We start from the raw sequence: 115,343 nt of genomic DNA, 5'->3' as shown, positions 1-115,343 counted from the left end.
AGGAAAATATAACGTTGATTTATCTTGGGCAGGAGCGAGCACGTCAACTGTTGATATTTATAAAAACGGTAGCTTACTCATTTCAACATCTAATGATGGTGCATACACAGATAAAATGAGAACCAGTGGCACATTTACTTATAAGGTTTGTGACAATGGCACAAATAATTGTTCGCCAGAAGTTAGTGTTTCTTTATAAATAAGTAAAAAACTAAGGTATCCAGTTATTTAACGCTGGATACCTTTTTCTGTATGTAAAAAACTGTAACAAAATCGTAAATTTTTAATTGACATTTTTAGGCATAAAATCCAAGGTGTAAGGAATTCAAACACTTGTTCGACAAGGTGTTCGATTGCGCAGAGCCTACTAAATACTATTAAAAATCTAAGTTGCTCAATCGTTTAAAAGAACAGGGGGAGGCCATGTCTCTAGTAAAAATTATAAAATCAAATAAAGCAACTGTATTAACTGCTTGTGCGGTTTTAAGCACGTCGATTTTCATTCTTAATGACACAACCATAAAAGTGGCTGAACAAAAGTCATATATTGTGTCGACACCAGAAATAGCTCAACTTAATAAGGCTTTAAAAGAATTAGCCGTCGAGCCAACACATCAATTACCTATTATTAGTTCATTAGCGGTCAATCTCACCGACAATGAACTATCTAAACTAAAACAAGCACTCCCGATAAAAGTAACACCAAACTTTGAAGTTGAAATTGCTAGAAATCCAGGATGGCGCAAAGGACAAAGGCGTTGGCAACCGCTTGCAGATGTTAATAAAGTGATAGACGCTCATTATGTGCATGCCAGCTATAATTTTGGCGATGATGTCACCATTGGTTTTTTAGATACTGGTTTAGACCAATTATCAGGTTTATCGGTAGATCTTTATGGTAACGATAAAGCGTGGGGCACTTATGATGCGGTGAACAATAGCGTTCATAATTATGACGATGAGTCCAATGGTCATGGTACACACGTAGCGAGTGTTGCAAATAATAGTGATTACGACATTCAAGGTAATGTCTATGGTGTAGCTCCAAATGCTGCCATTGTTGGCATTAAAGCGTTTGACGAAGAAGGCAAAGCAACTTACGCAGATGTGATCCGCGGTATTGATTGGGCTGTTGAGTACAAAGATGCAATCAATCTTCGCGTACTTAATATGTCTTTTTCTGGCCCTGTGCGATCATTTTATTGGGATGATCCATTAAATATTGCGGTAATGAAAGCTTGGCAAGCCGGCATTGTCGTTGTCGCTTCTGCGGGTAATAGTGGCCCAGAGCCAATGACCATTGGTGTTCCTGGTAACGTTCCTTACATCATAACCGTTGGCGCCATGACAGACGCTTATACAACCAGCTCTAATGATGATGTTGTCGCTACTTTTAGTTCTGCTGGGCCAACTGTTGAAGGTTTTGTTAAACCAGAAATTTTAGCGCCGGGTGGGCATATTGCAGGCTTAATGTCGTTTGACAGCCAAATTGTAACTGAACACCCAGAATTCCACGATGGTGGACGATACTTTGAAATGTCAGGTACTTCTCAAGCAGCCGCTGTGGTTTCTGGCGTAGTCGCTTTGTTGCTAAAAAATGAACCAAATCTATCACCTGATCAAGTTAAATGTCGCCTTATGGACTCGGCCAAAATGGCTTTTAATGCGGATGGTTCGCTAGCTTATAGTGTATTTCAGCAGGGAGCAGGCGTGGTCAATGCCTATCAGGCATTAACATCCAGCAAAACAGATTGTGCTAACCAAGAGTTAAACATTGCACATGACTTAGCTGGTGAGCAACACTTCTATGGCCCTGCTAATATTGATGAACAAGGCAATTACTACATTGAAGGGTTAGGTGATGCATTTGTTTGGCACGTTGACCAGTCTCAGGTAAATGGTACAGGATTCATTTGGAAGAATAGTGTTGATGTTGATGGCTTTATCTGGAAAAACTCGGTAGTAACAGATGGTTTTATCTGGAAAAACGCGGTGTTTACCGATGGCTTCATCTGGAAAAATTCACTTGCTTCCGATGGTTTTATTTGGAAAAACAATGTCGATGTAGATGGCTTCATTTGGAAAAACAGCGTCGATTTTTCACAAAGTGAAGGCATAGCCGTCAATCATTGGGTTGAACAACAATAATTTTAAAAACGAAGACATCGTCTCGTTGTATTGATAAAAGGCGAAATGAAATAAATGACAAAGTGTAGGTTTTTGTTGGTTTTGTGGTTTGTTTCATTTTCGCTGCTGTCTAAAGATCTTAATCTATTACCTAATTTTAGTAACGATAACCCACTGTCTTATCAATTTGTCCGCAGTATTGCCCAAGACCAACATGGATTTATGTGGTTTGGCACCCAAGAAGGATTACATCGCTATGATGGCTATCAGTTTGTAAGTTACCACCACAGAACTGAAGATCCGACCTCAATTGGTGCTGACGTTGTAAGCCGAGTTTTGGTTGATAAAATAGGGCGGCTATGGGTAGCGACGCGCGGAGGTGGGCTTAATCTATTTAACGCAAGTCAAAGTAACTTTTACCGATTTAACCAAAGTAGCCAAACAAGCATTGCACATAATAACGTTAATGCCTTGTTTGAAGACAGCGAAGGTAAAATTTGGGCGGGTACTGAAGATGGAATATCTATTTTGTCTGGTACAAGCCAAAGCTGGCAAATTCAACATATCAAATTTCGATTGGGCCAATCTAACGGCCTACGCCATAAAGTGGTTCATTCGATAGTTCAAGTCAATTCAAATGAAATTTGGGTTGGAACACTGGGTGGTGGTGTCAGTGCTTTCACTCTGGATGGTCAATTTGTAAAACACATACCGCTGCATTTTGGCGATACCGAGTTAAAACTAATTAACGTGTTATACAAAGATAGCGAGAACAGTGTGTGGATAGGCACTGTTGATCTAGGACTTCATAAAATTAACTTGGCGACAAATGACATTGTGCATTATGCGTTTAATGCAGAAGATGCAAAAAGTGTATCGAGTAATACGATCGAAGCGATTATCCAAGATAAACGTGGTCAAATCTGGATAGCTTCTGATAAAGGGTTAATGATATACGATCATCAAAACGACAACTTTTGGCAATACCATCATTCCCCATCTAATCCTTACAGTTTAAAAAACGATTTTATACTGACCTTGTTTGAAGACAGTGAAGAATTAATGTGGATAGGTACGTTAGCAGGGGTTAATCGATGGGATCCTAAACAAACGACGTTTTCTCAGTTTAATGCACAGAAATATCCTGAACTCACCAATAGTACGGTCACAGATTTTACGTCGAGAAATGAGGATGCAGTATTGTTTAGCACATATAGTGGTGGCATTTATCAATTAGGTAAACATAGCAATACGATTTCTACAATTGATTTACCTGAGCAATTATCTGATTTACGGGTGATGACTATCTTGTATGAAAAACAACACTTATGGATAGGGACTCGCTCGTCGGGATTGTATTATCTAGATTTACAAACGTCAGAAATTAAACACTTTCAGCATGATGCTAAAAACAACCGTTCAATTTCCGCCAATAGTATTACCGATATTATTAAAACAAGTTCAGGTGACATTTGGGTGTCTACATTCCACAATGGCATTAATCGGTTAGAAGCTGATGGTGGCTTTAAACGATATAATAAAAATGACCAAAATGTGTTATCTGGGCCAAGTTCAAATCATGTCATGCGAATTGTTGAAGATAATCAAGGTTTCTTGTGGCTCGGAACTTATGGCGGTGGGTTAAATCGATTTTCACCAAAAGATAACAGTTTTATCCATCTACAACATAACGAAAATATTGCGACGAGTATCAGTAGTGATTTAGCTTGGTTAGTGTTTAAAGACAGTAAACAAAACTTGTGGGTGGGTACACAAGCCGCAGGGTTAAATATGTTATCGGCACAAGCGATAAAAGATGAACATTATGAATTTATTCGTTTTAACGCTGTTGATGGTATGAAAAGCCGGACGGTTTATGGTATTGCTGAAGATAAAGAGTCAGGCATTTGGATCAGTACCAATAAAGGGATCTCACGTTATGACACCATGGAAAGAAGCTTTAAGCACTTTGGCATAAGCCACGGCTTAACCGAGCTTGAGTATAACCATGGTGCCTATTTTACCGATGCTGACAACACATTGTATTTTGGTAGCGCCAATGGTGTTACACGTGTTGATCCAGATAAAATTAATAAAAATCATGCTGCGCCAACGATTAAACTTATTAGTATTTCTCGGTTAAACCAGACGTTATCTTTTGACCAACCCATTGAACAAATTAAGCAGGTTAATTTTGATTATTCTGATCAATTAATTTCGTTTGAATTTGTTGGTCTCAATTACAATGATCCTGCATCAACCCAGTATCGGTATCGACTTAATGGTTTTGACAAGGCTTGGATTGATGCTGGCTCTTTACGAAAAGCAAACTACACAAATTTACCTTCGGGCAGTTACCAATTATTTGTTAAGGCCAAAAACAGCGATAATGTTTGGAGTGAACCAACCCAATTAATTGAAGTTTATATTGCTCCTGCACCTTGGAATACCTGGTGGGCTTATACACTTTATGCTGTTTTTATTGTCATCGCGATACTCTCATACATAAGAACAGTTAATAGAAAAATCGCCATAGAACAACAAAGGCAGCAGGAACTCGCTCGTCAAGTTGAAGAAAAAACACAAGAGTTTGTCGAAAAAAACGAGCAGTTAGAATTGGCCAATGCTCAGCTTGAAGAGCTGGCAATTAAAGACAACCTAACTAATGCAAAAAGCCGACGTTATCTTGATATTTATATGGAACAAGCGTCGCAATTGCTGACACAAATACATAACAACCTGTTGCCAATTCACCGTACTGTTTTACCAAGACTATATGTCGTGATGGTACAGTTATCTTCAGAAAAAGAAATTAAAGCGCATCATCTGTTAGATTGTGTAGAGCTTTTAAAATATACACGCAATAAAGATGATGTCGTGGTTAGGCTGTCTGACCATTCTTTTGCGTTAATTGGTAGTGAAAATGAGCAAAAGGCCATCGAACTTTGTGAACGTATTGCTAATAGAAGTAGTGAAATAGCACAGGACTTAACCATTAATTTGGCTTTTGGCTTTTTCCCGTTTGATATAGAAAACCCAACCGTTTTAGCTTGGGACGAGGTTAATGTCATTTTAGAACATGCGTTAAAACTATTATCGAAACGTTCAAAAAACTATTGGCTTGGCGTAACAGGTTACAAAAGCGATAAATTTTCACTGGTCAAAATATTACAATGTCAAACCTTAGAAGCATTAGAGCAAGAGCTTAAAATAGTTAAACCGTCCAGTTTTACAATTGTTTAAGATGTTCTTGCTGGAATTGTTTAGGCGTACATTGGAAAGCTTCTTTAAAGCAGCGACCAAAGTATGTTTGTGATGAAAATCCAACATCAAGAGCAATTCTACCAACTTGATTACCACTAACTAACAATTCTTTTGCTTTAACCAGTCTAAATTCTTTAATGTAGCTACTAGGTGAAACGCCTAACAACATTTTCATTTTTCGCTGCAATTGTCGTTCACTCGTTGCCATTAAGCGTGATAAAGAAGTGATGTCTAAAGCAGGGTCTACGTAATGTTGAGCAATAATGATTTCTAATCTTTCTAAAAACTTTTCATCAGGTGTTTTATCGATTACTGGCGACTCTGCCAACTGTTGGGTGTTACTTTGACTTTCTGTTTTACGGTTTGCTTTTATCTTTTCTTTAAATTCACTATAAAAAGCTTGTTTTAACACTTCTCTATTAACGAGCAAGTTATTCATACGAGTAAGCAACTCTCGGTAGTTAAATGGTTTACTCATATAGTCGTCAGCATGCAATGACAAGCCAGTTAATCGAGTATCAAGATCAGAACGAGCAGTTAACATGACGATTGGGATGTGAGAAGTCATTTCATGTTGTTTTAGATATTGTAGTACTTCAAACCCGTCGATACCGGTCAACATCAAGTCACAAACTATGATATCGGGTAAATAATTAACGGCTAAATCGATACCGGTTTCTCCGTCATCGGCAACAATACAATGGAACTCTTGTTCGACGATCTGCTTAATATGTGTCTGCATGTCTTTGTTATCTTCAATAACTAACGCGACTAAATTGTTTTCTTTCTTTTTATCGCTAATGTTGTCAGCACTATTTGACAATAAACTAGACACATCTTGGGCTAATAAACTTGCTGGTGCATTGTCTTCCTCACTTGAGGGAGACGCTAATGGCATGACCACGCTAAATTTACTGCCGTGTCCTTCAGCACTCGTTAGATTGATATCCCATTGGTGCGCTTTTACCAATTCGCTTACTAATGACAAACCAATACCAACACCAAAGGTTGCTATCTCTTTGTTACTGTCGTCACGTTGAAAACGCTCAAATATGGTCGCCTGAGCTTGGTCGCTGATACCAATGCCAGTATCTATAACCTCTAGCATAATGTTGTCGTTAATTTGGTTTGCGATGATGGACACCGTTCCACCTTTTGGTGTGTATTTAAAGGCGTTTGATAACAAGTTAAAAACAATTTTTTCAAAAGCCTGTGCGTCACAAGTAAGCCAAAGGTTGGGGGCAATATCGTGTACAAATGTCTGCTCGTTTTGTGAAGCTAGTTTATTAAAAGAGTCGATAGGCAATTTGAGTAGGGTGGTTAACTTAAAATTGCCTTTATGTAGTCTCGGATTATCGGTAACGCGAGAAAGATCTAATAATTGCTCAACCATTCTGACCAACCTTAAGCCATTTTTCTTGGCTGTGGTGAGATCTTGTCGTTCTTCCTCTGAAGAAGACTTAAGTAAGTATTGGTCAAGTAAGCCATTAATAATGGTCAGTGGAGTTCTAAATTCGTGAGAAATGTTAGCTAAGAACTGATCTTTTTGGTCAAGTGCTTTTCTTTCTGCAAGTTTTCTGTCTGTTAGGTTAATAATGGTAATAACAATAACAGGTGCTAATTTTCGTTGTGCCCATTGTAATTCTACCTGTACTGGCAATTTGCTTCCGTCGGTTCGAACTGCAATTGATTCTTTAGTTATACCGATATCTTCTCGTTCGAGCTTATTTAGGTTGTTTTGATAATCAAAGAAAAAATGTAATTCATCTTCCTGATCAAACAATCTAGATACCTTTGTATCTAACAAGTCTTGTTCAAGCGATTGAAACATTTGAATTGCCGCAGGGTTTGCCGACAGTATGTTACCCGTAACAGAGCAAGTTAATATGGCATTATTGGACGCACTGACAATTGCTTTTTCTTCACTATTGATAAACTGCTCAGATAAGTCTTGCAACTCATTTCGTTGGCGAAAATAAGTTTGCTGATATCGCTCAAGCGACATGCTCTGCGTTTTAATACGACGATTATTGATGAATAGGCTATAAATCAAATAGCAAATAGCGAGAACTACCCACAACACAACGATAACGTGATTGGAAAGTTCTGACGATAAAACGCTACTTGAAAGTGCAAATGAAGCAATATGGCAAATAACAAAGATTGCTGTACAAATTGCAGTATATACACCTTCTAAACTGGATAAGAATTTTGTTTCGGGTAATGTGTTCTTGTCACTTAATCGACTTAAAGCGCACAATAAAGCGGCTACCGCTAACAGTGTACCGGTTGCTGTTAAATGTGTGTTAGTAGCACTTTGTAAACTAAAAAGCTTAGCGCTAGAGGCTCCTTCAATAAATAGTCCAATACAAGCAATAACAAGAATCACATACAGTTTTTTCCATTCGCTACTATTGGTACTTAATGCGATTAGCAGTACACGTATAAATAACAGTATTGCAGCAGTTAACTGAAAATAGGCAATATTATTATTTAAATTTAATGTGCCGTTAGCAAATGATGGAACAATAACTAAGTATGAAAACAAAAGTACCACACTGGTAAGTGTGGGTAAGGATGATAGTGACATATCATTAGGTAGTTCGTCACTTATGTGAGGAAAACTTTCAACCGCGATAAATAGAAAAATGAATGTTAATAAAGCTATAAATCCATTGATCAAGTGAGGTATTGCTTGAAAAGCCAACAATTCATTTATTCCCAAAATAAGTGACATTACGATTGCTATAGAAACATATCGTAGAAACAAGGCCATTCTGTTGGAATGGTTTGCTTTAAAAACATAATGGCAACTCATTAAACTAATAACCAATGCAACAAGTGATATGGCACCAGTTAACTTAGGAGTGGGAAACAATGCTGCACTTATAGCTGCAAGAAAAAAAAGAAAAACAAAAACTTGAGCAAAGCGTTTAATAATGAGTTGAGAGAGCGGAAAAGTATTTTTTATCATGTATTCTTTATTGTTATTTTAACCTCCTTGTTATAGCAAAGTTTACAAGCAGTTTACAGGGATAGTCGCTATCTAGCTAGGGTATGTTGTTTTTCTCATACGTTTTTGTAATCAAGTACAATGTTTATATGGCTGGCAGCGCTAACGCTGGTGGGGATTTCTACTTTATTCTTTTAGAAGGTAACTTGTACCAACAAAAATGAGATTATTTTGCTAGTATTATTAAAGTCTACTAAATTTTAGTCGATACAAGGTTGGATAGGAAAACGTTGTACTTATTTAAAGAGAGGTTTTATGTCTATCACATTGTCTAGTGCTGCTGATGCAGTGCAATCAAATACAAGCTCTGCTCATGGTGTTCTAACGGCTAAAAAAGCGAAGGATCAGCAAGAAATTGAAGGGCAAATGGCGTTAAATTTAATTCAGTCTGCTAGTATCAACACGCAAGCGCCTGTTGGTAATAGTGGCCATAACATTAACATTACAGCCTAATGTAAGACAAAAGTAATCTAAATACAGCGTGCAGGCTTTGGTAAGCCTGCGTATTTAGTTGCCTGTTTTGCAGGCCCCTCTGGAAATAATCGATACAAATATCTACTACTTGCTTTCTCTTCACCAAACTCAGCTTTCATCGCTTTGGTTAACGCTCTAATTGCTGGTGAAGTGTTGTAAGTTAAATAAAACTCTCTAACAAAACGAATCACTTCCCAGTGTGATTCTGTTAATGTTAAATCGTCAGTTTGCGCTAAAATTGGCGCTAATTCTTCAGACCACTGTGTGTGATCTAATAAATAACCTTGTCCGTCTGTTTCAATTATTTGTTGGTTAAATTCTATGGCCATGTTTAATTCCAGGTAATAGAGTTGTTATGTTGGCAAATTAAATCTACAAGTGTGTCGCTTGTTATGGACTTCGCATTATCACCCAGTGGGATGGCTCGTGCGCTAGCATGGCGCTCGATTACGTATAAATTTTTAAAATTGAGCTTAGTTAGCCAGTGACTGTTAGCGTTGTAACAGCCGTCATCTAGTAATACGATACTGTCATTGGTACTGACTAAACTAATATAAGTTGAAAAATCTTTTTGAGACGATGATTCTCTGATCAAATGTAAAGTTGTCATATTAGAAACTAAGTATAATAGAATGTTGTTTTAATGAATTTGCGAAAGATAATTCATCTAATACGGTGACATTGTCTATATGGAAATTAGCAGCTAAACCTCTTTGTTCTAAACTGGGTTTATCCACGTAGATTTCTTCAATGTCATAAAACTCCAGCGCAGCAAAAGTTTTTAAGAAATCTTTAACGGCTAATTCACTTGGCTTTTGGTTGTTTATGAGTTGCCAAACACCATCGCCTGAAAAATAAAGTGATGTTGGGATTTCGTACGTTCCGGTAATTAATGCAACATCTAATGCTTCTTTTGCGTTAGTGTGAGAAAAGGGCGCACGTGTGTTTAAAATTGCAATTGTGTTTGTCATTAAAGTTGTACCAATTTATCTGCTTTATTGATAAGGGCTGCCAGCTCTCCAAGCCCAGATAGAGAAAAACCTTCGGCAAGCTCGGTTTCTGGGTTTACAAGCTCTGCTGGAAATAAACCAAATTTCTCAGCGGCAGTGCTACACAAATGTAATGATAATTGATGATCTTTGTTTAACTCTTGCCACAAGTGTTGCACGTTGACTTCATCTGATGGAAAGCTGATATATTTACCACCGTTTATTACGCCTTGTTGGTAAAAGAAAACCCCAATTAAGTGGTGTTCGCTTGCCAATACATCTAGGGCAAATTGATACGCTGTTTTTGTTAAATGGCTGTTTGGTGGCGTTGTCACTAATAATGCAATGTTTTTCACATAGACCTCAACAATAAAAAAAGCCCCGTTAAAAACGAGGCTTTTTATTATATTCGATTTTTTACAGAATATTAATCGTCACTGTTAAGTGCGCCTAATAAATGCAACAAACTAGTGAAGATGTTGTAAATATTTAAGTATAGGCCCACAGTTGCTCTAATGTAGTTACGCTCACCACCGTGAATGATGCGGCTGGTATCGAAAAGAATCAAACCAGACATGATCATGATGATTGCTGCACTTAACGCTAATGAAAGAGCTGGTACTTGGAAGAAGATATTGGCAATACCTGCTACTAATACAACAATCAAACCAACCATCAAGAAACCGCCCATAAACGAGAAGTCTTTTTTAGTTGTTAGTGCATAGCCAGATAAAGCAAAGAAAATTAATGCAGTACCGCCTAAAGCTTGCATGATTAACGAACCACCATTAGCCATTGCTAAGTAATGGTTAAGAATAGGACCCAATGAAGCGCCCATTAAACCAGTGAAGGCGAAGATCCAGAAGATACCGCTTGCTTTGTCGGCTTGTTTGTTAACCACAAATAATAAACCAAAAGCAATTAGTGTCATTACTAATCCGGCCATATGTGACAAATTCATTGCCATAGCCACACCTGCTGTTACCGCACTAAACGCTAATGTCATAGACAATAACATATAGGTGTTTTTTAATACCTTATTAATTTCAATCGCTGAGCTATGGCTCGCCGTTTGAAAACTCGTGTTAGGTTGCATAAAACATTCCTCTAAGAACTTTAGTTATATTTGTATAGATGAGGCACAAATCAAAAAGTTCAAGTGCCTCGGCGACATATTATGACACAGCTAATGCAAATATCTACGTCTTTATTGATTAAACTGGTTAATAATTTGTAATTTTCTATAACAGTTATTAGCGTGATCGTTTATCACACCACATGCTTGTAAGTGAGCGTAACAGATTGTAGAACCAACAAATTTAAACCCACGCTTTTTCAAATCTTTACTAAAATTATCTGAAATGTTGTTGGTTGCTAAATAGTCATCAGGAGAGTTGATGTCTCGCACTAACGTTTTATGATCAACAAACGACCACATATATTTACTGAAGCTGCCAAACTCTTGCTGTATTTCAATAAACTTTACGGCATTGTTAATTGCCGCTTCTATCTTCTTTCTGTTACGAATAATGCCTGAGTTTTGGATCAACTTCTCTACATCCTGTTCGTTGAAAGTTGCAACTTTGTTTACGTCAAAATTAGCAAACGCTTTTCGATATTCGTCTCTTCTTTTTAATATGGTGTACCAACTTAAACCCGCTTGAGCAGATTCAAGTGTTAAAAACTCAAATAATTTATCGTCATCGTGAACAGGGACACCCCATTCATTATCGTGATATGCGACATAGTCAGGCTTAGAAAGGTCAACCCAATGGCATCGACATGGTTGTTCTTTGTCCATTTAAAACTCTTTTTGTTGTTTGAATGCGCAAAGTGTTTATTTTATTAGCAAACGAACCAATTCTTTAAAATAAATGCTTTACAAGCGATAACTGACACTTTAATATTCGCACCGTCTTCAAGCAAGACATGTTTTCAGGTGAGATGGCTGAGTGGTCGAAAGCACCGGTCTTGAAAACCGGCAAGGGTTTGTAGCCCTTCTAGGGTTCAAATCCCTATCTCACCGCCATATAAGAAAAGCCCGCTTTATAGCGGGCTTTTTGCTTTCAAACACTTCGTAATCCACAATTCTTAATACTTTAATTTACAGATTGAGTGAAACACCTCAGTTTTGTCTTATGTCTTTGTTTTGATATTAAATAGTGCAATGAACTTCCCACACTTTGCTAGACATCAAATGGGTTACCTTGTAACTTTAACTTGATGTGCCTAAGAGCAAAAACAAATCTTTAAAAAGCTCCATTTGACCAAAATAAATAGGATATTTACGAGATGCCATTTACGCCATTTCATATGGGCCCAGGAATACTAATAAAGTCACTGTTAAAAGGTAGTTTCAGTTTAATGGTATTTGGCTGGACACAAATTGTAATGGACATTCAACCGTTAATAGTGCTGATTACGGGTGAGGGACATTTGCATGGCTTTACCCATACCTATGTTGGTGCAACATTGATTGCGATTTTTGCAGCACTGTCTGGAAAGTATTTATCAGAACTTGGCCTAAAAATACTAAGAATCACGGAAAACGGTGCACCAATATCAATTAGTTGGTGGGTTGTGTATTTAAGTGCAGTTATCGGTAGCTATAGTCATGTATTGTTAGACAGTATTATGCATGCAGACGTTGAACCTTTTTTTCCCTTTATGTTTGACAATCAGTTTTTAGAAATCGTCTCTGTGTCGATGTTACACAAAGTTTGTCTATACAGTGGTTTAATTGGTGCAGCCATTTATTTTGGCATCGCTTGGCATTTAAAAGGAAAAATTAAATGAAAAAAGTAGTCGTTCTTGGTGGATATGGAAATTTTGGTAAGCGTATCGTTGAAAACCTTGCCAGCACCGATGGCATAACCATTTATGTTGCGGGCAGAAATCAAAACAAGGCAGTTGACTGTATTAATCAATTAAAAGTCAATTCAGTAGCAACATTGGAGCTTCTGGTAGTCGATATTTTTGCTGCTGATTTCGAAGAGCGATTAAAAGCGCTATCACCTTTCCTAGTGATCCACACCAGTGGACCATTTCAGGGGCAAGATTACCGAGTACCCAAAGCATGTATTGCAGCAGGTGCTCATTACATTGACTTGGCAGATGATCGCCGTTTTGTTTGCGATATTGCTGAGCTTAACACATCAGCTAAAGAAAAAGGTGTCTTGGCCGTTAGCGGTGCGAGCTCTGTTCCTGGGCTCTCTTCAACCGTTATCGATCACTATCAAGAGCAATTCACAGAATTAACATCCATTGATTTAGCCATAGCTCCTGGAAACAAAGCGGAACGCGGTTTAGCGACAGTAGAAGCAATACTCTCGTACACTGGTCACCCAATAAATGTATTTAAAGACGGTCGGTGGCAGGATGTTTTTGGTTGGATGGACTCAAAAGTTAATGATTTTGGTGGCTTTGTTGGCAACCGACGGTTAGCTAACGTTGATGTGCCGGATTTAGAACTATTCCCAGAGCGCTATGGTGTTCTTGAGCGAGTTAGCTTTCAAGCGGGTCTAGAGCTATCCGTTTTGCATCAAACCATGGTTGGCATGGCAGCCTTAGCCAAAAGAGGTTTAGTAAAAAACTGGGCACCTCTGGCTAAATCAATTGTCGCCACAAGTAACTTGTTTTTGCCCTTTGGCACAGACAAAGGCGCAATGGAAGTTTTACTGAAAGGGATTGATCAAAATGGAAAAGAAAAGACCATCAAATGGACCTTGTATGCACCCAAAGGAAATGGGCCATATATTCCAACATTATCGACAATCATTCTTGCTCAAAAACTACTAGAGGGTAGTAATACTGAAACTGGCGCTAAGCCTTGTGTCGGCTTATTTGAGCTAAATGATTTTGCACCATTTTTCGAAGCACTAGATATCCATTTTGAAGAGCAATTATAGGTGACACATTGGAGTATTATCTAACGTTAAAACTCATCCATATATTGGCTGCCGTAGTAGTGACAGGCACTGGCGCGGGTATTGCCTTTTTTATGTTTATGGTTAATAGATCCAACAACCCTCAGGCGATTTATATAACCGCACAACATGTTATTCTTGGAGATTGGCTTTTCACCACTCCGGCGGTGATCACTCAAGTAACAACAGGAGTTTTATTGATGAACCTGCAAGGCTATTCATTTAACTCTCCGTGGTTCTACTGGGTGATTGGCTTATTCGCTTTTATAGGTGTTTGTTGGCTACCTGTACTTTGTATTCAGTATCGACTGCGAGCATTAGCTAAAGTTTCTGTCGACTCGAATAAAGTGGTACCTGAATTCAAATCTTTGATGAGAACTTGGACATTACTTGGTATACCTGCGTTTATTGCTATCTTGGCGATCTTCTGGTTAATGGTCTTCAAACCATTTCCTGTCGCTTGAGGGGATATCAATGAAACCAATTAGCCAAGAAACATTAAATAAGGCAGCAATATATTCATTGGCTTTTTTGTGGATTTTTACTGGACTAACATCAATATTCTTCTTGCCAGAAATTGGTTATCAGATTTTAGGTAGTGCCAACATCACCGGCACTTTAGCTGATATAGTGTTAATTGGCGGTGGTACTTTAGATATCATGCTTGGGGTATGGCTTTTAACTTCATTTCGAATCAAACTATGTTGCGCATTACAAGTTGCAGTTATAGTTGTTTATACCTTACTGTTAACGATAATAGATCCAAGTTATTGGCTACATCCATTTGGGCCAGTTACTAAGAATTTGCCAATTATCGTCCTAATCATTTATCTGTATAACAGCAAAGCAGATGAGATATAGAAAACCTTATGAAATTAAACCTATCAACGATTCAAATTGCCAGATTCATTATTTCATTTAGCTGGCTTTATCATGGCATTTTTCCCAAACTCGTGCACATAGCACCGTTAGAAAAACTGATGACGGCAAGTATTGGCTTGTCAGATGATTTATCTTATTTTGTCACTAAAGCTGCTGGAGTTGGTGAGGTTATCTTTGGCCTGATGTTTTTTGTTTTTTATAAAACAAAAGTATTTAATGTGTTAAATATTGTTGGGCTTGCTGGTTTATTAGTTTTTGTCGCCGTATTACAGCCTCACATTCTCATTGAAGCATTTAACCCAGTTACTACCAACATTACGCTAATTGGCTTTAGTTTGATTTTGTTAAACGAGTTTAAAGACAAAAATGAAGTAGTTACTGCGTAAAAAAGGAAAATTATGCAATCGGGCAAGTACAATCAAAACGAATATCCACCACACATGCGGGAAAATGATTGCGTTATATTGTTTGATGGCGTTTGCAAGCTTTGTAACGCATGGAGCCACTTTATCATTAAGTATGATACGCAACACCGTTTTAAGCTTTGTAGTGTTCAATCATCAGAAGGTCAGGCCATTTTAAAACACTTTAATATGCCAACAGAACAATTTGACACCATGTTGTATGTTCAAGGATGTAAGCCATTTGATAAAAGTGATGCCTTTTTAGAAGTTGTGCATAAACTCGGTTTGCCATGGCGGCTGTTATATGTTTTTAAGCTTATACCAAAAAGTTTAAGAAATTGGCTATACGACCGTATCGCCCTCAATAGATATTCGTTGTTTGGCAAATACGAGACATGTATGTTACCTAATAAGCAGAATGAAAATAGGTTTTTGAAAGATAAGACTTTATAAGACGACACTAGTCAAAATTCTTTATGATTGCGATTTTATGTTTATGTTTGCTCCAGATAGGCTATTAGAGATAAAACTTTTTGACTACTTTGCTGTTTTCAAAGCTTTGTCAATTTAATTAAGTCCATACCAGTTATTTTACACATCTATTTTTTTAAATAATAACAAATAGTTAATCAACATATCGATAGGTTAGAAGATCTAACTATTATCTGCTTTTAATTCATTTTTCTGTTCATTATTTGACAACTTAGAAAAAGCGTGCAAATATCCGCAACATATTGCGGATATTTCTGAGGTACTTAAATGAACGATAGTTTGACTAATAATTTGTTGCTACAAAACATGCTTTTTACTGGTAAAGTGTCCACCGATTTTGGCAATCTGATCAGTGTACAAATGACGCCAGTATATGAGTCTTTGGGCATTATAATTCCCGTAAAATCAAGCTCAATAATGGCGATGATTAAAAAACACAAAATAATATCATTAGCCGATTTATCAAAAGCATTACATCAGTCTCACCAACTGGTTAATCAAAAGCTTCCTAAGCTTCACCAACTTAATCTCATTACCAAAGAAAGTGATCCAAATGACAAAAGATGCAAAGTTTTTTCATTAACAGAGCAGGGGGAAAAACAAGTTCAATTGTTAACAGAACAAAGTGAAAAAATACGAGAACTATTTTGTGGATTATCTACAGAGTTAGGAGTTGATATTCATGCTTTATTAGAGTCAGCCATTGACGCTCTCAATAATGAAAGTTTGTTAACACGCTTTGAAAAGCTTTAATAAGGACACTTGTACTATGAAAAATCTATTTATTTTAGTTTTATCGATCCTAACTTTTAACTGTTATGCAAATCAGGTTTCTGTAGATGAAAATATAAAAGCCATTAAAAGCTATATAGAAACATTGCATCAACAAGATAAATTCAGTGGCGTGGTATTAATCACCAAAGACGATAACATTGTTTTAAAAGAGTCCTACGGATATGCACACATAGGTTTAAGTGTCGCCAATAAACCATCGACCAAGTTTTCATTTGCATCAATAGGTAAAACCTTTACTGCCATCGCGATATTGCAACTTTTGGAACAAAAAAAGTTATCCTTGAGTGATACGGTTGGAAAATTTCTGCCAAATTATCCAAATGAGGTGGTGAGAAACTCAGTTACGATTCAACAATTGTTAAATCACACTAGCGGTATCCCTAACTATATGACCGCCAAGTATTATGAATCTTCTAAAGATCTCTATCGAAATATCGACGATTTAGCTTCGCTTTATCAAAATGAGCCATTAAATTTTACCCCAGGCGCTAAGTTTTCCTACACAAATTCTGGTTATGTTATCTTAGGTTTAATCATCGAAAAACTATCGGGTGAACAGTATGATGATTATATTAAATCCCATATATTTGACGTGGCAGGAATAGTTAATACAGGAAATTTTGACCGCGACCATCCTGTGGCCGACGCGGCGCAAGGCTATACATTATCAGATATCAAGCCAAATAATTGGAGAATTAACACCTTACTCGGTTCAGTTAAAGGTGGTCCGGCAGGTGGTGGTTTTACAACAGTAGATGATTTAAATGCATTTGTTAAAGCACTGTTAAGCCACAAATTGTTAAGCAAAGACACCTTACCGATATTACTAAATCGAACAAGTCCCGAAGCGTCATATGGCAATGGTATGCAATTTTTTGAATCTAATGGCCATCAAATCTTTGGTCACAGTGGAGGGCATTTTGGCGTTGGAACAGAGTGGAGTGTATATAAAGATTTAGGTTATAAAGTGTTTCTCTTAACCAATCGAGATGCCGAGCAAGGTTTTTACGATGTGCGCTATTTTATTCGTAAACAACTCACAGGTAGTACACCATTTATAGAAAGCTATTTGTTTACAAATGAAGTTATCGATGTTGCGTTGAATAAAGGCTTTTCAAGTGCAAAAGAGTTGGTCAATAAAGGTGATATCAAACTATTTGAAAGCACTATTAACTATAAAGGTTATCAATTGCTAAGCCAGAAAAAGTTTCAACTTGCGATTGAGATGTTTAACTTTCAGGTCATGTATTTTAGCGATTCGTTTGATGCCTATGACTCGTTAGCTGAAGCCTATATGGAAGCAGGTCAAATAGATTTAGCGATAAAAAACTATCAACATAGTTTAAAACTTAATCCTCAAAATAAAAATGCGATAGATCAATTGGAAAAACTTAAAAAGCGTTAAAACACAGTATTTAACTAAGAAACGTAAACTTTCATTGTAAATCGTGCTCAATCAACAACTGAATGAGCACTTCTCCCTTCAAAACAACTAAACGTACTTGCTATAAATTTTGATGCTTGTTGTCGGTACAACGTTTAGTTTGCAATTTGTTTTTACATTTGTCTTAATGAGAAACATAAATATAAATAGTTAAATACGTTACTAAATTCAGTACATTACTCATTACATTTTGGACGTTGCCCTTGAGTCAGGAAAACACTCTTTCTTATTATAAAGACTGCTACAAACAAGACTGCGCAGATCTTAATTTATGGAATATTAATAAGCTTAAAAAAGAAGATCGCCTAGTGTTGCAAGGTAAAGATGAACTTGGCTCCGGTTTTCTCCCGCGTTTACCCATCCCTTTAGAGTTTGCCGAGCAAATAGCAAAACGTGTTGAAATGTATCAACGAGAACGTGTCTTAATTTACGCTAGGTTTATTATCGTTGGAAAATTAGAAATTAAAGGTGAAGTCAAGCAAGTGGTTTCACCCATTCTTTTTAATGAGGCAGTGCTCGAACAAGACGATGATAATTATTATTTTTCTGTAGCTGAGCAAGCTCCAGAGATAAACGAGTCTTTACTTCAAGTGTTAATGCCTGAAGAAAACAACTTACCAGATCAATTAACTCATACGGAAATAAATTCACCTTCCTTTTGGACATCTTGGCTTAAAAATAGTCCGTTAGAGCTTAACTTGTTAGATTTGCTCAATTATCCCGAATTAGTGCAAAGCGAAGAAATATCTAAAGCTTTACGTAAAAAAGTACCATCGTTACTTCCTGCATCAATGCTGGCTTTTATTGAGCGTTCCACGAGTAGCAGGGGGGTACTGCATGAGTTAGATGAAATTATTAAATCTAATCATTTATCGCCACCTTTAAGTGGTTTATTTGGAACAGAGCAGATTACGAGTGCAAATAGTGAATTAAAATATGATTATTTGCCTGGCTTATTGTCTACGCCACAAAAAAAACTTATTTCAATTGCTGCTAATGCAAGTTTAGGATGTGCTTCTGGTCCTCCAGGAACGGGAAAAAGCTATACTATAGCTGCAATGGCTGCTGAGCATATGTCTAGAGGACAATCAGTACTTATTGTCGCGCATACTGATGCTGCGTTAGATGTTATTGCAAGTAAGTTAGAAGACAATTTTAACTTGGGTGAAATATCTATTCGTGCCGGCCAAAAGGAATTTCTTCGCAAGCTAAAAACATACATTGCTGATTTGCTCGCGGGGTATTTAACTGAAGGGCAGTCACCTGATCCTAAATTGTGTGAATCTGAGTTGCAAAAGCTCAACCACATTCTTACTCAATTAGAAAAACGATTCACCAAATTTTGCCAAAAAGCCATTGTAAGGGGACAAAAACTTAAGTCACTCGAGGACAGGCAATCAAAATGGGTGCGACGAATATACCTTGCGCTAGTAGGCAGAGGTATACAGCAACTTAGTCATCAATGGACTGCATTAAATGAGGTCAATACTCGACATTTGGAAAGAGAAAAGCTTGCCAGTAATTACCTCAGTGCACTGAAAAATAAAAATCTAACAACCTTAGTTAAAAATCAACGAAGTTCGCTGCAAGCATTTAATCAAGCCATTCGTAGTCGAACATCAAAAAGACAATTTGAGTTATTTGATAACATAGAATATTCAGCACTTTTATCTGCTTTTCCTGTTTGGCTTGTAAGTTTAAATACTCTACATCGAGTGTTACCACTGAATGCGGAAATGTTTGATTTGCTCATTATTGATGAAGCAACTCAATGCAATATTACCAGTTGTATTCCAGCTTTTTATCGAGCCAAACGCGCAATGGTTGTTGGTGATACTAAGCAACTAAAACATTACTCATTTTTAGCTAAAAGCAAAGAAGCGAAGATCATGAGTCAATATGATCTTTCTGCAGATGCGAAGGGAGTTGTTAGTTATCGCGATAATTCTATTTTAGATCTAACGTTAAATGCTTTAACTAGTAATGAGCAACTAGCACTACTTGATGAACATTTTCGCAGTAAGCCAGAACTTATTCATTTTAGTAACAACCGTTTTTATCAAAACAAACTTAAAATAATGCAGCATAGGCCCTGTACAAGTAGCGGGCATTTATTTGTAGAACGTGTAAATGGTGAGCGAGACAAGGTGGGCATAAACCACGAAGAAGCAACACAAGTTATAGAGGCGATAAAAACACAAATTAAAGACGACCAAATGTCAGGAATATGTCATAGCATTGGAGTGATCTCACCATTTCGTCACCAAGCTGAACATATAGCAAAAGAAGTAGAGTTAAATTTTACTGAATCAGAAATTGCACACCATAACATTCGCGTTTCAACGCCATTTGGCTTTCAAGGTGAAGAAAGAGACATAATGTTAATTTCATTTTCAATTGATGACCAGGCAAAACGCGCTGCCGTTTATCTTAACAAAGAAGATGTATTTAACGTTACGATTACGCGAGCTAGGCAAAAACAAATTTTGTTTGTCTCAATTAATGAAGCTGAACTACCAGAGCACAATTTGCTGCGCAGATATTTAGCGTCAATTAGCGAGTTTGAAGCATCACATGCCATAACATCAGAAATTACCGAATTTCAGCAAAATGTTATGTCATCATTAAATGAAATTGGGATACAGACCTGGCCTGGTTATACCATAGCGGGTACAGAGATAGATATTCTTTGCCGAGTTGAACATAGGTATTTAGCCATTGATTTAATCGGCTATCCTGGTCCTTGGCAAGATTTTTTTGAATTGAATACCTACAAATTATTTAAACGGGCTGGTATCGATGTGTTACCAATAAGTTATGGATTATGGAAGATTGATAAAGCCATTTGTATTGAAAAAATTCAAAGTAAACTGGGTGTTACAATAAGTAGTACTTCCGTTTAAGCGAAATAATCTTTAATAAAGTTTTTAAACAGAACGTTTTTCTGCAAATTAAAGTTACTTTTATAATGCACCAAATAAAGTGGTTTAGTCGGTAACTTTTCTTGCTGGCATACTTGTACAAAGGTTTGCTGTTCAAGTTCATCTTGTATCGAAATATCTAGAAGTAATCCAATCCCCAAGTGTTGAGTTACACCTTGATATACCGCTTCAATATCATCAAATTTATGAGCAGGTAGCTTTTCGGGATTAATAGTTCGTTCGCTAAAAAACGTTTTTAATGCAATTGAACTTTTAAAAGTATTCATTAAAAGCAGTTTAGAATGTTCAAGTTTGTCAAAGTAAGCAGGGGGGTTATATTTATCAAAATATGGTTTGCTTGTAACAGCAAGCAGTCTCGTATTTGTTAAATGATGAGCAATAATATGGGGTGAGTTTTTCAATTCACCTAGACAAAAAGCAAAATCTACCTGATTGTCGACTAAGTCAATGACTTCATCAGTAGTTTGAATATTAAAAGAAATATTTGGATGAATATTAGAAAAATCAGATAGAGCGTTAAAAATTGACGATCGGAGCAGTGCTTTAGACAAACTAATCGTAATAACCCCGCATACCTTATTTTTAGTCGATTTTAAATCAGCTTCTACATTTGCAATGTCCGCTAAAATTCTTTTACATTCAGGGTAAAAAGATTCGCCTGTCTCTGTTAAAACAAGCTGTTTACTAGTGCGGTTAAATAATGCGACTTGCAATTCCTGTTCAAGTTTAAACAATCTTTTGCTTATTGCTGGAGCCGAAATATTGAGTTGTAGAGACGCTGTTTTTACACTGCCAGTTTCAACAACTAACACAAATGCTTTGTAATTAATTAAATCTGTCATGTTTAAATTTTAATTCAAATGAGTCACTAATTTTACATTAGTTAATTAATTATTAGTTAATCAAAGATAAACTATAAGTAACTGTACGTTAAGTTAAGCATTATTCAAAATATTAATTTTTAAATCAGCGAGAAACTTATTTTGATCACACTTGCAAAAATAGAACACAGATTTCAAACAAACATAGAGTATTTTTTTAACTACGTTACAGATATGGAGAACTACGCCAATTGGTTTCCTGATGTTTATCGAGTTGAAGCAACAGATAAAGCTATTAAAAATTCTGTAGGAAAGTCCTATGTTGAAAAATTAAAACTAAATGGAATTTCGACTGATTTGTTAATTAAAGTCGTTCGCTATGAAAAGAATAAATTGTTCATTACTCACGGAGACTTAGCGCCCATTTTGCCTATGATGAAAATGGAGTTTACAGAGCAGGGCGACGACGTATTGTTTGAATTAAGCTATTTTTCAAGAAACGTTGACTTATCCTCTGAAACAAATCTGATAAACACGCTCAGTACAGATATTCAACAGCGAGCAATTAAAAGCATTGAACAATTAAAACAAATTATATCGAATAACTAAAAAGGTAATGCTCTTGCCGCTTTCTTTTTAGCAATATCAGCACGGCGATCGTAGTTTTTAGTTGTTTCTACCGATGAATGACCCATAAGATCTTGTACAACAAAAACATCTTCGCCGTTTTCTAACAGCTTTGTCGCAAATGTTCGCCTTAAATCGTGCGGCGTTAAACGTTTTAGCCCGGCTTCTTGGTAACGTCTAATGATAATGTCATATACAGTTTGCCCAGAAATTGGTTCATTGATCAATCTATTTCCTTTGCGAGCCCTTTGAAATAAAGGACCTGGCTCGACACCACGCTCTAATAACCATACGTCGAGGATCTCAAGGATCCTGTTGTGAAGGGCGTTTACACGTTCTTTGTTACCTTTACCTAAAACACGCAACGTTGCATCTTCTAAATCGAGATCTGATAACAATAAATTTGCAGCTTCATGTCGGCGTAAACCTGCACCATATACCAGTGCAATAACGGCTGCGTCACGCATTGCAATAACACCGTCTTGCATCATGCAATAGTCAATCAATTGATTGAGTTCACTTAACTCTAAAGCTCGGCCTTTAACACTGCGCGAACCTTTAATGCGTTTAATTTCTTTAATGTGCTGATATGCTTCTACGTCAATGTTCTTTTTGCGCCAAGCTTCTTTAGCAACACCTTTAAGTGCACTGAGATAAACATTGATTGTCGCTGGAGATTTTTTTTCTTTCTGTAAGTCCGATACCAACATGAGAATTTGTTCGTAATGCAACTTAGACCAATCAACGTCGCGATGTGATTTCTTTTTTTGAAGTTTATAAGCAACAACGTTAAGCAACGACTCCATAGTGACACGGCTTTGTTCAGATTGCAGTGATAACAAATAAATGTCTGAAGCACATTTGTTGGAAAACATAATTTTTAAATTTACCTTTGTGTTTTTAACGCTACGTAAAATCTACTTAAGTGGCACAATCAAATGTAAGAAATAATAACGAAACCCGATCACCAATTTATAAATACAAAACGTAATAGCGAAGAATGGCTAAATTAATATTACTTTAAAAAACTAAAATCCTTGGCCTTAAAACAACAGCTAAAAGTGGTAACGCTACGTGAAAAATAGAAGCACTTTGGCTACCATGACAGGTAGAATTCGCGTAGCGTCACGTAAAATAATAGCTTTAAATCATTGAAAGCCATATATAATAGTGCTTTCAGGGTGTTTTACTGTATTTTAAATGATACTAGTTAAATCGACTTAAATACTAGCAAGTGCGCTAAAACACCAAAATTAAACGTAATAAGGCCAAATGTAGCATGATATCTAATTACTTGTACACATAATCTTTTAAAATCGTGATTTTAATAAGTAATAAATATAGCTAAACTAGTAAGGCTGTTGGTTTAAGTTGCCTTAATGTTTGTAAAACGTTGTTTTTCTATGCTTGAAACGAATTGTATTTGCCCACTTGTAAAAGCTGCTAATCATTAGCAGCCCTCGAACAAGCACTTTGCATTTGGGATCTGTTGTAGTCGTTATAGTTCTTTTGATACTGTGAGCGCCAATACTGGCAAGTTTCATCGTTAGTTCTTCTAATTGAATTAATTCTGTTTCGCTCTTCTTTATTTAGTTCTCTAATTTGTTTTATTTGCTCTAGACTTTGTTTTTGTATCTGCAAGGCTGTTTTACTGAAATCATTTGGTTGCTGATAGATGACCGGAGTTACTTTTTCTTGTTTAGTTACCAGTAAATACTTTTCAAAAAAATGATAGCTAAGTAGCGACAAAAATATAGAAATGAATATAGTTAAACCCACTTTTAAATAGTTTAACTCAATCACTTTAAAATCCTTCTTAAAATAGACTTTAAGCACAGTACAATTTTGCGTTGTCGTCTGCAAGCTTTGCTGGTTTCGGTAAGATTGGCCACAATCCACGAAAAAATATATTTTATTGCCTATTTATGTGAACAACTGAGAATTACTAATAACAAACCCCGTATCGCGCTATATATTATTAACTGGTATCAGTTATCTTTTTTAATTGTTTTAACAGTAAATACAAGTGCCCTATTTTTTACTAATTAAAGCAATAAGTTCAATTAATAAAACTAAACATACATCGTGTGTCGAATTTTACAAAAAGCAGATTTTTAAACATTGGGCTTTATTGGTTGGTCTTTGTATTTAAAAGGCTACACATTACTTTTATTACTATTAAACGTCCTTGTTTCTACACGTAAACGCCGATTTTGTATCATTATCAACCGAAAAAATACTAACGATTTTGTTTGCTCAAACCTTATTATCATTACTGGCTAGAACATAATTTGACCTTGCATCACAGTTAATTAACAGGCATAAACTGTTTGTAAGTTATTATAAAAGCTGTGAAAAATTTTAAAGTTAATCAAATTACAACAATTAGAAAGAATCAACATTATGCTTAAAACAATAAAACTAGCAGCACTGTCATTGGCTATTATGACCAATACCTCAAACGCTGCGGATAACCAGCTAAGTGAACAAGAGCAACAAGCCGGTTGGGAATTGCTGTTTAACGGCAAAGACATGTCTCAATGGCGAAATTATAAAAGTGAGCAATTAAATAAGAAATGGCAAATAGATAATAATACCATGTCACTAACCGCGCGTGGCGGTGGTGATATTCTTACTAAAAAAGCCTATAAAAATTTTGAATTACAACTTGAATGGAAAATTTCCTCTGCGGGTAATAGTGGTATTTTTGTGCTTGTAGATGAGCTAGGGCAAGCCATTTATTCCCACGCACCAGAAGTACAAATTTTGGATAACGAACGTCATTCTGATAATAAAGTAGACTCTCATTTATCGGGCTCTTTGTATGATTTAGTCTCCTCTCCTAAAGCCTCTCATAAACCTGCAGAGCAGTGGAATCAAGTGACAATTAAACTTGTTGATGGTCATTTACAAGTTTGGCAAAACGGCGTATCCACTGCGAGTATTGTTATTGGCAGCACTACTTGGAACAATTTAGTTAAGAGTAGTAAGTTTGCGACTTGGCAAGGCTTTGCGCAAGGAAAATCGGGCCATATTGGCTTGCAAGACCATGGCGATAAAGTCTGGTTTAAAAATATAAAAATAAGAGAGCTATGATCATGAGTAACTTTAAACATCAGGTATTAATAGTTGGCTCTGGCGCGGGTGGCGGTATGGCAGCGTATACACTTGCCAAAGCAGGTCATAAAGTACTTATGTTAGAAGCTGGCCGTGACTATGATCCTAAAACTGAATCTTCAATGTTCAAAAGTAATAGTGAAGCACCTTTGATGGGCACGAGTACCAGTGATAAAAACTTTGGTTTTTATGATGCTACCGTTGATGGTGGCTGGCAAGTACCCAATGAGCCGTATACGACTGGTAAAGATTCAACTTTCTATTGGTGGCGAGCTCGTATGCTTGGTGGCCGTACAAATCACTGGGGACGCTATTCTTTACGTTTTAGTGAACATGACTTTAAAGGTAAAACACGCGATGGATTGGGTGCTGATTGGCCTTTTGAATATAAAGATCTAGCGCCCTGGTATGATAAAACAGAAGAAATAGTCGGAATCTGTGGCACCAATACCGGTCTAGACGACATGCCTCCTTCATCTGAAGGCATTTTACAGCCGCCCCCTACTCCACGTGTACCTGAGCTTTTAGTTGCAGCAGCCGCGAAAAAACACAATATTCCAGTTGTGCCAATGCACCGAGCCGTTTTAACTCGTCCGAAAGATGATCGTGCTGCTTGTTTTTATGCGACACCATGTGGTCATGGCTGTTCTATAGGTGCTGCATTCCAAACAACTACTTCGCTTATTCCAATGGCTAAAGCTACAGGTAACCTTAAAGTCATTACGAATGCGATGGTTAAATCGGTAGCCACTGATGATAATGGCAAGGTTACGGGCGTAACGTATGTTGATAAAAAATCAAAACAAGAACATAACTTAACCGCAAGAGTAGTAATTTTAGCAGCAAGTGCATGTGAGTCAGCTCGCTTATTACTTAACTCCAAAGGTAAACATCACCCTAACGGCCTTGCCAACTCAAGTGGTCAAGTTGGTCGAAACCTAATGGACACAACTGGTGCATGGCTAAGCGGTTTGGTGCCTGCCCTAAAAGGTCGTCCTCGCTATAATGAAGACGGTCATACTGGCAATCATTTATTTATTCCTTGGTGGGGACATAAAGCCCACGCGAACGGTGAACTTGATTTCCCCAGAGGCTATCATTTTGAAATTAGTAGTGGCTTTGGCCAGCCTGGTGCAGGTGTTTCAGGCAATGTGCAAGGCTACGGCACAAAAGCAAAACAAATTGTTAAGGAGCATTATGGTGCATATGTGGGTTTTGCATTGCGTGGTGAAATGCTACCTAACAAACATTCTTACATGGAAATAGACGATAAAGTGACAGACCAATGGGGTATTCCTGTTGCCAAGTTTCACTTTAAATGGTCTGAACATGAATTAAAGCAAATTGAACACGGGTTAAAAACAGCCAAGCAAATACTTGAAACCATGGGCGCTGAAGTTGGCGAGTTGCCACCTGCTGAAAAAGCAATTTCCAGAGGCGGTGAAATTATCCATGAAGTTGGCACCACGCGTATGGGTAGTTCACCAAAAGACTCCGTGACAAACCAATGGGGTCAAACATGGGATTGCAACAACCTATTTGTGATGGATGCAGGTGTTTTTGCATCTAACCCTCACAAAAACTGTACCTTAACCATCATGACCTTGGCAATGCGTAATTCTACTTGGCTAGCAGAGCAATTGGATAAGGGAGAAATTTAACATGTCGACAATTAATGACAAATACATGTACCGTTCCGGCATGAGCCGACGCGACTCATTAAAGTGGTTAAGTGCCTTAGCCGTCAGTTCAGCTGCTGTAGCTTCAGTGGGTTTTTCAAGCGACGCATATGCTGACAAATCCACTGTTGGCCACTGGCCAGACTTAAAACTAAAGCCTATTACGGGTAAAGGTTACGGTACCGATCCCAACTTGATCATTCCTCCTGAGTCTCCATGGCCGCTAACTTTGACTACAGAGCAATTAACACTAGTTGCTATATTGTCTGATATCATTGTGCCTCGTGAAGGTGATGTGCCCTCAGCAACGGAAGTTGATGTTCCAGCGGTTATTAATGAATGGGTCAGCGCGCCCTATTCTGGTCAACAACGAGATCGTAGTACTATTTTACATGCTCTTGCTTGGATTGACGACGAAGCAACACAAAGATTTAACAAAATTTTTGCGAAATTAAACACAAATGAACAAATAGCCATTATTGATGATATTGCGTATCGAACGCCTACCACTCCAGAAGAGTTTCAACAAATAGCTAAAGCATTTGCTCGTTTTAGAAATCTAGTTATGGCGGCATTTTTCTGTTCACCTGCGGGCATGAAAGATATAGGTTATATGGGGAATGTGCCAATTGCAGGTGATTACCCAGGGCCAGATAAACCAGCACAACAGCATTTAGATAACATTCTAGCCGAATTGGGGCTAACGGAATTTGCATATAAAGCTTAATAACGTTTAATCGCGTAATTTATTGTAATAAAAACAGCATTTGTCTATTTCTATAGCTAATGCTGTTTTTTTTATATGTTTTTTGTGGTGCTAAAGAGCTGTTGAAAGGCCTGGAATTTGATGCCAATAACCATTGGAATGATGAGTTTCGCTATATAGCGAATTTCCCTGTTTTAGCTGAGAAATAATGTGAAATGCTTCTTCACTTTCAGGTAATACCCTCATAATATCGACTAAACCTTGCATGTTTTGTTGTTCGCCACTTAAGTTGTAACAATAACCCGACATTGTTTGTATGCCATTTAACACAAATAAAGACTCTCCTTCTTGACTCTGTGTCAGCCGACCATTTGGGTAATTAATACAGCATAATTGGCAGTCGTCCTTGGGGCGATTTTCTGAGCGTGCTGTAAAACAACGAGCTGAAAAAGCTAAAGGTAAATGGCCAAAACTTGTTACTTCTATTTCAAATTTATGCCTAATGTTAGTCTTTTCACACTGATAAACGATATTCTTGAGACGATCACGCGATAGTTCCACGGGAATACACCACCTTACCATTCCTTGCTCCGTCAACAGTTTAAGTGCGTGATGGTTGTATAAATTCAACGCACTGCCAGCAACAAAAGGTAGCTTTCGCTCAGTTAACAATTGAATTGCTGAGATATCATTGGCTTCAACTAAAAAGTCGCCGTTATCACAATACTTTTTTAATTCGTTTAATTCAGAAGGAGCCTCCAACAACACCATGGTAGAAAGTACTACTTGTTTGTTGGCTTTAGTTAACTCGTTTGCAATGTATAAATAGTCTTTTAACCGCATTTCTCTCCTTTTACTGCATACGGACTCGCCGAGATAAACAATATCTACGTCAGAATCTATCGCAGATTGATAAAAGGATTCAACAGTTTGTTTTGGCCAAAAATATTGGATGTTACCCAGTGAATATTTCATCTTAACCTCTATTGCCATTGTTTATGGTAAGCACCCAAAGTTGTTTGATTACCCTCTGAAAGTGAAGCTAAGGTATGTTGCCATTGGGGATTAACGGTAAATTCTTGCTTCTTTTTTAAACATGCATCTATCGCTTGGCGCCAGGTTTGAGTTACTTCCCTAACATAAGCAGAGCTTCGTTGTCGTCCTTCAATCTTTATCGACGAAACCCCCATATTAATAAGCTGAGGTAAAAGCTCCATTGAGTTTAAGCTCGTTGGCTCTTCAAGTGTGTGATACAAGGTATCGTCAACATTAAAGCGGCCTTTACACAATGTCGGGTAACCTGCAGATTCATTTGCGCTATATCGGTCAATTAAAATGTTGTTTAATCGAGATTCAAGCCCTTGCTCTGTATCTTGCCAACTAACAAACTTTGCCGGAGAACACACGCCATTCATATTTGGAGATTCGCCTGTTAAATAAGATGATAAATGGCAACGCCCTTCTGCCATGATGCACAAACTACCGTAAGCAAACACCTCTAACTCAACTTCAGTACTGCGAGCCAATTGCTTTACTTGATGAATAGACAAGACTCTTGGTAATACCACGCGCTGAATGTTGAAATTTTTAGCATAATAATTGATTGCTTCAGCGTTAGTAGCTGACGCTTGTACTGATAAATGAAGCTCAAGATCTGGATAATGTGTACGAGCGTAATTTAATACAGAAATATCTGCTGCGATTAAAACATTTACGCCAATATCTGCTGCCAAATCAACGGATTCTTTCCAAACCTGCCAATTTTCACTGTTTGCAAATGTGTTAATCGCCAAGTGTAGTTTTTTGTTGTGTTGTTTAACGTAGCTTACTGCTTGCTCAAGTTTTGATTTTGAAAAATTTAAACCAGCAAAATGGCGAGCATTTGTGTCATTTTTAAGGCCGATGTATACAGCATCAGCACCGCTGTCTATGGCGGTTTTTAAAGATGACAAATTACCTGCCGGACATAATAATTCCATTGATAACTCTCCTTGGTTTTTCTTTATTTTGGCTGGAATTATTTTCTTAACAATCCCTCTAACGGAGTACCCCTATTGTACGGAGCATCAAAAACAGTTTGTTGATCTAACGCAAAGCTTCCCTGTAAGCAAACGCCGACAATATACTTATTTATTAAAAGCTTAAATTGAAAGTCAAAGCTGAGTTTAACGCTGAGAGTTGACCACTGATGCTATGCGCTAAGCAACCATTTACATTAAATCTAAAAAGTACACTCTTTTAGATTTTAAGGACTATAAATGAATCGAGTAACAACGTTTTACAATCAACACCTAGGAAAAAAGGTACATGAAAAGTTGCTCATGTTGACACCTCACCTATTCAAACCATTTGACCTTTTACCAGCCTCTTTGACTGAACATCTGATAAGCGTAATGCTTAACAAAATATTTTTACCAGCGATAAATGAAGATGAGCTAAGCTTTGTAGCGGGTAACTGGCTTGAGTTAACCATCACAGATGCCGATTTTTGTTGTTACATTACACTTGTTGAAGGTATCGACGATTCATATTTACAAGTAGAAATCGAATTGCCTAAGGCGATTAATAAAGCTGACGTAGTATTTCATGCCGACAGCCAAAGCTTACTGTTATTAGCAAGTAAAAAGGTTGATCCTGATACGTTATTTTTCAAGCGTAAGCTACTAGTTACCGGGAATACTGAGCTTGGACTAGCAATCAAAAATTTTATTGATGACTATCAGGTTTTTGATGCATTTTCAGAACCTGTGCAAAGGATTATAAAGAGGTTTCAAAAACAATGGTCCCAAATAAATGCTTAATAATTTAAACAAGAGTACTAAACCAAATAAAGCAATTTCGGCCTATTAAACTCGATATTACTTTATTTGCATTAAGACTTAAAAACTTGTTTTTTTATTAAGGGTTCAGGTGGTAGTAGCGACGACCGTGCTCTGCTCTTCTTCCTTGACTATAAGCCGATACTCTCTTTAAGTACCCTATTACACGTGTGCCATAATCTATATTGTTAGAATGGCATGCTGAGCACCTATGTAAAGTACGTTTATCTATATGCTGACAATCGTTACATAACGTGATCTTTACATTGATACAAAAGTAGTTGCAGCCCGTTTTTGCTGCTATGTTTAACAAGTTAAGTGCATTAGCTTCAGTTAGAGACTCTTCCAAATTTAGGTGCAAAGCTGAACCGCCATCTAAATAACGGTTAAAACCTTTACCGTGTAACACAAACTTATCGACATGATTAATATCTTCATCTTCGACTATATAAAAATACGAGTTATAACAATCCCTAGCAACAAGATATCCGTCCTTTTTATCCCAGGCAGCATTTTTTATCCCTAGATTTTCAGCAGGTACAAATTCAGTGTTAAACTGAAAACCAAATAACGCCTTTGCATGCTTATTTGCGTCAAAAATAACTTTTAAATGTTGATCAACAAATGCTCTATAGTCTTCGTTATTGCCAACCTTTATCCCCAAATACTCAGCAGCTTCAACCATGCCATTTATACCTAAAGTTAAAAATTGTTTATCTAGGTGGATAAAGCCAGCATCATATACTGGTAACATACCGCTGGCTTGATAATCTTCCATGATGAGTCGATACGCTACTTGATATTTTTGAATTTTTTCTACTTCAGATAATAAGTCTCTACCGTCTTGTACTAAACGATTCATATTAAGGGTGATCACATTGATAGAGCCAGTTGAAACACCACCTGCGCCAAGCGTATAGGAAAAGGTGTTATCGCTTATTTCATTTCTTAGCCGACAACACGAAGCGAGTGAATCAGCCCGCTCAGATTGATAAACAAAAAAAGAATTACCTTCGCTCATTTGTTTTGCACACATTTGTGCAAATTGCGTATCTTTAACTAAATCTTCTTTTGTTAACATGGCTGCTGTTACAACAGGAAAAGTTAAAATTGATTTTTCCCTTTCTTTATTAAACCACGATAAAAAATACTGTTGTAAACGACTAACACTTTGCCAGTTAGGTCTAGTAGTATCTGGAAAAACAAAGTGTTCAAACAAAGATTCAAAGTAAAATTGGTCGTAAATGGAAATATTCCAAAAAACACTTTGATAACCCCTTGCCGCCGCAGGTTGATTAAGGGCGTAAACAACATGCTGTAAATGGTTGTCAACTTCGGCCGAGTGACAGGTTAGATAATCGTCTCCCAATTCGTTGCGTGCAAAATAGTCGAAATAGGTAAGAAACTCGACAGTGGCTATTGCTCCAGCAAACTGAGCACTGATAGCAAAAACCAAATTTACAAAACTACCACAAAAAGAAGCTAAATGTTTAGGCGCTTTTGACTCCCCGCCAAGCGAAGTTAAGCCTTCAAGCAAAAATGGATACAAAGAAATAGATGCACAATAGGGCTTTAGACTAGTTTCGTCATGAACATATATCTCGTGAGTTTCAATTTGTCTTATATATTCGTCTGCTAATTCAGCTGAAAATAACTCGCTGATCTTTTCACATACTTGTGCCCTATTTACCTGTATAAAGTAATCCTTCATTAATTCAGCTTCTAAAGTTGCAATGTTTTTATGAGTAACATTGGCGTTTGCATCCATCCTTGAGCCATCTGCAGCATTACTTGCTTTCATATAATGCCTTATAAAGAGCTTTTTTGATGTAAGTTGTTCAGTTGTTAATCGTTGCATAATATTGCCTCTTATTGTTGGTTTGGACTTTGAAACTTAAAATTTAAACATTTGCCACTGTTAAGATCGTAAAAACGTTGATTGGTATTTTTATCTGTTAAGCCGCCCCTTTTGCGTTGCCAAGGGCCGACTTTTACAAAATCTAATAAGGTTAAGATTTGTACTGGAACTTGTTCTAACCCAGAATATAGACAAGTTTTGAGTTTAAAATCTTTGGCAATTAACAGCTTTTCAATAAGTGCTGGGCTGGCCCATTCACCGCCAAAAAACACAACACAATTGATGAAGGAATGGTATCTATTTAGATAGCTTATATATGAGCTTTTTGTTAGTGGTTTACCTTTTAGTTTGTTCCAAGAATCAGTGCTGTGACATCCTTTGCAACGAAGTGGGCAGCCTGTAATTAAAAAAGCCAGTGATACATGATCTGGTACTTCTTGAAAAACGATTTTTGGAGGTAAGGTATTAAACATAAAATCTATATATTGTGTTTTAGGTATGGTTAAGACACAATATATAGTGGTTTTGATGTTTTTTATATACCACTTAAAGAGTACGCAATATATGCAATAGTCCTATTTGTTAAACGGTTAATTTTTGGTACTTGAAGTAGCTTTAAGATATTCAGTTTTTTATAACCGAGCTAATGAGCCCTCGGTTTTGACTACCGATTGTTTATGAAATGGAATAATAAAGAGGTTGTAATTCGGTGTTTAAGTAAGTTACATACAGCCACCGCAGCTACTGCAACGCCAATCTTGAGCATTTACCGCTAAATAGAAATACTCAAAATATAAAGGTTCAGTGGGAATTTGGTGCTGCTCAAATACCTCGACCAGCCATTCAATATTAATGTCTAACCATGATTCAAATGGCTCTCCTTCAATAAAATCATCATCATCTTCAAATAAATAACTAAAGTTGCCCCTTGTTCCCATATCCTTTTCTACATAAGGTCTTGGTATAACAAGCGGTAAATCTAAATACGTTATTTCCCAATGACCTAAGCATAACGTGTGCCCTTGTGCTGACCACTTTGCTGTGAAAGGATTACGGTCCATATTGTCAAACAGTTGACCCTACTAAAGACGTATCAATAACGGGCCTTGTATGGCGATTGGTCGGTGTAAGCCTAAATGGCACTTCAACTGCATCGATAGCGCTAACGGTAACTTCAAGGTTTTTAATTAATCCATCACATATGGAATATATCCATCCATGTATAGATAGTGATTGACTACGTTGCCACGCATGCTGAATGGTTTTGATTTTTGTTAAATTTTTAACCTGTTCAATGACGTTTAGCTCACAAAGTCGATTAACTTTTTGTTGGCGAAAGCGCAGTTGGTCAATTTCGTCTTGGTGTTTTAAATACACTTCTTTTATATGGCCCAACCAATGATCCACAAAACCATGTTCCTCATTACCTAGTGCTGCTTGAACCCCTCCACAACCATAATGACCACAAACAATAATGTGTTTAACTTTTAAAACCTCTACTGCAAATTGTAAAACTGACAAACAATTAAAGTCGGTCATTTGAATAACGTTGGCAATGTTACGATGTACAAATAACTCGCCAGGTGCTAAACCTACAATATCATTAGCAGGTACTCTTGAGTCAGAGCAGCCAATCCATAAGTAATCTGGGTGTTGCTGTGCAGCTAAACGGTGAAAAAATTCGGGATCATTTGTAATGTTACGGTTCGACCAAAATTCATTATTGGTCAATAACTGATTGATATCACACATACTACTATTAACTCCTGTTCCGCTGAATTATTGCATCAACGGCGAACGGTCAAAATCAAAATTAAAACCCACTATTTCAGCGTCATTTATTAAATTTTGGATGTACTGCGCGATTGTTTTACGCTCAACCTTTTCATTTAAATAGTCACAAATCCTTTGTTTTACATAGTCAAACGGTAAATCTGAGCCTGCTATTTTTCTGTCGACGTAAACGATGTGAAAGCCATAACGTGACTCTATCGGATAGTTGATTAACCCAGTATTAGCTTTAAATAGTTGGCGCTCAAACTCAGGCGCTGTTTGTCCTTGACTTACTTGTCCCAAACTACCCTTCGTACTTTTTGATGGGCAAGCTGAATGACGTTGAACTGCATCATCAAAAGAAATTTCACCTTTTTTAAGTTGAATAACCAGTTGTTGAGCGATTTCTTTTATTTGTATTCGTTCTGAAACATTCTCCGGCGGTGATGCAAGCAGTATATGCCTGACTTCAAGCAATGGAGAGGTGCGAAATTTAATTTTGTTTTGTTGATAAAATCTTAAACATTCATTCTCAGATGCTGCCGGTGTTTGATGTTCAAAACTGACTAGACGCTGCACCATTTCGTGTTCATTAACATTTTCTATTTCAGTTTTTTTGTAAACACCTTTAGCTAATGCTTGCTGTTTAACAAGTTCATTAACAATCAAGTATTGGGCAGCCTTTACCATACTTTCACGTTTGCTTTGTGCGCTATGGTACTGCATTTCGGCTAGTACTTGCTGTTCACTTATTTCTACGCCGTTAACCTTAATTTCTGGAACTTCTGGGGGGAAGTTAAGTTTGCGTTGAGCTTCTTTAAGTTCGTCTTCTACTTCAGTAAAATCACCATGATTAACAGCTGGGTTATTTACTACTAAATCTTCTTCTCCACATTGGTGAGCTATACTGGCGTCAAATTGTGGGGCTGCATTGATTATTTCCATGATTTTTCCTCGAAAATAAAGCGATGAATTAAGCGATATAAAAGTCGCTATTAATTCTTTCGACAGTTAATAGCGACTATAACAAAGCTCTACTTAGGCATTATTTAGCTCGTACTACTTGGTAATTTCGGCGCATATACTTAACTGGCACGCTCCAAATATGCACTAATCGGCTAAACGGAAATAGTACAAATAATGTCATACCTAAAAAGATATGTAGTTTGTAGATAAATCCTACTGTACTTAGCGATTGAGCAGCGTGTGTCATGTCAAAGGTGACGATATTTTGCGCCCAACTCATCATTTTAAGCATTTCGCTACCATCTAAGTGACTGAATGAAAATAGAATGCTAATAAGTCCTAGCACCAACTGTATGAAAATTAATACTAAAATAAGAATATCCATGGTAGAGCTAGTTGCACGTACACGAGGATTGTTTAATCGGCGATTTAGCAAGATAACTATGCCATATAAACAAATTAACCCAAAAAAGCCGCCTGCTCCCATAGCAATCAGTTGCTTGGTTGCTGGTGTTACGCCAAGTACATCCCAAACTTGATGAGGTGTTAGTAAGCCAACAAAATGACCAGCTAATACCGCAATAATGCCGATATGAAATGCCATGGAGCCTTTTTGGATGCCTTTGCTTTCCAACATTTGGCTTGAACCTGTTTTCCAAGTGTATTGCTCTCGGTCATAGCGCAACATGCTACCGAAAATAAATATAGTTAATGCAATATATGGATATAAACCAAATAACAGGGTATTTAAGTAGTCCATGATTATTTACCTCCAGGAATAGTTGTCGCTTGGCTAGCCTCTTTAGCTATGGTTTCTGCGATAACTGCATCCATCATTTGAATAGGAACTTCTTGTGTTCGACTTTGTGACGCTGATGGGCGATTAACAGTACTTGGGCAGGTATCGTTGTTTTGATCTGGCCCAAATTTAACCATTTCTTCTTCCCAGACTTTATCAATTGCTTCCTTGGTGTCATCGCGTTTTTCACCTTGGACTTGTTGTGCAAGATCCGCGTAATCTATGTCAGCTTGCGCTAAGTTAACTAGCGCACTAAAGAGCACTGCATAGTCGCTATCACGCTGTTCTAGCCTGACTTTTAATAAAGCAAAAATATGGGCTACATCTTGTAACCAACTGATCGCATTGTCAGTCCCTTGGGTAGAAACGAACTCTAAGAATAGCGGAATGTAGTCTGGTAACTCACGCACACCAATATCTAAACCGGCCGCTTTGTATTGATTTAATAGGTCGATCATTGCCTGCCCACGATCACGGCTTTCGCCGTGAATGTGTTCAAATAATAATAAAGACAGTGAACGTCCTCGTTCAAAAAGCGCATCGTATTCAGATTGCCAATCTAAGATATCCATGGCACATCTATCATCAAAAAACTTGATCAAGTTATGCTTATCATCGCTACACAGCGAATTATCGTTAGCTATCGCTTGAACTACATCTTCTGCAACAGCAACAAGTGCTTGATTGGGGTAATCAATTAATCGAGATAGTGTCATTAAAATTTGCATATTAAAAACCTCCTACTCCATCGGATCTATCATGCTAACAGGGATCACTTGACGTTGTGTTTGTGATTTACCACCAAACAAGTTTGTCCCTGTCGACCCCGTTGCACAACCATTGCCAAAGCTAAAACCACAACCTGATTTATCATTAAAAGCGTTATCTGTTTGTACTTTATGGCTAGTTGGAATAACAAAACGATCTTCGTAGTTAGCAATGGCCATGGTGTGATACATGTCTTCAATTTGCATTTTAGATAAACCAACTTGCTCCAGCACTTTGCTATCTTCTACCTGATCAACCTGTTGTGAACGTTTATATGCGCGCATTGCTAACATACGTTCAAGAGCATGGATAACGGGCTTTTCATCACCTGCTGTTAACAAGTTAGCTAAATACTTCATTGGTATACGAAGTGATTTTAAGTCAGGGATAACACCATTTTGACCTACATGGCCTGATTCAATCGCTGTTTGAACAGGACTTAGAGGAGGCACATACCACACCATGGGTAAGGTGCGGTATTCTGGATGAAGTGGTAATGCCACTTTCCATTCCATTGCCATTTTATAAACAGGCGACTGCACAGCGGCGTCTAACCAGGCCTGCGGAATGCCTTCTTTAAGCGCAGCCGCCTGAACAGCTTCATCATTAGGGTCTAAGAAAATATCGCATTGGGCTTGATATAAATCTTCTTCGTTAGGCACTGACGCCGCTTCTTCAATGCGATCTGCATCATAAAGCATTACACCTAGATAACGAATTCTACCTACACAAGTTTCTGAACAAACTGTTGGTTGTCCCGCTTCAATGCGTGGATAACAAAAAATACATTTTTCTGATTTACCCGTTTTCCAGTTGTAGTAGATCTTTTTGTATGGGCATCCAGAAACACACATACGCCATCCACGACATTTGTCTTGATCAATTAATACAATACCGTCTTCTTCACGTTTATAGATTGCACCACTTGGACAACTTGCGACACACGCTGGGTTTAAACAGTGTTCACATAAACGTGGCAGATACATCATAAAGGTCTTTTCAAACTGACCATAAATGTCGGCTTGAACATGATCAAAGTTTTTATCTGCTTTCCGATGTTTAAACTCAGTACCTAAAATTTCTTCCCAGTTAGGTCCCCAGTTAATTTTTTCCATACGCTGACCAGAGATCAAGGATCTTGGACGGGCAACAGGTTGATGTTTTGATTCGCCCGCTTTATGCAGGTGCTGATAATCAAAATCAAATGGTTCGTAATAATCATCTATTTCAGGTAAATCTGGGTTTGCGAAGATATTAGCTAAAATTCGACGTTTACCCCCTTGTTTGGGTTCAAGTTTACCTGCTGAATTACGTACCCAGCCGCCATTCCATTTTTCTTGGTTTTCCCACTCTTTTGGATAACCTACACCTGGTTTACTTTCAACATTGTTAAACCAAGCGTACTCAACACCTTCACGAGATGTCCAAACATTTTTACAAGTAACTGAACAAGTATGACAACCTATACATTTGTCTAAGTTCAGCACCATACCTATTTGCGCTCTAACTTTCATAGTGACTAACCTCTGTACTCATTCAGCTGTGCTTCAGTTTGGTCATTTGATTCTTCATCTAACCAATCCACTTTTGACATTTTTCGAACAATAACGAACTCGTCCCTGTTACAACCTACGGTGCCGTAATAGTTAAACCCGTATGATTGTTGAGCGTAACCGCCAATCATGTGTGTAGGTTTCATCACAGCACGGGTAACTGAGTTATGGATACCTCCGCGTGTTTGTGTGGTTTCTGCGCCAGGAACGTTAACAATGCGTTCTTGAGCGTGGTACATCATGCTCATACCCTCTGGCACACGTTGTGAAACAACTGCTCTTGCTGCAATTGCACCGTTAACGTTAAACACTTCAATCCAATCGTTATCAACTATGCCGGCAGCTTTAGCATCCACTTCTGAGATCCAAACAATTGGGCCACCTCGCGACAATGTCAGCATTAACAAGTTATCCGAGTATGTTGAATGAATACCCCATTTTTGATGTGGTGTGATCCAGTTCAAAGCAATTTCTTTATTGCCATTAGGTTTTTTATTCATTAATGGCTGTACAGTTTTTAGGTTGATTGGGGGCTTATAAACACACATTGTTTCACCAAAATCTCTCATCCATTCATGATCTTGGTAAAACTGCTGTCTACCTGTAATGGTGCGCCAAGGGATTAATTCATGAACGTTGGTATATCCAGCATTGTATGAAACATGTTCATCTTCTAACCCTGACCAGGTTGGAGAAGATATAATTTTTCTTGGTTGCGCTTGGATATCACGAAAACGAATTTTTTCTTCTTCTTTGGGTTTAGCTAAATGAGTGTGATCACGGCCAGTAATTTTACCTAAGGCATCCCAAGCCTTTACGGCCACATGGCCGTTTGTTTCAGGAGCTAGTGATAAAATAACCTCACAGGCGTCAATGGCTGAATCAATTTTTGGACGGCCTTCGTTTGCGCCTTCGTGATGTACTTTGTTAAGTTTTCCAAGAAAATCAACTTCCTCTTGAGTATTCCAACTTATACCTTTACCACCATTTCCTAACTTGTCCATTAGAGGCCCAAGTGAGGTAAAGCGCGCGTAAATATTGGGGTAATCTCGCTCAACCTCAACTAAATTAGGCGCTGTTTGACCAGGAATTAAATCACACTCCCCCTTCCACCAGGCTTTTACACCAAATGGTTGCGCAATTTCAGCTGGTGTATCATGTAATATTGGCACAGTAACTAAGTCTTTTTCTTTACCTAAGTGCCCAGGTGTAAGCTCTGAGAATTTTTTTGCGATACCTTTGAAAATATCCCAATCAGATCGCGCTTCCCACACTGGATCAACGGCTTTGGAAAGCGGATGAATAAACGGATGCATATCCGAGGTATTCATGTCGTCCTTTTCATACCAAGTAGCTGTTGGTAACACGATATCGGAGTACAAACATGTTGTTGACATACGAAAATCTAATGTAACAAACAAATCAACCTTGCCTTCTGCGCCCTTTTCTTCAAATTGGACATCTTCAGGCTTTTTGTCACCAGATTCGCCTAGATCCTTACCCATTAGGCCATGTTTTGTACCTAATAAATGTTTAAGCATGTACTCGTGACCTTTACCAGAGGAGCCAAGTAAGTTGGAGCGCCATACAAACATATTACGAGGAAAGTTTTGTGGGTTATCAGGCTCTTCACAGGCAAATTTAAGTTGTCCTGATTTAAGTTGCCCTACGGTATAGTCTTTGACTGACATGCCCGCTTTCTCTGCTTCTTTGCAAAGTGTTAAAGGATTAGTACCTAATTGCGGTGCTGATGGTAACCAACCCATGCGTTCAGCACGTGAGTTAAAGTCTACAATAGACCCAGACCACTTTGATTTATCAGCTAACGGTGAAATCACTTCATCCATTGACAGTTTTTCGTAACGCCATTGGCTAGAGTGGTTGTAGAAAAACGATGTACCATTCATATGACGAGGTGGTCGTTGCCAATCTAAACCAAATGCCAGTGGTTGCCATCCTGTTTGAGGACGCAGTTTTTCTTGACCTACATAGTGTGCCCAGCCACCGCCAGATTGCCCAATACAGCCACACATCATCAACATATTGATCAGACCACGGTAATTCATATCCATGTGATACCAATGGTTTAGCGCGGCACCTACAATCACCATTGAGCGACCTCTGGTCTTTGCGGCGTTATCGGCAAATTCTTTTGCTACTTTGATTACGTCTTGAGCTCGACAACCAGTGATTTTTTCTTGCCATTTAGGCGTATAAGGTAAGTCTTGCTCGTATGAAGTAGCTGAGTTTTCACACTGATAGCCGTTATCAACACCATAATTTGCCAACGTTAAATCAAAAACAGTAGCAACTACGATATGACTGCCATCGGCCAAAGTGATTTTTTTAACCGGCACTTTTCGATTGATAATGTCGCTATGCTCAGTGTGATCAAAATAGTTATGTTCGTGCGCATTTGCTTTAGTTGCAAAATAAGGAAACGCAACGTTTACAATATCGTCGTGACCCTCTTTTAAACTTAACTTTAACGTTACTTCATCTCCACTATGGCCGTCGCGCTGTTCAATATTCCATTTACCACGTTTGCGTCCATCTTCACCCCAACGATAACCAACAGAGCCATTAGGTGAAATGAGTTCATTTGTGTTTTGGTCTAATGCAATAGTTTTCCATTCAGGGTTGTTGTTTTGTCCCAGGTTGTTTGCCAAATCAGAAGCACGTAAAAAGCGTCCTTGTACCAAATGACCATCTTTTTCATCTAACATAACCAGCATTGGGAAGTCAGTCGTACTGCGCACATAATTGGTAAAATATTCACTTTTACCCGTTGTATGGTATTCCTTCAATATAACGTGGCCAAAAGCCATGGCTAATGCTGCGTCTGTACCTTGTTTTGGTGCAAGCCACTGATCGGTTAATTTAGAAAGCTCAGAATAATCTGAGGTTATAGAAACAACTTTTGTTCCTTTATAGCGAACCTCAGTTAAAAAGTGTGCATCTGGTGTACGAGTTTGCGGTACGTTTGAACCCCAAGCAATGATGTAATTTGAATTATACCAATCTGCAGATTCAGGTACGTCGGTTTGTTCGCCCCAAATTTGAGGTGATGCTGGTGGTAAATCACAATACCAGTCATAAAAACTTAAACAGTTGCCACCGATTAACGACAAATAGCGTGCACCTGCAGCATAAGAGACCATAGACATTGCAGGGATTGGCGAAAAACCAGTAACTCGATCAGGTCCATAAGTTTTTGTTGTGTAAATATTGGCTGAAGCAATTATTTCGTTTACTTCTTTCCAATCTGCTCGAACAAAGCCACCGAGCCCACGCTGTTGTTTATAAGCATTGGCTTTATCTTTGTCTTCAACAATAGATTGCCAAGCGTCAACAGGATCAGCATATTGAGCACGTGCTTCCCGCCATAGCTTGATCAGTTTTTTTCGTACTTTTGGATATTTTAGTCGGTTTGCACTGTAGATATACCATGAGTACGATGCTCCACGTGGGCAGCCTCTAGGCTCATGGTTGGGTAAATCGGGTCTAGTTCTTGGATAATCGGTTTGCTGAGTTTCCCAAGTAACTAATCCGTCTTTTACGTAGATCTTCCAACTACACGAACCAGTACAATTTACACCATGAGTTGAACGTACAATTTTGTCATGCTGCCAACGACGGCGGTAGCCATCTTCCCAGCTACGATCTTCTTCTGTAGTGACGCCATGTTCACCTGAGAAGCTTTCAGACTTTGGCTTGAAAAAGCGTAATCTATCTAAAAAACGACTCATATTAATCTCCAGCTTTACGTTGAGTATGCTCTCATCTTAGTGAAGGCAAGCTAGAAATATTTGATCCAGATCAAGGTGTAAAAATCAGTAAAATTGCATCTACCTCTTAATGGGTATACGGTTTAAACAGTGAACTTCGCTAAAATAAAGGCAGGCAACCGATAAGATTCGTTTTTATCGAGCTTGCTATGGCTTAGCTTGTTTTTGTAGGTATTACTTAAGAAGGTTCAAATGAGAAGCAAAATGCTCGATCGTCTGTTTAATTCAATCGTTTTTCGCATTGGTTCCATGATGTTTATTATCAGTGCCATTGCAATTTTAAGTATGTTTAGCTCGATGTTTATCAGCGATATGGCAGATCATGACGCATTAATCATTAATGAAGCAGGATCGTTAAGGAAACAAAGTTACAAAATATTAACCAATATTATGTTACTGCCACAATTAGCACCGTCGATGCACGACATACAAAAAGACAAAATTATCGATGCTATTGAAACATTTGATAAAACCATAAATGCTCCGTTAATGAAAACCCCTAAGGGAAAACTAAACGAAGTATCATTAAGTAAAACGTTAAATGATATTAATACCGCTTGGCGTGACGAGCTTAAACCTATGCTAGCAAATGCGATACACACCCCGCATTTATTGAGCGATACTGAATTACTCAACATGAATAGTGCAATCGAAGATTTTGTGCAAAAGCTCAATGTACTGGTCAGCCTTTATCAACAGCGGGCAGAAAACCGAGTATCTTTGATCAGAATGATATTAGGTATATCTTTACTGGTGACTATCCTTATGGTGACTTTCACTATGTTGCAAATAAGCCGCAGGATCGAGAAGCCACTTACTGAATTGACAGCGTCCGCAAGACAAATCATGGCAGGAGACTACACAGCTAAAACGACTATACAGCAAAATGACGAATTAGGGTTGCTCGCAGAGACGATGAATAAAATGTCTCGTGCAGTATCACAGTCTTATGGTCAACTTGAACGCCGCGTCAAACAAAAAACAGTAGAACTTAGGCAAAGTAATGACACGCTGGAGCTTCTATATAGAACTTCACAACTCATTAACGAGCCTAGTGAAACACTTGACCTTAGTCCGATCACTAAGGAGTTATCGAAAATTACGGGAAAACCTGATTTAGACTTATGCTTAACCACAATTAATAGTGGACAACCCTACGAACACATCATCACCAAAGAAAAAGATTTGCCGGAAAAATGTATCCAAAAAGACTGTGGTAGCTGTTTATCTAGCAATGTCAATCAAAGTGTTTATCAAAATCAAACCACCGAAATGCGCTACCCTATCAACAAGGGGGATATTAACTACGGCGTGTTAGTATGTACGATTGAAGATGATTTTCCCCTCGAATCTTGGCAGCATCAGTTATTTTCATCAATAACTACGTTAATTGCCAATGGCTTACATATTCGCCAACAAAATGAACAAACTAGACGTATTACTATCTTAAAAGAACGTAATGTTATTGCTAGGGAGTTACATGATTCGTTGGCACAAGCATTGTCTTATCTAAAGTTTCAAGTTACACGTTTACAAAAACTTCGTGATAAAAACGCAACTGAAGAACAAATTGATGACGTTGTTGATGAGCTTAAAACAGGCCTGAGTTCAGCATACCTGCAACTAAGGGAGTTACTAACCACATTTAGACTAAAAATTGATGTTGCGGGCTTACAGCAAACCTTCATCGAAATGGTTGACTCGCTTAATGACAGAGCCAATGGGAAAATGGTGTTTACTTTAGACTATCAAATCGAGGGGATACCTTTAACGCCTAATGAAGAAATACACCTTATGCAGATTGCTCGTGAGGCAACACAAAATGCATTACATCATTCTAAAGCTGATAATACCTTAGTTGCAGTGTTTGCAGACCAAGACAAAAATATACATTTGCACATCATAGATAATGGCGTTGGTATTCCAGGTGACCCATCAAAGCTTAACCATTATGGATTGGCGATAATAAAAGAAAGAAGTCAACATTTAAAAGGCATGGTAAATATTGAAAACAACGCTGACGGAGGCGCAATGGTTAAGTTGATATTTAGGCCTACCTACCTAATTGAAAAGGCTTCTTAGGGCATAAGTAGAGCATAAAAACCAGAGTCTAAAGCTCTGGTTTTTACTATTTATAAATCCCCTACTTTATTATGGATTATAAAACTCACCATTTTTACGTAAGTAGAACCAATAATTAATAAATAAACAAATGGCGTAAAAAATAGCAAAGCCAATTAGAGCAACCTCCGGTGTGGTTGCCTTAATTTGTTCACCAAGTACTTTAGGGATATAAAAAGCACCATAAGCTGCAACTGCAGATGTCCAGCCCAATACTGGGCCAGCTTGCTCTTTTGGAAACACCATGGCAATGGTACGAAACGTTGAGCCATTACCTATACCTGTAGCGGCAAAAAGAATTAAAAATAGCACGAAGAACGGGATAAAATACTGCTCTGGCGTAGCTGATTGATAGGCTGCTTGCATAAAATAAGCAACACCTAAAGCACTTGCAACCATAATCACTGCGCATATTTGCGTAACTAATGCACCACCGACCTTATCAGATATCCAACCACCAACAGGGCGAATAAGCGCACCAATAAAAGGCCCCATCCACGCAAACATTAATGCACTAGGACCATTTGGATTGACTGTATTATGGGTCATTACCCCGTCAACTAGAACATGTTGATAGCCAAATATCACTTTAATTGATAGTGGAAAAGATGCGGCAAACCCGATAAATGATCCAAAAGTCATGGTATAGATGATACTCATCACCCAAGTATGTTTGTTATCAAAGATTTTGTATTGACGATCTAAACTTTGTTTAATTTGTCCTGGCAATTGTTTAAGCAAAAACACGGTCGCAACAATAACCAGCACAAGCACAATTTCTTTTGGTACACCAAAACCTGAACCATTGGCGGCTTCTGGTAATAACAACCATAAACCGACACCAGCCGTTAAAAAGCCAATCAATAGCATAACAGTGATTAACAGCCATGAAGTGATAGGGTTACCTATGTCAGGAGATACTTCTTCAGTTTTAATGTTATTCATGCCGAACCAGCCTGCAAAGGCTAGTGGGATTAAGAATATCAGCCATAAATAACCGGCATTATGTATCCAAGTATCAGCCCCAGCTGGTATTTTACCTATCAAGGTACCACTGGTATTTACTAAGGTCATTGGCTCACCACCAAAAATGCCAAACGTCATAAACAGAGGCACTAAAATTTGCATGGTAGTCACACCAAAGTTACCTAAACCCGCATTCATACCTAATGCATAACCTTGTTGTTTTTTAGGAAAAAAGAAACTGATATTAGACATTGAAGACGCAAAGTTGCCACCACCAAAGCCAGATAAAAAGGCTAATACTTGAAACACCCATAAAGGTGTATTTTGGTCTTGAAGAGCAACACCAGTGCCAAACGCAGGTAACATAAGTAAGGCAGTAGTGAAAAATATAGTATTTCTGCCGCCGCATAATCTAATAAAAAAGCTGCTCGGTATGCGCAAAGTGGCTCCGGTTAAACCAGATATCGCCATTAAGGTAAATAACTCTGATTTAGCAAATGGAAAGCCTAAATTGAGCATCTGAACCGTTATAATGCCCCAATAAAGCCATACTGCGAAGCCGCAAAGTAAGCTAGGAATTGAAATCCAGAGATTTCGGTTGGCAATTTTTTTACCTTGTGACTCCCAAAAACCTTCGTCTTCTGGATCCCACTTTTGTAGATCTGCCATGGTTTTCTCCAATTAAATGATTAATAACAGCATCACTATGTAAAATCAGATGGCGAACAACAATTGATAAAAAGAGGTATGTTTTTTAACGAAATCAATGCATTTTGAACAAATAGTAAAGTCTAATGTGTAAGTAGTTTTCTGTATTTTATTGATATTTAATGCTAATTCAGCTTTAAAACGTTTCTTTTAATTACCCATAAAGTGTTAGTTTTGTCTACCTCTTAATAAAAGGATGTGTAAAAGCACTCAACTCGTTAAAATTGACACATATCAAAATTAAAAAAGTTGTGGCGACAAATAGAAATAAAGAGTCACTAATAAACACATGTCAGCCAACTGGAGAGCAAAATGACCGATACCCCTAATGTTTCAATCATGATGGTAGATGATCACCCCTTGTTGCGAAAAGGACTGAGGCAACTGATAGAGCTAGAGGATGAACTTACTGTTGTCGGCGAAGCGAGTTCTGGTGCAGAGGCATTGGCCATTGTTGAAAGTTGTGATCCTGACCTAATTACTTTGGATTTAAACATGCAAGGAATGGATGGCTTAGAGACGCTAAGAGCGTTAAGAATGCAAGGCGTAACCGCCCGAATTTTAATGCTTACAGTTTCAGACAATGATGAAGATGTGATTGAGGCTATTCGAAGTGGCGCTGATGGTTACTTACTTAAAGATATGGATCCAGATGAGTTATTGGAAAAAATTAAAGAGGCAACCTTAGGCAAAATGGTGATGAGTGATAAACTCACTGAAATATTAGCTACGGCTCTGCGAAGACCAGAAAAAAAGGGAGCGAATGTTATCTCTTCCCTAACTAGTCGAGAATATGAAATTTTAAAATTGATTGCAAAAGGTTTGAGTAACAAACTAATTGCACGTGAACTAGACATATCTGATGGTACCGTTAAGGTACACGTCAAACATCTTTTAAAAAAGCTCAACTTAAAATCTCGTGTTGAGGCTGCCGTCTGGATGGTGAATTACCAGACTAAATAATCTACTTAAAGGTGACCAAAATGATTGATTGTTGTAGTGCGCCAGGTTTAATGCCTTATGCACAAGCTAAATCTAACCTATTGAATAAAATAACTGCTGTAGAGAAACAAGAAATTATTGGTATTGAAGATTGTGCGAAGCGTGTCAACGCCGCAATTATAGTTTCTCCGATTAATGTACCTGCTCATAATAATTCAGCGATGGACGGCTATGCATTTAACGTTGATTTTGCAGAAACACCTGCTCAACCTCCTCACTCTTACCAATTGGTTGGTACAGCGATGGCTGGGCGCCCTTATATTGGTGAATTAGCTCCAGGGCAATGTATCAGGATCATGACGGGTGCCGTAGTCCCAGACAGCGCTAATAGCGTTGAAATGCAGGAAAATGTTAGTGTCAACGATGGGCTTGTTACACTTAATCAGCCACTTAAGTTGAACAACCACATAAGATTAGCAGGTGAAGATATCCAAAAAGACCAACAGATATTTTTACCAGGCCATCAATTTAGCGCGCCCGATATAGGTCTATTAGCCTCTTTAGGTATTGACGAAATAGCCGTTAACCGTAAATTACGCGTTGCTGTTTTTTCAACTGGTGATGAGCTTAAATCAGCTGGGCAAGTGCTGCAAACAGGTGAAATTTATGAAAGTAACCGGCACGTATTAATGGCTATGTTGAACAATATGAATATTGATGTACTTGATCTGGGCATTATTCCAGATGATTACGCGCAAATAAAACAAGCTTTTGAACAGGCAGATCAGCAAGCTGATGCGGTGATAAGTTCTGGTGGAGTATCCGTGGGTGATGCTGACTACACTAAAGACGTACTTGAAGAGTTAGGTCAAATAGAGTTTTGGAAAATAGCAATTAAACCTGGAAAACCGTTCGCTTTTGGCACATTACCTAACAGCGTATTTTTTGGACTGCCCGGAAACCCAGTTTCATCAACAGTAACCTTTCATTTGTTAGCTGTACCTGCGTTAATTAAAATGATGGGGACGAACTATACTGAACCGCTACTGTTACCGGCTACAACAACAATAGATATTCAAAAACGTGCTGGTCGAATGGATTTTCAACGCGGTATTGCGCAAATTAACGAATCAGGACAACTTGTGGTTGAACCTCTACCAGCACAAGGCTCTGGCATATTGTCTTCGATGAGCAAGGCAAATTGCTACATTGTACTTGCACAAGATCATCAGGGTTGCGTCGCGGGAAGTGATGTTTCTATTCAAATGTTCGATCATATTTTACGGTGTTAAATTAAACACCGTATTTTCTCTTTTTCCACCGACTGGCAGCCTCGCGGTCTTTTTCGTTAAATTCTACCCACTTTTCTCCATCTAGCGTGGTTTCCTTTTTCCAAAAAGGCGCGTTATTCTTTAAATAATCCATTATAAATTGACACGCTTCAAAAGCGGCTTCTCTGTGTTTACTGGTGACACCAACAAACACGATTTGGTCTAAAAGTAACAAGCGCCCCACTCTATGAATGACATGCACTTTGCCTAATGGCCAACGTAGTTTTGCTTGCTGTACAATGTTCGCCAACGATTTTTCTGTCATCCCTGGATAGTGTTCTAAAGTTAAGCCTGTTACTTGATTCCCTTGATTAATATCTCTGACTAACCCTGTAAACGTTACGATTGCACCATCGCTGGCACTACTGCTCTTTAGCGCGTTGTATTCACTTGCTATATCAAAGTCATGGGTTTGAACACTGATCATGTATTAGCCTCCCGTAACAGGAGGGAAAAATGCTAACTCATCGCCGTCCGAAATTTGATGTTCCATTGAAGCTAAATCTTGATTAACAGCGACTAAGATTCGGCCTGGTTTTAGATAACTAGTACTTTGTTGGTAACGTGTTAAAAGAAGTGCGTGAACATCAGAGACTTTCATTTGTTCTGTTACTTCTAAATCTAAACGGTCACATGCTAATACTTCTTTAAGTTGTCCAAAAAATAATACTTTAATCATTTCTATTAACCTCTAACGTCTCTAGTCCAAAATCCCGATTCCCCACCTATTTTATGAAGCACTTTAACTGCTGAAATTTCCATCATAGGATCCATCGCTTTACACATGTCAAATAAGGTTAATAATGCAATAGAAACCGCGGTTAGTGCTTCCATTTCAACGCCTGTTTGACCTGAAAGTTTGCATAAGCTTGATACAATAATTTGGTTGTTTGGTTCGTCAATATCAAACGATAAATCAACTTTTGTTAATGCCAATGGGTGACATAATGGAATTAAGTCGGCGCATTTTTTAGCACCTTGTATTCCAGCTATTCTAGCGGTAGCAATAACATCGCCCTTTTTATGTTGATTGTTGATAACTGCGCTTAGAGTATCTGGCAACATGGTAATACAACCTTGTGCAACTGCTTCTCGGATAGAGACACGTTTGTCTGTTACATCAACCATATTCGCTTGGCCTTGTTCATTTATGTGCGTCAACATGCTGTTACCCTCGTGTATTACAAGAGATTGTGGCATTTTTTAGGTGTGGCACAAAGTTACATGGTTTGTGGCTAGCATCTAACTGCGAGGCAATAATATTTTCCCACGCTGTTTTACATGCGCCAGGTGAGCCTGGTACGCAAAATATGACTGTTCCGTTAGCAACACCAGCAAGTGCTCTTGATTGAATTGTTGATGTACCGATCTCTTTTGCTGACGCATAACGGAATAATTCACCAAATCCTTCAACACTTTTGTCAAATAATGGTGCAACTGCTTCTGGCGTTGTATCACGCGCGGTAAAACCAGTGCCACCAGTTACTAGAATTGCTTGTACGGTGTCGCTAGCAATCCACTTGGAAACAACAGCACGTATTTGATAAACATCATCTTTTACTATCTGCTTTTCAGCTAGGTGATGTTCAAATTTAGTTAATGCTTCAACAAAGTAAGCGCCAGAACTATCTGTGTTCTCATCTCTTGTGTCTGAAACAGTTAAAACGGCAATGTTTAACGGGGTAAATGGAAGTTTATAGTGTGCCATAGTTACATTGTCCTTGTTTAATGAGTTGTTGTGCTTTTATCCATGTTTGATAGTCATTGGTATTAATAAAAGCTTGTAGGTTATCTGTTGTAATGCTTGTGCAATTGATGAAGTTTAAATAACGGTTAATTGACCTTTTACCCTCATCGTTTATAACCTTCTGCGAACTTTTAAAATTTTCTTCTGTTATGGGTAAAAGCAATGGCATAGGGGTGTTTTTATAGTGCAATGCACTACGCATTGATGCGCCGCATAACAATAAGTCTTTAAGGGTTTTTTCATCAAGAAGTGGCATATCTATTGGAATGATTAACAGCGCTTTGAATTGTGTTTTATCCTGCTGATAGTGGTAACGTTTAAAATGGGCTAAGGCACTATAAATTCCCGCCATTGGTCCTATGCCGGGTAACAAATCATCGATATCACTGTATTTACCACCTGAAACAAACACTTTTGATACACCTACACGTTTCAACAAGTTTTGGTTTCGTCTTAGTAGAGTTTTGCCGTTAATTTCTAGTTCCGCTTTGTCTTGTCCCATTCGCGAAGACCTACCTCCAGCGAGTACGATGCCAAAAATTTCACATGAGCAATTTTCAGTCATTTTATCCTCCTAACATTGCAAGATGTTTAGTGCCACCAACAAAGCCTTGTTGGAGTTGATGTGCTACTTTTTTATCAAAAAGCGTGTCTATGATGATTTGTTTGCAACCTTCTACATCAGAAGCCGTTAGCCAAGGACGGATGTTATTGCCAGCTTCTGCAAAAAGGCAGAGATGTAATTTGCCTATTGCTGACATACGCAATCTATTGCAAGTATCACAAAAGTCTTTTCCGTAAGGCATAATCAAACCAATACGACCTGTTGAATTTGGGTGGAAAAACTCTTGCGCAGGGCCATCAAGTTTATGTTTTAACTTTTGTTGCCACCCTTGTTGCAACAACAAGGACTTTATTTCTTGTCCACTGACATGGTTTTGTCTGAAAAATGATTGGTTATCGCCTGTTTTCATTAGTTCAATAAATCGAATAGTAAGATTTCGATCTTTAATCCAATCGAGGTAATCTTGTAGCTGAGAATAGTTAAACTGTTTTAGCAACACTGCATTTAGCTTTAATGATTCTATGCCCGCCTCTTGAGCGACATCAACACCATGAAGAATATCTGTTAAGTTTTGATTACCAGTAATTGCACTAAACATTCTTGGATCTAAACTATCAGCACTTACATTTATTGCGTTTAATCCCGCCGCCTTCCAAGCAGTTGCATTACGAGCCAAATTAAAGCCGTTTGTCGTAAGTGCTACTTTTTCAATACCAGGTGTTTGGCTGCATAAGGAAATGATATCGGTTAAATCTTTTCGTAAACCCGGCTCTCCACCTGTTATTCGAATTTTTTTAATGCCTAGTTGAGCAAACGCAGTTACAAGCGTTTCTATTTCATTGAGCGTTAGAAAGTTCCTTTCTTGATCACAGTCATAGCCATCAGGTAAGCAATAATTACAACGGAAATTACATACGTCTGTAATAGACAATCGAAGATAATTAAATTTCCTGCCAAAAGTATCAATAAGCATAACTGCGCCCAACGTTGATGGTTGTATAAGTGATTGGCTAGGTTTAATCTCGAGCGATGTCGATTATGTTTAAACACCTTTCCAAACACGGGAAGTAAAACGATTTCTCGTATTACCCGGTAACCAAACGAGTTGATTACGGCATAATCGCCATACTTTTGCTTAGGTGATTATGCTAGGAGTTTATAGTGGTAGCTTATTCAATAGCGAAACTGATAACTATTGAGCTAAAGGGTTACAGGCCTACCTCTTTGGTGGTAGACCTGTAATGCGCTAAAAAGCAAAGTTGATCATTGCCCAAACTTTATCCGTATCAGTGGCAAAGTCGTCAGCATTGTAAGAAGCATATTTAACCAAACCACTAGCATGTTTACTAAACTTATAAACGGCTTGTAGGTTGAGTTCCTTGCCGTAATCCACGCCGCCTCTGTTTGAACTAAAGTCATGGTACGTTGCAGCCAAGGTTAATTTGCCAAAGGTGCTATTAGCTGAAACATAAATATCTTCAATTCCTTGGCTAGGTGTCCCAAGAAACTTGTCAGCAAAGCCCTGAAACTTGTGTAATGTTGCCAACGGTGTACTAAAACCAACGCCATTATCACTACCCAGTACTTCTATACCTGCGCTAAGGTTGATATTGTTTACCTTAGTAGCTAATTCAGCTTTATAGTAGTTCGCGGTAAAGTTGTTTTTATTATCTGCTGCGTCAGATTGTGTTGCATAGCTTAAGGTTGTTTTTACCCCCGAAAACTTCCCCGTATACATTACGCCAAAAGTATTTGTAGACATGGCATTGGCAACATCGTTATCAAACAGATAAGCAAAGGCTGTTATAGAATGCTGCTTACTCACAGACCAATTGATGTTACTTAAATGAAAATTACCGTGCCAATCTGCTGGCTGAACACCATCTTGCGGGCCAAAAATTCGATTCACGTTAAATACATAACTATAATCGACACTTAAATTGTCTGTGGCTTGATACTTAAACCTTGCAGCGTCAAACGTTTGCTCATTTTGACGCCAAGCAACACCACCAATAAAGCGTTGGTCTCCTAGTACAATTCGTTGTCTGCCAAAAATCACGTCTAGCTTATCTTTAGTATATTTAATATTAACTTGATTAAGGTCTGTACCTTCAGGATCGGCAATTACAGGGTACTTAGTTTTACCATTTGTCGTAGAGTTATAGTCATCGGCAACTATTGACGTTACATGGTCTACTTCTAACTGCACACTTAAGTTGTTGATAACACCAGACTGCCAGGACAACCTACTTCTTAAAGTAGAAGCTAATGCGTCTTTTTCAATTCCTTGTTGATCAACACTTTCTATTCGATAACGAAAGTTAAGTTTTGTTTTACCTTGGTTAACTGCATTTGCGACATCAGATAAAAGTTCTGCGTTTACTGGTAACGAGGAGGCTATTGCAGTAGCCAGTAAGCACATTTTTAGTTTCAGGGTATTTGATGTTTTCATATCGCTTCTCCTAATAGAGTATTTTTTTATGTAAACTTTAGGACGTGTTATCAATTGATTGTGTGGCATAACCACACAGTGTTAACTACTTCACAAGCAATTTCGAAAGATCTACATGTCCTATTGATCTTGTCATAAACAATACCCCTTACAGCTCTGTTTTTATTGATTCAAATCAATTTTACAGAGTAGCTACTTACCATGCTTTTTATCAATACCTACAATGAGTTACATCAATACTTACTTTGTTAATTGTTAAATAGGTAAAGCGAAATTACCTATAATTTGCGGTGGGGTTGCTCAGTACTTTGTCGCCTTAGTGGACAAGCGGTGGTATCCGTTAACAATAGAGATTTTTCACAAGCCTTTGTATGTCTATTCGATTCAAGCAATCGAAAAATTAAAATACTTAAATATCGAAGGTTTTAGCATAAAGGAAGGCTGCTTTTAATTGATCTTTTGCTATACTACAGGGCTTAATAAACTTGATAGCCGCCCCATTTCCTATCTAGCCTGGGCGTCCATCAACTCTTGGTTGAGTTAAGATTGGCCAATAAGCCCACGTAAAAATACCAAAAGCACCACACCAAAGTGTTGCGGAAATCCACCACAGTAAAATACTATATTGTGGTACGATCATCACCAAAAACACTCTAGAACACGCGGCTAATGCCATTAGCATGAATGCCCATTTAATTGCAGCGTTAACTTGGAGTATACGCCCAGTATGCCCTAATGATACTCTCGATATCATCGCCAAAATAAGATTTGCCATCGCACCTACAGTAAAACCATGAAGCACATTGCTAAAAGAAAACCAACCCAAAAGTAAATGGGCAGATAACAAAATAAAACTGACAGGAATAAACCAATAAGCAAGATGTAAAGACCACAACAAAGGAGTTGGTAATGCGGCTCCAATATGCCACCTTGCACATCGGATAAGATTACTCACCCCTGCTATTAGTGATAAAAAACCAATTAAATAACTGCTATTTGATAGTTGGTTAATACCCAAAACGTAAACTAAAGCAATAAGCCAAGTGCTCCCCAAACAAACAAACTCTAGCGGGACTATCACTGGTTGTTTAACTATTTTAGTAGCATTGGCGGTAAAAAACGGAATGACTCTACCACCCATCACTACCATAATAAGTGTGATTAACATAATTGCGCCGTAGCTGCCATGTTGCATTGCATTTGCATAATCAATAAGAGGAATGACTTGCAAGTGATATAAGATATTCATCGCCGCTAACAACACAAGCACAGGTACAAAAAATAGGTTTCTCCATTGCTTTACCCTTAGTATCGAAGAAGCCAACATTATGGCTGACAAGGGTAAAAAGGCGACATCTAAGATCGTAATTAACAGTAAAGGGATAAAACTGGGCGTAGCCAATAACAATATTCTCGCTAACAACCACATTAAAAATAATATCGCGAGTTTAGTTCCTCTAACACCCGGAATACCAGTCCAAGTTTGCACGGCTGTTAGTAGAAAGCCGACAACAATAGGCACTACAAAGCCAAACAACATTTCATGAGCGTGCCACCAGAAAGTGCCACCAAAAGGGGTGAAATCTACATGAAACGTAAGGAATAAAATCCAAACGGTTATGGCTAATATCGAAAAAAGCACCGAAGAAAGGAAAAATGGTCGAAAACCTAGGCGAAAAAATGCAGGGATTTTTTGTTCTTGGGCAACGTCGGTAATATTTAACATGTGAAATTTATTATTCCCTTTCTAAAAAGTTCATTTTGATTGCGTGAGATAGTCGCTTTTGATACTGCTCTTGTTTGTGGGCGTAATACATTAAAAACATGCAAACTGCTAATACACCGTATAGCAACATAAAACAGGCGGTGTATACGCCAATAAAATCGACTGCTAGGCCAAAAAGAATAGGCAGTGTACAACCACCCAATGCACCAACCATGGATACTGCACCACCAACAGTACCCATTTGTTTAGGGTAATGTTGGTAAATAATCTTATAGATACTTGCGCGGCCAAAGCCCTGCGCAATGCCGATAATGAGGATTAACAAAGTAAACAGCCAGACATTGATTTCTATATTGAGATTCACTTCTTTACTGACGCCTTGTATTACCATAGTTGTAGGTGGGTAACTAAGAAAAAATAAGCACACTAAACATACCCAAAAGACACTCCAACTCACTTTACTCGCACCATATTTGTCAGCAAACCAACCGCCCGCAGCTCTTACTAAACTTGAACTCGCGACAAACAGTAAGGTAAGTGCCATTGCTTGAGACAAAGATAACCCAAATGCGGCGACATAATATTGTGGAAGCCATAACGTTAGAGCTAAGAAACTTCCAAAAACAAAAAAATAATACAAGCCAAATCGCCACACCTTTAGCTCTGATAAAGGTAACAATAAGCTTTGCCAAGACTTTTCTGTTGTTGAAGCAATGTATTCCGGCGTATCAGGGGCAATAAAGGCAAAGAGCAGGATGACAAACAATAATCCCCCGGCATAAAGAGGACCGATCATCGAAAGCCCTATATGATCAATAATTAACGGGGCGATAATTAAAGTAATAGCTGCACCAGCATTACCCGCGCCAAATATACCCATTGCTGTTCCTTGGTACTTTGATTCAAACCAATCAACAACATAACGAATTCCTATGGTAAATGAGACACCAGATATTCCTATCATCGCGCCAAATATCAAATAATCGCTATAAGTAGTTGCCGTTTTTAACAACACTAAGGGAGGTAAAGTACACGCCATTTGAATCAAAAAAACACGCTTAGGTGAATATTTTTCTAATATCAATCCTACCGGCAGTCGAAAAATGGCACCAGTAAACATAGGAGCAGCCAAGAGTAGCCCAAACTGTGTTGCATTTAGTGCCAAATCATCCTTAAGTTGAATACCAACAACTGCATATAGCACCCAAATAGAGAAATTAGCAGCAAATGTTAACGTTGCGACTGTTAAGGCTATTTGGGCTTTACTACGATGTGTTTGCATAACACTTTACTCGTGTGTGATAAAAACAATATTTGTTTACGCCACCATGTTCTATTGAGCAACAATCAAATGCAATACCCCTTTGTAGTTGTGCAGTGCTACTTAGCTAAACGATACACTCCTAAAGTGGTAATTACGCCTTTATTTGCTTGTTTTTAGTGCGCCACTGCACTCTACCTCCATTGGGGTACCCAGACAATCAACGAGTTTTTTCAAAATTAACAAAGTTGATTTAGGTCAATTTTTACATCCGTAAATCAGGAATGATGGCATTAAATAATGTGTATCTAACCTTGGGAGACGATATATGTCTGGAACCAGCGATAAATTACGGTTGCTAAATTTTGCCGATGCTAAAATAAAAACTTTGCACATCACGTGGTTTGCATTTTTTCTAACCTTTGTTGTGTGGTTTAGCCATGCCCCTATGCTAGCTTTTATTAAAGAAGCGTTTGATTTAACTACGCCTCAAATTAAAGCATTAATGATTTTAAACGTTGCCTTAACTATCCCCGCCCGAATAATTATTGGTATTTTGGTGGATAAATACGGGCCAAGGGTCACCTATTCTTGCTTATTGTTTATATCTGCATTCACTTGTTTGGGATTTGCATTTGCTGACACTTATGAAAGACTTGCGCTTTTTCGGTTTTTGCTAGGGTTTACTGGGGCAGGCTTTGTTATTGGAATTAGAATGGTAGGAGAATGGTTCCCTGCAAAACAAGTCGGTGTAGCCGAAGGTATTTACGGCGGCTGGGGAAATTTTGGCTCGGCCGCGGCTGCCATGACACTGCCGGCTTTGGCCATGGCATATGGTGGTGAAGATGGTTGGCGTTACGCTATCGGCACTACAGGCATTATTATAGGCCTATATAGCTTTGTGTATTATTCACAAGCTCGAAACACCCCTAAAGGTTCAACTTATTTCAAGCCGAAAAAAGCTGGAGGTTTAGAAGTAACCAGCTGGAAGGATTTTTACTTTTATTTAGCGATGAATATCCCTATGTACATCGCGCTTGGTGTTTTGGCTTGGAAATTGTCTCCTGCGGGCGTTAACCTGTTTACTGAGCAAACTATGTATATTGCATGGGGTGTTCTTGCCGTACTTATGGTATTTCAATTCAGCCAGATTTGGTCCGTGAATAAAGAAAACTTAACTAAAGGTGTACCAGAGTTAGAAAAATATAAATTTAAGAATGTAGCCATACTTGATATCTCCTACTTCGTAACATTCGGGTCAGAAATCGCTGTTGTATCAATGCTTCCATTATTTTTCTTGGAAACGTTTGATGGTCTAGATCCGGTAAAAGCTGGTTTGTTAGCCTCAGGCTTTGCTTTTATGAACTTAGTTGCACGACCAACCGGCGGACACTTATCTGATAAAATAGGCCGACGTAAAACGTTGATGCTCTTAATAGGTGGTTTGGCAATTGGATATTTTGTATTAAGCCAAATAACAGGAGCTTGGTATATACCTTTAGCTGTTATCGCAACAATGTGTTGTTCTTTCTTTGTACAAGCGGGTGAAGGTGCAGTATTTGCCATTGTACCCCTAGTAAAACGAAGAATGACTGGACAAATTGCTGGTATGGCAGGAGCGTATGGCAACGTTGGTGCTGTAACGTATCTAACCGTGTTATCTTTTGTCGATTACAGCACCTTTTTTATGGTTATCGCTGGCTCCGCGGTGATAATTTTCTTCTTTGCCCTTTTCTTAGATGAGCCAAGAGGCCAAATAGCTGAGGTAAATGAAGATGGCAGTGTCCATATGATTGATGTTTCTTAACGGATTAAATATTTTACCAAGTAAAGCGAGTGAAATTTGCTCGCTTTTTTCACTGTTTACCTAAGGAGAAAACATGGGAAATGCTTCTACTCAGCTAAAAGTAAACATTGGCAAGCAATCTGTTGCAGGTAAAAAAGCTATTAATGAAGATGCGACATTGTATCGTATTCCACAAAGTGACTGTGTTCTAGCCAATAAAGGCATTTGCTGTGCGCTTGCCGATGGCGTTAGTACCGCTGAAGCTGGCAAACAAGCAAGTGAAACAGCAGTAAAGCGATTTGTTGATGACTATTATCTGTCCCCTGACACTTGGTCTGTAGCGCATTGCGGTGAGAAAATACTTTCTGCAACAAACTTATCTTTGTTTAAAAAAAGCCATGCGTATACGTCAGAACAAAAAGGGTTTTTGTGTACTTTTGTTGGCTTGGTGCTCAAATCTCAATTAGGGCATTTTTTTCACATCGGTGATAGCCGGATATATCGATTGGTAAACAATGAGTTAACGCAATTAACCCGAGATCACAATGCATTTGTTGGCGAAGGTAAAAGCTACCTCACCAGAGCACTTGGTATGGATAATAACTTGCATGTTGATTACGGTAAAATCAATTTATCCCCTGGAGAGCTATATTTATTATCCAGCGATGGTGTACATGATTTTATCAGTAGTGAACTTATGTTATCTGTCTTAGAGCAACCAATAAGCTGTCAACAAAAAGCAGAAAATTTGGTTAAACTTGCCCTCGCACAAGGCAGTGATGATAATTTATCTTGTATTGTGATTGAAATAGAAAGTGTTGCAAATGAAAGTATTGACGATTTTAATGCAAAACTTACACGGCTCCCTTTCCCACCGCCATTAGAAAAAGGCATGAAGCTTGACGGTTTTAGAATTTTAAAAGAATTGTTTGCCAGTAGTCGCTCTCAACTTTATTTAGTGGAGGATTTAAGTTCGGGTGAACAATTAGTGATGAAAACACCGTCAGTAAATTTTATCGACGACAACCATTATATTGATAGATTTATTCAAGAAGAATGGATTGGTAAACGTCTAGCAAGCGACAGAATTGTTAAAGTGTACTCTCAAAATCGACCTCGTACTTGTCTTTATTACCTAATGGAACATGTAGAAGGTGTTGGCCTAGATGTATGGATGAAAAAAAATCCACTTCCTTCACCCAAAACAGCTATTGAAATTGTAAAACAAATCGCACAAGGGTTAGCAGATTTTCATGAAAAAGAAACAATTCATCAAGATCTAAAACCGGCAAATATCATTATTGACGATAGACATAATATTAAAATTGTCGATTTTGGCTCTACCTTTGTTGCGGGAACTGCAGAAATATTTAACCCCATAGAGCATGAAGGAGCACTAGGCACGGCAACTTATTCTGATCCTCAATGTTTATTGGGTAAAAATACTGGTGTTCAAGGTGATTTGTATGCACTAACAACTATTGCCTATGAAATATTTACTGGCCATTTGCCCTATGGTGACAGTGTTGAAGAATGTAAAAATGTGTTTGACTACGACAGGTTGCGATACATTCAGGCTTCGTATCATAACCCGGTGATCCCTATTTGGTTTGATAAAGCCCTAGAAAAAGGTGTGCAAATTAACCCTGAAAAACGCTACAAAACTCTGGCTGCATTGTTGACGGATTTGACCAAACCCAACCCTAGATTTTTACTTGATGTACCAGAAACAACCCAAGAAAAAAGCAGAGCAAGGTTTTGGTTAGTCTTGTCTGCAATTTGGGTGTTGATGTTTTTACTAGTTATTGTGCTTTTTAAGAGTTAATTTTTCTTCAGATGTTAGTTGGCCATCATTTCTATTGGTTGCCCGATTCGATCCACCACTAAATAACGGTTAATATTTTGCCCAGTAACTAGATCATTGGTCATTTTGTTTAAATAAGGCTCAGCATCTTCAGATGTTGGAGCTTTATTGTTTTCCCCTGAAAGTCCAGAAATAAAGATAAAATGCCAAGTACTATCTATACTATCAGCTTCTTTTACTAAGGCTTCAAAAGTAGTTAGCGCGTCAGGTAGTTTATCAACGCACATCATTGGGTTGATATGGCCTTTTTGAAACTTTTTACTTTTTTTGGGATTGTGCCCTTCAGGCTTTGCAAATAAAAACAACAAACGTTGAGGCTGATCTTGATTGGCAGCCATCACTAACAATTCATCAAAAATTTTACTCATAATTAATTCTCAAGTTTTATCTGTTTGTTAGTTTACACAGATGTCTACTAAGTAAAATGCTCATCAATAGGTATCACCAAAGGCGTACTTTTTACCCCAAAAGGGCAATAGACGTTGTTATTCAAGCTAGTTAATATGAACAAAATATTGTATTGGATTAGCTACATGTCATTAATTAATAATTACTTTTCAGTAGATCATCAAAAGCTTGATTGTTTGTTTGAAGCATTTATTTCTCATAGAACCAAAGGAGATGACAATGGGTATAACTACTTTCAACTGTTTCATAAAGGTCTTATTCAGCATATTGAATGGGAAGAAAAAATTCTATTTCCTTTTATTGAGAACTTAGTTCCGATGAGCCAAGGACCCACGTCTGTAATGTGTGAAGAACATGGTCAAATCAAGGTGTTGCTGGAAATAATTGACCATAAACTTGCCAGTCAATTTAACGGTGAAATACTAGAAATAACTCAATTAACGACTATTTTAGCTGCGCACAATTTAAAAGAAGAAAATGTGCTTTACCCTATGATAGACAATAACATCAACCAAGCTCAACGGGCAGAGATCTTTAGTGAGATGGAGTTGTTGCAGCAAACCAAACGAGCATGATGACATGCTATCAGGTTTGAGATAGTTGGTTTGTTTTCAAATAAACAAAAAGTTTTTGTCGTTACAAAACGATGAGTTAAATCTAGTGCACGCATGTTTAAAAATAAGGCTTATTATCTGTGTTAAACTTAAGCAATTAAGGTTTATTGGACTGTGTCGTTGATGTACAAAATTGTCCCGTTAATTCTTGCAATCTCTTTGTTTGCATCCACAAGTTACGCGAATTATTTTGTTTTTGTTAATCCGTCTAATAAAGCCGATCCTTTTTGGAATTACATCACCGATCTTGCTGTGGCGACAGCAGAAGATCTAAATGTACGACTAGAAGTAGCCTACTCTGGTGCTAACCGTATTCATCAATCAGATCTGATAAAAGATATTGCCGAGCGCAGTGAAAAGCCTGACGCCGTAATATTTTTGCCCTATGACGGCAGCATCATGCGCAGTTTTACAACATTAGAACAGGCAAAAATTCCTTTTGTTACGCTGGAGCAAGTGTTTAACCGCCAGATGTTTCCCTCGTTAGGACGCGCGATGGAAACGTATAAATTTTGGCTGGGAGAATATAATTACGATAACCAACGCGCCGCTATAGAGTTAATGAGCTATTTAGTAGAGCGCGCAAACAATTCAATTAAACCTAAAGTTGACGAAAGTCTTTATGCAATAGGCATTGGTGGCGATTTCTATCAATCATCTATTTTGCGTATGAACGGCTTTAGTATCGTTGCACACGCCAATCCTAATGTCGAATTAAATCACGTATTACCTGCGAGTTGGCAAAGAGAAAAAGCGAAGAAACTCTTTATCGAGCTTAACCGAAAATACGGAAACACCAATATTGTATTTTGTGCGTCAGATCAAATGGCTTTGGGTGTAGTTGAAGCAGCCAAAGAGTTGAAGTTGTCAATTAACAAATCGCTTTTTATCGGCGGGTTTGATTGGTTCCCTGAAACATTAACGGCTATTAAAAATAACGAATTTACCGCAAGTATGGGCGGACACTATATTCTTGCTAGTAAAGCGATTGTTGATCTGTATGATCATTTTCATGGGATATCGCCATATAGAAAAAGTTCAATGGCATATCGCGTACCGCTTTCGATAATTCACCAAGATAATTTAAACGAATTTAGTTCTCTGTTAACCCCCTTTAATGCAGAGAACATAGACTTTAGTCTTTTTTCAAAACACCTTGCTACACAACGTAATCAAAAAGCGCCAGAGTTTACTATTTCAAATTTTGCAAAAGCCATGAATCAGCAAAACAATTAGATCATTGTCACGCTTTATAATTTAACTTTTTTTAACTTTTCGGTCGATACAGCCTAAGCTCATTTCTGGTGCTATCACGTCACGTACTCGTTGTTTTAGTTCTGTTATTTCTGGAAATCCGCCCATTTCTTTGCGGCACCAAATTAGGGTGTTATTGGCCTGTATCTGAAAAATGCCTCCAGTACTTGGTATTAATGTTAGCTCATCTATTTCACCATCAAATGTGGTTAAAATTTCTTGAGCCATCCAAGTACTTCTCAGTAACCAGCGGCATTGTGCACAGTAAGTAATGGAAATTTTATTCATGGTTATAAGCAAACTATTAGGAAAAACGCCATTATATATGAGGGCGTGCTGATTTTTCGAGGTTGTTTTGGCGGCAGATACTAAGTCTATGACAAGCGCCGCGATTACAATCATTGAATTTTAACCTGAAAAAACAACACGCTTTATCGTGAGAGTTTAATAACTACTCTATTATGGTAAGTGAATATTGCACGAAGTCTTCCACTAAATGGAAATCCATCTTGCTGTAAAATTTTTGCGCGATTAAATTATCTGTTGCTGTTTGCAATGAAAGCCTTTTATCGCCTCTTTCTAACGCACAACCTTTTGCTGCTTCTATTAGTAACTTAGCGATGCCTAAGCCTCTAGCGCTTTCTTCGACAAATAGATCATTTAAGATCAATTTAGAACACACAGAAACGGAAGAAAAACAGGGATAAAGTTGTGTAAAGCCCAATATGTTATTTTGGTCATCTTCGGCAAAATAAACAATAGATTCGTTATTGCTAAGCCTTTCTGTCAGGAAGTTTTCTGCGGCACTTAAATCAGATGGCTGTCTATAAAACTGACGGTACTGGTCAAATAAAGGGGCAATGCGTTTAGCGTCATTTATCTCAGCTTTTATTATATTTATTTTCATTGTCGATTTACTCGTTTTTGTTGTAAGCGCAAGAGTGTAAATGATCACATAGGTAAATTTCATGTTCCTTTGTAACAAAAAAGCTAAATGCCCTATTTTTTACGTTAAACATTTATCCTTTACTAAAAAAATCACATAAAATTTGTGCTAATTATCAAAATAACAGCAAGTGAGTTGCGATGAAAAACCACCTTAAAGCGCTACTAGTCGCCACTACAGCATTGTCTAGTTACAATGTTTTAGCGGCTGACACCTTTCAACCTGAAGATATTTTCTCTTTAGAATACGCGTCACAACCTAGACTTTCTCCTGATGGTCAATCAATAGTTTATGTGCGTAATAGCAATGACATTATGACAGATGGTAATAATCGAGATCTGTGGATGCTTAATGTTAAAACAGGCCAGCACATGCCACTTTTTTCAGATGAAAAACAGTACTCGCAACCACGGTGGTCGCCTGATGGCAGTAAAATTGCCTTTGTCAGTAATTTAAGTGGTAGCTGGCAAATTCATGTACATTATGTTGCTGAAAATCGCACCGCAATGCTCAGCCAATTACAGTCTGGGGTTAGCAGTCTGACTTGGTCTCCCGATGGAAAATGGCTTGCGTTTAGCAAAAAAGTAGAAGCAAAATCTCCAACGCTTGCCAGTATGCCGAAAAAGCCTAAAGGCGCAAAATGGTCAAAACCTGCCATTGTGATTGACAAGGCCTATTATCAAGCCGACGGTAGCGGTTTAGTGAAACCTGGTTATAGCCATATATTTGTCATACCAACAGACGGTGGTACTGAACGACAAATTACCTCGGGTGACTATCATCACCGAGGCACATTAGCGTGGACAAAAGACAGCAAACATATCGTTTTTTCAGCTAAAAGATTTGAAGATTGGGAATATAAAACATTAGAAGGTGATTTGTATTCTGTCGCAGTTAAAGACGGGAATTTAACGCAACTAACCAAGACGCCTGGCAACGAATTCTCGCCAAGTTTTTCAAACGATGGTGAAACCTTAGCGTTCCTTTCAACATCAGGTGAATTAAATCCATATCGCAACGCTAAGTTGAACTTAATGGATTGGGATAACAAAAAAGTAGAAATGATCGCAAAAGATTTCGATCGTTCTATTAGTAATCCTCAGTGGATTTCAGATAGAAGTCTAGCAATTTCTTACGATGACTTTGGTAAACGAAAAGTAGCGACCATCAGTACAAAAGGCAAAATTAAAGATCTGACCGATGCTGTATCAGGTACTTCATTGGGGCGTCCGTACATTAGTGGTGAGTTTCACGCTAATCTTTCAGGCAATATTACTTTTACCTATGGTTCAGCCAACCGCCCTGCTGATGTGGCTATCGTAAGCCCTAAAGGTGTAGTTAAACCACTAACTCAATTAAATGAAGATTTACTCGCTCATAAATCTTTGGGTGAAGTACACGAGATCAACTATAAGTCGTCTTTTGATGGGGAAAACATCCAAGGCTGGTATATTACGCCACCTAATTTTGATCCAAAGAAAAAATATCCGCTAATCCTAGAAATTCACGGTGGCCCACATTTAGCTTATGGCCCACACTTTTCAGCAGAAATGCAACGTTATGCCGCTCAAGGTTATGTAGTATTTTATGATAATCACCGAGGCAGTAGTTCTTACGGCGAGCGTTTTGCGATGTTATTAAAATACAAGTATTCATCTAAAGAAGACTTTGCCGATCACAACTCTGGTGTTGATGCCATGATTGGCCAAGGTTTTATTGACGAAAACAACTTGTTTGTTGCCGGTGGCTCTGCTGGCGGTATTGCCAGTGCATACGCGATTGGTCTAACAGACCGTTTTTCTGCTGCTGCAGTCGTAAAACCTGTCATTAATTGGTTGAGTAAAGTATTAACAGCGGATAGCGGTTTAAGTCAAATTCCAACACAGTTTCCTGGGATGCCATGGGACCATGTTGAACATTACTGGCAGCGTTCACCTATGTCGTTGGTAGGAAATGTTAAAACTCCTACGCTACTGATGACAGGTGAAGAAGATCTTCGCACGCCTATGTCTGAAACAGAGCAGTTTTATCAGGCGTTAAAACTTAGAAAAGTTGATACGGTATTAGTTAAAATCCCAGGTGCTTATCATGGTATTGCTGGCAAGCCATCTCGTATGGTGACAAAAATTGAACATACAATTGCTTGGTTTGAAAAGTATAAAAAATAAAACCAACGTCTTTATCTTGTTTATCAATAAGCCAACACCTTAGTGTGTTGGTTTTTTTATCTTTATGAATAATGTGTTAGTTAATTTCTACTTTTTCAGCAATTTTTTTAAAAGAAACTAGTTCTAATAGAAGAATTTACTAAATTAATCTCAGGCTTGCATAAGAAATAGTGCTAAATTAAAGAAAAGAATAAATTAGCAGTCTATTATTTTTTTATGTTGATATTTTTGTCTGAATTCAAGGTGTTTTACAGCAGGAATAGCTAGCTATTTCGCTTTAAAATAACGCAGAAGTCAGTAAAAAATAGCACCTAGAAACACATTGCTTATGTGAAGCTGAGGTTAAATTATATATGAACAAATTAGCGAGTCTTCTTTTGAAAAAATATTTACCCTTAGTTCTTTTGGCGTGCATCTCTTCTTTAAAAGCAGAAACATTGGTTGTTCAAGTTTTTGACCAGACAAATAAACCGATTAAAGACATAGTCGCGTTTGCTATTCCTAAATTCGCAATAGATTCTTTACCCTCTAATACGTCTCAAGTAGTCATTGATCAAAAAGATAAAAAATTTGCTCCCTATATGACCGTTATACAAAAGGGCCAAAAGTTAACGTTTGAAAACAAGGATGATATTACCCATCATATCTACTCAGTTTCAGGAGAAAACCGTTTCGAATTTAAACTCAAAACTGGCGAAACCAAACAAACTCAAGCGTTAATTGGCGTAGAAGAAATTGCAATGGGTTGCAATGTTCATGACTGGATGAGTGGTTTTACTTTAGTTGTCGACACGCCTTATTTTGGCAAAACAGACGACAAGGGGAATTTAAGCTTTAACAATTTAAAGCCTGGAAACTATGAAATTAGCGTTTGGCATCCTCAGTTAGATGCAGAACAACACATTCAATCCCAATATTTTGAAATAACCCAAGGATTAAATACGCTAGACTTTGTATTAAAAAAAGCGTTATTACCTATCCCCACACAGCAAGGGCAAGACGAGTTTGACTTTTTAGAAGAGTATTAAAAAAGATGACTTTTATTAAAGTGAGAAGTTTACAAAGTAAAATACTTGTACTGTTTTTATTTTTACTCTTTATCGCTCAATTGGGCGGTTTTTTCTATACCTATCAAGCCAACGTTAAGCTTGAAAGTATTCAATTAAACAATCGATTAAACAATGCAGCCGATGTATTTAACACGCAATTTAACAACCGTCGTTATTACCTATCTGCGTTTGCTGAAACAGTTGCCAAAGACTATGGCCTGAAATCGGTATTAAAAGAAGATACCCGTACCCTACTCGTTGCACTTAATAATCACCGCAAAAGAATCGATAGCAATTTAGCCCTAGTATTAGATGTTAAAGGTAAGGTACTTGGCCACCTTTTCACTAACAAACAAGCTGACGGCACCGATAAAATACAAAGGGGAACAAATGACGGTCTAGTTTTTGAGCATAGCCAAACATTATTAGGTCAAGACAAGCTTGCTCAGTTAGTAACGCTTAATGGTAAGTTGTATCAATTAAATTTTGCACCGGTCAAAGAAGGTGCAAGAACAATTGGCTGGATTGGCTTCGGATATTTAATTGATGCTGAACTTGCTTTGGATCTCGCAAAACTCACTGGCGTGCATATTGGTTTTGTAAACCATGATGGTGATAGTTATCACGTTATCGCCAGTTCAGATAATACAAATTACCCAACGGATGGTGAGGTGTATAAAGGAATAATTGCTAATACCGAACAAAAATATCTTTATAGACGAGTTGAATTAGGCAATATCGGTGATGGTTATGTATCCGCTATTTTGTTTGAATCTCGGGCAGATTTACTCAAGCATATCGACATTCAATGGGCGAGCTTAGCAATATTATTGTCGCTTAGTTTGATCCTATCTACTTTGGGTGCCGTAGCGATTGCTCGCAGTATTACAAAACCAATCACAAAATTAGTTAAACAAGCACAGTCGATAACACAAGGTAACTATGATCAAAGTGTTGATGTTTCCAATAGCAAAGAATTACAACAGTTATCAGAAGAATTTAACCACATGACCAAAGCGATTGTCTCTCGAGAAGAAACGATTAGTTTTCACGCTTTTCATGATCCGCTGACTCACCTTCCAAATAGAAATTCGCTGATCAATACATTAGAAACATTAGCTGACAAACAACAACCATTTTTACTGATTCAGTTATGCTACCTAAGGGCTGATGAAATTACTGATACATTAGGGTATCAAGTGGGTGATGAAGTAACGATGACCGTAGCTCGACGACTTGAATCTTCACAATTAGACATAAATGCCTTTCACTTAGGTGCTGAATATTTTGTTTTAATAGTAAAACCTGAGCAGGCTGAGCAACTCATTGACAAATTGCTAGCGATTTTAAACGTTAGTTGCCATTTTGAGCGCATTGCCCTTCACTTACAATATGCCTTTGGCATTGTTGATTCGACCCAATACGAAAATAGCTCAGCTTCTGAACTTTTAAAAAAGTCGAGCGTGGCAATTCAACGGGCAAAATCAGCCAAAAAAAGCTTTGAAATTTACAATCCCGTTTTTGATGAAAACACCTTAGAAAGATTGTTTTTAACCAACAGTTTAAAACAGGCAATTGAAGAAGATCAGCTTACGCTTCACTACCAACCTAAACTTTGCTTAGCAACCATGACGGTGAGTCATGCCGAAGCACTGGTACGTTGGCAACACCCGGAAAAAGGTCTTATTCCTCCTGATGAATTTGTTAGTATTGCAGAAAAAACTGGTCAAATGGCAGCGCTGACACGTTGGGTAACAAAAGCTGCGTTTGATCAATACCTTACTTGGCAACAACAAGGCATCGTAATAAACATCGCAATCAATATATCTGCTGAAAATATTTTAGATGAATCTTATCCTGATTTTGTTATTAACCTTAAGAAACAATACCAGTTAGACGACAATGCTATTACCTTAGAAGTAACGGAAGACGCTGTAGTGGACGACCCAAAACAAGCGACTAAAATGTTGTCTTACTTGAGGGATAACGGCTTTAAACTTTCTGTAGATGATTATGGCACCGGATACTCATCATTAGCTCAATTAAAACAATTACCAGTGCAAGAGTTAAAAATTGATCGCTCTTTTGTGCAACAATTGGAAAATGACGAAAACGATAAAATCATTGTTAAATCAACAATTGAATTAGCGCACAACATGTCACTATCTGTGGTAGCGGAAGGCATTGAAGATGAATATACGCTAAACTGGCTTAAAGAGCATAACTGTCAATTGGCTCAAGGGTATTTTATCAGTCGCCCTTTGCCATCTGCTCAATTTACACAATGGCTTGAAACTACTCATTATCAAGTAAAACGGGTTAACTATAATAAATGAAAATAAAAATACCCCTGTTAAGTTCACTCAGTATTCTATGCTCTCTCAATAATACTTATGCAGCTGATATTAGCGTCAAAGGTTTAGTAGATTTACGAGTTCACCAGACCAAAAATTCTAGCGATAACAGTTATTTGACTGGTGGTTACGGTAAATTTCGATATAACGATAGTGGTTTATCTATAGGTCAATTGGCTTTACAAGCCGAACTTGAAATAAACAAAACATGGTCTTCAACGCTTGTATTAAATGCCTTTGCTGACAAAGGGCACTCTTCGATAGGTTATACAGAAGCCTATTTTAAATACAAAGGTTTACCTACCTCTAATGGTTGGCGTGTCTCATCTAAAATAGGCATTTTTTATCCCAACATAAGCTTAGAAAATATTGCAACGGCTTGGTCGTCACCTTATATGTTAACCTCCAGCACAATAAATAACTGGGTGGGTGAAGAGCTTCGACATACAGGATTAAATTTTGCTGTTGACAAGCTCGGCAAGTTCACTAACTCCAAACATACATTCAGCGCCGACATTTCGCTGTTTCAAAACAATGATACTGCTGGCACTTTGTTAGCCTGGCACGGATGGACCATTGGTAGTCGGCAAACACTGTTGCATGAAAAAATAGCAATTCAGCCATTCCCCGCTCGTCAAAATAGCTTAAGTGCACAAGCGCCATTGTCTGATCCATTTAAAGAAATAGATCACAAGTTTGGTATTCATAGTACTTTGGGTTGGAAATACAGTAATAAAATCAAAGCAAGCTTTGGCTATTACAACAATAACACTGATGAAGGATTAGTTGAGCGTGGTCAGTACACTTGGAAAACAGATTTTTATCATTTAGGCATTAAATATCGTCTGGCTCAACAATGGGAAATCATTACTCAACATATGCAAGGTTCTACGTTTATGCGTTCACCTGAGCTGGTAAAGGTTGTTGATGTAGATTTTGATTCTAGTTTTGTTATGTTGCGCCACTTTTGGAATGACCATCATTTTGCGCTTCGCGGCGAATATTTCACCGTTGACGATTTAGATAACCTTGAAGGTGATAACAACAACGAAACAGGCCGAGCAATTTCATTGGCATATCGGTACAAATTAAATAAGCAGAGTTTTGTTTTGGTAGAACAAAGTTGGATAGACAGCAAACGCCCATCACGTTGGTATGTTAATAAACCGATAGAACAAACAGAAAAACAGGTTCAAATAGGCTTTCGTTACTACTTTTAGCAAATAAACTTTAAGATAATAACGATAGCCAGATAATTACACTTATTGCTTGTGGGTAAATGCTTCTAACGCAAGTGCAGGATCGAGTTTGACGTGTTTCCAGTTAACGCGCCAATCTAAGTGTGGACCAGTTGAACGCCCAGTTGAACCAATAGCAGCAACTTTTTGGCCTTTTTTCACTTCATCACCTTGTTTAACAAAGCTTGCACTTAAATGCAAAAAGGTTGAAGTGACACCATGACCATGGTCGATGATCATGGTGCCGCCAGAATAAAACATATCAGGCACATACATCACAACTTTGCCTGACGCTGGAGCAACAACCGGCGTTCCCGTTTTGCCAGCATAGTCCAATCCATAGTGAGGACGTCCGGCTTTACCATTGTAAAAACGTTGACTGCCGTAAACGCCCGTAATGCGTCCTTTTGCTGGCGCAATAAAACCTGTAGCAAAATCGCTTCTATTACTGGTTATGTTACGAGTGTTCCAAACAAGCGCTGCGTCTTTTTTTGCACGGGCCGCGTTTTCCTTGCTTGGCTGCATGATTTTCTTGGCAATGCCTTCAACACGTTGGATGTTATATTTCTGTGCTGCTGGTGTTAGCTGACGTGTGGTTTTACTGCCATCTTTAAAAGTAACTTCTAAGGTTTGTGCTTTTTTCTCATCACGACCAAAGCCAAAAGCAAAGTTACCCTGTTCTGAAACTAAGATAGCTTCATCGTTTAAAGTAACTGTTGCGCCCTTTTCTGTTTTCCCGATAATTAAACTGCCTTGTTTAATTTCGCCAAATAGGGTCAAACTGCCGGCTAAAGCCTGATTTGAAGCGACTACGCTTATAACAAGCGCAGTTGCAACCTTGCTTAATGCCGCAAACTTAAGCATGGGCAATGGCACCTTTGCCTACACCTTCATAGGCAATAACAGTAAATTTGTCACTAGGTTGTTGAGCCTTTAACTGTCTAGCAATAAAGTCGGCTAAAAGCTCAACGGTAGAATCACAATCAACAACTTCTAAAACATGTGTTTCAACAGCAATATCAAAACGCCCTTGTGGCGCTTGATAAGCAAAAAACTGATGTGAGTCGTTAAGTTGTGAAACAGCATGTTGGGATAGTTGGCATTGGTTTTTAGATACCCGATCATCTTCTGATGCAATATAGATATCTTGCCAGCGTTGACACCAAAAATGTTCTAAATCTTCATTGCGCATTTCGTTGCGATATAAGGTGATTTTTGAACGATGACCGTGTGCGATACGTTGACAGTTGCCATCGTGCAGTTTTAAGCCATGTGTATAATGATAATAATCACTGTCTATCACTTCAGGTCGTAGTGTTAACTTTAATCCGGCGACGTTACTTGGTAGTTGTTGCAGAATAATATCCGTTAAGTATTCAACTACCGACGAAATTGTAACTTCTTGCGCTGGAATTTTTGCAAATGCACAACTTGGAGACTGTAAAAAGTAACTTGCGCGTTTTGATTGCAGATCGACATATTCATGATCATCATGATGCGTTGAATTTGACACACTGACACGGGCATTTTCCATAGGAATAAGCAACTTGTGATCTACTGCATCATCAATTATGGCTTTAATTTGCTTTTTAACTACTGCAAAATCTAAAACCATTTTCATTTCATTAAGTGAACCATCAAGCATCACATCAACGATCCAGCTTTCACCAACGATGCCACGATGTTCACAGCAATAAGAAAAGTCGATTACCGTTAAGTCATTAACAAATAATTGCATGATTCACCCTATTCGCTTACTACACGCCATTGAATTTGTTCGTTAGCACGAATTGGCACCACTTCGTTGTTACCAAAGGCCATAGTTGCAGGTACATCCCAAGCACTTTTTTCTAAGGTGATTTTATCTGGGTTGGTTGGTAAGTTGTAAAACTTAGGACCATTTAGGCTAGCAAAACCTTCTAACTTATCCAAAGCGTTTTCTTGTTCGAATACTTCGGCATAAAGTTCAATGGCAGCATGTGCTGTATAAGAGCCTGCACAACCACAAGCTGATTCTTTTGCTTCTTTTGCATGTGGCGCAGAATCCGTACCTAAAAAGAACTTTTCACTACCGCTTGTAGCCGCTTCAATTAAGGCTTGTTGATGAATATTACGTTTCAACACAGGTAAACAGAAAAAGTGAGGACGAATGCCACCGACTAACATATGGTTACGGTTATATAACAAGTGATGTGCTGTAATAGTCGCTGCGATGTTATCGCCTGCTTGATTAACAAAATCTACCGCATTTTTAGTGGTGATATGTTCTAACACCACTTTAAGATTAGGATGTTTAGCAACAAGTGGCTTTAATATGGTATCGATAAATACCGCTTCACGGTCAAAAATATCTATATCAGCAGTTGTTACTTCACCGTGTATAAGCAATGGCATATCAACGGCTTCCATCGCTGCAATAACCTTGGCGATATTAGCGACATCAGTTACGCCAGATGAAGAGTTTGTTGTTGCACCCGCTGGGTATAATTTACACGCATAAACAATACCACTGTTTTTTGCTGCTTTTATATCTTCAGCCGTCGTATTGTCTGTTAGGTATAACACCATTAATGGCGTAAAGTGTGGTGCTGGGTTTTCAGCCATGATGCGATCGTAATATTCACGCGCCATATCAGCATTTGTTACTGGTGGCACAAGATTAGGCATGACAATCGCTCGGCCAAAATAACGGCTGATATCGGCAACAGTTGTCGATAACGCTTCACCATCTCTTAAGTGAACGTGCCAATCATCAGGGCGAGTAATAGTAAGTTGATTCATAATTTACCTTTTAATTTGTTAATGCCTAATTGTTATTCAAAAGATGAAGACGACTGCTCTTGGCGGTCTTGATCTTGTAACAGTTTTAATAACTGATCCTTTAAGTTAGGTGGAACTTTATAGATAGTTAAACTGTCATTTGCCGCATTATACACGACATCTTGACCCAAGTGGCTTCTTTCAAAGCTAATACTGATCCCTGCACCGTAACCTGAATACTTAGTTACTTTGTTAACGATCGCTTGATCATGAGGAAATGAGTCTTCCATCGGATAATCGTTTTCTTTACAAAATGCGTAAAAATCTTTTTCAGCACCTTCGCTTGATAATACCGAGCCCAGCTCTTTTATTGACACTTCCTGTGCCGATTCCTTTTGTTCTTTACAGTAAGACAACAACTCTTTACGCGCTTCTTGTTTTTCATTTGCATCAAGTTGGTTTACTGCTACGTAATCTTCAACAGCTTTTACTAGTGTTTGTGTTTGTTCTTTTACATCTAAGCCTTCTTCACAACTTAAAAAGTCTAAAAAGAAGTCTGAAATCTTACGACCGGCTCTGCCCTTTATAAAAGAAATGTAACGATTGCCTTGGGCGTTTTGTTGATATTCAAATAAATCAATTCTTGCAGCTAGTTGCAGTTTAGGTGTGTCTAAATGTTTATCCGCAGAGATATTTAAGTCGCCATCTACTGAGTAATGCTCAGATACAGGAATAATCGTTACCAACAAATAACGACCGCCCATATATTCATAATGACAGAATACTAAATAACCATTTTCTTCAATGTCATATTTTTCTAGTTCTAGTTTTAATAAACTAGTGGCTTGCTGACTAAAGAGATTAAAATTTAAACTTTCATCTAAATAATCTGTCATTAACTCGATAAAGTTTTTGTGCTCAACTGGCTCTGGCTCAGCTAAAAAATGCCCGTAAGCCTTGCTACCCTTGGCGTTATAAATGTTATGGAGCGCATCAACAAAGTTTTCGATACGAGAAGTGATATCAATAGTCTCTGGTCCAAATTTAACTTGAACTTCGCCAGATTCCTGATTTTTAGTGACATAATGCAGTGCAATATTAGAAATAATTAAACTCATAGTTAATGGTCTGTATGATATTGAATAAGCTTTTGATAAACTTAACGCAATTATCAAAGTTATTTTTATGAAAATTTATGCCTATTGTATCTAAGTATTCGAATGAACGTGTAGAAAAAATTATTGAAGATTTACAAAAAGTCTTGGTTGACGAAAAAGCAACGGCTGATTTAGCCTTAATGTGCTTGGGAAATGTCGTGACCAGCATTTTGCAAAATGATATAAAACCTGAACAAAGACAAGCAATTGCAGACAACTTTGCGAAAGCATTAAAGCAATCGGTTGAAAAATAAAATAATAAGTTCTGCAATAAAATATTAGAGAAAAATAATTTCAATGGTTTCAATTGGATCATCTACGTACAGTAAACGATTGCTTCACCTAGTAAGTTGGAGCCATTGGTTTACCTTTTTTAATATTCTGGCAGCCATTGTGTTGTCTTCTTTTTATTTGTTCAGTGAATCAAGCCCTGAAACTTTACTAGGAAAACTGTATTTAGTTACTACCTGGTTTAGTCATATGGGCTTTTTAACCTTTATCGGTTTTGTACTGATCATATTTCCATTAACACTTATTTACCCTAAAACTCGGCTTATCCGAGGCACAGCCTCAATTGTGTTTACTTTAGGTTTGTTGTTACTGCTACTTGATGCTTTTATCTATGCTAGGTTGGGTTATCATTTAAATGCTTCATCCAGCGAACAAATTATAGAACTGATAAAAACACAAATTGATAGAAATCATCGCGCTTTCTGGTTTATCAGTTTAGTGTTGTTTTTTGCCATATTAAGTTTTCAACTACTAGTAAGTAACTACGCTTGGAAACACTTAAGAGAATTGCAAAAAACCGTTTACCCTAAATTTATCGTCTCTGGATTAGTCCTCTCTTTCTTTTTTAGCCACATTACGCACATTTGGGCTGATGCAAACCTTGAGTACGATATTTTACGGCAGGACACTATGTTCCCTCTGTCATATCCTTCTACCGCTAAAACCTTATTAACTAAATACGGTTTGTTTGATAAGCAAGACTATATCGCGAGACGAACGAGCACTTTGTCGTTTGAATCAATACCTACTTATCCGACCTTTAATGAAGATTGTGACAGTAAAACTAAGTTACAACGTAGTGCCATTTTAGTGCTAACCGACAAAGATTTAACTGAACGTCAAATTGACCAGTTCGCTCAACGTTCAAGTGTTAAACACCTAAAATTAATCAAACACATTGATAACGCGTTACCAAATGATTCTTGGTTCAACCTCTTGTATAGCCTGCCGTCTATCTATAAGGCGCCGGTTTTAGCAAGTGGTAAAAAGCCTGTTTTATTTCAGGTGCTAGAGAATAAGAATATCGAGGCAACACTCACTTATTTTGGCGAAGTTGAAGAGCACACGACTGTTAAATCGTTTGAACCCATGTTTAACCAAGTTGAAAGCTTTGACAATATTTCTACTTATATCATAGGTAAAAAGTTTAAAGAGCAAACAAACGGTTTGCATATCTTTTATTTTTCAGGTGATAACCAATATCAGTTTGAATTGTTTATTGATGCCCTATTACTTTCTCAACGAGAAGCTAAAACAAAAGATCTTATTTGGATTAGCTCGATTGGTAATGAAAACATTGATAGTGGTTTAAATATTAAACCAGCACTATTAATCGCTCCCAATGGCGAATCTAAACCTGTAAACGCATTAACCAGTCATTTTGACTTAGTACCAACGTTAATGAATAACTGGTTGGCATGTTCATCAGATGTGAAACGTTACAGTGTGGGTGAAAATATTACGACGTTAAATAAAAATCGTGTTATCGCCAACACGGTAGATAAAGGCATTATGGTGTTTAATAAAGACAAATCTGTATTTATAGATCAACACGGTAACTTCCAAAGTTACTCTAGACAATTGGAATCACCAATTATGGTCAGTAAAGATTTTCCGTTAATGATTGATGGGGTTCATTTTATTAAACAATTTACCTTGAACGGCGAAAACTGATTAATAAAAGCTCAATTAGCGCAGTATTGTGTGATAATTCATTGCATTCATGAATTTACACGCTATTATACTGCGCTATCGGGATATAGCGCAGTCTGGTAGCGCGTGCGTCTGGGGGACGTGAGGTCGCAGGTTCAAGTCCTGCTATCCCGACCACTTTTCTTAATTACTCTTCAACTAATTGTTCAAAACGACAACGTTCCACATTATCTTCAGATAAAGCTTTAGAAACAGCTGGCATTATTTCATTATATTTTTTAGCTAACGTCCAAGGCGGATTAACGATTATCATCCCAGAGGCGGTCATCCCCTTTTCTTCATCATCAGCAACACCCATTTCAAACAGTTGAATATTTTTCATTCCTGACTGTTTAAAATTATGTTCTAGTTCATCAATTTGTTCTCTTTTTACTACAGGATACCAAAGCATAAACGTAGTATTAGGTGCTTTCTTGTGGGCTTTGACGATCACATCGACTACGGTTTGGTAGTCAGATTTTATTTCATAACTTGGATCAATTAACACCATTGCCCTTTTACTTTGTGTCGGCAAAACGGTAGTTAATCCTTTAAAACCATCTTCAAACTTGACGTAACATACTTTACGTTGTTCACAGTGCTCTTTCAGCTCTACAATGGTTTGCGGATGCATTTCATAAAGCCAGGCATGATCGCCATATCTAAGCATTTGCTTAGTGATCAAAGGAGAGCCAGGATATTGATCGTGCGCTAAAAATGGTCTGATCACCTCTTGTAAGTTTTCTAAACCCGGTAAACTTAGCTGTTCAAGTTTTAAAATACCATTGATACTTTCACCAGTTTTTAAGGCTTCTTTAGATTTTAAATCGTAAAGGCCTGCACCTGCGTGTGTGTCAATGTAATCAAAGGGTTTATCTTTTAACTGAAAATAAGTAATACACTCGACTAAGATCCAATGTTTGATCACATCAGCATGGTTACCAGCATGATAATGGTGTTGATAGCTCAGCATAACGAATAGCGCTTAACGTCTTTAAATTTAGAATGCGCGAATTATAGGTGAATTCCCGTAGGCAGGGAAATGAGAATTTAAATTGCTTAAGGTTGCATATTCAAAATAAAAGCACCTAGAGCGTAAATTGATCAACCGACTTTTCCAATTTTTTTGCTAACTGGGAAACTTGTTCACTATGAGCAATGGTGGATTGTGATTTGTTTGATGATTCTAGACTTAAGCGTTCAACTTCAACCATACTTCCGCTGATATCTGCACTTAGCTGATTTTGCTGCGTCGCTTCTTGTGCAATTTCACTGCTATTGGTATGTATTTTTTCTATTGCTCTATTGATCAACGATAATGTTGTCAACAACTGTTCAGTATATTGCTGGCAAACGTCAGCTTCATTTTTACTGTGTTCGATATCAGTAACTGCCAGTTGTGTTTTGTCTTGTAAAGAGCTAATCATACGATGAATTTCTGCGATAGATTCTTGTGTTCTACTGGCCAGCATTCGTACTTCATCTGCAACCACCGCAAATCCACGACCTGCTTCACCTGCTCTTGCAGCTTCAATTGCTGCATTTAATGCTAACAAATTGGTTTGATCGGCAATTGCCTGTATGGTGTCTAATATACCGCCGATGTTTTGTGCTTCATCTTTTAATGCGCCCATTAAACCATTGGTATTATCAAGCTTATGTGCCAATTGCTCGATGTGATCACTTGATACATTAGCCAACGATTCAAGTTCACCGCTTTGTTGTTGTGCGTTAGACGTTTCTTGTTCAGCATTATTAGCTTTAAACAAAACATTGTCCGCTGTTTCACTCAAATGAGTTGTTATCATGGCAACATTAGAAACTTGTTCTTTTTGTAGTGAAAGTGACGAGGCAACATCAGAAATGGCACTATTTGATTGTGCTGCATTTACGTTGAGTTGATGAGCATTTTGGCTTATTTCACCAATAAGTGCTTTTAACTGATTAACAACAAGGTTTACATTTTTTGCTAGTCGACCATATTCGTCTTCCGTTTTGATTGTGACTTCTTTGGTCAAATCTCCAGTTGCAATGCGTGATAACGTACTATTAATACGAGCAAGTGGCAGCACCATTTCACGAATAGTATAAAAAGCGATAATGCCACCTAATAAAATGATGATAAAGACAACAACAACAGTGGTGTTAGTACCTTGTGCTACATTTTCAATAATTGACTCTTGCTGAGTTTGGTAAACCGCTTGCACCCTCTCATAAAGCAATTCAATAGCTTCAATAGATTGAGACAGCAGTGCCTTTTGCTCTTTTGCAGCTAAAGCTAAGTTTTCATTTGATAAGATCACCTCAAGCTGCAGTTGGAACAGGTTACCTTCATTAGATAACTTTTCTGTAATTTTGCTATATTGTTTACGAATATCAACAAGCAAAGCTTCACTGTGATGACCCTGCACTAAACGAGACACAAAAACAAACAGCTGTTCGGTATTTGTAAGTGCAAGAGAGATTGTTTCCTGTAGTTCAACGACTTTGCCCTTTTCTTCTAGCAATAACGTTTCAGATAAAGTATCTCTTAGATTAATTACATATCCCTCAATTTGCACGGAGGAGGAAGATATTTGTTCGATTAGTGCTGGATTTTTATCATCTTCTACATAAGAAAACTCTATTAATGCTTCTTCTAAATTATCTAAAGCCTTATCAAGCTCAGCTAACTGATTGGTTGCTCGGTATGTAGAATCAATGTTTTGAGTTTTTAAAGCAAACATCCTTTCTACCTGCTGCCGATAGTTGTCATAGCTAACATCGAACAAGGCTAACTGAGATAATGTTTGTTTAGTGTGCAATAACTGCGGAAGAATATCGCGCTCGTTTTTTAGAGATTGTGTGATGTCTGCGAACGATTGCTGTTCTAGATTCAAAGTATTTTTATCATGTAGATTTGGAATATTAGACGAAATATTTGATTGTTTTAATAACAATATTTCTATGGCAATACTTCTATCTTGGGCAGGAGACGCAAAGTTTTTTACCTGCTTAGCGGCGTCATCTATCCCCCACAAAATGTTAACTGAAACCGCACTAGCTACAATGTAAAAAACTAAAATTGTACTAAAGCCAACGATTATTTTACTCGCTACATTTAGATTCATTTTGCATCCTAATTAAGCCCTCTTTTATTTATAGCGTTTTTTATTGCTTTTGCGAGTTTTTATAAAGTTACAAAAATACAACTCTACTACCTCCAAATAAAACAGACTCTAACTGCTAATTACCCAAACAGACGAACCGCTGTTTAAAAATACTTAGACAACATGTGAATACTTACTTCTTACCACGAAAGAGTTATTAGGGTTATACCGAGCCACCTTTTTAGGGTTACCTGGGTTATTATGTAAAAATACTGCAGAGTTATAAGGGTTATTAATGTGTGGACAGCACGGGGTTGTTGGGGTTATCATGTTTTTAAATTTTTGTCAGAGAAGCAACATGAAATATCCAGTAAAAATCGCACAGCAAGTAGCGACTAGTGAGTGGCAATTAACAGTGCCTGATCTACCTGGTTGCACAACAAGTGGTAAGTCAATTGACGATGTATTGATTAGAGCACAAGATTCGATTGCAGATCATTTAGCAATCTTGTCTGAGTATGGGGAAAGCATTCCGCATGCTTCAGCGATTGATGGTTTTATTAATGGACAACCACAAGTAAATGTTGTGTGGGCAGTGGTAGATTTTGATATAGTTCCCTACTTAGGAAAAAGTCACAAAATTAACGTAACCTTACCCGAGTTATTGATTAAAAAAATTGATGATCGGGTAAGTAAATCTGAAAAATATAAAACGCGTTCTGGTTTTATTGCCAACGCCTGTATCGTTGAATTAAATAAGTAGTTTTTATGAATAACAGAAATTTATTATTGTTAAGTGCATCTCGTGTAGGAAGTACTGAATACTTGTCTCATGCCCTGCCGTTAATTAAAGAAAAACTGACTGGTTGTTCCAATGTAATCTTTGTGCCATTTGCTGGCGTAACATTATCTTATGATGAATATACAACTAAGGTGAATAACGCCCTATCAAGTATCGATGTCAGAGTTAAAGGTCTACATGAATTTGAAGACAAGCAAGATGCTCTCACTCAAGCAGATGCTGTCATTGTTGGAGGCGGCAATACTTTCCATTTATTAGCAAAACTATATGAGTTTAGTTTAATAAAGGTTATCAAGGAGCAAGTAGACCTTGGTAAATTGCGTTATATTGGTTGGAGTGCCGGATCTAATATTGCGGGCCTTTCAATTAAAACCACTAACGATATGCCAATTGTTGAACCAGAAAGCTTCGACGCAATTGGCTTAGTTAAATGCCAACTTAATCCCCATTACACTGAGTATAAACCGGCAGGTTTTAATGGTGAAACACGCGAGCAGCGGTTAAGTGAATTTATGGTATTAAACCCAGAAAGTCACATTATTGGTTTAGTCGAAGGTTCAGGAATTTCTGTTGAGGGTGACACAGTCAACTATGTTCAGGGAAATGACGTTAACGAACCGCTATTTCTTTTCAATAATCAAAACAAAACGGCAGTGACGTCGTTTCCAGCAGACTTATCTATCTAATGTAATCACTATCACCATTATTCAACTAATAATGGTGATATATCGATGAGTTCAGCCACTTTGTTAATATCAGGTTCAAAGCCAACTTGACCAAGAAATTGCGTATCAAGCAAAGTCTTTAACTCATCGATGTTTTCCTGCAAATATGGCATTTCTTGTTGGCAATTAGCTACCCAGCCAATACAGTTTAAGCCATCTGAAATTATCGATTGATAAGTTAACACCGCATGGTTTAAGCAGCCAAGCTTCATATTAACCACCAATACAACATCTTGTTCTGTGTCTTTTACAAAGTCTGACAAAAACTGGCCATTACCTAAAGGTAGACGCCAACCGCCTGCGCCTTCTGTTAAAATTACATCAGCTGATAACGTGGTTAGTGTATTAAAATGTCCTGTTACTTGCTTAACGGTAATCGCTTCACCCAAAGTTAAAGCGGCAATATGAGGAGCGATTGGCTCTTGATAGGCAATTGGATTAACTTGCGATAAGCTTTGTTGCCCGTTTGCTTGTTGTTGCAATCGTTGTGCATCTTCATTGACTAGTTCACCACCAATAACCTCACAACCAGCAGAAATTGGTTTAAATACCAATACCGTGTTTTGTTGGTTTACTAGCTTATTGACAATTGCACAGGCGATATGGGTTTTCCCCGCATCAGTATCAGTTGCGGTGATAAATATTTTTTTCATTTTTAACTCGTTAACTTTACAACCATGCCTGAGAAGACTTTATACGTTGCCGGATATACGCCACTTGGCTCCTGAAATTCTTGATAGGCATGGATCATTTGTTTCCATTTATCTTTGCCTGCTAAACCTTTGTTAGTTTTACTTGGCACGTGACTAGCGCCTAAACCCTTAAGTTCGTGTGCTAAGTGCAACACGTTTTCATATTCAAGCACGACGTCTTGTTCACGGCTTTCAAGCAATTTACTTTCCGCGGTATTACAAGCATCAGTTAAGTGATCGAGCGTTTTAAAGTCTATAACGTGTTTATCGCTGTCTACTTTACTCCACGACGATCTTAATTCAAGCAAGGTACCGTCGGTTAGCGTGGTAAAAATGAATAATCCACCAGGCTTTAACACTCTTAAAACTTCCGAGATCACCTTTTCGATGGGGTCGCACCACTGGATCATTAAGTTAGAATAAACCAAATCGATACTTTTACTGGCAAATGGTAGAGAAAATGCGTCGCCTTCTAACCAGCAAATATCAGTACTACGGTTATCTTTTGCGTAATTGAGCATGTTTGTCGAAATATCAACGCCAAACACTTGTTGATATCGACCTGATAAAATCTCAGTAAAAAATCCCGTACCACAACCCAAATCAATCACACTGAGATCGTTTCTGTTGGGTAACCATGGCATTAAATGTTTGCCACTAAATCGTTGTAAGCGCGCTGATACGTCGTAAGACTCCGTTGCAGAACCAAATGATTTTGCAATGTTAATGCGCTTTTTAATTTCAAGCATTTATTGAATAACCTTATTTATGCTTTCAGCTAAGTAATTGATATCCTGCTCTTTATGAGATGAACACATGGTAACGCGTAACCTTGAGGTGCCTTTGGCAACTGTGGGTGGTCGAATGGCGGTTAACCAAATTCCTTGTGCTTTTAATTTATTTGCTGCTTCAATTGCCTGCTGTTCACTACCCAACACTATGGCATGAATAGACGAAGATGTTGGTAGCAAATTGACGTGCTGATCTAGTTTAGTAGAAAATAGCTGACTCAAGTGATTTATTTTTTCTCGACGCCAATGTTCTTTTTCAATCAGTTCAATACTCACCGCCGTTGCCCATGCGTTTGCTGGTGACATCGCGGTGGAATAAATATAATGTCGTGCAAAATTTACTAAATAATCATGTAAGTCATTATCGCATGCGATAAATGCTCCACTGGTGGCGATCGCTTTACCACAGGTTGCCATGATAATATCGATATCGGCATTATCTGCTACGCTGCCTTCACCATGTGTGCCTTTAATGCCAATGGCATGGGCATCATCGATATAAAGCTTGGCGTGATTTGTTTGGCAAATATTTCCAAGTATTGCTGTATCAGCAGCGTCACCGTCCATACTAAATACACCTTCAGACACCACTAACTTATTACTATATTTACTCGTTGTGAGTAATTGGTCTAAATGGGCGTAGTCATTATGTTTAAAGCGTTTGGCATAGCCATTTTGGCCAAATGCACCATCAATTAATGAAGCGTGTGACAGCTTATCTAAATAAAACGCTACATTTTCGTTTGCAAGTGAACTTAATACGGCTTGATTGGCTGAAAAACCGCTGTTAAACAATAAACATTTGGGTTTGTTGAGCCATTGGCAAACTTTTTCTTCTAAATGCTGATGTGCGTATTGATAACCCGAGATAAGACTCGATGCACTCGAACAGCTACCAAACTTTTCAACACCCTGCGCTAGCGCTTTGTTAATTTCAGGATGATGATTTAATCCTAGATAATCGTTAGATGAAAAATTTAAATACTGCTTACCATCAACCACTAAATGTCTTGCGTTTTGCTGTTCAACTAATACACGACGGCGTTTTAGGTTGAGCAAATCTTGTTGCTCAACCCGAGTACGGAGAAAATCAAAAGACATTCTGCAAAAACTGACTATTTAGTGGCGTCGTAGAACAAGTCACTGCTTTGTTGCTCAGCCACTTTGGCATGCAATACTTGCTCTTCTATTTCTTCATCTAAATTATTAGCAATGGTTTCTGTGTTAATGCCCAGCTTTTTAAATAACATAACATCTGCATTTGTTTCAGGGTTATTGGCAGTTAATAGTTTGCAGCCGTAGAAAATTGAGTTTGCACCGGCTAAGAAACACATAGATTGCATTTGTTCGTTCATTGCATCACGACCTGCTGATAATCGTACATGGCTATTTGGCATCATGATACGAGCTACTGCAATACAACGGATAAAATCGAAATTGTCTAAATCGGCAACGTCAGCTAACGGTGTACCGTCAATTTTCACCAACATGTTAATTGGTACACTTTCTGGCTGTGGTGATAAGTTAGCAAGCTGCGCTAACAATGAAGCACGGTCTGTCGCCTTTTCACCTAAACCAACAATACCGCCGCTACATACTTTCATACCGGCCGAACGCACATTGTCTAAGGTGTCTAATCTATCTTGGAAGCTACGAGTGGTAATAATCTGATTATAATGTTCTTTTGAAGTATCTAGATTATGGTTGTAGTAATCTAGGCCCGCTTCACTCAGTTCAGTTGCTTGATCAGCTGATAACATACCCAGCGTCATACAGGTTTCCATACCTAGTGCTTTTACACCTTTTACCATTTCAACTACATATGGCATGTCACGTTCTTTAGGATTGCGCCAAGCAGCCCCCATACAAAACCGTGTTGAACCTTGTGCTTTAGCTTGTTTGGCCGCTTCTAGTACCTTTTCGACTTCCATCAATTTTTCTTTTTCGATGTCAGTCTTATACCGTGCACTTTGTGAACAATATTTACAATCTTCAGGACATGCACCTGTTTTGATTGATAAAAGCGTACTTACTTGTACTTCGTTAGGATTGAAATGTTGACGATGTACACTTTGTGCGTAGAACATCAAATCGTTAAAAGGTAAATCAAACAGCGCCTTAACCTCGTCGTGTGTCCAATTGTGGCGCAGTTCGCCCATATTAAAGTTAATCGCTGATTGCTCTTGTGACATGGTTTAAGCCTTTTCTATTAATAATTGCATCGTCAAATCTTAACGGGTAGTCTATGCATCGCCTTAAACATGTCAACAAAATTAAAGCCTCAAAGTTAACATATGACCAATTTATATACTGATTTAATCGATTTTGACAAAAATTACGTGTGGCACCCCTACACATCAATGAGCAATCCTCTTCCTTCGTATTTAGTTGATAGTGCACAGGGTGTGCATATTAAGTTGGCTAGTGGCGAGAAATTAATCGACGGCATGTCATCTTGGTGGTCTGTTTTACATGGGTACAACCACCCTGCACTTAACCAGGCACTTCACCAGCAAATTGATAAAGTGTCTCATGTAATGTTTGGTGGTTTGACGCATGAACCTGCGATCACTCTTTGTAAAAAGCTGATTGAATTAAGTCCTGCTGGTTTAGAACGTGTATTTTTATCTGATAGTGGCTCAGTCTCAGTAGAAGTCGCCATTAAAATGTCTATCCAATATTGGCAGAGCCAAGGTTTATCAAACAAAAGTAAATTGTTAACTGTTAGAAATGGCTATCATGGTGATACGTTTGCTGCGATGTCAGTTTGTGATCCAGTTACAGGCATGCACCAGATATTTGATAAGGTGCTAATGAAAAACCTATTTGCTCCAGCACCAAGTATTGCTATTGATGAGCATTGGGATGAAAACTCAACACAAGCATTAGCTGAACTATTTGCACAGCACCATCAGGAGTTAGCCGCTTTTATTATTGAGCCGATCGTTCAAGGTACTGGCGGCATGCGTTTTTATCACCCTAATTATTTAAAAACGGTCAGAGAGCTTTGTGATAAATACAAGGTGCTATTTATCGCTGATGAAATCGCCACAGGTTTAGGGCGCACAGGAAAACTGTTTGCTTGTGAATGGGCCGATATTAGCCCCGATATTATGTGTTTAGGCAAAACCTTAACCGGTGGTTATTTATCTTTAGCTGCTACATTATGTACGGAGCATGTCGCAACCACTATCAGTAACGGTGAAGCCAGTTGTTTTATGCATGGTCCAACCTTTATGGGGAACCCGTTAGCCTGTGCTGTTGCCAATGCCAGTATTGACTTGCTTATTTCGTCAGATTGGCAAGCTAAAGTGAATCAAATTGAAAGTTGGTTTATTGAAAAAATCAAGCGTTTAACTGGTGCCAAACGTGTTGCACAGGTAAGAGTATTAGGATCGATTGCCGTTGTAGAAATGACTGATTCAGTAAATGTTGCTGAAATTCAAAAACATTTTGTTCAAAAAGGTGTTTGGATCCGCCCTTTTGGTAAACTTATTTATATGATGCCACCGCTTGTTATTGAAGAGCAGCAAATTGATACACTTATTGATGCGATAGAATACGCCATTAAATTTGACGAATGTTTTATTTCATCAACTGAATAACAATATAGATAACCCAAGAGACGCTGACGACGAATAACAGCCAGATATTAAAGCGCTTATCATCTGTTTTTCGTCGGCTTCTATATTTATGTATTAATAAGGTTACGTAACTAAATAACGCACTTATCCAAAGTAATACATATAAGTAACCTGTCATCGGCGTTAGCCAAAACTGCCTCACCTCAATGCCTTTATACCTAAGTACGCCGTAATTTGCTTCGGGCGCCGCGTAATATGAAATAATCAGCGCAATAGCAAATACAAGCCACGCTAGTATGGTGGTCACTCGTAAAGCTTTTAACCAAACATCGTCTTCTTTACGGCGTTCTTCGCCACTAAACTCTTTATTCAAGTCGGTTATTCCATCAATTATTACACTATTGCCAATTTATCTAGGTTTATTTGAAACTTTTACTTGTTTAACAGCGTCATCACGGTAACATATCAGCCCTTAAATTGAAGAACAAGTTTATAACAACGCATACAAGAGGTTTGATAAATGTCAGTTATTGCTATTACTGATGTGTTAGCAGGCAAGTACCCTGTTAACGAAGAAATCACTGTGCATGGTTGGATCCGTACTCGTCGCGATTCAAAAGCCGGTATTTCTTTCTTAGCGATCCATGATGGATCATGTTTCGATACTATTCAGGCGATCGCGCCTAATGAGCTAAATAATTATCAAACTGAAATTTTAAAGTTAACTGCTGGTGCTTCAGTAAAAGTAACAGGGATTTTAGTTGAATCTCCGGGTGATGGTCAGTCGTTTGAAATCCAAGCAACTGCTGTTGAAGTATTGGGCTTTGTAGAAGATCCAGATACTTACCCGATGGCTGCCAAACGTCACTCTATTGAGTTTTTGCGTGAGCATGCACACTTACGTCCTCGCACTAACATTGGTGGTGCAGTAACACGTGTACGTAACTGTTTAGCACAAGCGGTTCACCGTTTTATGCATAGCAAAGGTTATTACTGGATCAGCACACCACTGATCACAGGTAGTGACTGTGAAGGCGCTGGTGAAATGTTCCGTGTTAGTACGTTAGACATGGAAAACTTACCACGCACTGAGAAAGGCGATATTGACTACAGTGAAGACTTTTTTGGTAAAGAGACGTTCTTAACGGTTTCTGGCCAATTAAACGTTGAAACATATTGTTCAGCCTTATCAAAAGTTTATACTTTTGGTCCAACGTTCCGTGCAGAAAACTCTAACACCAGCCGCCATTTAGCTGAGTTTTGGATGGTAGAGCCAGAAATCGCATTTGCTGATTTAGGTGATGCAGCAACGTTAGCAGAAGAAATGTTAAAGTACGTATTTAGTGCATTATTAGAAGAACGTGCTGATGATATGGCGTTTTTCCAACAACGTGTTGATAAAACCGTTATCGATCGTTTAAATGCTGTGATCAACAGTGATTTTGTCCGCATGGATTACACTGATGCCATAGAGATTCTTGAAAACTGTGGCAAGACGTTTGAAAATCCAGTGTCTTGGGGTGTAGATTTAAATTCTGAGCATGAACGTTATTTAGCGGAAGAGCACGTTGGTGGTCCAGTAGTTTTACAAAACTACCCGAAAGATATTAAATCGTTCTACATGCGTTTAAATGACGACGGTAAAACTGTTGCCGCAATGGACATTTTAGCACCAGGCATTGGTGAAATTGTTGGTGGTAGCCAACGTGAAGAGCGTTTAGACGTGTTAGACGCACGAATGAAGGAAATGGACTTAGATCCTGCAGATTACAGCTGGTATCGTGACTTACGTCGTTATGGTACTGTGCCGCATTCTGGCTTCGGTTTAGGTTTTGAACGTTTAGTTGCTTACGCTACAGGTATGCAAAACGTTAGAGACGTGATCCCATTCCCTCGTACACCAAAAAATGCTGCCTATTAATTGCAAACAATTTGTAAAAGCCTAACAAAAAGCCGCTGATTTGCGGCTTTTTTCTTATTTAGTGACTGTATATTTTCCTGTGTTAATTACAAGTACGTAACGTTAGCTTCAAAATATCGTTCAGGTTTAGTCGGTAAGGTTTTGGCTTTAGTTCCTATATATAAAAACCCAGCAATATCGTCTTTTTCATCTATGTTCAACGCCACCTTTACATCGTTATTAAACGCTAAGTCACCTGTGCGCCACATTGCTCCATAACCTAGTGCAAAAGCGGCCATTTGCATCGCATGTGTACAACAACCTGCGGTGATCAACTGTTCCTGATGAGGAACTTTGTCGTGCTCTTGGTACTTGGTACTTACCACAATGATGAGTGGCGCACGAAATGGCATTTTTGCGGTTTTATCTAACTTTGCTTGGTCAACACCCTGCTTTTTAACGGCTTCAACATAAATATCACTTAACTTCTGAAGCGCTTCATCTTGAACGACAGTAAAATGAAAAGGTGCTAAAGCCGCATGATCTGGCACCCGCATACCAGCGGTTAAAATGGTTTTTAGATCACCTTGGCTCGGTGCGGGTACAGTTAATAGTGGATCTGATTGTCTAGATAAAAGTAGTTCTATGGCGTTCATAAATGATTATTGGCAAATTTTTTTTGTTTCAGCCAATAAGTATATAGGTAATAGTCGGCACTAGTAAATCGCCCACCGCCAATAAAAATTAGTGCTAACAACATGATAAAGTATGTTGCAGCATGCTCAATACCGTTATTTAACACGGCGATATTCCCCTTGGCATACAACCAATCTGTGTTGCCATTTTCTTCTAAAATATCTTTCATTTTATTTAAACGAATGGACACTTGTTCACTATTATTTAAGCTTTCTTGCGCTTTTTCAACACCAAACCAAGCAACAACTTTAGCTGGACTAAAGTCAGGATTACTTGGGGCAACAGCAAACCAACCATGTTGCCAATGCACTGTTGTAGCGGCAATAAACATAGTGACCATTAACGGAATACTTATCAGTCGTGTAAATAAACCAATAACTAACATCCAACCACCCAAGAACTCGGTCCAAGCGGCTAAGTTTGCTAACAGCTCTGGAAATGGTAATCCTAATCCCCATTCATTATTACCAAACCACTCAACAACACTGCTACTAGCAGTAAGAGAAGATATACCAGAAACATCAGGGTTTGATAAATTTAGTTTGCCATAGCCAGCAATTATCATGGTTGGTGCTAGCACTAGCCTGAGTAGCAAGGCAGGTATACCGTCGAGATACACTAAATTTTTAACAGCACTTTGGTAATATTGAATGATTTTCATAGACTAACTTTTTTATTAACAATACCCATTAGAACTTAAGTCTAGTAATTAAATTTCAATATTTGTGATGAATTCATTAAGCTTAAAGGACTAATTAATTTAATTTATTACATTTTCGACTACATTAGTGATCGAGTTTTATATAGCATATACAACAAAGTTAACGAGTTAGAGAATATATGAGCGATAATCAACCAGGCGCTTTTTCAAGGATAAGCCGAAGTATTTTTCATTTACTTAATACCACACGTAAAATTATTATTAATTTAATTTTCTTTACTATCATTTTGATCTTTCTAGTTGCACTTGCAAGTGATGAAGAGCAAATAAAAATTCCCCCTTCTGCAGCATTAGTGTTGGATTTGCATGGCGACTTGGTTGAGCAAAAAGTTGAAGTTGATCCAATGGAAGTTTTTGTTAATGAAGCATTAGACCAGCCACAAGAAAGTCCAGAAGTTTTAGTTCAAGACGTAATCGATGTTATTGAACGCGCTAAAAACGACAACAGAATTAAGCTACTAGTGTTAAAACCTCAAGGTATTTCCAGCGCTAGTATTACTAAAGTGAAAATGATCGCAAAAGCAATTGAGCGATTTAAATCTTCAGGTAAAAGAGTTATTGCCATTGGTGATGGATATACCCAAGCACAGTATTACATTGCCACTTTGGCTGATGAAATTTGGTTGGATCCTAATGGATGGTTGTTGTTAGACGGTTACGGTAGATATCAACTTTATTTTAAATCTGCATTAGACAAACTAGCAATTTCACAACATGTGTTTCGCGTTGGCACTTATAAATCTGCTGTTGAGCCATACATGCGAGATGATATGTCTCCAGAAGCTAAAGAAGCCAACCAAGCATGGTTAAACGACTTGTGGACACAATATAAAACTGACGTTGCTGCTCGTCGCCAATTTAAAGTAGATAATTTCGATGAATCTATCACCACCTTAATTGATAAGCTCGAAAAAGCTGATGGTAAAATAGCGCAATATGCGCTGAACAACCACTGGGTTGATGAATTGAAAAATCGTCATGAAATGAACAGCGCCATTAGTGAAATTGTTGGTAGCGATGAAGACGATGTTTATCATGCCATTGGTTTTAGAAAGTACTTAAAAGCAACAGCGCCAATTGTCCCTCTCGTTAATCCAAATAAAGATTCAGTAGCAGTTATTGTTGCAAAAGGTGTTATCTTAGATGGAACACGTGGACCAGGTTCAATTGGTGGCGATAGTACTGCAAGTTATTTACGCCAGGCACGACTAGATGACAGTGTTAAAGCCGTTGTTTTACGTGTTGATAGCCCAGGCGGCAGTGCTTTTGCTTCAGATGTTATTCGACAAGAAATTGAGCTAATAAAAGAAGCCGGTAAACCGGTTGTTGCATCGATGGGAACTTATGCCGCTTCTGGTGGTTATTGGATTTCAGCGCCAGCAGACAAAATTATCGCTTCACCTACAACGATCACGGGCTCTATTGGTATTTACGGCTTTTTAATGACCTTTGAAAATACGTTAGAAAAAGTTGGTATCTTTACTGATGGTGTAGGAACTACAGATCTTGCAGGAGCAGGCATTACCCAAGGTTTAAGTAAAGGTGTGTCACAAATATTTCAGTTAAGCATTGAACGTGGCTATCAAGACTTTATTGAGCTTGTTGCCAACAATCGTAACATGACACTTGCTCAAGTTGATAAAATTGCACAAGGTAGAGTTTGGTCAGGTACTCAAGCGCATCAATTAGGTTTAGTTGATGAACTTGGCGATTTAGATGATGCAGTAAGCCTCGCGGCTGATTTAGCAAAACTTGATGATTACCAAGAAATTTTAATAGAAAAAGAATTATCTCCAGAAGACATATTTTGGAAAAACTTCTTTTCAGAAACTGCTCAGTTTTTACCTGTTAGTAACACTGTTACCACAGCAACGCCACTAGATTCTTTCATTAAAACATTGAAGACTGAATTTAAAGCGATTAATGAATTAAATGACCCACAAGGGATCTACGCTAAGTGTTTAGCGTGTGAGATAAATTAATTACTAATTTACTATCTTTTGGTATCATCTGCCCCGCTTAATGCGGGGTTTTTTATTCGTAAAATAATTAAGCACCGATAAATAAAAACTCTCGCATTCAATTAATGATGGTAAGGCTAGTATGAAGAAAAAAATCTATGTCGCCTATACAGGCGGTACAATCGGGATGAAATCAAGTGATAAGGGTTATATTCCAGTTAAAGGTCACTTAACTGAATCCATTCAAAAGATGCCTGATTTCTATCGTGAAGAGATGCCTGAATTTACTATCAAAGAGTACCACCCGCTTATTGACTCGTCGAACATGACGCCTTCAGAATGGCAGCGCATAGCAGACGACATTGCTTCTCATTATGATGAGTATGATGGATTTGTCGTACTACACGGCACCGATACCATGGCATATACCAGTTCAGCACTCTCGTTTATGTTTGAAAACTTATCCAAGCCTGTCATTGTCACTGGATCGCAGATCCCCTTTAGTCAACTGCGCTCAGACGGGCAAGTTAATTTGCTAAATTCATTGTTTATTGCCGCAAACTACCCTATCAATGAAGTTGGATTGTTTTTTAATAATCAGCTATTTAGGGGAAATAGAGCAATTAAGGCCTATGCAGATGGCTTTAACGCATTTGAATCACCCAATATGCCACCCTTACTGGAAGCTGGTATTAATATTAAGTTGATTAGTGGTGCTTTATCCGAGCCTGAGCAATTACCACTGACACTAACAAAAATCACGCCACAGCCTATTGGTGTTGTACATTTATACCCAGGTATAAGTAGTGAGTTGGTTGCAAATGTTATTAAACAGCCTGTTAAGGCTTTGATTATTAAAAGTTATGGTGTTGGTAATGCACCACAAGATGAAGCATTGTTAGCATGTTTGGAACAAGCAAATAAAAACGGCATTATTATTGTCAACTGTAGCCAATGTATTAAAGGCAAAGTTAATATGGGAGGTTACGCCACTGGCACTTCATTGAGTAACTGTGGTGTAGTAAGTGGTCAAGATATGACATTAGAAGCTACCTTAACCAAATTGCATTATTTGCTAAGCCAGCCTTTATCTAATGCAGAGATTAAATCGAAACTGCTAGAAAACTTACGTGGTGAATTGAGTGCTTAATAAAGCGCTCTGATCATTTTTTCAAAGGAAAAGTTATACTGCGGTGATTTTGTGTGGGTTAAGGTGAAATTTTTAAAATCCACTTTAGTCCAATCTACTTTCTTCGATAAAATTCCATACAGATGGATATTTGACCTGTCTATTATTTCTAAATCGTAGGTGCGTCCCATGTCACCGCCTTTGAAAATTGTTTTGCCATGCTCCTGATCATAAATCTTCACTAACGCCCAAGCTGTTTGCATAAAGTGACCACCAACACTTGCAGTCAGCTCCCCAGCACGAATTCTGTCAATTCCCTCGCCCGTCCAATCAATACCACCAATTTTCATGTCTTTATTAATATTTGTGCCGTGGCCACTTTTTACCGAATCTAAAATACCTAATGCCATACCATCAGATGCTGCCCATGCCACATCTATTTTGCCAAAACGTGAAGTTAGCTGATGAATGATGTGCCTGCTTCTTTCTCGACTCCATATGGCAGGAACTACTTGCGCCAATTGCACTTCTTTATGATCTGCAATTGCCCGTTCTAGTCCACGAGTTCTATCTGAGGATTCACCACTAAAACTTCCAGAAATACCAATAGCAACTAAGTTTTGCTCTGGGTTATGTTTCTTCGCTTCCGCAATTAGCCTTTCAGCAAGTAAATTACCTGCGTATTCGTTATCGTGAAAAACTTCGCCAATCCAATACTCAAAAATTTCACCAGGGAAGCCGATTTTTTGTTGTTCACTAATTTGCAGTGTACGTTCGACCGTTATAAAAGGAATTTTAGACGCGTTTAAGCTACCAAACATTCGCTCAGCTGTTCCATCAAAAGGCATAAAAATTACATAGGCAGGTTTGTTTTTACGCGCAGCAAGTTCTTCAATAACTTCGAGATTAGAAATACGATTATCTTCACCATAAACGACTTCAAGGTTTATGGATAAATCTTGAGCTGCTGCTTTTGCTACCGCCGTAACACGATCCCAAAAGGGAGTACCAGGGACAGAAGGATTAACAAATACAACATTGATAGCGAGGCAGTAGTTATGCACGAAACATAACACGAGCAATAACACAACTTTCATATCAGTACTCCTACAGTTATTAAAACTATAGCAGCAATTTTCTAAGCCAAAAAAAAAGCCACAACATTTCTGCTGTGGCTTTGTATTTAATTAAGGTTTACTAGTTTGTGAATATAGCCTGTGCTCTATCAATTAAAGGTATGTCTTGCACATTGATTTTGCCAATAGTTAACCACTCGTTAAGCCCTTGCTCTAAGGAATTTAACCGACCGGAATTCATCTGCTCTTGCATCATCTCTAATTGAAGTGCTAAACGTCTGTCTTGTTGAGCTTTTGGCGATTCCTTTCCTGCTAGAATTTCCAGAGCTAACGTTTTATCAATTCTTTTTTGCAAATCACCTACCGCTTTAGCTTGATTATCAAGCAAACGTTTTTGCCAAACAGAAGAAATATCATTAAACTGTTTGAAATTTGCTATGTCATTTTCAGCACCAAAATGAAGTGCATCAAATACCAATTTCCAATTTTCAGTTAATGCCTTGGCTTTTAAATTTTGTTCTAACTTTTCAAGCTTACTGAATTCATTTCTAAACAATTTTTCAATGACACGATTGTTCTTGTCATTTACATCCACTTGTTTTTCTAAGTCTTTCAGGTTACGCGTTACAACCAACACACTTTCTAACTCATTGTTTTTAAGTTCTTTAGTGATGTCTTTTATCTTTTCCTGATAACTTTCTTCTACTTGCTGTGCTAGTTGTTTATTGGCTACAAATTCTTCACTACGTTTGGCAAAAATCTCATCATTTATTTTTCTGAATTCTTTCCAAAGTGAGTTTTCATGTTTAGGTCCACTATAGCCAAGTGCTTTCCATTTGCTTTGTAGTGCTTTAACTTCATTTACCGCATAACTAAGATCTTCTGCTTGTAACAGTTCGTTAGCTTGAGCAATCAAAAGTTTTTTAGCATCAATACTTTGTTGATGTTTAACATCTATTGCTTGTTTTACCGTTTCAATAGCTGATTTAAATGCTCTATTTAACTCGCGATAAGCTACTCGGTCAACTTCTCCGGCATCACGCCATTTTTGCTTTAATCGATTAAATTGTGACTCGTATTGTTTCCAATCTAGATTCTCATCTATCGGTAAAGCGGCTAACGTTTGTGCTTCTGCCAATGTTTTTTGTCTTTCAACTAAATGACTTTCACGCAACTTTTCTTGTTCTGCATAATACAAGCGACACGGCGCAAATGCTTTTTCACTTAAAGAATTAAACTGTTCATTAAGGTCACGTTCGATGTCATCATCTGCGTGCCCTAAGGTATTCCAAAGTTTTCTGAATGATTTTACTTTTGATGCTTGCTGGTTTGGATCTGTTAATGGAGATTCTGCAAGTTCAGTTATCTGAGTTAAAATTTCTTGTTTGCGCGGCGTGGCAATATAGTGCTCCCAATCACTAAGATCAGCAATTTTTTCAGATACCGTTTGAAATTCGCGTTGCAACTTGTTCTTTTGAATATCACTTAAATTTTCATATAAGGTGTTGGCTTTCTTAAACACGCCAAAAGCTGCGTTATATTTTCCTGAGTTGATCAAACGAGCTACGTCTTTGATCTTACGTTGGGTAATATGAAACTGTTTCTTTTGTTCTTGTATTAATGGCGCTAATGCTTTATCCCAATTATTTTTTATTTCTAAATAAGCGTTATGAATAGATTCTGGCAATACACCAGATGCGGCTTTATTGACTTCACGCCAATCGTTTTTCCAACGCTTATAGTCACCCTCTTTTTCGTCTAACTGTTCTATGGTTTCAGGGAATGACACCTGTGACATTTTGGAAATTAAGTGTGTTGCAGAAGATACCGCTTCTGCTACTTGAGGCAATTTATTAAGCTTTTGTCTTATAGATGTAAGCTTATTAACTAGGTCGGTTTTATCTTTGTTATGAATAACTGACGCCTGAACTTGCTCAATCAGGTTATCGATTTCTTGGTTTGTGCTTGTCTCATCAACCGTATTAGTGTCAAAAATAGCTTGTGTAATTTTTTGGTCGATTTCCTTTTGTTGCTTTTTGAAGCTAGATAAGGTTTCTTGGCGCTTTAATGTTAACTCTTGCGCTATTTTTTCTTGCTCGTATGCTTCGGCTTGTGGCGCGAGCACTTTTTGAACCGTATTTTCAATTTCTTGAAAACGATTAAGCAAAGTGTCACGTTGTTCATCTGATAAGCAAGAAAATTCGTTGGTTAATGTCCGCCACTCTTCAATAAGCTGCGATTTATTCTCAAGGGCTAGTTGATAGTCCTTTGCATCTTTTAATGCTAAATATTTCGATAGCACTAATTGCGCAGCTTTAGTAACCTTTAATGGTTTTTCTTGAAGTTCTTTTTCTTTATTTAATATATTTTCTATTGTCTGTTTAACTGCTGGGTTAACAGCTACTTTTAATAACTTGTCTAAACCTTCACTGGTAGTACAATGTTCAATTAATGCTAATTGTACTGCTTCATCTTGATGTTGCTTAAACACCGAATGCAATAATTGTGGTTTATTGACTCGGTGATATAGCGCAACAACAACGTCAGCATCAGTTTCAGCTTTTAGCCAGTTTTCTAACAGGCTCGCTTTTAGTTTTTCATTAATAAATTGTTTTTTGTCTTTGGTCGTTAGCCTAATGTCATGATGACCTAGCAGCACTTTTTCTACTTGTTTTTCAGAAAAAGCTTTAACCGCATTCATTGAATTACTTTGGCTCGCTTCGTACCAAACAGACAAACTGTTAATTTTTAATAATGCAGAACGTCTAACTAGTTCACTTTCATCATTTTTAGCAAGTTCCATCAAGACATTGTAATGTTCATCAACTTTTAAAGAGAGCTCATTGTTGATAGCTTCTATTCGAACAGCACTATCTTTATGTTGCCATGTAGGTTTAAAAAATTTAGAAAAGATCATATGTCTTTGAACCTTGCGATATCATTTTCATTTTTGTTGCACGGTGTAATAGTGTCAGGCTCTTGCCCTGTAAACTCTTCCTTTAACTGTCGCTTTGTTTTTTGCACAATATTGCCGTCTGAACCAATAGACAACATTTCAGAGGAGTTTAAATGCTTAGCTTGATAAGCCATAGATAACTGAAGAGCTGAGTCTCTTTGTGCAGGATCAACGGGTGTGCCTTCTGGCCATTTACCCGTTTCAGCTGCATGTTTTAAACGCAAATACATGTCGTGCGACATGTTTTCTACAACTTGCAATATGTTCATGAAGATTTTAACTTTCGCTTTAAAATAAGTAATTGAATTCTTGTAATAATATATGACACAAAGCCAATTAGAATAGCGCCTGTTGAAATATAGTATTCTAGAGTATTTGGCTGTACGTTTTTCGCATAGTAATACAAAAAGCCACCGCAGAAAAACAACATAGCAATAAACGAAAAAGTCATGATACGTTGTGATTTTTGGATAGTGTTCACACGTCTAATTGTTGACAACTGTTCAGTGTCCAATTCACCTAACACTAAGTTACAGTTAGAACAGGTTTTTGCTTTATCAGAAATTTTACTATTACATTGCGGACAACTAATTACTGCCATTTATACTCTCCAAAAATTTTTCCCAGATATTCTACAAAAAAAACGCCACTAAGGGCGCTTTTTTCTTATTTAAAACCGAATTATTTTACGGCTTTCTATTTTCCCAAAAATCAGCATTCTTTATGCCTAGAGCTTTAGGATCGAAGGTAAATTTCTCTACACCTTCTTTTTGTTGTCTTTCATAATCGTTCAGTGCTTTTAACGCAGGTTTCGACATGATGAAAATGATGATGATACCCACAATGTTAAGCCATGCCATAATACCAACACCAACGTCGCCCATACCCCAAGCTGCATTAGGTTGTGCAACGGTGCCATAAAACACTGCACACATAATACACACTTTTAATAAAAAGCGTAGTGCTGGCATTTTGATAGTACGGTTGATGTAAGAAACATTATTTTCTGCAATAAAGTAGTAGGCAAGTACCGTAGTAAATGCAAAGAAAAATAATGCAATAGCGATAAATGGCTTACCTACACCTTGTAGTACACTATCAACTGCAAGTTGTGTAAATCCTGGACCGTTGATCACTGTTTCAGCGGCAACATTTTGTACTAAGAAGGTTGTGCTACCTTCTGGCATCACATTGTATTGCTGAGTGATTAGAATCATAAAAGCCGTTGCAGAACATACAAACAAGGTATCAATATAAACAGAGAATGCTTGAACTAAACCTTGTTGAGCTGGATGATCTACTTCAGCAGCAGCTGCGGCATGAGGACCAGTACCTTGACCTGCTTCATTGGAGTAAACACCACGCTTAACACCCCAGCCAATCGCAGCACCAACACCAGCCATTGGCGTAAAGGCATCACTAATAATCAAACTAAAAATACCTGGCAGCATGTCAATATTTAACGCAATGATTGAACAAGCAATGATGATGTAAGCAAGTGCCATAAATGGAACAACGATTTGGGTAAAGCTTGCAATACGCTTAACACCACCAAAAATGATGAAACCTAGTAATAACACAACAAAAGTTGCTGCATATACTTTGGTTAATGCCAGTTCACCCATAAAAGAGTCTACTGTGCCACCTTGCCCAAATACGTTAACTAAAGAATCACCGATACCATTTGACTGTACAACCGGCAATAACACACCACAGGCTAAAATTGTAGCTAACGCGAATATCCACGCATACCATTTTTGTCCCATTGCTTTTTCAATGTAGTAAGCTGGACCACCACGATAAACGCCTAATTCTTCTTCTTTATAGATCTGAGCATTGGTTGATTCTACGTAAGCTGTTGCAGCACCTAAAAAGGCAACAACCCACATCCAAAATACTGCACCTGGGCCACCAAAACCGATAGCGGCAGCAACACCGGCGATATTACCGGTACCAACTCGACCGGACAAAGAAACGGCTAATGCCTGAAAAGAAGAGATCCCCTGCTCTGAACTTTTCCCGGACATCAACAGGCGCCACATTTCTTTAAAATGCCTGACCTGTGCAAAGCGAGTTAATACTGAAAAGAAAATGCCCGCACCTAAACATAAATAGATTAGATATGGGCTCCATATGTACGCGTTCAGCGTATTGACAAGTTGTTCCACTATGGGCTCCTGAAATTATTATAATTATTAAGTTGTTATTTTAAGTTTTCTATTTTTTATCGAAGATCGTCTACAACATGAAAAATTGCAGTTAATACATCACGTCCAAACAAGTGGCTGCGCGCACCAGACCAACCAGTTTCTTCGTCAGGTAATAAGTCGTTATCTTTAAATGGCATTTCTACGGTATAAGCTAAACACTTAAACGTTTCGCCAACCCAGTTAGAACCAACAGTTAAATTAGCTTTACCAGGCTCATCTTTGTCGTAACCTTTTTCGTCTTGAAACTCTGGTGTAATTGCCAATAAAACTTCTTTAAAGCTTTCTTCAAGTAACTTATGTCGCTCATCGTAAGAAGGAATACCTTCGCAACCAGCAACGAAGTTATAAGGCAATGCTTCATCGCCGTGAATATCTAAATGCATATCAACACCGGTTTCTAGCATTTTTTCCCTGACAAAATATACTTCTGGACTCTGTTCTATTGAAGGGTCTTGCCATTCACGGTTTAAGTTAACACCTACAGCGTTGGTACGTAAATGACCACGAATAGAACCATCGGGATTCATGTTTGGCACTAAATAAAAAACAGCACGAGATAATAAACTTCTAGCTACTCCGTCATCCGGATCTAGCAGCCTTTCGATAAAACCTTCCATAAACCACTCAGCCATGGTTTCGCCTGGATGTTGACGGGCTGTCAACCAAATTACTGGCTTACCTTCAGCTTCTTGGCCTATTTTTAATACCGAAATGTCATTGCCATCAATTGTTTGGCCAACAACCTGTAACTGGCATTCGTCACTTAGTTGTGCATTGTGAAGTAAGTTTTGGTGTCTTTCGTAGCTATAAGGAGCAAAATAAGCAAAATATACGCTGTCGTATTCTGGGGTAAATCGAATAGTAAGGTTTTGACCATCAAATGAAGTTGGTACTCTAAACCAATGCTCTCTGTCGTATGATGCTACTGCTTGATACTCAGTCCATCCTTCCAAATAAGCTGATTGCCCAGCATTTGTTATTGTTAAAACATGTTCACTGCGTTCATTGTTATGCAGTTTAAAGTGAAACCATTGGTAAAAGTCTGATTGATTATCCTTGCGAATGGCAAGCTGAATATTATCAGCACTAGAAGCTTCGATAACCTCAATATTACCACTGTCGAATTGTGAAGAAATTTGCATAGCAGCTTTATATAAAAATTTGATGAAAGACTAAGTGTACACAATCAAGCTCAAGATCAGAAGGGCTAAAGTGATCTTAAATAAAGACCTATTTCAGTAGAATATCCCATAGATTTATTCACAATCGTATTTTCTTCGTTTAACACGTAATAGCTTGGATAGCCTGTGATTTGAAAGTCATGCTTAACTTTTTCATTTCCGTAAACAACGGGAAATGTTAACTCATGGCGTGCAACAAAGTTGTCAATTTCCTCTTTTTCCATGAAATCTAATCCGATAGCAATAACGTTAATGTTCGGATTTTTTTGATAAGTTTGCTGCAAATTGGCAATGCTGACATGACAAACTGAACACCAGGGAGCAAAAAAGTACAATATGGTTCTTTTATTTGTTGCCAAATTTACCTTGTCACCCACGGTAGAATCTAACACATATTGGTTTTCGACCACTTGAGTGTCAGTCGATAACATACTGGTTTCTCTGATCATTGAGATCACTTGAAAAATAACAACAAAGATGACGATTTGAATAACAAAGCTACGCAAGAGGAATTCCTATATAACAACAATGTCCTGCTTTAAAAGACCTGCGCTTGATCTAATTAATTTCTATATAATAAAAAAAGTCCGGCGATATTGCCGGACTTCGTTAATTAACCTATTTTGGTTAAGCCTTTCATATATGGCTGCAATACTTCTGGTATTTCTATGCTGCCATCTTCTTGCTGGTAGTTTTCTAATACAGCAACAAGTGTACGACCCACAGCTAAACCTGAACCATTTAATGTATGTAACAATTCTGGTTTGTTCGTTTCGCTGTTACGGTATCTAGCCTGCATTCTTCTGGCTTGGAAATCACCCATGTTTGAACAAGATGATATTTCGCGATAGGTATTTTGTGCAGGCAACCAAACTTCAATATCAAATGTTTTTGTTGCACTAAAACCGATGTCACCAGTACATAACACGACTGTACGGTATGGCAAGCCAAGTTTCTCTAAGATTTTCTCGGCGTGACCAGTTAATGCTTCTAAAGCATCCATTGATTCTTCTGGCTTAACCAGTTGTACCATTTCAACTTTGTCAAACTGATGCTGACGTATTAAACCACGTATGTCACGGCCTGATGAGCCCGCTTCACTTCGAAAACATGGCGTATGTGCACACATTTTTATTGGTAATAGCGCTTCGTCAACAATTTCGTCACGCACTAAATTGGTTAATGGCACTTCGGCAGTTGGAATTAAAGAAAACTGACGATTTGCTAGATCCGTATGAAAAAGGTCTTCGCCAAATTTTGGTAACTGGCCGGTACCGTATAGTGAATCATGGTTAACCAAGTAAGGGACATACATTTCTTCGTAACCATTTTCTTCTGTATGTACATCAAGCATAAACTGCGCTAATGCACGGTGAAGTTTGGCAATACCACCACGCATAACGGCAAATCGAGTACCCGCTAATTTTGCACCACTTTCAAAGTCTAAACCTTTATCTAGCGCTGTCGCTAAATCAACATGGTCTTTTACGTCAAAATTGAATTCACGTGGTGTACCCCAACGTTTAACTTCTACGTTATCATCTTCACTTTCACCGTCAGGCACTGACTCGTGAGTTAAGTTTGGTACACTTGCTGCGATATCTTGAATTTGAGCAAGTACTTTATCTTGTTCTTCTTTTGCAGCTTCTAGCTCATCACCTAACTTACCAACTTCAGCAAGTAAAGGCTGGATGTCTTCACCGCGTGCTTTAGCTTGACCAATGGATTTAGAGCGGGTGTTGCGTTGGTTTTGTAATTCTTGAGTTTTAACTTGTATCGCTTTACGTTGTTCTTCTAATTGCGTTAATAAAGCAGTGTCTAAAACAAAACCACGTTTAGCTAATTGCGTTGCTGTCGCTTCTATATCTGTTCTGAAAAATTTTGCATCAAGCATTTGTTATCACGTCTTTTAAGTTATTTGTTGAAAAATGTTACTAAATACATACCTAACGCTGCTGCGCCAATACACAAACATACATTAAGTAAAATGTTAAGCGCGGCTTTGACTAAATACCCTTGCTGAAGTAGCAATAAAGTATCGACCGAAAACGTTGAAAACGTCGTAAACGCGCCTAAAAAACCAATTCCAATTAGTGTTCTATAAACATGCACTTCAATAATGCCTTGTTCAATTAATCCGTATAAAACACCCATGATCAGTGAACCGGAAATATTAACCGCCAACGTCGCAAAAGGGAATCCCTTTCCTAGCCAATTTAGCATTAATTGGTAAATAAAAAAGCGAAAGCTTGCGCCAAACGCTCCACCTAAGGCAACTAATGTATATAAAGTTACGTTACTAATAGCGATGCTCATCAGATTGCTCGTTTAGTTGGCGTAAAAAGTTAAGCTTTTCGGTGAGTTGTTTTTCTAACCCACGATCAGTCGGTTGATAAAGTGAAGTCGATTGCAATGCTGGTGGGAAATAACATTCCCCTGCAGCAAATGCATGTTCTTCATTGTGTGCATAACGATAACCATCACCATGGCCTAATTCTTTGGTAATTTGACTGGTTGAATTTTTTAAATGAAAAGGCACGTCCAAATCACTCGTTTCTTTGGCCAACGCCAGTGCTGCTTTAAATGCTGCATACACGGCATTACTTTTCGGCGCTAAAGCCATGTAAACCGTTGCTTGTGCTATTGCCCTTTCACCTTCTGCTGGGCCTACTCGATGAAAAGTATCCCAAGCGTTAATTGCCAGTTGCATTGCCCTAGGATCAGCATTGCCAATATCCTCGCTCGCAATAGCCAATAACCTTCTTGCCACGTAGAGTGGATCACCACCACCAGTTAAGATTCTGGCATACCAGTATAACGCTGCGTCGGGATCGGAGCCTCTAACCGATTTATGAAAAGCACTGATCAAGTCGTAAAAAGCATCACCACCTTTGTCATAAAGAGGAATTTTATCTCCTGCGACCTGTTTAACAATGTCAGCATCGAGCATACACACGTTGTTGGCGATATTTGCCAAATCTAAACAATTGTCAATCAGATTCAGTAAGCGTCTCGCATCACCATCGGCCAAATTAATTAATAAACTGTGCGCTTGTTCGTTTAGCTGTAATGTTAATTGTCTATTTTGTGCCAGATAGTTAATGGCTCGATTAATTACCTGCGCTAAATCGTCTTTGGTTAGTTTTTTTAACGTATAAACGCGTGCGCGTGAAAGTATTGCCTGATTTAATTCAAATGCTGGGTTTTCCGTAGTTGCACCTATAAAAACAATGGTGCCATCTTCAATAAAAGGCAAAAAAGCGTCTTGCTGACTTTTATTAAAACGATGTACTTCATCAACAAATAACACTGTGCGTTGCTGACGATGTATGGCTCTGTCTTTAGCTCGAGCAATTGCCTCTCGAATATCTTTAATACCCGATGTGACGGCAGAAATTCGTTCTATTTCAGCATTAGCGTGAGTCGCGATTAACTCTGCTAGCGTTGTTTTACCAGTACCAGGTGGCCCCCAAAAGATGACAGAATGGCACTTACCACTTTTAATGGCGAGGTTTAACGGTTTGCCCTCGGCCAAAATATGGCTTTGGCCAACATACTGGTCAAGTGTATTGGGCCTAAGCTGTGCAGCCAGAGGCAAAAACTCTTGGTTTTGTTCAAAGTGCAAATCCAATTCACCGTTAGCGTTGGTCATCTACATCTATACCTTCAGGAACCGTAAAGACAAACTGGCTTGCCGGTATGGAAGTTTTACTGTCAAAATTGCTCAGTGTGATCACGCTTTTTTGACCGGTAGCGTCAGTAAATGCAAAGCTTGAAAGCTTTGCTCTATTAGGCGTAAAAGTTAAGTCTAAAGACGTAATTCGGCTATCAGGAAGTAAACTAGTAATCGCAAAAGAATCACTCGATGTTTGAGATACCTGATAATTTTGCCACTGCGACATATCTGTTGATGTTAACAGCAAAATCGGTGTATTGGCGATAGAGTCGTTAACCGAATAAGCAGTAGCTTGCTCGACAAAAGGATCGTAAAACCATAATGTGTCACCATCAGAAACAATCGTGGTTTCGTCTGGAGATTGCGTTTGCCAGAACACCAAATTAGGTTTTTTAACCGCTAAAGTTCCTGAGCTTGGCTTTAAATTTGTGCCGTCTTCAGCGATTACTTGTTGATTAAAATCTGCAGAAAATTGGCTGATTAATGCCAACTTTTCGATGAGGCGTTGTTTATCTTGGGAAATAGTAATCGCTTGGTTTTCGCTTTTCACCTTTTCAACCGTGTCTGCGGCTAACAAAGGCAAAGAATAACAAGCTGTAGCTGACATGATACTTACAGCTACAGTAGTGAAAATTTTGTTCATTTTTTAGTTCCTAACTGGCGGCGGAGCCAATACTTCTCTTGCGCCGTTGTGGCCTGGCGCGCTCACTACACCTTGAGACTCCATATCTTCTACGATACGAGCTGCACGGTTATAACCAATTCTAAATTTACGCTGGATACTTGAAATCGACACACGACGTGTTTCTGTTACAAAAGCTAGCGCTTCGTCGTATAGAGGATCAAGCTCTGCGTCTTCACTTGCTTCCGCCATTTCGCTTGGTAGTAACACGTCTTGCTCACTATCGCCTGATAAAATATCTTCAATATAGTTTGGCTCAGCACGCGATTTCCAATCTGATACCACAGCATGTACTTCATGGTCATCAACAAAAGCACCGTGTACTCGAATTGGAATGGCTTCACCAGGTGGTAGATAGAACATATCCCCCATACCTAACAACTGCTCTGCCCCTTGTTGATCCAATATAATGCGAGATTCAATTCGTGATTGAACACGCAGTGCCATACGCGTTGGAATGTTAGCTTTGATTAAACCGGTAATAACATCGGCAGACGGACGCTGTGTCGCCAATATTAAATGTATGCCAGCAGCACGCGCTTTTTGTGCAATACGGGCAATTAACTCTTCTACCTTTTTACCCACAATCATCATCATGTCGGCAAACTCATCAACAACAATAACAATGGATGGTAGCTTTTCTAACGTTGGTGGTGTCTGTGTAAATGCGTCTGTTGGTTGCCAAAGTGGATCAATAATTGGCTCACCAGCATCAATAGCCGCTAACACCTTCTCGTTATAGCCTTTTAAGTTTCTAACACCCAATTTAGACATTAACTGATAGCGGCGCTCCATTTCCCCAACACACCAACGCAGCGCGTTAGCAGCTTCTTTCATGTCAGTGACAACTTCTGACAATAAATGAGGAATGCCATCGTATACCGATAATTCAACTTGTTTTGGATCTATCATGATCATTCGTACATCTTGTGGCGTAGACTTGTACAAGATACTAACAATCATTGTATTAACGGCAACTGACTTACCAGCACCTGTTGTACCAGCAACAAGCAAGTGTGGCATTTTTGCTAAATTCGCAACAACAGGCTGACCAGAAATATCACTACCAATGCCCATAGCAAGCGATGATTTAGACTCTTCAAACGCTTTGCAACGCAACACATCAGCAAAATAGACTGTTTCTCGGTATTTGTTTGGCAATTCAATACCAATAACAGACTTACCTTCGATGACTTCAACTACACGCACACTTTTAGCCGATAAAGAACGCGCGATATCTTTAGATAAATTGGTAATTTTACTCACTTTAACGCCAGGAGCTAAATCTAGCTCAAACCTTGTGATTACAGGGCCTGGGAATACATCGACTACATCAGCTTTAACACCAAACTCTTGTAATTTAGCTTCTACTAAGCGACTAACTTGATCTAACTCTTCTTGAGAAATAGGATGTTGCTTTTTGTTTGGTTTATCTAATAAAGATAACGATGGCAGGCCCATTTCCTCTACTGAGTTAGATTTAGCAGGCTGATTTTTAACAACCGGTTCGTCTTCTGCTACATCTAACTTATCTACAGGCTCAAATGCTGCGGCAATTTCGTCGGCACTGACATGTTCTTGAACATTAAATGCCATTGGTTCACCAATCAGATCATCAATTGGCACAAAAGGCTCTACATCGTCGTCAAGGTGGTATGAAATATCGTCTTTACTTTCAGCAAAAGCAGATTCATCTTCTGGCGTGGTTATTTCATCTAAGTCTGCATGGAACTCTGATTCTTGTTCTATTGCAGGAGCATCGTCAACGCTGTGTGATATTTGATCAATTTGGTGATCGGGTACCAATTTATTTTGTAATTTATCTTCTTTAATTGGTTTTTCGCGTTGTTCACTGGTACCAAATTTTTCTGTTACCCATGCTGGGAAGTGTGTAAGCGACATCGCACCTGCGATAGCGTACTCCCCTACTTTGTCAATTACCTTTAGTAACGAAATGCCGGTCAGTAACACAAACCCTGTGCCTAAGCACATTAAAAACAATAAAGTACTACCAACAAATGACAAATAAGGCAAAGCGCCTTGGCTGATCACATCACCAACAATTCCACCGGCTGAGAAATAAAACACATCGTCAAAATTCATACTAGCGATCGCTGTTATGCCAATAAACATCATGATGAAGCCGATAAATTTAAGACCAAGCGTCAAATAGTCTATTTGCATTAAACGATAGTACTTTTGAAACATTAACCAACCAGTTAATGCGATAACAAATGGTAAGCTATACGCAACGAGGCCAAATAGATTTAATAGCAAATCTGAGATAAACGCACCTACAGCTCCACCTAGATTAAGTATTGGAGTTTGATATCCAGTTTGAGACCAGCCAGGATCGGCCGGGTTAAAACTGTACAGCGCCATCATCAAGTACATAGCAAAAATGCACGTTGTTAATAAGCCTGCTTCTAATAGGCGTTGAACACCGTTAAGTTTTGGGGTTTGCATCGCTTGGTCGGACAATCTGTTTCTCAATGACTAACTAAATATGTAATGTATGTAAAATATCAAACTATCTGTGCAGAATAAATGCCTTAGCGTTTAATTGGTAGGATATTAGACGATTTTACCTCTTCCATAACCACATAGGTTCTACTTTCACTTACAGAAGGAAGCTTTAATAAGGTATCACCTAATAATTCTCGATAGGCTGCCATATCTGTTACCCGCGTTTTTAACAGAAAATCAAAATCACCTGACACTAGATGGCATTCTTGGATCACTTCCAAATTTTGTACTGACCGCGAAAACTCGTCAAACACGTCAGGACTAGTACGCATTAACGTAATCTCCACAAATACTAACAGTGCAGCTTCTAATTTCATCGGGTTCAATTCAGCTTTGTATCCCGTGATATAGTTTTCAGATTCTAGCCTCTTTACTCTTTCTAAACAGGGAGTTGGGCTGAGACCTACACGTTTTGATAGTTCTACATTAGATAGTCGTCCATCACGTTGTAATTCAAATAAAATATTTTTATCGATACGGTCAAGTTTACGCTCATTTTCACTCATAGGTTTATAATTCTCTTTTACTTCGCACTTTTATAGTTTTTTATTCTATTAAAATCGATAATACCACAGGTTATTCTGATAAGACCCTACTATACTAGCACCATATTTCAACAGAGAAAAAGCTAAGAGCATTAAATTATGATAATTGGTGTACCTAAAGAAATTAAAAACCATGAATACCGTGTTGGCATGGTGCCTGGCAGCGTTAGAGAATTGATCGCGCATGGCCATCAAGTTGTTGTAGAAACAGAAGCTGGCAGTGGTATCGGTTTTAGTGACCAAGATTATATCGACGCAGGTGCGTCAATTTTGCCAGCTGCAAGCGACGTGTTTGCTCAAGCTGACATGATTGTTAAAGTAAAAGAACCACAAGCTGTTGAGCGTGCAATGTTACGCGAAGGTCAAATCCTATTTACTTACCTTCACTTAGCACCTGATTTACCTCAAACACAAGACTTAGTGAAAAGTAACGCTATTTGTATCGCATACGAAACAGTAACTGATAATAACGGTGGTTTACCGCTATTAGCTCCAATGTCAGAAGTTGCTGGCCGTATGTCAATTCAAGCAGGCGCTCAAGCATTAGAAAAATCAAATGCTGGTCGCGGTATGTTACTAGGTGGTGTTCCTGGTGTTGAACCAGCTAAAGTTGTCATTATCGGTGGCGGTATGGTTGGTGCTAACGCAGCGAAAATGGCTGTAGGCATGGGTGCTGAAGTTGTTGTACTTGACCGCAACGTGAATGTTTTACGTAAGTTAGACGACCAATTTGGTAACCGTATTAAAGCGGTTTATTCAACAGCTGACGCGTTAGAAAAACACGTATTAGAAGCTGACTTAGTTATTGGTGGTGTTTTAATCCCAGGCGCAGCTGCTCCTAAGTTAGTGACTAAAGAGCACATCAAAAACATGAAGCCTGGTTCTGCAATCGTTGACGTTGCAATCGACCAAGGTGGTTGTATTGAAACTTCTACTCCAACTACTCACGCTGAGCCTACGTTCATTGTTGATGACGTTGTTCACTACTGTGTTGCAAACATGCCAGGTGCGGTACCACGTACTTCAACGTTTGCATTAAACAACGCGACTTTACCTTACATTATTCAACTAGCGAATAAAGGTTACAAGCAAGCACTTAACGATAACAAGCACCTATTAAACGGCTTAAACGTTATTGCTGGTAAAGTAACAGTTAAAGAAGTTGCTGAAAACTTAGGTTTTGAATACGTTGCACCAGAAGTAGCGTTAAACGCGTAATTTTCATAGTGATTTATAAAAAAGCCAAGCTTTTACGCTTGGCTTTTTTTATACTAAATACCTTTAGATAAAATTCTACATAAGTGGCAATGCAAAGCTCAACATAATCAGTACGATATGTGGAAATGCGACTGTTGGCCTTAATGCATTAGTTAAATAAGCTTTAATTAAACCAAAAGTACCTGGTCGTGACTTAGTAAAAGTTACATTAAATTGAAAAGCCTTGTCCGCTTCACCATTGATAATAGCTTGTTCAATTTCGATTAATCTAACTTCATGCCGAGACTGAAAAGTTTTCCAAATTGCATCTTGCAACCATAAACAAGATAAAATCAAGGCAACAGGTAAACCGTAAACGCCATTGATCACACCAATAAATAATAAAGCCACAGCAACTAGTTTAATTAGTAGCGATAATGACTCAAAATTATCATTGGCTGATTGCAAAACGCGCCATTCTTGTTGCAATCCATTTAATTCCATATGTTTCCTAGTTAATTCTGTTTTACCAATAGTTATAAGTACTTACAGCTATTGATAAAAAAACTAAATTGTCGGGCAAGCTTATCAAGCATTGTTATCTAAGCCAATACTGCTTACTAAAACAAGCAATAAAAAGAGCGCTTATTAGCGCCCTATTTAATTAACTTGCTAGAGAAGCTCGCATTTTGTGAAGTTTTTTGTAGCTTTCTATTAATCGCTGATGTTTATCTAATCCTTCAAGCGCCATACTAGTTGGCGTTAAACCATAGAATTTTACATCACCGTTTATTGAGCCTATAACATTATTGATGACTTCTTCGCCATACATGCGGGTAAACGCAGTAAGATAATCTTCAATTTCTAGATCGTCATTTAGTGCAACTTCCAATGTGGCGTGCATAGCTTGATAGAACAGACCTCGTTCAACAGTATTGTCGTTGTATTGTAAAAACTCACCAACCAACTCAATTGCTTCTTCAATTTCACCAAGAGCTAAGTAAATTAAGATCTTTAATTCCAGGATGGTTAACTGGCCCCACACCGTATTTTCATCAAATTCGATACCAATTAGCGTGATTATATCGATATAGTTATCAAGTTGGCTTTCCTCTAAACGTTCAACCAAATCTGCTAACTGTTCATCGCTAAGTTTATGAATGTTTAGAATATCTTCTCGATAGTTCAGCGCTTTGTTGGTATTGTCCCAAATAAGATCTTCAACTGGGTACACTTCTGAATAATCAGGAACCAAAATTCGACAAGCAGTGCCTAAACCAGTGAATTCAGCAACATAAGCTTCTTTACCTAATGTTTCTAGTATGCCAAATAAGGTTGCACATTCTTGTTCGTTGCTGCCTGAAAAATCCCATTCTACAAATTCAAAGTCATGTTTAGCGCTAAAAAATCGCCAAGAAATCACACCTGTCGAATCAATAAAGTGTTCAACAAAATTTTCAGGCTCTGAAACCGCCATACTATTAAAAGTTGGTTTTTGTACATCGTTTAAGCCTTCAAAACTTCTCCCTTGTAAAAGCTCAGTTAAACTTCGCTCTAATGCCACCTCTAGACTTGGGTGAGCACCAAACGACGCAAACACACCACCAGTTTTTGGGTTCATCAAGGTAACACACATCACTGGGAATCGACCGCCAAGAGATGCATCTTTAACAACGACCGGAAATCCTTGCTCTTCCAGCCCTTTGATACCTTCAACAATACTTGGGTATTTGGCTAAAACAGACTCAGGTACGTCAGGCAATACTAATTCTTGTTCGATAATTTCACGCTTAACAGCACGTTCAAAAATCTCTGACAAACATTGAACTTTTGCTTCTTCGAAGTTGTTGCCCGCACTCATGCCGTTACTTAAAAATAAGTTTTCCACTAAGTTTGACGGGAAATATACGGTTTCGCCGTCAGAATGGCGCGTGTAAGGAATAGAAACAATACCACGTTCAACATTACCTGAATTGGTATCAATTAGATGCGAACCGCGCAACTCTCCTTCTGGATCGTAAATATCTAAACAGTACTCATCTAAAATTTCAGTTGGCAATTCATCGTTAGGACCTGGTTTAAACCATTTTTCATTAGGGTAATGCACAAAGTCGCTATTGGCGATCTCTTGACCTAAATATTGATCATTATAAAAGAAGTTACAGTTTAAACGCTCGATAAACTCGCCTAGCGCTGAGCAAAGTGCACTTTCTTTTGTTGCTCCTTTACCATTCGTGAAACACATTGGTGAGGCTGCATCTCGAATGTGCAGAGACCATACGTGTGGCACTATATTACGCCATGAAGCAATTTCAATTTTCATGCCCAAACCGGCCAAAATTTCAGTCATATTGGCGATGGTTTGCTCAAGTGGTAAGTCCTTTCCAAGAATAAACGTGCTGTGATCTTCGTCTGCATCAACCATTAACATGGCTTGTGCGTCTTGATCTAAATTTTCGACCGTTTCTATTTTAAATTCAGGGCCGGTTTGAATGACTTTTTTAACCGTACAACGCTCAACAGAACGCAAAATACCTTGGCGGTCTTTGTCAGAAATATGTTCTGGTATTTCCACCTGAATTTGGAAGATTTGGTTATACCTGTCTTCAGGATCAACAATATTATTTTGAGAAAGCCTAATACCTTCAGTCGAAATATCCCGAGAATTACAGTAAACCTTAATAAAATACGCAGCACATAACGCTGATGAAGCAAGGAAATAGTCGAATGGGCTTGGCGCTGAACCATCACCTTTATAACGAATGGGTTGATCTGCAATGACGGAAAAGTCATCAAACTTGGCTTCAATTCGCAAGTTATCGAGAAAATTTACTTTAATTTCCATGGTGGATTCCAACTTTGGCGCGTTAATCAGCATAATTCAACATTTACATGTTTATGCCAATTAATCGATATAAAAACTTGCTGGTAATTATCCTTGTTTTAAGGCAAATAGTCTTGGATTAATTTAGAAACCTTTGTTGGAAGTAATAATAAATATTGATAAGAATTTAAATCCAGTCAGTGGCTATCATTAACTTTGATACGGAATAGGAATTTTTTCTACACTAACATTATTGTTTTCATGAACAATGACGGCATGATTTCGCTCTACTTTTTGCCAACCATGAGAAGTTTCTGATAATGGCTCTGAACAAATGATTACGTTATTTCCAATACCATGCTCGACCAAAATATCATCTTTGTTATGGTCGTATTCAAAACACCCTTTGCAATAAAAAAGTGAAGCGGGTTGTTTATGTTGATCTGTGGCAAATCGTGTCGCTACAATCGTTGAACCGTCGCTCACAGCAAAGTTAATAAATGCATTAGTATTTGCACCTACCTCTACTCTATAAGCAACAATGCGTTTTATCGTTTCGTATAATCCTTGTTTGAGTTGTTCGGGTGATAAATTTTCTGCAAAATTAATTACATCCATAAACAAAGCAAATGCATATTCTGAATCCGTATTGCCTTTGATCAGGTTAAATGCTTTATCTGATAAGCCATTTAAAATATTTCGTTTAAATTTAGTGAACTGATCTAACCGACCATTGTGCATAAACATGTATCGACCAGAAGTAAACGGATGACAATTGCTTTGCGACACAGGCATACCTTTGGAAGCGTCACGAACATGAGCAAAAAAATGTTCACTGCTCACTTTTGACGTTAATTGAATTAAGTTTTGGTTACTCCAAGCAGGTTCAATACTGACGATACGAGCAGGTTCTGGATCATCATGCAGCGGATACCAACCAACGCCAAAACCATCACCATTTACTGGTAGCAGGCGTTTTTTAGACTCTTTACTTTGTACAATGAGTGAATTCGCCGGGGCAATCACCAATTTATTCATGGTGATGGCTTCTCCTTTGTAAATGACAAATCGACACATGTTTTATCCACCTATCTCTGATTATTAATATGCTGTTTTAACGTCAATTATGACTATGTCTACTTATAGTCAACTTTCCCATTAACACCTCTTGGCAAAGCGAGTAGATGTTAATGTTTAATGTCCTCTTTAATTTCTTCATCGTCTGATACAAGAAGTTGTTCTTGCGCAGTTGATTCTTCAATTCGCGGGTCCATGGAAGCGGCAAGTGGCGAAGCCGTAATGTCTGAAGGCGTTACCACATAGTCACTTTCTTTTGGTTTTTCTCGTTTTTGAATTGAGTTTATGCCAGTAAGCAATGCAAACATGAATACCGTTAATGCCGATATGGCGCCATAAAGTGCTTGGTGCCCTACCATTTCCATCAGCTGTGCAATAACGGATAATCCTATAGCTGCGCCGATACCAAAAGCCATTAATAACGCCGAAGAAACACCCACTCGATATTCATCGGTAATACGTGAGTTTGCTAACGCCGAAGAAAGTGGATACAAGGTAAAAGCAAACAAACCAAAGGTGAATGTAGCAACTAATAACATCGGATGTGCCGAGGAGTTTAACGCCATAAACAAAGAAATAGCGCCAATAAACACCGTGTTTATACGAATTAACACACTGCGTTTGAACTTATCAGACAATATCCCCATAGGCCATTGTGCTAATAGACCCGCACCGATAGTTAACGACATAAATAAAGCAATATCGTTAGTACTAAACCCACTCTCTTTTGCAAATACCGGTGCCAAACCATAAAAGCTACCGTTGATGATCCCTGCACATAGCACAGCCGTGAGTGATTGTGGCACTTCTTTGAAATAACTAAAAAAGCCAATTGTTACAGGTTTTAGCGGCTTAGGGTGAATTCTACGTGTTGTTGCAATAGGAACAATGCCAAATGATACAGCAATGCAAACAAGTAAAAGTGGTGCAAGCCCAAGCTCCGGAAATTGTGATAAAGCGTATTGACCGCCAATCATGCCAAGGTAAGAAGTGATCATATACATGGAAAACACTCTACCCCTATTTTCGGGTGCCGCTTGTTCGTTAAGCCAACTTTCAAGCACCATGTAATTACACATCATGCCAATACCAACGGTAATACGCAGTACTAACCAAAAATAAATATTATCAGTTAAACCATGCATAGCTACACAGGCTATTACCACGGCGGTGCTGGCAGAGAATGTTCGAATATGACCAACGCTTTTAATAAAGTAATAACCAATTTTGGCGCCAAATAACAAACCAAAATAATACGCAGAGGTCATCAAACCCACCCAAAAGGTAGAGATTTGATGTTGGGTTAAATACAGTGCTAAGTAAGTAGTGAGTAAACCTGTTCCACCTACTAAAAATAAGTTTGTTAGGTAGAGAGAAATGAATGCCCGCATTAAAACTGCTCACTATATCAAAACTAAGTGTTATTCAGTGTTTTATATTCTATTGATAGTAAGCCTAAGTCGTTTAAATGCAAATAGCTTATGACAAATTTCACCTTTAAACTATGTAAAAGCTTACTATGAGCAAGCAAATCCATTAACAAGAATCAACTTCGTCAAAAACTATAATACGCGCAGGAAGTATCCATTTCGTTTTATAAAACCTAATTTTGAAAAAAACGCTTGTGAACGAAAATTGTCTTCGTCAATGTCTGCATACAAAGTTTCAATACCCAATAGTTTAGCATGGGAAAAAAGTAGACAAAGCGCTTCTGACATATATCCTTGGCGCCAATATAATGAGTTTAATAAACATCCAACCTCACACGAACGACCTTTATTACAAAAACTATGTAAACCACAAGTTCCAATAACTTTTAGTGTTGCTTTTGCCACGATCGCCCATTCCAATCCTTTGCCTAAAATTTCGAGTCTGTCGATGCTTTTTAACATCACATTTATCGTATCTTTTGACTTGAAAACAGGGTCTGAAGCAAATTCCATAGTTCGAACATCACCGTAAATTTCAAACAGATCATTTGTATCTTCTGAACAAATGGATCTTAAAAGAACTCTTTTACCATAAAAATTTGGCTTCATTTAAATCCTTAAACTCAATAGTCACTTTTATGGTTCAAAAAAACAAAGACTTTGATTAGCGATAATAGAACAACAATTAAATGCGTAACTCTTCAGCAGTACTGGCAACCAGTGAAACAGCACATCCACCATGTTTACTAATGTATTGTGAAACTAAATTAAAACCAACCCAATAACCCGCTCGATTAGGGAACTGTTTAGTATCCTTTCCAGCAAAATAGACGGGATAATCAAAATCGATATCTTGTAAGTGAGGTTTCATTTGATGAAATAAATCACGCCAATCATATTGTTTAATCTCATCAAAAAATCTCGGCGTGGTATTGCCATTAAACTTAGTTTCAAAATGGCAAGCAAGCCCTTCTGTAATAAGGTTTTCTATTAAATTTTTGTTTTTAATTCCCGCAGACTGCCTGATTACGTGATGTAATTCATGCGCTATTACCGCAGTCAGTTCTCGATTAATAATATCAACTAGGTTTGCATGATCAGCATCTAACAATATGTCAATCACATATTGACTGCTAACACACCCTAAAATACCACTTTCCGTTTTATATTCATCGCTACACGGACTAATGACTATATCTATATTTGGCAACTCAATGTGAGCTTTAATGTCAGCAAGTGATCTTTGTGCTCTAGATTCCAATAAGTCTAAAACGCGAGAAAACTTTCCAGACGCATTTAAAATGGTTATTTTTGTTGGCATGGTTTTTTTAAAACTTATATATGTAAAACAATAAACTGTGTGAACTATTGGGCACTAAGGTCACAAATTTATAAAAAACGTCTTTGAAGAAGCTTAGTAAAGGCTGAAGCGGTTTTTAATCAAATAATAACCATGTAAACAAAGACCATCACCATAACAGCCAAAATAAATTTTAACTGATTGGATGCCAATGAAGACAATGATAAAAGAACAAGCATTAAACCAGTATTGAATACAATACAGGATATCAGTGCAGTCTGCCCTATAACGTTATATTCACTTAATCCAGCGCATATCAACAACAAAGAAAACAGTACCAATTGACTAGCAATTACCATTGGCCTTGAATTTAACGCAATTCGACAAAATTCAGTGCTCGCTTTGGGGATATTTTTATATTTAACTGCCTGTTGATTCATAACTACATTTCCTTTGCAAAACATCTTCCGTTTTATATTTATATTGTTTTTCCAGTTTAATTTTATGTTGCCTTGTTTTAAATACTATTATCTCAATTGCTTGAGGGTTGATTCTCTTATTAATTCATCATAGTTGCCAAATAAATCAAGACAAATATCCCTTGTGCAGAATGATGTAATCTTTGATTCATTGTTATGCAAATCTTTGACTGTTATTTCATACGCAGTATATTTGCCAATTTCTGTTTGGTTAACGTCAATTACATTTAGTGATCGATTTAATTCACTTACAACATCTCCACTATTTATACGAAAATCAAAATAATACTTTTGGTTAAATTGATTTAAACAAGTGTATAAAACGGAGAACTTTTCATTTTGCAAATTTGCATGAGCTACGCAGTTTAATGGCAAGATCAATTTATCTGGAAGGATTTTTACGACAACCCCTTTTTCTTTTGCAGAAGCATTAAATGCAAAGAGCAATAAAAACAATTTAAAAACTTTCACAAAGCCTTCCTTAGTATTTATAACGCCCGCCTAACAGGCGTAAAAGGCTTGGCTAAAATTAGGAACGAAGTGACGCAAGCCAAGCTTTTTGCGTCCTTTGTTGAGGCGCTTGTTAGCTTTCACCGTCCGCGGGAAATGAAGCTTTACCTGACTCTACAAATTTTGCGATTTTTTTAACCCTACGATAATGAGCCATT

107 protein-coding genes, 2 tRNA genes and 1 riboswitch (2 of these 110 running past the window's edge) are annotated in these 115,343 nt (G+C 38.1%); of the genes, 40 read left to right on the top strand and 69 right to left on the bottom strand.

Annotated features, from left to right (window positions below):
* From IE199_RS10280 to IE199_RS10270, 3 genes are all read left to right on the top strand, one after another.
* On the top strand, nucleotides 1-199 hold the 3' end of the coding sequence (locus IE199_RS10280; protein ID WP_189769997.1) for a S8 family serine peptidase. The gene continues 1,631 nt to the left of window position 1, outside the view; 199 of the gene's 1,830 nt are visible here — the last part of the coding sequence; its start codon lies off the left edge, out of view; it ends in the stop codon at nucleotides 197-199.
* A 224-nt stretch (nucleotides 200-423) separates the two neighbouring features.
* Nucleotides 424-2,148 (top strand): S8 family peptidase, encoded by a 1,725-nt coding sequence (locus tag IE199_RS10275; RefSeq protein WP_189769995.1) that lies wholly within the window; start codon nucleotides 424-426, stop codon nucleotides 2,146-2,148.
* A 54-nt stretch (nucleotides 2,149-2,202) separates the two neighbouring features.
* Entirely contained in the window at nucleotides 2,203-5,370 is a 3,168-nt protein-coding gene (locus IE199_RS10270; RefSeq protein WP_189769993.1) for a ligand-binding sensor domain-containing protein, read from the top strand.
* Here IE199_RS10270 and IE199_RS10265 read toward each other — a convergent pair.
* Nucleotides 5,357-8,128: an ATP-binding protein gene (locus tag IE199_RS10265; RefSeq protein ID WP_189769991.1), complete on the bottom strand. Its 2,772-nt coding sequence runs from the start codon at nucleotides 8,126-8,128 to the stop codon at nucleotides 5,357-5,359. The genes IE199_RS10270 and IE199_RS10265 overlap by 14 nt on opposite strands.
* A 531-nt stretch (nucleotides 8,129-8,659) precedes the next feature.
* Between IE199_RS10265 and IE199_RS10260 the strand changes: the two genes are divergently transcribed.
* The gene (locus IE199_RS10260; RefSeq protein WP_189769989.1) at nucleotides 8,660-8,857 is read left to right on the top strand and encodes a cytoplasmic protein; all 198 of its coding nucleotides are present in this window, start codon (nucleotides 8,660-8,662) and stop codon (nucleotides 8,855-8,857) included.
* A 17-nt stretch (nucleotides 8,858-8,874) separates the two neighbouring features.
* Here the strand turns inward: IE199_RS10260 and IE199_RS10255 are convergent, their stop codons facing one another.
* The 6 genes from IE199_RS10255 to IE199_RS10230 form a co-directional block, all read right to left on the bottom strand.
* Nucleotides 8,875-9,207, bottom strand: coding sequence for a TusE/DsrC/DsvC family sulfur relay protein (locus IE199_RS10255; protein WP_189769988.1), 333 nt, complete (start codon nucleotides 9,205-9,207; stop codon nucleotides 8,875-8,877).
* A gap of 2 nt (nucleotides 9,208-9,209) precedes the next feature.
* Nucleotides 9,210-9,488 (bottom strand): sulfurtransferase complex subunit TusB, encoded by a 279-nt coding sequence (gene tusB / locus IE199_RS10250; protein WP_189769986.1) that lies wholly within the window; start codon nucleotides 9,486-9,488, stop codon nucleotides 9,210-9,212.
* Between the two features lies 1 nt (nucleotide 9,489).
* A complete protein-coding gene (tusC, locus tag IE199_RS10245) occupies nucleotides 9,490-9,849 on the bottom strand; it encodes a sulfurtransferase complex subunit TusC (RefSeq protein WP_189769984.1) in 360 nt (119 codons plus the stop codon).
* Nucleotides 9,849-10,223 (bottom strand): sulfurtransferase complex subunit TusD, encoded by a 375-nt coding sequence (gene tusD, locus IE199_RS10240; RefSeq protein ID WP_189769982.1) that lies wholly within the window; start codon nucleotides 10,221-10,223, stop codon nucleotides 9,849-9,851. The genes tusC and tusD overlap by 1 nt, the downstream gene beginning before the upstream one ends.
* A gap of 71 nt (nucleotides 10,224-10,294) precedes the next feature.
* A complete protein-coding gene (locus tag IE199_RS10235) occupies nucleotides 10,295-10,963 on the bottom strand; it encodes a Bax inhibitor-1/YccA family protein (RefSeq protein WP_189769980.1) in 669 nt (222 codons plus the stop codon).
* 111 nt (nucleotides 10,964-11,074) lie between these two features.
* Nucleotides 11,075-11,668 carry a DNA-3-methyladenine glycosylase I gene (locus IE199_RS10230; protein WP_189769978.1) on the bottom strand — a complete coding sequence of 198 codons (594 nt, stop codon included), beginning with the start codon at nucleotides 11,666-11,668 and terminating at the stop codon, nucleotides 11,075-11,077.
* Nucleotides 11,669-11,805: 137 nt separating this feature from the next.
* Between IE199_RS10230 and IE199_RS10225 the strand changes: the two genes are divergently transcribed.
* From IE199_RS10225 to IE199_RS10180, 10 genes are all read left to right on the top strand, one after another.
* A tRNA-Ser gene (locus IE199_RS10225) sits at nucleotides 11,806-11,896 on the top strand.
* A 263-nt stretch (nucleotides 11,897-12,159) separates the two neighbouring features.
* The gene (locus IE199_RS10220; RefSeq protein ID WP_189769976.1) at nucleotides 12,160-12,663 is read left to right on the top strand and encodes a metal-dependent hydrolase; all 504 of its coding nucleotides are present in this window, start codon (nucleotides 12,160-12,162) and stop codon (nucleotides 12,661-12,663) included.
* Nucleotides 12,660-13,775, top strand: coding sequence for a saccharopine dehydrogenase family protein (locus IE199_RS10215; RefSeq protein WP_189769974.1), 1,116 nt, complete (start codon nucleotides 12,660-12,662; stop codon nucleotides 13,773-13,775). Before IE199_RS10220 ends, IE199_RS10215 begins: the two co-directional genes overlap by 4 nt.
* 8 nt (nucleotides 13,776-13,783) lie before the next feature.
* The gene (locus IE199_RS10210) at nucleotides 13,784-14,257 is read left to right on the top strand and encodes a DUF2269 family protein (protein ID WP_189769972.1); all 474 of its coding nucleotides are present in this window, start codon (nucleotides 13,784-13,786) and stop codon (nucleotides 14,255-14,257) included.
* Nucleotides 14,258-14,267: 10 nt separating this feature from the next.
* Nucleotides 14,268-14,654: a DoxX-like family protein gene (locus IE199_RS10205; RefSeq protein WP_189769970.1), complete on the top strand. Its 387-nt coding sequence runs from the start codon at nucleotides 14,268-14,270 to the stop codon at nucleotides 14,652-14,654.
* A gap of 8 nt (nucleotides 14,655-14,662) precedes the next feature.
* Nucleotides 14,663-15,061, top strand: a complete 399-nt coding sequence (locus IE199_RS10200) for a DoxX-like family protein (protein WP_189769969.1) — start codon at nucleotides 14,663-14,665, stop codon at nucleotides 15,059-15,061.
* A 12-nt stretch (nucleotides 15,062-15,073) separates the two neighbouring features.
* Nucleotides 15,074-15,532: a thiol-disulfide oxidoreductase DCC family protein gene (locus IE199_RS10195; protein WP_229854653.1), complete on the top strand. Its 459-nt coding sequence runs from the start codon at nucleotides 15,074-15,076 to the stop codon at nucleotides 15,530-15,532.
* A 306-nt stretch (nucleotides 15,533-15,838) separates the two neighbouring features.
* On the top strand, nucleotides 15,839-16,324 hold the full coding sequence (locus tag IE199_RS10190; protein WP_189769967.1) for a MarR family transcriptional regulator: 486 nt from the start codon (nucleotides 15,839-15,841) through the stop codon (nucleotides 16,322-16,324).
* 16 nt (nucleotides 16,325-16,340) lie between these two features.
* Nucleotides 16,341-17,771, top strand: a complete 1,431-nt coding sequence (locus IE199_RS10185) for a serine hydrolase domain-containing protein (protein WP_189769965.1) — start codon at nucleotides 16,341-16,343, stop codon at nucleotides 17,769-17,771.
* Between the two features lie 242 nt (nucleotides 17,772-18,013).
* A complete protein-coding gene (locus IE199_RS10180; protein ID WP_229854652.1) occupies nucleotides 18,014-20,713 on the top strand; it encodes an AAA domain-containing protein in 2,700 nt (899 codons plus the stop codon).
* Here the strand turns inward: IE199_RS10180 and IE199_RS10175 are convergent.
* Complete coding sequence (locus tag IE199_RS10175) at nucleotides 20,710-21,594, bottom strand: LysR family transcriptional regulator (RefSeq protein WP_189769961.1); 885 nt, start codon at nucleotides 21,592-21,594, stop codon at nucleotides 20,710-20,712. The two genes, IE199_RS10180 and IE199_RS10175, sit on opposite strands and share 4 nt — an antisense overlap.
* 141 nt (nucleotides 21,595-21,735) lie before the next feature.
* Here IE199_RS10175 and IE199_RS10170 point away from each other — a divergent pair, with 141 nt between their 5' ends.
* Entirely contained in the window at nucleotides 21,736-22,182 is a 447-nt protein-coding gene (locus IE199_RS10170) for an SRPBCC family protein (protein WP_189769959.1), read from the top strand.
* Here IE199_RS10170 and IE199_RS10165 read toward each other — a convergent pair.
* Nucleotides 22,179-23,075 carry a tyrosine-type recombinase/integrase gene (locus tag IE199_RS10165; RefSeq protein WP_189769957.1) on the bottom strand — a complete coding sequence of 299 codons (897 nt, stop codon included), beginning with the start codon at nucleotides 23,073-23,075 and terminating at the stop codon, nucleotides 22,179-22,181. The two genes, IE199_RS10170 and IE199_RS10165, sit on opposite strands and share 4 nt — an antisense overlap.
* A gap of 568 nt (nucleotides 23,076-23,643) precedes the next feature.
* The gene (locus IE199_RS10160; RefSeq protein WP_189769955.1) at nucleotides 23,644-24,003 is read right to left on the bottom strand and encodes a hypothetical protein; all 360 of its coding nucleotides are present in this window, start codon (nucleotides 24,001-24,003) and stop codon (nucleotides 23,644-23,646) included.
* Nucleotides 24,004-24,603: 600 nt separating this feature from the next.
* Between IE199_RS10160 and IE199_RS10155 the strand changes: the two genes are divergently transcribed.
* The 3 genes from IE199_RS10155 to IE199_RS10145 are packed head-to-tail and all read left to right on the top strand — an operon-like array spanning nucleotide 24,604 to nucleotide 27,723.
* A complete protein-coding gene (locus tag IE199_RS10155; protein ID WP_189769953.1) occupies nucleotides 24,604-25,296 on the top strand; it encodes a 3-keto-disaccharide hydrolase in 693 nt (230 codons plus the stop codon).
* A gap of 2 nt (nucleotides 25,297-25,298) precedes the next feature.
* Nucleotides 25,299-26,978, top strand: a complete 1,680-nt coding sequence (locus IE199_RS10150) for a GMC family oxidoreductase (protein ID WP_189769951.1) — start codon at nucleotides 25,299-25,301, stop codon at nucleotides 26,976-26,978.
* A 1-nt stretch (nucleotide 26,979) separates the two neighbouring features.
* Nucleotides 26,980-27,723 carry a gluconate 2-dehydrogenase subunit 3 family protein gene (locus IE199_RS10145; protein WP_189769949.1) on the top strand — a complete coding sequence of 248 codons (744 nt, stop codon included), beginning with the start codon at nucleotides 26,980-26,982 and terminating at the stop codon, nucleotides 27,721-27,723.
* A 90-nt stretch (nucleotides 27,724-27,813) separates the two neighbouring features.
* Here the strand turns inward: IE199_RS10145 and IE199_RS10140 are convergent, their stop codons facing one another.
* A complete protein-coding gene (locus tag IE199_RS10140; RefSeq protein ID WP_189769947.1) occupies nucleotides 27,814-28,677 on the bottom strand; it encodes a U32 family peptidase in 864 nt (287 codons plus the stop codon).
* A gap of 8 nt (nucleotides 28,678-28,685) precedes the next feature.
* The gene (ubiU, locus tag IE199_RS10135; RefSeq protein ID WP_189769945.1) at nucleotides 28,686-29,681 is read right to left on the bottom strand and encodes a ubiquinone anaerobic biosynthesis protein UbiU; all 996 of its coding nucleotides are present in this window, start codon (nucleotides 29,679-29,681) and stop codon (nucleotides 28,686-28,688) included.
* Between the two features lie 279 nt (nucleotides 29,682-29,960).
* Between ubiU and ubiT the strand changes: the two genes are divergently transcribed.
* On the top strand, nucleotides 29,961-30,503 hold the full coding sequence (ubiT, locus tag IE199_RS10130; RefSeq protein ID WP_189769943.1) for a ubiquinone anaerobic biosynthesis accessory factor UbiT: 543 nt from the start codon (nucleotides 29,961-29,963) through the stop codon (nucleotides 30,501-30,503).
* Between the two features lie 97 nt (nucleotides 30,504-30,600).
* On the opposite strand, the gene nrdD is transcribed toward ubiT, so the two are convergent.
* The 9 genes from nrdD to IE199_RS10085 form a co-directional block, all read right to left on the bottom strand.
* Nucleotides 30,601-32,379, bottom strand: coding sequence for an anaerobic ribonucleoside-triphosphate reductase (gene nrdD / locus IE199_RS10125; protein WP_189769941.1), 1,779 nt, complete (start codon nucleotides 32,377-32,379; stop codon nucleotides 30,601-30,603).
* A gap of 11 nt (nucleotides 32,380-32,390) precedes the next feature.
* The gene (nrdG, locus tag IE199_RS10120) at nucleotides 32,391-32,852 is read right to left on the bottom strand and encodes an anaerobic ribonucleoside-triphosphate reductase activating protein (protein WP_189769939.1); all 462 of its coding nucleotides are present in this window, start codon (nucleotides 32,850-32,852) and stop codon (nucleotides 32,391-32,393) included.
* A gap of 249 nt (nucleotides 32,853-33,101) precedes the next feature.
* The gene (locus IE199_RS10115) at nucleotides 33,102-33,440 is read right to left on the bottom strand and encodes a PM0253 family protein (protein WP_189769937.1); all 339 of its coding nucleotides are present in this window, start codon (nucleotides 33,438-33,440) and stop codon (nucleotides 33,102-33,104) included.
* A 4-nt stretch (nucleotides 33,441-33,444) separates the two neighbouring features.
* A complete protein-coding gene (can, locus tag IE199_RS10110; RefSeq protein WP_189769935.1) occupies nucleotides 33,445-34,131 on the bottom strand; it encodes a carbonate dehydratase in 687 nt (228 codons plus the stop codon).
* A 27-nt stretch (nucleotides 34,132-34,158) separates the two neighbouring features.
* The gene (locus IE199_RS10105; RefSeq protein WP_229854650.1) at nucleotides 34,159-35,097 is read right to left on the bottom strand and encodes a peptidylprolyl isomerase; all 939 of its coding nucleotides are present in this window, start codon (nucleotides 35,095-35,097) and stop codon (nucleotides 34,159-34,161) included.
* 100 nt (nucleotides 35,098-35,197) lie between these two features.
* Nucleotides 35,198-35,878, bottom strand: a complete 681-nt coding sequence (gene narI / locus IE199_RS10100) for a respiratory nitrate reductase subunit gamma (protein ID WP_189769933.1) — start codon at nucleotides 35,876-35,878, stop codon at nucleotides 35,198-35,200.
* Nucleotides 35,879-35,880: 2 nt separating this feature from the next.
* Nucleotides 35,881-36,645, bottom strand: coding sequence for a nitrate reductase molybdenum cofactor assembly chaperone (narJ, locus tag IE199_RS10095; protein ID WP_189769931.1), 765 nt, complete (start codon nucleotides 36,643-36,645; stop codon nucleotides 35,881-35,883).
* A gap of 12 nt (nucleotides 36,646-36,657) precedes the next feature.
* Nucleotides 36,658-38,199 carry a nitrate reductase subunit beta gene (narH, locus tag IE199_RS10090; RefSeq protein ID WP_189769929.1) on the bottom strand — a complete coding sequence of 514 codons (1,542 nt, stop codon included), beginning with the start codon at nucleotides 38,197-38,199 and terminating at the stop codon, nucleotides 36,658-36,660.
* A gap of 5 nt (nucleotides 38,200-38,204) precedes the next feature.
* Entirely contained in the window at nucleotides 38,205-41,987 is a 3,783-nt protein-coding gene (locus tag IE199_RS10085) for a nitrate reductase subunit alpha (RefSeq protein ID WP_189769927.1), read from the bottom strand.
* 231 nt (nucleotides 41,988-42,218) lie between these two features.
* On the opposite strand from IE199_RS10085, the gene IE199_RS10080 reads away from it, so the two are divergent.
* Nucleotides 42,219-44,108, top strand: a complete 1,890-nt coding sequence (locus IE199_RS10080) for a histidine kinase (protein WP_189769925.1) — start codon at nucleotides 42,219-42,221, stop codon at nucleotides 44,106-44,108.
* Nucleotides 44,109-44,177: 69 nt separating this feature from the next.
* Here IE199_RS10080 and IE199_RS10075 read toward each other — a convergent pair whose 3' ends face one another.
* Nucleotides 44,178-45,782, bottom strand: a complete 1,605-nt coding sequence (locus tag IE199_RS10075; protein WP_189769923.1) for an MFS transporter — start codon at nucleotides 45,780-45,782, stop codon at nucleotides 44,178-44,180.
* 351 nt (nucleotides 45,783-46,133) lie between these two features.
* Between IE199_RS10075 and narL the strand changes: the two genes are divergently transcribed.
* Both narL and moeA read left to right on the top strand, forming a co-directional pair.
* Entirely contained in the window at nucleotides 46,134-46,784 is a 651-nt protein-coding gene (gene narL / locus IE199_RS10070; protein WP_189769921.1) for a two-component system response regulator NarL, read from the top strand.
* A gap of 20 nt (nucleotides 46,785-46,804) precedes the next feature.
* Entirely contained in the window at nucleotides 46,805-48,055 is a 1,251-nt protein-coding gene (gene moeA / locus IE199_RS10065) for a molybdopterin molybdotransferase MoeA (RefSeq protein WP_189769919.1), read from the top strand.
* A 1-nt stretch (nucleotide 48,056) separates the two neighbouring features.
* Here moeA and moaE read toward each other — a convergent pair whose 3' ends face one another.
* From moaE to IE199_RS10020, 9 genes are all read right to left on the bottom strand, one after another.
* Nucleotides 48,057-48,521, bottom strand: coding sequence for a molybdopterin synthase catalytic subunit MoaE (gene moaE / locus IE199_RS10060; protein ID WP_189769917.1), 465 nt, complete (start codon nucleotides 48,519-48,521; stop codon nucleotides 48,057-48,059).
* Nucleotides 48,522-48,524: 3 nt separating this feature from the next.
* Complete coding sequence (moaD, locus tag IE199_RS10055) at nucleotides 48,525-48,773, bottom strand: molybdopterin converting factor subunit 1 (protein WP_189769915.1); 249 nt, start codon at nucleotides 48,771-48,773, stop codon at nucleotides 48,525-48,527.
* A 5-nt stretch (nucleotides 48,774-48,778) separates the two neighbouring features.
* Nucleotides 48,779-49,258, bottom strand: coding sequence for a cyclic pyranopterin monophosphate synthase MoaC (gene moaC / locus IE199_RS10050; RefSeq protein ID WP_189769913.1), 480 nt, complete (start codon nucleotides 49,256-49,258; stop codon nucleotides 48,779-48,781).
* Between the two features lie 4 nt (nucleotides 49,259-49,262).
* On the bottom strand, nucleotides 49,263-49,802 hold the full coding sequence (gene moaB, locus IE199_RS10045; RefSeq protein WP_189769911.1) for a molybdenum cofactor biosynthesis protein B: 540 nt from the start codon (nucleotides 49,800-49,802) through the stop codon (nucleotides 49,263-49,265).
* Nucleotides 49,789-50,406: a molybdenum cofactor guanylyltransferase gene (gene mobA, locus IE199_RS10040; RefSeq protein WP_189769910.1), complete on the bottom strand. Its 618-nt coding sequence runs from the start codon at nucleotides 50,404-50,406 to the stop codon at nucleotides 49,789-49,791. The genes moaB and mobA overlap by 14 nt, the downstream gene beginning before the upstream one ends.
* A 1-nt stretch (nucleotide 50,407) precedes the next feature.
* Complete coding sequence (gene moaA / locus IE199_RS10035) at nucleotides 50,408-51,379, bottom strand: GTP 3',8-cyclase MoaA (RefSeq protein WP_189769909.1); 972 nt, start codon at nucleotides 51,377-51,379, stop codon at nucleotides 50,408-50,410.
* A gap of 58 nt (nucleotides 51,380-51,437) precedes the next feature.
* A riboswitch (molybdenum cofactor riboswitch) is annotated at nucleotides 51,438-51,573 on the bottom strand.
* 79 nt (nucleotides 51,574-51,652) lie between these two features.
* Nucleotides 51,653-52,858 (bottom strand): alginate export family protein, encoded by a 1,206-nt coding sequence (locus IE199_RS10030; RefSeq protein WP_189769907.1) that lies wholly within the window; start codon nucleotides 52,856-52,858, stop codon nucleotides 51,653-51,655.
* Nucleotides 52,859-53,366: 508 nt separating this feature from the next.
* Nucleotides 53,367-54,584, bottom strand: a complete 1,218-nt coding sequence (locus IE199_RS10025; protein ID WP_189769905.1) for an NnrS family protein — start codon at nucleotides 54,582-54,584, stop codon at nucleotides 53,367-53,369.
* 10 nt (nucleotides 54,585-54,594) lie between these two features.
* Nucleotides 54,595-55,866 (bottom strand): MFS transporter, encoded by a 1,272-nt coding sequence (locus tag IE199_RS10020; RefSeq protein WP_189769903.1) that lies wholly within the window; start codon nucleotides 55,864-55,866, stop codon nucleotides 54,595-54,597.
* Nucleotides 55,867-56,173: 307 nt separating this feature from the next.
* On the opposite strand from IE199_RS10020, the gene IE199_RS10015 reads away from it, so the two are divergent.
* Nucleotides 56,174-57,652, top strand: coding sequence for a NarK family nitrate/nitrite MFS transporter (locus IE199_RS10015; protein ID WP_189769901.1), 1,479 nt, complete (start codon nucleotides 56,174-56,176; stop codon nucleotides 57,650-57,652).
* Nucleotides 57,653-57,725: 73 nt separating this feature from the next.
* Nucleotides 57,726-59,456, top strand: a complete 1,731-nt coding sequence (locus tag IE199_RS10010) for a bifunctional protein-serine/threonine kinase/phosphatase (RefSeq protein WP_189769899.1) — start codon at nucleotides 57,726-57,728, stop codon at nucleotides 59,454-59,456.
* A gap of 14 nt (nucleotides 59,457-59,470) precedes the next feature.
* Here IE199_RS10010 and IE199_RS10005 read toward each other — a convergent pair whose 3' ends face one another.
* Nucleotides 59,471-59,863 (bottom strand): ribonucleotide reductase subunit alpha, encoded by a 393-nt coding sequence (locus tag IE199_RS10005; RefSeq protein ID WP_189769897.1) that lies wholly within the window; start codon nucleotides 59,861-59,863, stop codon nucleotides 59,471-59,473.
* 165 nt (nucleotides 59,864-60,028) lie between these two features.
* Here IE199_RS10005 and IE199_RS10000 point away from each other — a divergent pair, with 165 nt between their 5' ends.
* Nucleotides 60,029-60,478 carry a hemerythrin domain-containing protein gene (locus IE199_RS10000; protein ID WP_189769895.1) on the top strand — a complete coding sequence of 150 codons (450 nt, stop codon included), beginning with the start codon at nucleotides 60,029-60,031 and terminating at the stop codon, nucleotides 60,476-60,478.
* Nucleotides 60,479-60,640: 162 nt separating this feature from the next.
* On the top strand, nucleotides 60,641-61,753 hold the full coding sequence (locus tag IE199_RS09995) for an ABC transporter substrate-binding protein (protein WP_189769894.1): 1,113 nt from the start codon (nucleotides 60,641-60,643) through the stop codon (nucleotides 61,751-61,753).
* A gap of 21 nt (nucleotides 61,754-61,774) precedes the next feature.
* On the opposite strand, the gene IE199_RS09990 is transcribed toward IE199_RS09995, so the two are convergent.
* Together IE199_RS09990 and IE199_RS09985 are read right to left on the bottom strand one after the other, a co-directional pair.
* Entirely contained in the window at nucleotides 61,775-62,173 is a 399-nt protein-coding gene (locus IE199_RS09990) for an Rdx family protein (RefSeq protein ID WP_444545946.1), read from the bottom strand.
* Nucleotides 62,174-62,222: 49 nt separating this feature from the next.
* On the bottom strand, nucleotides 62,223-62,678 hold the full coding sequence (locus IE199_RS09985) for a GNAT family N-acetyltransferase (RefSeq protein ID WP_229854648.1): 456 nt from the start codon (nucleotides 62,676-62,678) through the stop codon (nucleotides 62,223-62,225).
* Between the two features lie 179 nt (nucleotides 62,679-62,857).
* Between IE199_RS09985 and IE199_RS09980 the strand changes: the two genes are divergently transcribed.
* The 4 genes from IE199_RS09980 to IE199_RS09965 all read left to right on the top strand — a co-directional run bounded on the left by IE199_RS09980 (nucleotide 62,858) and on the right by IE199_RS09965 (nucleotide 69,508).
* Nucleotides 62,858-64,885: a S9 family peptidase gene (locus IE199_RS09980; protein WP_189769890.1), complete on the top strand. Its 2,028-nt coding sequence runs from the start codon at nucleotides 62,858-62,860 to the stop codon at nucleotides 64,883-64,885.
* A 353-nt stretch (nucleotides 64,886-65,238) separates the two neighbouring features.
* A complete protein-coding gene (locus IE199_RS09975) occupies nucleotides 65,239-65,913 on the top strand; it encodes a cupredoxin domain-containing protein (RefSeq protein ID WP_189769888.1) in 675 nt (224 codons plus the stop codon).
* A gap of 5 nt (nucleotides 65,914-65,918) precedes the next feature.
* Nucleotides 65,919-68,270, top strand: a complete 2,352-nt coding sequence (locus tag IE199_RS09970) for a bifunctional diguanylate cyclase/phosphodiesterase (RefSeq protein WP_189769886.1) — start codon at nucleotides 65,919-65,921, stop codon at nucleotides 68,268-68,270.
* Nucleotides 68,267-69,508 carry a putative porin gene (locus tag IE199_RS09965; RefSeq protein WP_189769884.1) on the top strand — a complete coding sequence of 414 codons (1,242 nt, stop codon included), beginning with the start codon at nucleotides 68,267-68,269 and terminating at the stop codon, nucleotides 69,506-69,508. The genes IE199_RS09970 and IE199_RS09965 overlap by 4 nt, the downstream gene beginning before the upstream one ends.
* Nucleotides 69,509-69,550: 42 nt before the next feature.
* On the opposite strand, the gene IE199_RS09960 is transcribed toward IE199_RS09965, so the two are convergent.
* The 4 genes from IE199_RS09960 to yejK are packed head-to-tail and all read right to left on the bottom strand — an operon-like array spanning nucleotide 69,551 to nucleotide 73,404.
* Nucleotides 69,551-70,390, bottom strand: a complete 840-nt coding sequence (locus tag IE199_RS09960; protein ID WP_189769882.1) for a M23 family metallopeptidase — start codon at nucleotides 70,388-70,390, stop codon at nucleotides 69,551-69,553.
* Nucleotides 70,383-71,264 (bottom strand): 6-carboxytetrahydropterin synthase, encoded by an 882-nt coding sequence (locus IE199_RS09955; protein WP_189769880.1) that lies wholly within the window; start codon nucleotides 71,262-71,264, stop codon nucleotides 70,383-70,385. Before IE199_RS09955 ends, IE199_RS09960 begins: the two co-directional genes overlap by 8 nt.
* Nucleotides 71,265-71,272: 8 nt before the next feature.
* Nucleotides 71,273-72,307 (bottom strand): dihydroorotase, encoded by a 1,035-nt coding sequence (pyrC, locus tag IE199_RS09950; RefSeq protein ID WP_189769878.1) that lies wholly within the window; start codon nucleotides 72,305-72,307, stop codon nucleotides 71,273-71,275.
* 32 nt (nucleotides 72,308-72,339) lie between these two features.
* A complete protein-coding gene (gene yejK / locus IE199_RS09945) occupies nucleotides 72,340-73,404 on the bottom strand; it encodes a nucleoid-associated protein YejK (RefSeq protein ID WP_189769876.1) in 1,065 nt (354 codons plus the stop codon).
* A gap of 77 nt (nucleotides 73,405-73,481) precedes the next feature.
* Between yejK and IE199_RS09940 the strand changes: the two genes are divergently transcribed.
* The 3 genes from IE199_RS09940 to IE199_RS09930 all read left to right on the top strand — a co-directional run bounded on the left by IE199_RS09940 (nucleotide 73,482) and on the right by IE199_RS09930 (nucleotide 75,564).
* Nucleotides 73,482-73,697 carry a YejL family protein gene (locus tag IE199_RS09940; protein WP_189769874.1) on the top strand — a complete coding sequence of 72 codons (216 nt, stop codon included), beginning with the start codon at nucleotides 73,482-73,484 and terminating at the stop codon, nucleotides 73,695-73,697.
* Between the two features lie 43 nt (nucleotides 73,698-73,740).
* Nucleotides 73,741-75,408, top strand: coding sequence for a DUF3413 domain-containing protein (locus IE199_RS09935; protein ID WP_189769872.1), 1,668 nt, complete (start codon nucleotides 73,741-73,743; stop codon nucleotides 75,406-75,408).
* A gap of 79 nt (nucleotides 75,409-75,487) precedes the next feature.
* Nucleotides 75,488-75,564: transfer RNA gene (locus IE199_RS09930), tRNA-Pro, on the top strand.
* Between the two features lie 10 nt (nucleotides 75,565-75,574).
* Here the strand turns inward: IE199_RS09930 and IE199_RS09925 are convergent.
* Together IE199_RS09925 and IE199_RS09920 are read right to left on the bottom strand one after the other, a co-directional pair.
* Nucleotides 75,575-76,399, bottom strand: a complete 825-nt coding sequence (locus IE199_RS09925; protein WP_189769870.1) for a 23S rRNA (adenine(2030)-N(6))-methyltransferase RlmJ — start codon at nucleotides 76,397-76,399, stop codon at nucleotides 75,575-75,577.
* Between the two features lie 115 nt (nucleotides 76,400-76,514).
* Nucleotides 76,515-78,536 carry a methyl-accepting chemotaxis protein gene (locus tag IE199_RS09920; protein ID WP_189769869.1) on the bottom strand — a complete coding sequence of 674 codons (2,022 nt, stop codon included), beginning with the start codon at nucleotides 78,534-78,536 and terminating at the stop codon, nucleotides 76,515-76,517.
* 337 nt (nucleotides 78,537-78,873) lie between these two features.
* Between IE199_RS09920 and IE199_RS09915 the strand changes: the two genes are divergently transcribed.
* Complete coding sequence (locus IE199_RS09915; protein WP_189769867.1) at nucleotides 78,874-79,278, top strand: type II toxin-antitoxin system HicB family antitoxin; 405 nt, start codon at nucleotides 78,874-78,876, stop codon at nucleotides 79,276-79,278.
* 5 nt (nucleotides 79,279-79,283) lie between these two features.
* Nucleotides 79,284-80,003: a dipeptidase PepE gene (gene pepE, locus IE199_RS09910; protein WP_189769865.1), complete on the top strand. Its 720-nt coding sequence runs from the start codon at nucleotides 79,284-79,286 to the stop codon at nucleotides 80,001-80,003.
* A 17-nt stretch (nucleotides 80,004-80,020) separates the two neighbouring features.
* Here the strand turns inward: pepE and bioD are convergent, their stop codons facing one another.
* The 4 genes from bioD to bioB are packed head-to-tail and all read right to left on the bottom strand — an operon-like array spanning nucleotide 80,021 to nucleotide 83,717.
* Nucleotides 80,021-80,695, bottom strand: a complete 675-nt coding sequence (bioD, locus tag IE199_RS09905; RefSeq protein WP_189769863.1) for a dethiobiotin synthase — start codon at nucleotides 80,693-80,695, stop codon at nucleotides 80,021-80,023.
* Nucleotides 80,696-80,697: 2 nt separating this feature from the next.
* The gene (gene bioC, locus IE199_RS09900; protein WP_189769861.1) at nucleotides 80,698-81,483 is read right to left on the bottom strand and encodes a malonyl-ACP O-methyltransferase BioC; all 786 of its coding nucleotides are present in this window, start codon (nucleotides 81,481-81,483) and stop codon (nucleotides 80,698-80,700) included.
* Nucleotides 81,484-82,626, bottom strand: a complete 1,143-nt coding sequence (locus IE199_RS09895) for an aminotransferase class I/II-fold pyridoxal phosphate-dependent enzyme (protein WP_189769859.1) — start codon at nucleotides 82,624-82,626, stop codon at nucleotides 81,484-81,486.
* 14 nt (nucleotides 82,627-82,640) lie between these two features.
* On the bottom strand, nucleotides 82,641-83,717 hold the full coding sequence (gene bioB, locus IE199_RS09890; RefSeq protein WP_229854645.1) for a biotin synthase BioB: 1,077 nt from the start codon (nucleotides 83,715-83,717) through the stop codon (nucleotides 82,641-82,643).
* Nucleotides 83,718-83,819: 102 nt separating this feature from the next.
* On the opposite strand from bioB, the gene bioA reads away from it, so the two are divergent.
* The gene (gene bioA, locus IE199_RS09885; RefSeq protein ID WP_189769857.1) at nucleotides 83,820-85,130 is read left to right on the top strand and encodes an adenosylmethionine--8-amino-7-oxononanoate transaminase; all 1,311 of its coding nucleotides are present in this window, start codon (nucleotides 83,820-83,822) and stop codon (nucleotides 85,128-85,130) included.
* Here bioA and IE199_RS09880 read toward each other — a convergent pair.
* The gene (locus IE199_RS09880; RefSeq protein ID WP_189769855.1) at nucleotides 85,111-85,482 is read right to left on the bottom strand and encodes a hypothetical protein; all 372 of its coding nucleotides are present in this window, start codon (nucleotides 85,480-85,482) and stop codon (nucleotides 85,111-85,113) included. The two genes, bioA and IE199_RS09880, sit on opposite strands and share 20 nt — an antisense overlap.
* 147 nt (nucleotides 85,483-85,629) lie before the next feature.
* Between IE199_RS09880 and asnS the strand changes: the two genes are divergently transcribed.
* On the top strand, nucleotides 85,630-87,030 hold the full coding sequence (gene asnS, locus IE199_RS09875; protein ID WP_189769853.1) for an asparagine--tRNA ligase: 1,401 nt from the start codon (nucleotides 85,630-85,632) through the stop codon (nucleotides 87,028-87,030).
* Between the two features lie 86 nt (nucleotides 87,031-87,116).
* On the opposite strand, the gene IE199_RS09870 is transcribed toward asnS, so the two are convergent.
* Entirely contained in the window at nucleotides 87,117-87,665 is a 549-nt protein-coding gene (locus IE199_RS09870; protein ID WP_189769851.1) for an NAD(P)H nitroreductase, read from the bottom strand.
* Complete coding sequence (locus tag IE199_RS09865; RefSeq protein WP_189769848.1) at nucleotides 87,662-88,366, bottom strand: HvfX family Cu-binding RiPP maturation protein; 705 nt, start codon at nucleotides 88,364-88,366, stop codon at nucleotides 87,662-87,664. Before IE199_RS09865 ends, IE199_RS09870 begins: the two co-directional genes overlap by 4 nt.
* Nucleotides 88,367-88,545: 179 nt before the next feature.
* Here IE199_RS09865 and sppA point away from each other — a divergent pair, with 179 nt between their 5' ends.
* Nucleotides 88,546-90,408: a signal peptide peptidase SppA gene (gene sppA / locus IE199_RS09860; protein WP_189769846.1), complete on the top strand. Its 1,863-nt coding sequence runs from the start codon at nucleotides 88,546-88,548 to the stop codon at nucleotides 90,406-90,408.
* 121 nt (nucleotides 90,409-90,529) lie between these two features.
* A complete protein-coding gene (ansA, locus tag IE199_RS09855; protein ID WP_189769844.1) occupies nucleotides 90,530-91,537 on the top strand; it encodes an asparaginase in 1,008 nt (335 codons plus the stop codon).
* On the opposite strand, the gene IE199_RS09850 is transcribed toward ansA, so the two are convergent.
* From IE199_RS09850 to lrp, 13 genes are all read right to left on the bottom strand, one after another.
* On the bottom strand, nucleotides 91,534-92,613 hold the full coding sequence (locus IE199_RS09850) for an ABC transporter substrate-binding protein (protein ID WP_189769841.1): 1,080 nt from the start codon (nucleotides 92,611-92,613) through the stop codon (nucleotides 91,534-91,536). The two genes, ansA and IE199_RS09850, sit on opposite strands and share 4 nt — an antisense overlap.
* A gap of 100 nt (nucleotides 92,614-92,713) precedes the next feature.
* Complete coding sequence (locus IE199_RS09845; protein ID WP_189769839.1) at nucleotides 92,714-95,509, bottom strand: DUF349 domain-containing protein; 2,796 nt, start codon at nucleotides 95,507-95,509, stop codon at nucleotides 92,714-92,716.
* Nucleotides 95,506-95,817, bottom strand: coding sequence for a YeaC family protein (locus tag IE199_RS09840; RefSeq protein ID WP_189769837.1), 312 nt, complete (start codon nucleotides 95,815-95,817; stop codon nucleotides 95,506-95,508). The genes IE199_RS09845 and IE199_RS09840 overlap by 4 nt, the downstream gene beginning before the upstream one ends.
* Entirely contained in the window at nucleotides 95,814-96,149 is a 336-nt protein-coding gene (locus IE199_RS09835) for a zinc ribbon domain-containing protein (RefSeq protein WP_189769835.1), read from the bottom strand. Before IE199_RS09835 ends, IE199_RS09840 begins: the two co-directional genes overlap by 4 nt.
* Before the next feature lie 85 nt (nucleotides 96,150-96,234).
* Complete coding sequence (locus IE199_RS09830) at nucleotides 96,235-97,716, bottom strand: alanine/glycine:cation symporter family protein (protein ID WP_189769833.1); 1,482 nt, start codon at nucleotides 97,714-97,716, stop codon at nucleotides 96,235-96,237.
* 56 nt (nucleotides 97,717-97,772) lie between these two features.
* Complete coding sequence (locus IE199_RS09825; protein ID WP_189769831.1) at nucleotides 97,773-98,900, bottom strand: M14 family metallopeptidase; 1,128 nt, start codon at nucleotides 98,898-98,900, stop codon at nucleotides 97,773-97,775.
* A 65-nt stretch (nucleotides 98,901-98,965) separates the two neighbouring features.
* The gene (locus IE199_RS09820; protein WP_229854644.1) at nucleotides 98,966-99,445 is read right to left on the bottom strand and encodes a TlpA family protein disulfide reductase; all 480 of its coding nucleotides are present in this window, start codon (nucleotides 99,443-99,445) and stop codon (nucleotides 98,966-98,968) included.
* A 107-nt stretch (nucleotides 99,446-99,552) separates the two neighbouring features.
* The gene (serS, locus tag IE199_RS09815) at nucleotides 99,553-100,833 is read right to left on the bottom strand and encodes a serine--tRNA ligase (RefSeq protein ID WP_189769829.1); all 1,281 of its coding nucleotides are present in this window, start codon (nucleotides 100,831-100,833) and stop codon (nucleotides 99,553-99,555) included.
* Nucleotides 100,834-100,853: 20 nt separating this feature from the next.
* Complete coding sequence (crcB, locus tag IE199_RS09810; RefSeq protein WP_189769827.1) at nucleotides 100,854-101,255, bottom strand: fluoride efflux transporter CrcB; 402 nt, start codon at nucleotides 101,253-101,255, stop codon at nucleotides 100,854-100,856.
* Entirely contained in the window at nucleotides 101,239-102,591 is a 1,353-nt protein-coding gene (locus IE199_RS09805) for a replication-associated recombination protein A (RefSeq protein ID WP_189769825.1), read from the bottom strand. Before IE199_RS09805 ends, crcB begins: the two co-directional genes overlap by 17 nt.
* The gene (gene lolA, locus IE199_RS09800) at nucleotides 102,578-103,258 is read right to left on the bottom strand and encodes an outer membrane lipoprotein periplasmic chaperone LolA (protein WP_189769823.1); all 681 of its coding nucleotides are present in this window, start codon (nucleotides 103,256-103,258) and stop codon (nucleotides 102,578-102,580) included. Before lolA ends, IE199_RS09805 begins: the two co-directional genes overlap by 14 nt.
* Nucleotides 103,259-103,261: 3 nt before the next feature.
* On the bottom strand, nucleotides 103,262-105,763 hold the full coding sequence (locus IE199_RS09795) for a DNA translocase FtsK (protein ID WP_189769815.1): 2,502 nt from the start codon (nucleotides 105,761-105,763) through the stop codon (nucleotides 103,262-103,264).
* An 86-nt stretch (nucleotides 105,764-105,849) separates the two neighbouring features.
* On the bottom strand, nucleotides 105,850-106,329 hold the full coding sequence (lrp, locus tag IE199_RS09790; RefSeq protein WP_189769807.1) for a leucine-responsive transcriptional regulator Lrp: 480 nt from the start codon (nucleotides 106,327-106,329) through the stop codon (nucleotides 105,850-105,852).
* Nucleotides 106,330-106,467: 138 nt separating this feature from the next.
* Here lrp and ald point away from each other — a divergent pair, with 138 nt between their 5' ends.
* Nucleotides 106,468-107,586, top strand: a complete 1,119-nt coding sequence (gene ald / locus IE199_RS09785; RefSeq protein ID WP_189769800.1) for an alanine dehydrogenase — start codon at nucleotides 106,468-106,470, stop codon at nucleotides 107,584-107,586.
* A gap of 75 nt (nucleotides 107,587-107,661) precedes the next feature.
* Here ald and IE199_RS09780 read toward each other — a convergent pair whose 3' ends face one another.
* The 9 genes from IE199_RS09780 to IE199_RS09740 all read right to left on the bottom strand — a co-directional run.
* A complete protein-coding gene (locus IE199_RS09780; RefSeq protein ID WP_189769798.1) occupies nucleotides 107,662-108,069 on the bottom strand; it encodes a hypothetical protein in 408 nt (135 codons plus the stop codon).
* Between the two features lie 160 nt (nucleotides 108,070-108,229).
* Nucleotides 108,230-110,410, bottom strand: coding sequence for an OsmC domain/YcaO domain-containing protein (locus IE199_RS09775; protein WP_189769796.1), 2,181 nt, complete (start codon nucleotides 110,408-110,410; stop codon nucleotides 108,230-108,232).
* Nucleotides 110,411-110,599: 189 nt separating this feature from the next.
* The gene (locus IE199_RS09770; protein ID WP_189769795.1) at nucleotides 110,600-111,466 is read right to left on the bottom strand and encodes a class II glutamine amidotransferase; all 867 of its coding nucleotides are present in this window, start codon (nucleotides 111,464-111,466) and stop codon (nucleotides 110,600-110,602) included.
* A 110-nt stretch (nucleotides 111,467-111,576) separates the two neighbouring features.
* Entirely contained in the window at nucleotides 111,577-112,857 is a 1,281-nt protein-coding gene (locus IE199_RS09765) for an MFS transporter (protein WP_189769793.1), read from the bottom strand.
* A 171-nt stretch (nucleotides 112,858-113,028) separates the two neighbouring features.
* Nucleotides 113,029-113,505, bottom strand: a complete 477-nt coding sequence (locus tag IE199_RS09760) for a GNAT family N-acetyltransferase (RefSeq protein WP_189769791.1) — start codon at nucleotides 113,503-113,505, stop codon at nucleotides 113,029-113,031.
* 76 nt (nucleotides 113,506-113,581) lie between these two features.
* On the bottom strand, nucleotides 113,582-114,217 hold the full coding sequence (locus tag IE199_RS09755) for a DUF2268 domain-containing putative Zn-dependent protease (RefSeq protein ID WP_189769789.1): 636 nt from the start codon (nucleotides 114,215-114,217) through the stop codon (nucleotides 113,582-113,584).
* Nucleotides 114,218-114,336: 119 nt separating this feature from the next.
* Nucleotides 114,337-114,636, bottom strand: a complete 300-nt coding sequence (locus IE199_RS09750; RefSeq protein ID WP_189769787.1) for a hypothetical protein — start codon at nucleotides 114,634-114,636, stop codon at nucleotides 114,337-114,339.
* An 87-nt stretch (nucleotides 114,637-114,723) separates the two neighbouring features.
* Nucleotides 114,724-115,146 carry a hypothetical protein gene (locus tag IE199_RS09745; protein ID WP_189769785.1) on the bottom strand — a complete coding sequence of 141 codons (423 nt, stop codon included), beginning with the start codon at nucleotides 115,144-115,146 and terminating at the stop codon, nucleotides 114,724-114,726.
* Between the two features lie 112 nt (nucleotides 115,147-115,258).
* Nucleotides 115,259-115,343, bottom strand: partial view of a hypothetical protein gene (locus tag IE199_RS09740; protein WP_189769783.1) — the 3' end only. Its footprint extends 563 nt past the window's final position; only the last 85 of its 648 coding nucleotides appear in the window; its start codon lies beyond the right edge, outside the window — the gene reads right to left on this strand; the stop codon is at nucleotides 115,259-115,261.

Source organism: Thalassotalea marina (genome assembly GCF_014656435.1).
Lineage (GTDB): Bacteria > Pseudomonadota > Gammaproteobacteria > Enterobacterales > Alteromonadaceae > Thalassotalea_C > Thalassotalea_C marina.
This window is presented reverse-complemented; position numbering and strand designations above follow the sequence as displayed.

Excerpts from the sequence above, each read along its gene's own strand:
- IE199_RS10235 (WP_189769980.1), bottom strand. The coding sequence starts at position 10,963 with ATGCAACCTAACACGAGTTTTCAAACGGCGAGCCATAGCTCAGCGATT.
- IE199_RS09895 (WP_189769859.1), bottom strand. The coding sequence starts at position 82,626 with ATGTCTTTTGATTTTCTCCGTACTCGGGTTGAGCAACAAGATTTGCTC.
- IE199_RS10255 (WP_189769988.1), bottom strand. The coding sequence starts at position 9,207 with ATGGCCATAGAATTTAACCAACAAATAATTGAAACAGACGGACAAGGT.
- IE199_RS09760 (WP_189769791.1), bottom strand. The coding sequence starts at position 113,505 with ATGAAGCCAAATTTTTATGGTAAAAGAGTTCTTTTAAGATCCATTTGT.
- bioD (WP_189769863.1), bottom strand. The coding sequence starts at position 80,695 with ATGAAAAAAATATTTATCACCGCAACTGATACTGATGCGGGGAAAACC.
- IE199_RS09925 (WP_189769870.1), bottom strand. The coding sequence starts at position 76,399 with ATGCTGAGCTATCAACACCATTATCATGCTGGTAACCATGCTGATGTG.
- ald (WP_189769800.1), top strand. The coding sequence starts at position 106,468 with ATGATAATTGGTGTACCTAAAGAAATTAAAAACCATGAATACCGTGTT.
- IE199_RS09755 (WP_189769789.1), bottom strand. The coding sequence starts at position 114,217 with ATGCCAACAAAAATAACCATTTTAAATGCGTCTGGAAAGTTTTCTCGC.
- bioC (WP_189769861.1), bottom strand. The coding sequence starts at position 81,483 with ATGCTTGAAATTAAAAAGCGCATTAACATTGCAAAATCATTTGGTTCT.
- IE199_RS09835 (WP_189769835.1), bottom strand. The coding sequence starts at position 96,149 with ATGGCAGTAATTAGTTGTCCGCAATGTAATAGTAAAATTTCTGATAAA.
- IE199_RS10185 (WP_189769965.1), top strand. The coding sequence starts at position 16,341 with ATGAAAAATCTATTTATTTTAGTTTTATCGATCCTAACTTTTAACTGT.
- IE199_RS10005 (WP_189769897.1), bottom strand. The coding sequence starts at position 59,863 with ATGAGTAAAATTTTTGATGAATTGTTAGTGATGGCTGCCAATCAAGAT.
- crcB (WP_189769827.1), bottom strand. The coding sequence starts at position 101,255 with ATGAGCATCGCTATTAGTAACGTAACTTTATATACATTAGTTGCCTTA.
- moaD (WP_189769915.1), bottom strand. The coding sequence starts at position 48,773 with ATGATTAAAGTATTATTTTTTGGACAACTTAAAGAAGTATTAGCATGT.
- IE199_RS10025 (WP_189769905.1), bottom strand. The coding sequence starts at position 54,584 with ATGTTAAATATTACCGACGTTGCCCAAGAACAAAAAATCCCTGCATTT.
- moaE (WP_189769917.1), bottom strand. The coding sequence starts at position 48,521 with ATGATCAGTGTTCAAACCCATGACTTTGATATAGCAAGTGAATACAAC.
- tusB (WP_189769986.1), bottom strand. The coding sequence starts at position 9,488 with ATGACAACTTTACATTTGATCAGAGAATCATCGTCTCAAAAAGATTTT.
- IE199_RS10205 (WP_189769970.1), top strand. The coding sequence starts at position 14,268 with ATGAAACCAATTAGCCAAGAAACATTAAATAAGGCAGCAATATATTCA.
- IE199_RS10145 (WP_189769949.1), top strand. The coding sequence starts at position 26,980 with ATGTCGACAATTAATGACAAATACATGTACCGTTCCGGCATGAGCCGA.
- moaA (WP_189769909.1), bottom strand. The coding sequence starts at position 51,379 with ATGCTTATTGATACTTTTGGCAGGAAATTTAATTATCTTCGATTGTCT.
- IE199_RS10085 (WP_189769927.1), bottom strand. The coding sequence starts at position 41,987 with ATGAGTCGTTTTTTAGATAGATTACGCTTTTTCAAGCCAAAGTCTGAA.
- IE199_RS09995 (WP_189769894.1), top strand. The coding sequence starts at position 60,641 with ATGTACAAAATTGTCCCGTTAATTCTTGCAATCTCTTTGTTTGCATCC.
- IE199_RS09955 (WP_189769880.1), bottom strand. The coding sequence starts at position 71,264 with ATGCAATTATTTGTTAATGACTTAACGGTAATCGACTTTTCTTATTGC.
- IE199_RS10155 (WP_189769953.1), top strand. The coding sequence starts at position 24,604 with ATGCTTAAAACAATAAAACTAGCAGCACTGTCATTGGCTATTATGACC.
- tusC (WP_189769984.1), bottom strand. The coding sequence starts at position 9,849 with ATGACAAACACAATTGCAATTTTAAACACACGTGCGCCCTTTTCTCAC.
- bioA (WP_189769857.1), top strand. The coding sequence starts at position 83,820 with ATGACCAATTTATATACTGATTTAATCGATTTTGACAAAAATTACGTG.
- pyrC (WP_189769878.1), bottom strand. The coding sequence starts at position 72,307 with ATGAATCAACTTACTATTACTCGCCCTGATGATTGGCACGTTCACTTA.
- mobA (WP_189769910.1), bottom strand. The coding sequence starts at position 50,406 with ATGACTGAAAATTGCTCATGTGAAATTTTTGGCATCGTACTCGCTGGA.
- IE199_RS10105 (WP_229854650.1), bottom strand. The coding sequence starts at position 35,097 with ATGGAAATAATCAATGCAGCCCCACAATTTGACGCCAGTATAGCTCAC.
- IE199_RS09840 (WP_189769837.1), bottom strand. The coding sequence starts at position 95,817 with ATGAACATATTGCAAGTTGTAGAAAACATGTCGCACGACATGTATTTG.
- IE199_RS10220 (WP_189769976.1), top strand. The coding sequence starts at position 12,160 with ATGCCATTTACGCCATTTCATATGGGCCCAGGAATACTAATAAAGTCA.
- IE199_RS09775 (WP_189769796.1), bottom strand. The coding sequence starts at position 110,410 with ATGGAAATTAAAGTAAATTTTCTCGATAACTTGCGAATTGAAGCCAAG.
- IE199_RS09940 (WP_189769874.1), top strand. The coding sequence starts at position 73,482 with ATGCCTATTGTATCTAAGTATTCGAATGAACGTGTAGAAAAAATTATT.
- IE199_RS09845 (WP_189769839.1), bottom strand. The coding sequence starts at position 95,509 with ATGATCTTTTCTAAATTTTTTAAACCTACATGGCAACATAAAGATAGT.
- bioB (WP_229854645.1), bottom strand. The coding sequence starts at position 83,717 with ATGTCACAAGAGCAATCAGCGATTAACTTTAATATGGGCGAACTGCGC.
- IE199_RS09920 (WP_189769869.1), bottom strand. The coding sequence starts at position 78,536 with ATGAATCTAAATGTAGCGAGTAAAATAATCGTTGGCTTTAGTACAATT.
- IE199_RS10010 (WP_189769899.1), top strand. The coding sequence starts at position 57,726 with ATGGGAAATGCTTCTACTCAGCTAAAAGTAAACATTGGCAAGCAATCT.
- IE199_RS10080 (WP_189769925.1), top strand. The coding sequence starts at position 42,219 with ATGAGAAGCAAAATGCTCGATCGTCTGTTTAATTCAATCGTTTTTCGC.
- ubiU (WP_189769945.1), bottom strand. The coding sequence starts at position 29,681 with ATGGAATTATTATGTCCGGCAGGTAATTTGTCATCTTTAAAAACCGCC.
- narI (WP_189769933.1), bottom strand. The coding sequence starts at position 35,878 with ATGGACTACTTAAATACCCTGTTATTTGGTTTATATCCATATATTGCA.
- IE199_RS10265 (WP_189769991.1), bottom strand. The coding sequence starts at position 8,128 with ATGTCACTTATTTTGGGAATAAATGAATTGTTGGCTTTTCAAGCAATA.
- IE199_RS10200 (WP_189769969.1), top strand. The coding sequence starts at position 14,663 with ATGAAATTAAACCTATCAACGATTCAAATTGCCAGATTCATTATTTCA.
- IE199_RS09975 (WP_189769888.1), top strand. The coding sequence starts at position 65,239 with ATGAACAAATTAGCGAGTCTTCTTTTGAAAAAATATTTACCCTTAGTT.
- IE199_RS10165 (WP_189769957.1), bottom strand. The coding sequence starts at position 23,075 with ATGTTTTCCAACAAATGTGCTTCAGACATTTATTTGTTATCACTGCAA.
- can (WP_189769935.1), bottom strand. The coding sequence starts at position 34,131 with ATGTGTGATATCAATCAGTTATTGACCAATAATGAATTTTGGTCGAAC.
- IE199_RS09865 (WP_189769848.1), bottom strand. The coding sequence starts at position 88,366 with ATGAAAATCATTCAATATTACCAAAGTGCTGTTAAAAATTTAGTGTAT.
- IE199_RS10175 (WP_189769961.1), bottom strand. The coding sequence starts at position 21,594 with ATGACAGATTTAATTAATTACAAAGCATTTGTGTTAGTTGTTGAAACT.
- IE199_RS09765 (WP_189769793.1), bottom strand. The coding sequence starts at position 112,857 with ATGCGGGCATTCATTTCTCTCTACCTAACAAACTTATTTTTAGTAGGT.
- IE199_RS10140 (WP_189769947.1), bottom strand. The coding sequence starts at position 28,677 with ATGAAATATTCACTGGGTAACATCCAATATTTTTGGCCAAAACAAACT.
- IE199_RS10000 (WP_189769895.1), top strand. The coding sequence starts at position 60,029 with ATGTCATTAATTAATAATTACTTTTCAGTAGATCATCAAAAGCTTGAT.
- IE199_RS09770 (WP_189769795.1), bottom strand. The coding sequence starts at position 111,466 with ATGTGTCGATTTGTCATTTACAAAGGAGAAGCCATCACCATGAATAAA.
- ansA (WP_189769844.1), top strand. The coding sequence starts at position 90,530 with ATGAAGAAAAAAATCTATGTCGCCTATACAGGCGGTACAATCGGGATG.
- IE199_RS09780 (WP_189769798.1), bottom strand. The coding sequence starts at position 108,069 with ATGGAATTAAATGGATTGCAACAAGAATGGCGCGTTTTGCAATCAGCC.
- nrdG (WP_189769939.1), bottom strand. The coding sequence starts at position 32,852 with ATGTTTAATACCTTACCTCCAAAAATCGTTTTTCAAGAAGTACCAGAT.
- ubiT (WP_189769943.1), top strand. The coding sequence starts at position 29,961 with ATGAATCGAGTAACAACGTTTTACAATCAACACCTAGGAAAAAAGGTA.
- IE199_RS09870 (WP_189769851.1), bottom strand. The coding sequence starts at position 87,665 with ATGAACGCCATAGAACTACTTTTATCTAGACAATCAGATCCACTATTA.
- nrdD (WP_189769941.1), bottom strand. The coding sequence starts at position 32,379 with ATGCAACGATTAACAACTGAACAACTTACATCAAAAAAGCTCTTTATA.
- IE199_RS10215 (WP_189769974.1), top strand. The coding sequence starts at position 12,660 with ATGAAAAAAGTAGTCGTTCTTGGTGGATATGGAAATTTTGGTAAGCGT.
- narJ (WP_189769931.1), bottom strand. The coding sequence starts at position 36,645 with ATGCAAATTTTAATGACACTATCTCGATTAATTGATTACCCCAATCAA.
- IE199_RS09935 (WP_189769872.1), top strand. The coding sequence starts at position 73,741 with ATGGTTTCAATTGGATCATCTACGTACAGTAAACGATTGCTTCACCTA.
- IE199_RS09850 (WP_189769841.1), bottom strand. The coding sequence starts at position 92,613 with ATGAAAGTTGTGTTATTGCTCGTGTTATGTTTCGTGCATAACTACTGC.
- IE199_RS10150 (WP_189769951.1), top strand. The coding sequence starts at position 25,299 with ATGAGTAACTTTAAACATCAGGTATTAATAGTTGGCTCTGGCGCGGGT.
- IE199_RS09960 (WP_189769882.1), bottom strand. The coding sequence starts at position 70,390 with ATGCTTAAGTTTGCGGCATTAAGCAAGGTTGCAACTGCGCTTGTTATA.
- narL (WP_189769921.1), top strand. The coding sequence starts at position 46,134 with ATGACCGATACCCCTAATGTTTCAATCATGATGGTAGATGATCACCCC.
- IE199_RS10270 (WP_189769993.1), top strand. The coding sequence starts at position 2,203 with ATGACAAAGTGTAGGTTTTTGTTGGTTTTGTGGTTTGTTTCATTTTCG.
- moaB (WP_189769911.1), bottom strand. The coding sequence starts at position 49,802 with ATGGCACACTATAAACTTCCATTTACCCCGTTAAACATTGCCGTTTTA.
- IE199_RS10015 (WP_189769901.1), top strand. The coding sequence starts at position 56,174 with ATGTCTGGAACCAGCGATAAATTACGGTTGCTAAATTTTGCCGATGCT.
- moeA (WP_189769919.1), top strand. The coding sequence starts at position 46,805 with ATGATTGATTGTTGTAGTGCGCCAGGTTTAATGCCTTATGCACAAGCT.
- IE199_RS10075 (WP_189769923.1), bottom strand. The coding sequence starts at position 45,782 with ATGGCAGATCTACAAAAGTGGGATCCAGAAGACGAAGGTTTTTGGGAG.
- lolA (WP_189769823.1), bottom strand. The coding sequence starts at position 103,258 with ATGAACAAAATTTTCACTACTGTAGCTGTAAGTATCATGTCAGCTACA.
- yejK (WP_189769876.1), bottom strand. The coding sequence starts at position 73,404 with ATGAGTTTAATTATTTCTAATATTGCACTGCATTATGTCACTAAAAAT.
- serS (WP_189769829.1), bottom strand. The coding sequence starts at position 100,833 with ATGCTTGATGCAAAATTTTTCAGAACAGATATAGAAGCGACAGCAACG.
- IE199_RS09990 (WP_444545946.1), bottom strand. The coding sequence starts at position 62,173 with ATGATTGTAATCGCGGCGCTTGTCATAGACTTAGTATCTGCCGCCAAA.
- lrp (WP_189769807.1), bottom strand. The coding sequence starts at position 106,329 with ATGAGTGAAAATGAGCGTAAACTTGACCGTATCGATAAAAATATTTTA.
- IE199_RS09980 (WP_189769890.1), top strand. The coding sequence starts at position 62,858 with ATGAAAAACCACCTTAAAGCGCTACTAGTCGCCACTACAGCATTGTCT.
- narH (WP_189769929.1), bottom strand. The coding sequence starts at position 38,199 with ATGAAAGTTAGAGCGCAAATAGGTATGGTGCTGAACTTAGACAAATGT.
- IE199_RS09750 (WP_189769787.1), bottom strand. The coding sequence starts at position 114,636 with ATGAATCAACAGGCAGTTAAATATAAAAATATCCCCAAAGCGAGCACT.
- IE199_RS09985 (WP_229854648.1), bottom strand. The coding sequence starts at position 62,678 with ATGAAAATAAATATAATAAAAGCTGAGATAAATGACGCTAAACGCATT.
- IE199_RS09805 (WP_189769825.1), bottom strand. The coding sequence starts at position 102,591 with ATGACCAACGCTAACGGTGAATTGGATTTGCACTTTGAACAAAACCAA.
- IE199_RS09825 (WP_189769831.1), bottom strand. The coding sequence starts at position 98,900 with ATGCAAATTTCTTCACAATTCGACAGTGGTAATATTGAGGTTATCGAA.
- pepE (WP_189769865.1), top strand. The coding sequence starts at position 79,284 with ATGAATAACAGAAATTTATTATTGTTAAGTGCATCTCGTGTAGGAAGT.
- IE199_RS09970 (WP_189769886.1), top strand. The coding sequence starts at position 65,919 with ATGACTTTTATTAAAGTGAGAAGTTTACAAAGTAAAATACTTGTACTG.
- IE199_RS10190 (WP_189769967.1), top strand. The coding sequence starts at position 15,839 with ATGAACGATAGTTTGACTAATAATTTGTTGCTACAAAACATGCTTTTT.
- IE199_RS10260 (WP_189769989.1), top strand. The coding sequence starts at position 8,660 with ATGTCTATCACATTGTCTAGTGCTGCTGATGCAGTGCAATCAAATACA.
- moaC (WP_189769913.1), bottom strand. The coding sequence starts at position 49,258 with ATGTTGACGCACATAAATGAACAAGGCCAAGCGAATATGGTTGATGTA.
- IE199_RS10115 (WP_189769937.1), bottom strand. The coding sequence starts at position 33,440 with ATGGACCGTAATCCTTTCACAGCAAAGTGGTCAGCACAAGGGCACACG.
- IE199_RS10230 (WP_189769978.1), bottom strand. The coding sequence starts at position 11,668 with ATGGACAAAGAACAACCATGTCGATGCCATTGGGTTGACCTTTCTAAG.
- IE199_RS09795 (WP_189769815.1), bottom strand. The coding sequence starts at position 105,763 with ATGCAAACCCCAAAACTTAACGGTGTTCAACGCCTATTAGAAGCAGGC.
- IE199_RS10020 (WP_189769903.1), bottom strand. The coding sequence starts at position 55,866 with ATGCAAACACATCGTAGTAAAGCCCAAATAGCCTTAACAGTCGCAACG.
- IE199_RS09915 (WP_189769867.1), top strand. The coding sequence starts at position 78,874 with ATGAAATATCCAGTAAAAATCGCACAGCAAGTAGCGACTAGTGAGTGG.
- asnS (WP_189769853.1), top strand. The coding sequence starts at position 85,630 with ATGTCAGTTATTGCTATTACTGATGTGTTAGCAGGCAAGTACCCTGTT.
- IE199_RS10195 (WP_229854653.1), top strand. The coding sequence starts at position 15,074 with ATGCAATCGGGCAAGTACAATCAAAACGAATATCCACCACACATGCGG.
- sppA (WP_189769846.1), top strand. The coding sequence starts at position 88,546 with ATGAGCGATAATCAACCAGGCGCTTTTTCAAGGATAAGCCGAAGTATT.
- IE199_RS09965 (WP_189769884.1), top strand. The coding sequence starts at position 68,267 with ATGAAAATAAAAATACCCCTGTTAAGTTCACTCAGTATTCTATGCTCT.
- IE199_RS10275 (WP_189769995.1), top strand. The coding sequence starts at position 424 with ATGTCTCTAGTAAAAATTATAAAATCAAATAAAGCAACTGTATTAACT.
- IE199_RS10030 (WP_189769907.1), bottom strand. The coding sequence starts at position 52,858 with ATGAAAACATCAAATACCCTGAAACTAAAAATGTGCTTACTGGCTACT.